The following is a 113,882-nucleotide window of genomic DNA, read 5'->3' as shown; positions in this document are numbered from 1 at the left end:
GGCACGCTCGGCACGGCTTCGACAGGGGCGGCCACCGCCGCCGAGCCGGACATCAAGCAACGTCTGCTGTCCATACCGGGCATGAGCTTCATCGACGAGAAGCCGTACCCCGGCTACCGCTTCCTCGTCCTCGCGTACACACAGCCCGTCGACCACCACAACCCGTCCGCGGGCACCTTCCAGCAGCGCCTCACCGTGCTGCACCGGGACGTCTCCCGCCCGACCGTGTTCTACACCAGCGGCTACGAGGTCTCCACGACACCGAGCCGCCGCGAGCCGACGCAGATCGTCGACGGCAACCAGGTCTCCATGGAGTACCGCTTCTTCACGCCGTCCCGGCCCGAACCGGCCGACTGGACCAAGCTGGACATCCGGCAGGCCGCGGCCGACCAGCACCGCATCTTCACGGCGCTGAAGCCGATCTACGACAAGAAGTGGCTCTCCACCGGCGTTTCGAAGGGCGGCATGACCGCCACGTACTACGAGCGCTTCCACCCCCGTGACATGGACGGCGTCGTCGCCTACGTCGCCCCCAACGACGTCGTGGACAACGAGGACTCGGCGTACGACCGCCACTTCGCCCACGTCGGCACCAAGGCATGCCGGGACCGGCTGAACGCGGTGCAGCGGGAGGCGCTGGTGCGCCGGGAGCCGCTGAAGCAGCGGTACGCGGCGTACGCGGCCGAGAACGGCTACAGCTTCGACACGCTCGGTGGCCTGGACAAGGCGTACGAGGCGGTCGTCCTGGACTACGTCTGGGGCTTCTGGCAGTACAGCCGGCTCTCCGACTGCGACACGATCCCGGCGGACGCGGCAAGCGCCACCGACGAGGCGATCTGGAACTCCATCGACAAGGTCGGCGGTTTCTCCTTCTACACGGACCAGGGCCTGGAACCGTACACGCCGTACTACTACCAGGCGGCTACGCAGCTGGGGGCGCCGATGATCGGGTTCCCCCACGTGGAGCCCGAGTTGATCCGCTACGGCTACCTCCCGCCACGCGAATTCGTCCCACGCGAGATCCCGGTGCGATTCCAGCCAAGGGCCATGCGTGACGTGGACACCTGGGTCCGCCACAACGCCCGGCACATGATCTTCGTCTACGGCGAGAACGACCCCTGGAGCGCGGAACGCTTCCGCGTCGGCAAGGGCGCCCGTGACGCATACGTCTTCACGGCACCGGGAGCCAACCACGGGGCCCTCGTGGCAGGCCTCGAGACCACCAAGCGCAAGTTGGCCACGGCCCGCATCCTGAACTGGGCGGGCGTCGCGTCACCGACGGACGAGCCGAGGCCGCTGGCTACGTACGACGCGAAGCTCGATGCGCGTGACGTGGAACGGGAGTTCGCGTTGCGACCGTGATGCCCGTCGGCCGGTGACCGACGGCGGGTGCGGGTGGCCCGCCGTCGGGTCGGGTCAGGTCGTGGGGCACGCGGGGTCTGCGTCATCGTCGGGGAGGCCGTATGCCTTACACCGGGCGCGCGCAGCCCACCGGTTTCTCGCCGCCCAGTTGGACGTACAGGGCCGTCGACAGGGGGCACTTCGCGCGTTTGTCCACGGACTTGGTCACCTTGTACTGCGGCTTCTGCTGACCCTTGCCGTCGCACGCCGTCTCGCGCACCTGTCCGTCGCCGGAGCTGTAGACGCAGTCGCCGACGATCGTGCGGGGGCCGCCTCCGCTGCCCGGGTCGCCGGGGTGGGGCGGGGCCAGGTTGCGCATGCAGGCGTAGCCCTGCGGGATCGCGCCGTCGCCGTCCTCGTCGGACGTCCGGCTCTGCTCGCTGATGTGCAGGACGAAGTCGGTGGTCCCCGGGCACAGCGGACCGTCGCCGACCTTGCCGTCGTGCCGCGCCACGACCCGCGCCGCCGCCCGCTCGCCCGTGCAGGACACCTCGGTGAAGCTCGTCGTCCCGAAGGAGCTGCACTCGTCGACGCCGAGGAACACCGCGCCGTAGCCGGCGGGCCGCGTCGGCGGTGTCACCAGTTGCTTGCCGGCCCCGGCCCCGGAGCCCTCGCTCCGGCTCCGGCTCGCGCCCTCGCTCTCGCCGAGCCGCCCGTTCTGCTCCGTCGCCCCCGACGGACTCTGGCACCCCGTCAACAACGCGCCGAGCAGCGCAAGCAACGCACAGGCCACCCCTACAGCACTTCTCCCACGCATCGCACTCCCCCCGGTACCCCCGACCAGCGTGACCCGCGGGAGCGGGCGCACGCCAGACGTGTGGGGTCCTTTGGGTCGGTTGGGGGTGAGTGCGCCCGTTGTGTGGCGTACGGGCGCTACGTCCAAAGTGCTACACGGCGCTAACCGCGCCCGTACGACAGTCCGTGGCCGATCGGATACAGCACCCGCGTCGGATCGTCCGCCCGCTGCACCGGCACCGGCAGCTTCCCGCGCGGTGCCACCCGCCCGACGATCACCCGCGCGGCGGCCCGCAGCTCGACGTCGGTCCAGGAGTAGGACGCCAAGCAGGCCCGCACACCGGGCAGATGGGCCACGTCGTACGGGTTGCGGACCGCGACCGCCACCACCGGCCTTCCCGTCGCGAGAAGCTGCTCGACCAGCGCCTTCTGCGTACTGCTCGCCGTGACGTTGTACGTCCCGACCACCACCGCGTCCGCCGCCCGAGCCGCCTCGACGGCCTTGGCGATGGCGACGGAGGAGGGCGCCGTACCCGTCGACAGGGCGGTGGCCGTGAAGCCCAGCTCGGTGAGCGCGGCGGCGAGCACGCCGGTCGGCGGTCCCGTCGTGCCGGACGGGGAGGCCGGGTCGGCGCCGACGACGAGGACCTTGGGGTGGCTGCGCCGGGACAGCGGAAGGAGCGAGCCCTCGTTGACGAGCAGGGTCGTCGTCCGCTCGGCGATCCGGTCGGCCGTCCTGAGGTGGGACGCGGTGCCGACGTTCCGGTCGACCCCGCTCTGGCTGACGTACGGTGCGTCGAACAGCCGCAGCTTCGCCTTCAGCCGCAGGATCCGCAGGATCGATTCGTCGAGCCGCGCCTCGGTCAGCTCGCCGTCCTGGACGGCCTTCAGCACCGCGTTCCACGCGATGTCGAGGGAGGGCGGGTTGAGGAGCTGGTCCACGCCTGCCTTGAGCGCGAGGACGGGGACGCGGTCGTCGCCGTACTTCGTCCGTACGCCCTCCATGCCGAGCGAGTCGGTCACCACGAGCCCGTCGTAGCCGAGCTCCTTGCGCAGGATGCCGGTCAGGATGGGGCGGGAGAGGGTGGCCGGGTCGCCGGAGTCGTCGAGGGCCGGGACCATGATGTGCGCGGTCATGATCGAGTCGATGCCGGCCCGGATGGCGGCCCGGAAGGGCGGGGCGTCGAGCTGGTTCCACTGCTCGCGGGTGTGGGTGATGACCGGGAAGCCGTAGTGGCTGTCGACGGCGGTGTCGCCGTGGCCGGGGAAGTGCTTGGCGGTGGCCGCGAGTTGCCGGGAGTGCTGGTATCCGGCCACCTCGGCGGCGACCATGCCGGCCACCGCGGCCGGTTCGGCGCCGAAGGAGCGGACGCCGATCACGGGGTTGGCCGGGTTGACGTTCACGTCGGCGACGGGGGAGTAGTTCTGCCGGATGCCGAGCGCCCGCAGTTCCTGTCCGGCGATACGGCCGAGGGTGCGGGCGTCGGCGCGGGAGCCGCCGGCCCCGACGGCCATGGCTCCGGGGAAGAGGGTGGCGGGCTCGCCGACGCGGCAGACGATGCCGTGCTCCTGGTCGGTGGAGACGAGGACGGGTAGCCCGCGGGGCTGGGTGAGGGACGCCCGCTGGATGCCGTTGGACAGGTCGGCGATCTGGTGCGGGTCGCGGGTGTTGTGCGCCCAGGTGAAGTAGATGATGCCGCCCACGCGGTACCTGGCGATCAGCTCGGCCGCCGTGCGGACGCCGATCTCCTTGAGGTTGGCGTCGATGTCGGCCTGGTCGGGGGCGGTGGCGGAGTGGCCGTAGACCCGCATGACGAAGAGCTGGCCGACCTTCTCCGGCAGGGTCATCCGGGCGATGAGGGCCCGCAGTTTCCTGTCGTCGTGCTTGCCGTCGGGGCCGGCGTGGGCGGTGCCGCCGAGGGCCAGGGCGGAGGTCATGCCGGCGGTGGCGGCGAGGACGGTACGTCTGGAGGGGACCGACGTGTTTCCCATGCTTCCCGTGCTGGTGTCGGGCACGTGCGCTCCTTCCGGAGGTGGTGCGCTGAAGGAAACTTCCGAGAAGTCACCAATAACCGGGAAGTTTCTGCCAGTCAAGGGAGTGCACGGTAACCGGTAATCAAGAAGGGGCCGCCATCGGCGCAGTTGGAGGGGGGCGCGCCGATGACGGCGTGCTGCCGGCCGCGGCACGGCGGAGAGGGTTGGTCAGCGATCGCAGCCAGCAGCGAGGGCCGACACCGCACCACGGTGACTCTCCGGCAGCTTGCGTGTTGGACGAGCGGGGGTGGGGCTGGGTTCCCGGTATGGCCGGAAAACGGGAAGTTGGTGAGGTGGGGGGTGGTGGGGCGGGTGGGGAGGGGGAGGGACTGAGGGCAAGGGGGGCGCGGGTGCGGCAGGCGGCAGGTGAGAGGCCGCCTGGGCGGGGGCGGACGGTGGCCGGCGGGTGAGGGGCGGGGGCTTGGGCGGGTGGTGGATGGTGGCCGGGTGAGGGGCTGTGGCCGACGGGCGGGCGGCCGAACGGGCCACGGCAGGACGGGTAGAGGCGAGGGCGGGCGGAGCGAGGGAGCGTGTCGGTGGCGGCGGACGAGTGAGGGACCGTGGCGGCCGCGGGCCGCGGCGCACGGCGCACGGCCCACGGACAAGGGCCCACGAGCCACGTCCCAGGACCCACGGCCCACGGCCCACAGGCAAGCCCCGCCGGCAGGTCCACGCAGGTCCACCCCATGGACGTCCCCGCGTCGAAGCCGCCGGGCAGGCGATCATGTGGGGATGCCCGTAGTCGACATCCCCGGTTCCAAGTCCGTAACCGCCCGCGCCCTCTTCCTCGCGGCCGCCGCCGACGGTGTCACCACCCTCGTGCGCCCGCTCCGTTCGGACGACACGGAGGGCTTCGCCGAGGGGTTGGGGCGGCTGGGCTATCGGGTCGGGCGGACTCCGGACACCTGGCAGGTCGACGGCCGGCCGCAAGGCCCCGCGGTCACCGAGGCCGACGTCCAGTGCCGGGACGGCGCGACGACGGCCCGCTTCCTGCCGACGCTGGCCGCCACCGGAACCGGCACGTACCGCTTCGACGCCTCGCCCCAGATGCGCCGCCGGCCCCTGCTGCCGTTGACCCGGGCCCTGCGTGACCTGGGCGTGGACCTGCGGCACGAGAACAGGGAGGGCCACCACCCGCTGACCGTGACGGCGGCCGGCGTCGAGGGCGGGGAGGTGACGCTGGACGCGGGCCAGTCCTCGCAGTACCTGACGGCGCTGCTGCTGCTCGGGCCGCTGACCCGCAAGGGCCTGCGCATCACGGTCACCGACCTGGTCTCGGTGCCGTACGTCGAGATCACGATCGCGATGATGCGGGCCTTCGGTGTGGAGGTGGGCCGGGAGGGCAACGCCTTCCTGGTCCCGCCCGGCGGCTACCGCGCCACGACGTACGCGGTGGAGCCGGACGCCTCGACCGCGAGCTACTTCTTCGCGGCGGCGGCCGTCACGGGCGGCGAGGTGACGGTCCCGGGTCTGGGCGAGGGGGCGCTCCAGGGCGACCTCGGCTTCGTCGACGTACTGCGGCGCATGGGCGCGCAGGTGGAGGTGGGCGCGCAGTCGACGACGGTCCGCGGGACCGGCGCACTGCGGGGCGTCACCGTCAACATGCGGGACATCTCCGACACCATGCCCACCCTCGCGGCCATCGCCCCGTTCGCCTCCGGCCCGGTGCGGATCGAGGACGTGGCGAACACCCGGGTGAAGGAGTGCGACCGGCTGGAGGCCTGCGCGGAGAGCCTGCGGAGGCTGGGGGCGGAGGTGACGACGGGCCCGGACTGGATCGAGATCCTGCCCGGCGCCGCCGCCTCGGATCTCGCGGGGACGGAGATCAAGTCCTACGGCGACCACCGCATCGTCATGTCCTTCGCGGTGACCGGGCTTCGGGTGCCGGGTATTTCGTTCGACGACCCCGGGTGCGTACGGAAGACTTTCCCGGGCTTCCATGAGGAGTTCGGGGCGTTGAGCGCGAGGTTGTGACGGGGGTCGCCGGGTGAGTTTCCAGCTGGAGGGGCCGGTCCTCGAGGGCGCTCTGGTGCGGCTGGAGCCGCTGGAGCACCGGCACGCGGCCGATCTGGCGGTCGCGGTCGAGGAGGGCCGCGGAAGCTACTCGTTCACATGGGTGCCAAGGGCCCATGAGGTCGGGGACTACATCGACGCGCAGCTCGCCCGTGCCGCGACGGGGCGGCTGGCGCCGTACGCGCAGGTGTCCGTCGCCTCGGGGCGGGCCGTCGGCGCCACCTCGTACTGGGAGCCCCGCTGCTGGCGCTCCGACGATCGTCTCGACGCCGTCGAGGTCGGGTTCACCTGGCTCGCCCGCTCGGCCCAGGGCACCGGCATCAACGCCGAGGCCAAGCTGCTGCTCTTCCGGCATGCCTTCGAGGAGTGGGGCGTGTCCCGCGTGGACCTGAAGACGGACGCCCGCAACGAGCGCTCGCGTGCGGCGATCGAGAGCGTGGGCGCCCGCTTCGAGGGCGTGCTGCGGAACTGGTCGCGCTCCTGGGCGCCGGGGGAGGAGGGGCGGTTGCGGGACTCCGCGATCTTCTCCGTCACGGCGGGGGAGTGGCCGGAGTGCCGGGGGCGGTTGGAGGCGAGAGTCGCCGGGTTCTTGCCGTAGCGCCGGCGTTCTTCCTGTCGGAGAGCTGGGCGTCGCCGTCCCTCCCCCCGGCGGACGCCGGTACTGGACCGTCAGGGCGGTGATCGGAAACCATCGGCCTCATGACCGCCTACCTCATCCTCCACGGCTGGCAGAACCACCGCCCCAAGGACCACTGGCAGCACTGGCTCGCCGACCGGCTCGGTGAGTTCGGGCACCGGGTCGTCTATCCGCAGCTTCCCGAGCCGGACGACCCCGACTTGGAGGTCTGGTTGGGGGAGCTGGGGCGGCATCTCGATGGGCTCGACGGCGGGGCGGAGCGGGTCGTGGTCGCGCACAGTCTGTCCGCGGTGCTGTGGCTGCACGCTGCCGCGCGCGGGATGCCGGGGCTCGACGTGGACCGGGCGCTGCTCGTCGCCCCGCCGTCCGGCGCCGTGCTCGCCCGGCACCCGGAGGTCGCCCGATTCGCCCTGCCGTCCCTGGAGTTCACCCTCCCCGGCCCGACCCGCCTGGTCGCCGGCGACGACGACCCGTACTGCGAGGAAGGCGCCGACACTCTCTACGGCAGCCCCCTCGCCGTCCCGACCGACATCCTCCCGGGCGCCGCCCACCTCGACCTGGACGCCGGGTACGGGCCGTGGCCCGCCGTGCTGGGCTGGTGCCTCGACCCCACGGCGCCGATCATGGCCCGTCCGGAGTAGCGCGGGCGCCGGCTGCTACGCCGACTCGTTGAGCAGCCGCGCCAGATGGTCCCGTCCCGTGCCGAGCAGTTCGGGAAGCGGCGCGGCCTCCTCGTACCACCGCTTCTCGTACTCCCAGCACAGCCAGCCGTCCCAGCCGTGCCGGGAGAGGACCTCCACGCACTCGGCAAGCGGCAGCACCCCGGTGCCCAGCGGCAGCGGGGTGGTGTCCTCGGCGGAGGCGATGTCCTTGACCTGGACGTAGCCGAGGTACGGGGAGAGGGCCGCGTAGCTCTCCGAGGGCTGCTCGCCGCCCAGCCAGGTGTGCATGACGTCCCACAGCGAGCCGACGTGGCGGTGGCCGACCAGGCCGAGGACGCGGATCGAGTCGGCGGCGGTGCGGTGCGAGTCGTGGGTCTCCAGCAGGATCCGTACGCCCATGTCGGCGGCGTGCTGCGCGGCCGTACCCAGCCGTCGCGCGGCGATCGCGTCCGCCGACTGCGGGCTCTGCTCGGGGTCGGCGCCGGGGAAGACGCGGACGTACGGAGCGCCGAGGTCGTGGGCGAGATCGACGAGGGTGCGGATCTCCTCGATCACGGGCCCGTCGTCACCGGGCGCGGCGACCCGGACGTACCCGGCCAGGCCCAGGAGCTCGACGCCGGCGGCCTTGAACTCGGCGGCCACGTCGGCCCGTTCGGCGGGGCCGAGCCCCGTATGCACCGGCTCCTCGGCGTGCGTACGCAACTCGACGCCGTGATAACCGTGCGCGGCCGCGAGCCGCAGCACGTCGGGGACGGGGAGACCGGGGACGCCGAGGGTGGAGAACGCCAGTTTCATGCATCCCACCTTGCCAGGGAAAAGAGGGTGCGCCCATCCGGCAGGCGGGCCGGGGGACGCTCCGGATCTGTCACCTCCTGCCCGCCGTACGGGACCTCACTCCTGCGTGCCGTGGAGATCCAGGCGCCAGTCCTGCCCGGTCAGGTCCTTGCCGAAGGAGCGGTGGGGTTTCTCGGCGGACAGGACGAAGCCGTGGCGCTGGTAGAGGCGGCGCGCGGCGGCCAGGACGTCGTTGGTCCACAGGACGAGGTCGCGATAGCCGACGCCGCGCGCGAAGTCGACGACGGCCGAGATGAGCCGGTCGCCGATGCCGAGGCCGCGCGCGGCGGGCTCGACCAGCAGCAGCCGCAGCCGGGCCGTGGCGGGCGCCTCGTCGCGTACGCACATCACGCAGCCGACCGGCCGGCCGTCCAGCTCGGCGATCCACACCCGCTCCAGATGCGGATCGTGATCCTCCGCGAAGTCCGCGACGATCCTCGCGACCAGCCCCTCGTAGTCGGCGTTCCAGCCGTACTCGGCGGCATACAGCGCGGCGTTGCGCTGGACGATCCAGCCGAGGTCGCCCGGGCCGGGCTCGCGCAGCAGGACGTCCTCACGGCGAGGAGGGCGGCCGTCGGACAGAATCGTACGGACCGTCGTCATCGCCTCGGCGAGGCGCGGCCGTTCGGCGGCCGACACGGTCGCCAGCAGCGAGCCGACCGATTCGGTGGCCCGTTCCTCCAGCAGCTTGCCGGTCTCCCGGCCGCGCGCGGTGAGTGTGACGCGCCGGCGCCGCGGGTCCTCCCGGGAGGGGGTGCGCTCGATGAGCCCGTCCTGCTCGAACTTGTTCAGGATCCGGCTCAGATACCCCGCGTCCAGGGAGAGTTCGGCTCGCAGGTCGGCCGCGTCCGTACGCGGGGAGTGCGCGAGCTCGTACAGGACGCGGGATTCGGTGAGGGTGTACGGGGCGTACAGGTGCCGGCTGTAGTCGAGGGCACCGATGACGTTGGTGTAGAAGCGGTTGAAGGCGCGGATGTCATGCACGGTCATGGTCGATCCCGAAGGCTCCCAGCGGGGCCGCCGGGCCCCTGGTTCCGGATGTTTGACTCAGTCAGAGGTTTTCGCTGAGTCGAGCCTAGGACGTCCGCGCCCTCGTCGCCAGGGCCTGTCCGTCGGATCATGCGGGCGTCGCGGGGCCCGGCACGCCCCTCTGCCGCGTTGTCGTCGGTCGCCGCGCCTTGCAGCGGCACGCACCGGGCTCCGCTCACCTGCGTTGACGAGGTGCCGTTCCTTGCAGCCGGCCTGATCCTCCGGACGGGCCTTAACCCTCGGTGGCGGGCCGGAAGACGCACACCTGCGCGCCGGTCTTGGCGGCGGTGGTGGAGACGAGTTCCAGCGGCCGCTTCCCCCCGTCCCGCGGAAAGATCGACTTCCCGCCACCGAGCAGCACCGGCATCACGATGAGCTGCAGCTCGTCGACCAGCCCCTCCTGGATGAGGGTCCGTACGAGGGTCGGGCTGCCCATCATCGCCAGGTCGCCGCCCTCCGCCTCGCGCAGCTCCCGCACCCGGGCGACGACCTCGGCGCCGGGGATGAGGGTGGTGTTGTTCCAGGTCAGGTCGGCATCGGTGAGGGTGCCGGAGACGACGTACTTCTTGATCGAGTTCATCCGGTCGGCGAAGGGGTCCCCGGCCCGCTCCGGCCACGCCGCGGCCATGGTCTGCCAGGTGCGGCGCCCGAAGAGCAGGGCCTCGGCCTTCTGCATCCCCGCGTCGAAGGCCCCGCCGAGGACCTCGGCGTCGAAGTACGGATGCGACCAGCCACCGTGCGCGAACCCGCCGTCGGTGTCCTCCTGGGGACCGCCGGGGGCCTGGACGACGCCGTCGAGGCTGATGAACTCGGTGATGGCGATGCGCATGGGATTCGCTCCTGTTGTCCGCTCGGGTGAGCCGGTGATTACGGCAGGGAAGACCGGAGTGGGGCCCGGAAATCATCGGTGGGTCGAGTCAAGACGCGGAACCGGGCATTCGGCAGGGGTCGTGGGCGGGTTACCTCCGTTTGGGCCCGTGCAGGGCGCGGGAGCTGCTGAGCCGCCGCAGCATGGTCGTGTCAGGCGGCATCATCGGCACGACTGGGAGTCTTCATGGCGACGGGCTGGGATCCGCAGGCCGCTCACGGTGACGAGCGCGGTGAATGGCTGCCCGTCCTCGACATCCCCGCTGTCGCACGGCAGCGGCGCTGGACCGTCCTGCTGCGCTGGCTGCTGCTCCTGCCGCAGTTCGTGGTGGTCTGGCTGCTCTCCATCGCGGCGTTCTTCGTGACCATCGTCGGATGGTTCGCCGCCCTGTTCACGGGACGGCTGCCCGACGGGATCTTCCGCTTCCTCGGCTCGGTCCTCGCCTACCGGACCCGGGTCGGCGCGAGCGCGATGCTGCTGGTCGACCGTTACCCGCCGTTCTCGTTCTCGGCTCCCGGATACCCCGTGCAGATCGAACTGCGCGCCACGCCGCTGAATCGGCTCGCGGTGTTCTTCCGGCTGATCCTGATGATCCCGGCGGCCATCATCAACAACCTCGTGCAGGCAGGCTGGTTCACGGTGGGCTGGGTGTTCTGGCTCATCGGCATCGTGCTGGGACGACTGCCCGCGCCGGTCTTCGCCGCCACGGCCGCCGTCGCCCGCTACCAGATGCGTTTCACCGCGTACGTCACGATGCTGACCCCCGCCTATCCCAAGCGGTTGTTCGGCGACGAACCGACCCCGCAGGACGAGGTCCGCTCCGGCACCCGGCCGCTGCTCCTGGACACCGCGGCCACGGTCCTCGTCGTGCTCTTCCTGCTGCTCGGCCTGGCCGGCCATGTCGTCAGCGGCACCGTTGACTACGACGACCACGACCAGGCGGCCGACGGCGTCACGGCGCCGGCTGCGGTGCCCGCACGCTGAGCGGTTCCCCCGGCACCCGATTCCCGGTGCCGCCCAGGCGCTCGCACGGCCGTCTCAGGCCCCCCGAGGCCCCCCGGAGGACCCCCGAACCATCAACTCCCCCCGGATCGTGGCGATCTCCCCGAGCGGCGGCTCCTCCCGCCCCATCGCGATCCGCCCGGCCCGCGCCCCCGCCTCCGACAGCGGCAGCCGCACGGTCGTGAGGGAAGGCACCGTGTCGAGGCTGAACGGCAGGTCGTCGAACCCGGCCACCGAGACGTCCTCCGGGATCCGCAGCCCGGAGTCGCGCAGTGCCGCGCAGGCGCCCAGGGCGACGGAGTCGTTCGCCGCGACCACGGCGGTCAGTGAGGGGTCCCGGCGCAGCAGTTCCAGCGTCGCCTCGTATCCCGACTGCCGGTCATAGCGGCCGTGCACCGTCCACCGGGGGTCCTCCTGTATGCCGTGCGCCTCCAGTGCCGCCCGGTGACCCTCCAGCCGGTGCCGGGTCGTCGTCCGCTCCTCCGGCCCCGCGATGTACCCGAGCCGCCGGTGCCCCAGCCCGATCAGGTGCTCGGTCAGTTCACGCCCGCCGCCGCGGTTGTCGAAGGTCAGCGCGATCGCGCCGGTGTCCGGCGCCGGCGGCCGGCCGCAGAGCACGACCCGCGTCCCGGCGTCCGTCAGCTTCCGCAGTTTCGCCGCGACCGCGGCCGCGTGCGGCGCGTCCTCGACGGCACCGCCGGTCAGGACGACAGCCGCGGCCCGCTGCCGCTGCAGCAGTGTCAGGTACGTGAGTTCGCGCTCCGGTGAACCCCCCGTGTTGCAGACGACCGCCAGCCGCTCACCGCCGGCCCGGCCGCCCGGCCCCCCGATCTCGGACTGGATCGCGCTCGCCATGATCCCGAAGAAGGGGTCGGCGATGTCGTTGACCAGGATGCCGACCAGGTCGGAGGTGGCGGCGGCCAGCGCGCTCGCGGGACCGTTCAGCACGTAGTCCAGCTCGTCCACCGCCCGCAGCACCCGCTCCCGGGTGGACGCGGCCACGGGGTAGTTGCCGTTCAGCACGCGCGACACCGTCGCGGGGGAGACCTGGGCGCGGGCCGCCACGTCCGCCAGGGTCACCGTCATCTCGTCGTCCTCCGGTCGCGCATCTCGTCGTACCACCTCGTACGTGCTCACAGACAGGCCTGCCTCCTCGTAGACAGGTCATCCGCGGTCACGGTTCCGTGTATGTCGAGCAGACCTTACGGCCAGAAACCCGAGTTGTTCGTCCCCTCGAACAACTCAACCCGGTCACGGTCTTGTCCGGAGCGCTGCTCAGAGGCTAGCTTCTCCTTATGTAGAAAGCGCTTGCTGCGACGCTCACCAGTGAAAGGCGAGGGCGTACGCGGCGCAGACCCCGCGTACGAAGGGAACGACGTGACACGCAAGACGGTGCGTATCGCTATGAACGGCGTGACAGGGCGCATGGGCTACCGCCAGCACCTGGTCCGCTCCATCCTGGCCATCCGTGAGCAGGGCGGGCTCGACCTCGGCGACGGCACCGTGCTGTGGCCGGAGCCGGTCCTGGTCGGCCGCCGTGAGTACGCCCTGAAGGCGCTCGCCGAGCGGCACGGCCTGGACGCGGACAACGTCTCGACGGACGTCGACGCGGTGCTCGCCGACCCGGCGGTCGAGATCTACTTCGACGCCCAGGTCACCTCGGCCCGCGAGGAGGCGATCAGGAAGGCGATCGCCGCCGGCAAGCACATCTACACCGAGAAGCCCACCGCCACCGGTCTGGAAGGTGCCCTGGAACTGGCCCGTCTCGCGGGCGAGGCCGGCATCAAGCACGGCGTCGTCCAGGACAAGCTCTTCCTCCCGGGCCTGCTGAAGCTCAAGCGCCTCATCGACGGGGGCTTCTTCGGGCGGATCCTCTCCATCCGCGGCGAGTTCGGCTACTGGGTCTTCGAGGGCGACTGGCAGGCCGCGCAGCGCCCGTCCTGGAACTACCGCGCGGAGGACGGCGGCGGCATCGTCGTCGACATGTTCCCGCACTGGGAGTACGTGCTGCACGAGCTCTTCGGGCGCGTGAAGTCCGTGCAGGCCATCGCCACCACCCACATCCCGCAGCGCTGGGACGAGAACGACAAGCCGTACGACGCCACGGCCGACGACGCCGCCTACGGCATCTTCGAGCTCGACGGCGGCGCCATCGCCCAGATCAACTCCTCCTGGGCCGTACGCGTCAACCGCGACGAACTGGTCGAGTTCCAGGTCGACGGCACGGAGGGCTCCGCGGTCGCGGGCCTGCGCAACTGCCGCGTCCAGCACCGCTCCCTCACCCCGAAGCCGGTCTGGAACCCGGACATCCCGGCCACCTACTCCTTCCGCGACCAGTGGCAGGAGGTCCCGGACAACACCGAGTTCGACAACGGCTTCAAGGCCCAGTGGGAGCTGTTCCTCAAGCACGTCTACGCCGACGCCCCCTACCACTGGGACCTCCTCGCCGGCGCCCGCGGCGTGCAGCTCGCCGAGCTGGGCCTGAGGTCCTCGGCCGAGGGCCGCCGTATCGACGTACCGGAGATCCAGCCGTGACGATCCGACTGCCCGACTTCAAGGGCGGGTTGCGGGCGTACGAGCCCCGCCCGGAACCCCTGGTGGTGACCCCCGGCACCCCCTTCACCTCCCGTACGGTCTTCTCCGCGGCGCACGTCGTCGCCGACCCGTACGCCGACGTGTCGCCCGACTCGCCCGCCGCCGTCGACTGGGACGCCACCCTCGCCTTCCGCCGCCACCTGTGGTCCCACGGGCTCGGCGTCGCCGAGGCCATGGACACCGCCCAGCGCGGGATGGGCCTGGACTGGGCGGGCGCGGCCGAGCTGATCCGCCGGTCGGCCGCGGAGGCCCGTGCCGTGGGCGGCCGTATCGCCTGCGGTGTGGGCACCGACCAGATCGCCGCGGGGACTCTCGAGGAGGTCCGGGCGGCGTACGAGGAGCAGCTCGCGGTCGTGGAGGAGTCGGGCGCGCAGGCGATCCTGATGGCCTCGCGCGCGCTGGCCGCCGCGGCGAAGGGTCCCGAGGACTATCTGGAGGTCTACGGCCACCTGCTCCGGCAGTGCGCCGAGCCGGTGATCCTGCACTGGCTGGGCCCGATGTTCGACCCGGCCCTGGAGGGCTACTGGGGCTCGTCCGACCTGGACGCGGCCACCGGCACCTTCCTGGAGGTGATCTCGGCCCACCCCGACAAGGTCGACGGCATCAAGGTCTCCCTGCTGGACGCCCAGCGCGAGATCGATCTGCGGCGCCGTCTCCCGCAGGGCGTCCGCTGCTACACCGGGGACGACTTCAACTACCCCGAGCTGATCGCGGGCGACGAGCAGGGCTTCAGCCACGCCCTGCTCGGCATCTTCGACCCGCTGGGGCCGCTGGCGGCCCAGGCGGTCCGGGTCCTGGACACGGGCAACACCGAGGGCTTCCGCGAACTCCTGGACCCCACGGTCGAGTTGTCCCGCCACCTCTTCCGGACGCCGACCCGCTTCTACAAGACGGGCGTGGTCTTCCTGGCCTGGCTGGCCGGCCACCAGTCCCACTTCACCATGGTCGGCGGCCTCCAGTCGGCCCGCTCCCTGCCGCACTTCGCCCACGCCTACGAACTCGCCGACGGACTGGGCCTGTTCCCCGACCCGAAGCTCGCGGAGGAACGGATGAAGAACCTGCTGTCCCTGTACGGGGTGGACCGGTGACCGAGCTCGCGCGTTTCTCCATCAACCAGATGACGGTCAAGCAGCTGTCGATGCCGGAACTGGTCGGCACCTGCCGCGAGTTGGGCGTCGTCAATGTCGGCCTGTGGCGGGAGCCCGTCCAGGCGTACGGCCTGGAGGCGACGGCCAAGCTGGTCCGGGACGCCGGCCTGACCGTCACCACCCTGTGCCGCGGCGGCTTCTTCACGGCGATCGACCCGGCGGAGCGTGCGGCGGCCCTGGACGACAACCGCCGCGCCGTCGACGAGGCGGCGACGCTCGGCACGGACGTACTGGTCCTGGTGTCCGGCGGCCTGCCGGCCGGCTCCAAGGACCTGCACGGCGCCCGGGAGCGGATCGCGGACGCGCTGGCGGCGCTCGGCCCGTACGCCGAGGACCACGGCGTGAAGCTGGCGCTCGAGCCGCTGCACCCGATGTACGCCTCGGACCGCTGCGTGGTCTCGACGCTGGCCCAGGCCCTGGACCTCGCGGAACGCTTCCCGGCCCACCAGGTCGGCGTCACGGTCGACACGTACCAGATCTGGTGGGACGACAACGCGCCCGCACAGATCGCCCGGGCAGGTGCGGGCGGCCGTATCCACACCTTCCAACTCGCCGACTGGACGACCCCGTTGCCACAGGGCGTGCTCAACGGGCGTGGTCAGATCGGGGACGGGGCGATCGACATGCGGGAGTGGCTCGGTTACGTGGAGGCGGCGGGCTACACCGGCGCCATCGAGGTCGAGCTGTTCAACGACGCCCTGTGGGCGCGCGACGGCCGCGAGGTGCTGGCGGAGACGGCGGCGCGGTTCGTGGCGCACGTGGGGTAGCGCGGGGTTCGGCGGGGCGCCGACGGCTTTCGGGCCGTCGGCGCCCCGCCGAACCCAGGAACTCACCGTCCGCATCGGGGACGACGACACCTGGGAGTGGTCCTCGACGCTCCCGACCTCACGCCGGCCAAGCGGTGACGGGGCAGCTCACGGCGGAGGGAGCAGGGTGCCCAGGGGTCCCAGGTCGAGGTTGAGGTCCTCCAGGGTGAGGTCGTAGCGGTCGCAGAGTTCGGTCATGCGGTCGTGGAGGAGCATCAGGGTGAGGCCGAGGCGTTCCTCCTGGTCCTCGGTCAGGTTGCCCTCGTCGACGCGGTGCAGGGCCTGGCGCTCCATCAGCTGGCGCAGGAGTTCGACGATGGTCAGGACCAGCTTGACCAGGTCGCGCTCCACGGTGTCGGGGTCGGCGTGGAGGCGGCGGGCCGCGGACCGTCCCGCGGGCGGTGATGCCATGTCGTCCGGGCTCGCGGGCAGCAGCGAGAACGCCCGGTGAGCGGCCTGCGCGACCTCGCGCAGCCGGTCGGGGGACGGGCGGTCAGCCGGGCTCGTCACCGGGGCCGCCGTACTCCGTGGGCGTCCGGTCCTGCAGGACGGGCGTCCACTGCTCCTCCATCTGCTCGCGGATGGCGATCACCACCGCGCGCAGCGAGATCCGTACCAGGTCGATGTCCGCGATGGACAGCACGACATCGCCGGTGAGCACCACTCCGCCGCTCAGCAAGCGGTCGAGCAGGTCGATCAGCGCGACCTGGCGTCCGGCCAGCGGGCGGTCGTCGTCGTAGTACTCGGTCACCGTCGTCGCGCCCCTTCGGCGGGAGTTGCGAAGGAGTACGGCGCCCACGGGCCGGTGACCTCCACCCGTACCCCGGGCAGGTCGTCCGCGGCATGCAGCATCCGCTCGCGGAACTCCGCGGCCAGGTGGCGCGGTACCAGGTAGGCGTCGTTGGCCAGGTTCTCGCCGCGGGCGTCGGCCAGGGTCCCCTGCTGCGGGCGGTGCCGGGAGCGCTCAACAGCGAGACCACGCGCCCGTTCCTCGGTGCGGCGCACGGCCTCCTCGGCGGCGCGCCGGGTGTCCTCGTGCGCCTGGCGGTGCTGTCGGCGGGTGCGCAGATACGCGCGTCCCGGAGCCGCGTCGGCGGTGGACGAGCCCGGTGCCGCGGACGGGGCCGCCGACTCGGAGGCGGGCGGCACCTCGGCGTACACCTTCACGCCCCACTCCACGTGGGCGTCGAAGCGGTCGAGCAGTTCGGCGAAGGCCTCCTGACGCTCACTCAGCATCTGCTCGACCCGGCTCTCGTCGAGGTACACCGTGGCCAGCCGCAGCGGGAGGACGGTCACCCGGGCGGCCAGCGTCTCGATGACGAGGTGGTGGGCGCGGGCCGTCGACTCCAGCCAGTCGAGGTCCTCCAGGCGCGACTTCAGGGCCGACTCCGAGAACTCCTCCCCGGGAACCTCGCTGACCGCGGCCGCCAGCGCGCCCGAGCGGACCAGGGTGACGGGAGCGCCCGCCACCCCGCGGAGGCCGGCCAGGTGCGCCTCCGTCGCCTCGGCCGCCGCGCCGGGCGAGCGGACCACGGCGTACGTGTAGCTCAGCTGCTGTCCGGTCATGACTCCCGGTCCTCGGAGTCGTCCTTCCTGCGCCGGGTGCGTCGGGGTTCGGCGGTGGGCTCGCGTTCCGCGGCACGCGACCGGCGGCGATCGCCCGAGCCGCGTTCGGGCAACTCGCCCGCGGACTCCGCCTTCTCGACGTTTTCGGCCTGTTCGGCCTTCTCCACCTTGCGGCGCAGCTCCTCCACCTCCTCACGCAGGCGCTCGTTCTGCTCCTTCAAGCTGTGCCGCTGGTCGGCCCGGGAGGACAGCGCGGGGTCGTGCTCCCACCAGTCGATGCCGATCTCCTTGGCCTTGTCGACCGAGGCCACCAGGAGACGGAGCTTGATGGTGAGCAACTCGATGTCGAGCAGGTTGATCTTGATGTCGCCGACGATGACGATGCCCTTGTCGAGCACGCGTTCAAGGATGTCGGCGAGGTTCGCGCTGGATCCCTGGCCGCCGTACGGAGACAGCGCCGGGGATGTGGAGCGGCTGGGGACGGGCTCGGTCACGGCGTACTCGACCTCGTTTCCCGGAAGCACCCACGGTCACTCCCGGCCGCGCGCTCGGCCACGGTCAGACACGGCGGCGGCGCTTGGGGCGGGGTTGCTCGTCGGTGTCGTCGTTGCGGGCGTCAGGCTCTCGGTCTTCGTCCTCTTCCTCGCCCTCGTCCTCTTCCTGGCCTTCCTCCCAGTCGTCCTCGGCGCGTTCGTCGTCGTCCTCTTCCTCGTCGTCGTACCGGTCCTCGGGCTGCTCGTCCTCGTCGAACTCCTCGTCCTCTTCCTCCTCCTCGTCGTACTCGTCCTCGGGCTCCTCCTTCTGATCGGCCCGGCCTTCCTCGGACTCCTCGCCTTCGTCCTCCGCCGCCTCGACCTCCTCCGGCTCGCGGACCACCTCGCCCTCGCGGATCTCACCGCGCCAGCTGCCGGTGGCCTCCCCGCGCATCATCACGAAGGTGCGGTAGAGCTTCAGGTCGAGCCGGGCGCGGCGGCCCTGGGACCGCACCCAGCTCCCGACCTTCTCCACCGGCCCCTGCGGGAAGTACCGCAGGACGAGCAGCACTTTGGTGAGGTTCTCCGTGATCGGGTGGAAGGTGACGACGCCCTGTGTGGTGCCGCGCTCCCCGCTGGACGTCCAGGCGATGCGCTCGTCGGGCACCTGTTCCGTGATCATGCCGCGCAGCTGCCGTTTGGACTTGCCGACCTTCATGTGCCACCTGGTCGTGGTGTCGTCCTGCTGCTCGACGCTCACCACGCCCTTGGCGAACCGGTCGAACTCCTGGAACTGCGTCCACTGGTCGTAGGCCTCGCGCACGGGCACGCCCACGTCGATGTCCTCGATGATGGTGAGCCCCTTGCCCATGCTCTGCGGGTCGTTCCCCGGGCCCTTGTCCTGGCCGGAGTCGGTGTCCGCGTCGTCGCTCTGCCCGGACCCATGCCCGGTGGCCTCCTTGGCCTTGCCCACCACCGTGTCCTTGGCGTGCGAGGCCGTCTCCTTCGCGTGGGAGGCGGTCGAGGTCAACGCGCCCACGCCCGACGGCAGATGCGCACCGAGCTTCTTGCCGCCCCGGGCAACTGCGTGCGTCAGCCCGCGCGGGCTGACGTGGGCCTCACCCAGTCGGCGCGCGCCCGCGCCGAGCCGGTCGCCCATACCCTCCAGCAGCATCTGGAGGCGGGCCTCGATGTAGTGCTCCAGCTCGTCCTTCAGCCGGTTCGTGCCCGACACCTGCTCGTCGGGCTTCGCCTTGGTCCCCGTACCGCCCGAGCCGCGTCCCGTCGCCCTGCCCTCAGCCATCGTCCTGCCTCCTCGACCGCGCGCCGCCGCTGCTGCTGCCCGAGCGGCTCTGTGACGTGGAGGTCTTCCGCTTGCGGGGCTGTTCCGCGTCCTGCTTCCCGGACTTGCCGCTGCCGCCGCCCTGCGTCTTGCCGCGCCCCGAGCTTCGGGACGTCTCCGACCGGGCCTTCTGCCGGGACTGCCGCGACTTCTCCGGGGACTTCGCCCGGGGCTCCTCGCCGTTCTCCTCGTCCTGCTCCTCGTCCTGCTCTTCGTCCGGTTCCTCGTCCGGTTCCTCGTCCTGTGCGTGCGCCCTCTCCTGCAGCCCGGACGTGCGTCGGTGCACGGCGTCGGCCAGGTTGTCGGCCTTCGCGCTCAGGAGGGTGGTCGCGGCCGCCTTCCCCGCGCCGGTCAGTTCGGAGCGCACCTGGTTGGTGAGGGTGTGCACGAACGGGGACTCCTGGAGGGCCTTGCCGACCTGCCCGGGGTTCATCCGCGAGCCCGCGAGCAGCGCGCCGAGACCGAGGGCGAGCTTCGCCTTCTTGGACCGCCCCAGCAGATAGCCGCCCAGCAGGGCCGTGCCGATCTTGGCGTTGTTCATGGCCTTGCCTCTTTTCCTCACTCGAGCGACCCGCGACCCACGCGTCACGGCCCAGGAGACTGTCCGCCCTGTCGCAGCCGGTAGGCCCTGATCTCCTCCAAGCGATTCAGCAGTGCCTCCTCCTGCCGGGCGAACTCCTCGTCGTCGATACTGCCCTCGTCGAGCGCCCGCTCGAGATTCACGAGCGCCTCCTGCACGGGGGTCGGGTCGTAGTACTCGTCCTCGGCGGTCTTGACCACCTTGTCGAGCACCCAGCCGACGCCCCGGACGGGAGCGAACGGCAGCGTCAGAATCCCGGTGACCAGTCCCACGGCACCTCCTCGGGCCTCACGTCAGACGAAGCTGTACGGCGGCAGGGGGCCCCGCAGCCGCAACTCCACGCCTTCGCCGTAGCGTTCGGCCAGTTCCCGGCAGGTCCGGCCGAACTCCTCGAACTGCTCGTCCGCCACGAGGAACGACGCGCTCACGAAGTACTGCTTCGACGCCGGTGCGATCTGCTCGGCCGAGGCGAGCGGCCGCAGTGCGGCGAGAATGTCCTCGGCGAAGGCGTTCTCGCGGCCCTGCACCTCCTGGGCCACCACCTGGCCGAGCGCCAGCCGGTCCTCGTAGGTCCCGCCGCCCTCGCGGGTCCGCTCGTTCAGCTCACGGGCCTGCGGGCTCTGCTCCAGGACGGCACGCAACGAGGTGTCCTCGTCGAGGACGCCCTTGACATTGAACTCCGCCTGCCCGGCGAGCTCGTCCAGCCGCTGCGCGAACAACTGCGCCCGCTCCTCCAGGACGCCGCGTACGGCCTCCTCGTCCGCGGCGACGAACCCGAAGCTGAGCGGCAGCGTGGCGCCGTCGGCCCACAACCGCTCCTGGACGTCGTTGTGCGCCTGCAGGTCCCGGCGGTCGACCGAGAGGTCGTCCGGGGCCTCGCTGACGACGGCACACAGGGAGTCGCCGCGCACCACGCGCACCTCACCGGGCGGCTCGCCCACGCCCTTGACGTCGCTCAGGTCGAGGGGGTGCGAGTCCTTGGTGATCGCGTACACATACACGGACATCGGCTCGCTCACTCCTCCCGGTCCCGTGCGGCGCGGCGTTCCGAACGGCGTTCGGAACGCTCACGCCGGTTGTCGCGCGCCGGCCTGCGCTCCCGCTCGTCGTCCGTGTCCTCGTCCGCGGCTTCGTCCTCGTCACCGTCGCCCTTGAAGGAATCGGTGATCGCCTCGACCGCGCCCGACAGCGCCCCTTTGCTCTTGCCGCGTGCCCCGCTCTCGACGGAGCCTCCGACGAGGTCGGTCAGCTGCGCGGGCGACTTGCTGCCCGACTCCAGATCCAGCCGGTTGGTTGCCTCGGCGAAGCGCAGATACGTGTCGACACTGGCCACGACCACCCGCGCGTCGATCTTCAGGATCTCGATGCCTACCAGGGACACCCGCACGAACGCGTCGATGACCAGGCCCCTGTCGAGGACGAGTTCCAGCACGTCGTAGAGGTTCCCCGAGCCGCCTCCGGCGGCGCCGGGGACACCGCCGCCGCCGTTGCCCTGTGGCACCACAGTCACGGTGTCTTCCCTTCCGGCTCGGCTTCCGGTGAAATCAGCAAAATCCGACTTCCCGGGGAATCTCCGATAAAACCGGCTTATCAGAGATTCCTGGCGAAAGGGTCATTGCCTAGCGGTGATCCGGCCTGTCCACCTGCGAGCGCGTGTAACGACGCCCGCGCTTGTACGACACCAGCTGCCCCTCCCGGTCCAGAACCACCTGGTAGCTGGCCATCACGCTGGTCGTCTCGGGAATGCGTTCCAGTTCCACGACCTCGACGTCGGCTTCCCAGCCCTGATCCGTCGGCTTCAGCGAGGAAACCGACTCGGGAGCCCTCCCCAGCAGCTCACTGAGCTGTTCCATCGCGGACCGTATGGCATCGGCGGCGGACATCCGCGCCCCGTCGGGCGCCTGCCGTGAGGAGGAACGTGCCTTGCGCGGCTCGCGATCGCTCGTGATCATTCACCTTCTCGCCCTGACTCCTCAATCATCGGCGTCGCGGACAGCCCACGCGACTTCTCGCGCCTACCTGCCGGCCGCCCGCTTCGTGAGCACCGCCGGCACCACCGGAACCAGCATTTCCACCACCCGGGACACGGCGTCCTGGGGCAGGCCCGTCCTGCGCGCCACCGCGTCCGCGACCGGCTCGGCCTCCTTGGCCAGCAGCCCGGCCATGAGGCCGCCGGTCGCGAAGCCGCCCACGGTGGCCACGCCGGTGAGCGGGGCGTCGTGCGGCGTCGCGACGGCCTCCGCCTCGCCGGACAGCGCCGCCACCGTCGTACCGACCATCTGCCGGGCCCCCGCCTCGTCCGTGCCCAGCAGCCCTGCGATGTCCCCGATCCGGCGGTCGCCGAGCTCGTCGAGCACGTCGTCCTGGAGGGACGTGAGGGGGTTTGCATCTACCTCTGACATGTCTGAAACGCTACGACTGTCCCGGTTCCCTGGCGCGCTGAAGACAGTCCGAAAAAAATTCCGCGGAGACCGTGCAACCCTTCCCGCACCTCGCCGGTCGTACTTGGCATCAGGACTCTTGGAGGGGGATCTGGGGGGATCGCGGGGGTTCTGATGGGGAGGGAAACCCGAGGGGCCCGGTCGACGGACCGGGCCCCTCGAAACGTTCCTGGGAACTTTGGAGCTCTCCGGAACTCGAAGCGTCCTAGAAAAAGACCCCGCAGCGCAGCAGCACATTTGCGTACGGCCGCGCCTCGCCGGTCCGTACGACCAGCCGCGCCCCGGCCGACAGCTCCTTGAGCCGCTCGTGCGTGACCAGCCGCAGTTCGGGAAACTCCCCGTCCAGCAGCGTGGCCGCCGCGGGGTTCGCCTCGCGGATCTCCTGCGCCGCCGTCGCGCCCTCCACCACCAGCTCGGCCAGCAGGCCGTCCAGGACCTCGGCGAACGACGGCACCCCGGCACGGAAAGCCAGGTCCACGACCCGCGGGCCGTCGGGTATCGGCATGCCCGCGTCGCACACCAGCACGCCGTCGCCGTGGCCAAGCTCGGCGAGGGCGCCGGAGAGGTGGCGGTTCAGGATTCCGGCACGCTTCATCAGGACTCACCCTGCGAGGACGCGCCGGACGCGCCGTCCGACTCCCTGCCGGGGGTCCGGGGGGCGTCGCCCAAATCGGCACGGCCCAGTGCTTCGACCTCCGCCGCCGTCGGGAAGGACACCTGTGCGCCCTCCCGCGTCACGGCCACCGCGCCGACCCGGGCCGCGTACGCCGCCGCCTCGGCAAGGGACGCGCCCGTGCCGAGCCGCCTCGCCAGCGCGGCCGTGAAGGCGTCGCCCGCCCCCGTCGTGTCCACCGCGTCCACCTTCACGGACGGAACCCGCGTCACACCCTTGGCGGAGGCCACCAGAGCGCCCTCGGCGCCCAGGGTCACGACCACCGAGCGGGGCCCCTTCGCGAGCAGGATCCGCGCCCAGTCCTCGGGGGTGTCGCCCACCGCGGAGTCGCCGAGGATCACCTTCGCCTCGTGCTCGTTCACGATCAGCGGGTCGCACGCCGCCAGCACCTCGGCCGGCAGCGGGCGCGGCGGCGAGGGGTTCAGCACGAAACGGCTGCCGTCCGCCAGGCTGCGGACCACCTCGACGACCGTCTCCAGCGGGATCTCCAGCTGGACCGACACCACCCGCGACGCCTGGAAGAGGCTCGCGGCGGCCCGTACGTCCTGCGGGGTGAGCCTGCCGTTGGCTCCCGGCGAGACGACGATGCTGTTGTCCCCGGACGGGTCCACCGTGATCAGCGCGACGCCGGTCGGCGCGCCGCCGACCAGGACGCCCACCGTGTCGACGCCGGACTCCCGCTGCGAGTCGAGCAGCAGCCGGCCGTGCGCGTCGTCGCCGACCCGGGCCAGCAGGGCCGTACGGGCCCCGAGCCGGGCGGCCGCGACGGCCTGGTTCGCGCCCTTGCCGCCCGGGTGGACGGCCAGATCGGAGCCGAGCACGGTCTCGCCGGCCCCCGGCCGACGCTCGACGCCGATCACCAGGTCGGCGTTGGCCGACCCTACGACCAGGAGGTCGTAGTCGTACATGAGGTTGCTCCCCTGATAGGTCCCCGTGGTGACGTGCGGCGGGCGGCCGTCACCAGGTCCAATGCTCCTGCAACGACCGCCCGCCCGTTCGCCGTTCCCCGATGTCGGCCGGATGTCGGCCGGACGTCAGCCGCCGAAGCCGGCCACGTTCTCCTTCGTGACCACCTTCACCGGCACCTTCACCATCTGCTCGACCTTCTTGCCCTGAAATGCCTTGAGCGCGTTGTCCACGGCGATCTTGCCGAGCTGGGTCGGCTGCTGTGCCACGGACGCGTACAGCGAGCCGCCCTTGACCGCGTTCAGGCCGTCGGGGGTGCCGTCGAAGCCGACCACGGAGACCGACTTGCCGGCCTTGGAACCCAGGGCCTTGATCGCGCCCAGCGCCATCTCGTCGTTGGCGGCGATGACGCCCTGGACGTCCGGGTGGGCCTGGAGCAGGTTCGACATCACGTCGAGTCCCTTGGTGCGGTCGAAGTCGGCCGGCTGCTGCGCGACGACCTGGATGCCCGGGTAGGCCTTGAGGCCGTTCGCGAAGCCCTGCGCGCGCTCACGGGCCGCGGAGGTGCCCGCCTGGCCCTGGAGGATCACGATCTTCCCCTTGCCGCCGAGCTTCTCGGCGACCGTCTTGGCGGCGAGTTCACCGCCGGCGACGTTGTCGGAGGCGACCAGGGCCTCGGTCCGCGCGTTGTTGACGCCCCGGTCGACGGCGATGACCGGGATCTTCGCCTTGTCGGCGGCCTTCACGGAGTTGCTGGCCGCGTCGGAGTCCACCGGGTTGACGATGATCGCGCCGACGCTCGAACTGGTGAAGTTCTGCAGCTGGTTGGCCTGCTGGGAGGCGTCGTTCTGGGCGTCCGTGACGGTCAGGTCGATGCCGAGCTTCTTCGCCTCGGCCTGGGCGCCCGCCCGGATCTGCACGAAGAAGGGGTTGTTGAGGGTGGACAGGGACAGCCCCATCTTCGGGTTCGACGACGAGGACGAGCCGTTGTGCAGGAAGGAGGTCGCCCCCACGATCGCCACGGTGACGACCGCCGCGAGCGCGTACGTTCCCGCCTGCTTGCCCTTGCCGCCGCCGGTGCCGGCCGCCACGGGGGTGGCCCCGGCCTTGCGGCGCAGCGTGTCGAAGAGGACCGCCAGCGCGATCACGACGCCGATGACGACCTGCTGCCAGAAGGCGGACACGTTCAGCAGGTTCAGGCCGTTGCGCAGCACCGCCAGGATCAGCGCGCCGATCAGGGTGCCGGACGCCTTGCCGGTGCCGCCCGCGAGCGAGGCGCCGCCGATGACGACCGCGGCGATCGCGTCCAGCTCGTAGCCGTCGGCGGCCTGCGGCTGCGCGGAGGACAGCCGGGCGGCGAGCACGACGCCCGCGACGGCGGCGAAGACGCCGGACAGGGCGTAGATGGCGAGCTTCTGCTTCTTCACGCGCAGCCCCGACAGGCGCGCGGCCTCCTCGTTGCCGCCGATCGCGTACATCGAGCGGCCGATGTAGGTCCGGCCGAGCACGAAGGCGGCGATCAGACCCATCACGATCATCACGAGCACCGGCACCGGCAGCCAGCCGCCGAGCGTGTCACCGAGGTGCGAGACGGAGTCGGGGAGGGCGATCGGCGAGCCCTCGGAGATCACCAGCGACAGACCGCGGGCCACCGAGAGCATCGCGAGCGTCGCGATGAACGGCGGGAGTTTGCCGTACGCGATGAGGAAGCCGTTGACGAGACCGGCCGCGATGCCGGTCGCGACGGCCAGCAGGACCGCTATGAAGACCGGCACCCCGTGCGAGGTCGCTGTCCACGCCAGCACGGTGGCCGACAGGGCCGCCACCGAACCGACCGACAGGTCGATGCCCGCCGAGACGATCACGAACGTGACGCCGAAGGCGAGGATGGCGGTCACGGCCGCCTGGACGCCGACGTTGAGGAGGTTGTCGGTGGTCAGGAAGTCGCCGGACAGCGCCGACATGGCGATGACGAGGACGATCAGTGCGGTCAGCGCGCCGTTGTCGAGCAGGATTCGGCGAAGCCCCGAGGCGCCACTCGCGCCCGGCGTGCTCTTGAGCGTCTCAGTGGCCACGGGGGGCCTCCGTTCCGGTCTTGTCGGTGGTGGGGTTGCTGACGGCGAGTGCCATCACGGAGTCCTGGGTGGCCTCGTCGGCCGTGAGTTCGCCGGCGATCCGGCCCTGGGCCATCACCAGGACCCGGTCGCTCATGCCGAGGACCTCCGGCAGATCGCTGGAGATCATGAGGACGGCGGCGCCGGCCGCGGTCAGTTCGTTGATGAGCTGGTAGATCTCGACCTTGGCGCCGACGTCGATCCCGCGCGTGGGCTCGTCGAGGATCAGCACCTTGGTGTCGGCGAGCAGCCACTTGCCGATGACGACCTTCTGCTGATTGCCGCCGGAGAGCGTGCGCACGTGCTGCCCGAGACCCGCCATCCGCACGCCGAGCTGCCCCGCGATCCGCGCGGCCGCCTCGCGCTGGCCCTTCAGGTCGACGAGACCCGCGCGCGTGGCGGACCGCAGCGTCACCAGGCCGAGGTTCTCCTCGACGGAGGCGTCCAGCACCAGACCCTGGCCCTTGCGGTCCTCGGGGATGAGTCCGATGCCCGCGGTCATCGCCGCGTTGACGTCGTACTTCGGGACGGAGGACCCGGCGACCTTCACGGCCCCCTTGTCGTACGGGTCCGCCCCGAACACCGCCCGCACGACCTCGGTACGTCCGGCGCCGACCAGCCCCGCGATGCCGACCACCTCACCGGCGTGCACCTCGAAGCTGACGTCGTGGAAGACGCCGTCGCTGGTCAGCCCCTCGACGGTGAGCAACGCGGCGCCCTGGTCGGCGCGTTCACGCGGGTACTGCTGCTCGATCGAGCGGCCCACCATGAGCCGTACGAGCTCGTCCTCGGGCGTGGCGGCCGGGACCTGCCCGACGCTCCTGCCGTCCCGGATGACCGTCACCCGGTCGCCCAGGGCAGAGATCTCCTCCAGGTGATGCGTGATGAAGACGATCCCGACGCCGTCCTCGCGCAGCCGGCGCACGATCGAGAAGAGCTTCTCGACCTCCTCGGAGGTCAGCACGGCCGTCGGCTCGTCCATGATGAGCACGCGTGCGTCCAGGCTGAGCGCCTTCGCGATCTCGACCATCTGCAGCCGTGCGATGCCGAGTTCACGCACACGCGCGCGCGGGGACACGTTGACACCGACGCGCTTCAGCAGGACCTCGGCGTCGGCCTCCATCCGCTTGCGGTCGATCATCCCGAAGCGGCGCGGCTGCCTCCCCAGGAAGATGTTCTCGGCGACCGTCAGATCGGGGACGAGGTTGAACTCCTGGTAGATGGTGGCGATCCCGAGGCGCTCGGAGTCCTGCGCACCGTGGATGCGCGTCTCCTCGCCGCCGACCAGGATCCGCCCGGCGTCGGGCGTGTAGGCGCCGGAAAGCATCTTGATGAGGGTGCTCTTGCCCGCGCCGTTCTCACCGAGCAGCACATGCACCTCGCCGCGGCGCAGGTCGAAGTCGACGCCGTCCAGGGCGACCACGCCCGGGAAGGTCTTCCGTATGCCCTCGATGCGCAGCAACTCGTCCGCGTTGCTCACGACTGGCTCCTGTTCGTTACGGGGGACGGTTCCGGGGAAGCCGGTTGCTCGCCGCACGAGCGGCGTACGACGAGACGGGCGGGGAGGGTCACGGACTCGCCGGGCCGTCCCTCGACGCGGTCGACCAGGGCCCGTACGGCGGCCCGGCCCAGCTCGCCCGTCGGCTGGGCGATCGCGGTGATCGGCGGATCGGTGTGCACGAACCACCGGATGTCGTCGAAGGCGGCCAGCGCGAGGTCGTCGGGCACGTGCAGCCCACGCGCGCGTACGGCGTCCAGCGCGCCGAGCGCCATCAGGTTGTCCGCCGCGAAGACGACCTCGGGCGGCTCGGGCAGGTCGAGGAAGCCCTCGGTGACCCGCCGCCCGCTCTCGGCCTGGAAGTCGCCCTGGCCTATGTAGGCGTCGGGGAGTTCGAGGCCGTACGCGCCGAGCGCCTCGCGGAAGGCCTCCACGCGCTCCCGGCCGGTCGTGGTCGCCGCCGGGCCGGCGATGATCGCCAGCCGCCGGTGCCCGAGCCCGTGCAGATGCGCCACGAGGTCCCGGACGGCAGCGCGCCCGTCCGACCGCACCACCGGCACGTCCACGCCCGGGATCCACCGGTCCACGAACACCATCGGCGTCCCCGCGCGGGCGGCGTCCAGCATCAGCGGCGAGCCGCCGTCGGTGGGGGAGACGAGGAGTCCGTCGATGCGCCGGTCCAGCAGGTTCCGTACGTGATGGTCCTGAAGGTCGGGCCGCTCGTCGGCGTTGCCGATGATGACGCTGTAGCCGAGCGCGCGGGCCTCCTCCTCGACGGAGCGGGCCAGTTCGGTGAAGTAGGGGTTCATCACGTCGCTGATGACCAGGCCGAGGGTGTGGGTCTGGTCCGTGCGCAGGGAGCGGGCGACGGCGTTCGGGCGGTAGCCCAGGGTCTCGACGGCCGCCAGCACGCGTGCGCGTGCCTCGGCGCTGACCGACGGATGGTCGTTCAGGACGCGCGAGACCGTGGCGACGGACACGCCCGCCTCGGCAGCGACGTCCTTGATGCTCGCCATCGCCGCTCCACCTCCTTGTGGATCGTTCGTCGTCGATGGCCGTGGAATCGATTACATCGACGTGTACGGAGGATTGGAATCGATTACACGGCCGTTAATCAACCCCTCAACCACATCCCGAAACCGGATCGTGATGTCGGCCCTGTGGTGTCGCGGCCGGCTCCGGGGCGGCTCAGGCTGGAAGAGCGGGGGCGTTTCCCCAGGCCCCGTGCGGGCCGGAGCGGAGGGATCATGACGGCAGCGACTCGCGACGACGTGCCCGTCGTCCTCGGCGGCGACGGCGTGGACGTGCGCGCCATGACGATCGGCGGCGGCATGTCCGTCGGCTACATCACCTTGCCGGAGGGCACGGACATGGGCCCCGCCCTCAAGGGCCTCGAAGGCGACGCCTGCCCGTGCCCGCACTGGGGCTACCTGCTCAAGGGCCGGCTGCGGGTGCTGACGCCCGAGGGCGAGGAGTACTACGAGGCGGGCCAGGCGTACTACTGGGGGCCCGGCCATGTCCCCGTGGCCCTGGAGGACTGCGAGTTCGTGGAGTTCTCGCCGGACGAGGACTTCCAGCGGGTCATCGACCACGTGAGGTCACAGGCGGGCTGACTGCTGCCCGCCGCCGTGTCCACAGCCGTCCCGCGTTGTCGTACCCGACCGGTAGCGTCGGATCATGTCCAATCAGGCGGGGAGTTCCACGGGCGAGCGGCGACTGGCGGTGCTCGAAGGCGTCCTGGAGCGGATCACGTACGCCAACGAGGAGAACGGCTACACGGTCGCGCGGGTCGACACCGGCAGAGGCGGCGGCGATCTGCTCACCGTCGTCGGCGCGCTGCTCGGCGCCCAGGTCGGCGAGTCCCTGCGGATGGAGGGCCGTTGGGGCTCCCACCCCCAGTACGGCAAGCAGTTCACCGTCGAGAACTACACGACCGTCCTCCCGGCCACCGTCCAGGGCATCCGCCGCTATCTCGGCTCCGGCCTGGTCAAGGGCATCGGCCCGGTCTTCGCCGACCGCATCACCCAGCACTTCGGCCTGGACACCCTGACGATCATCGAGGAGGAGCCGAAGCGGCTCATCGAGGTCCCCGGCCTCGGACCCAAGCGGACCAAGAAGATCGCCGACGCCTGGGAGGAACAGAAGGCGATCAAGGAGGTCATGCTCTTCCTCCAGACCGTCGAGGTGTCCACCTCCATCGCCGTGCGGATCTACAAGAAGTACGGCGACGCCTCGATCTCGGTCGTGAAGAACCAGCCGTACCGGCTCGCCGCCGACGTCTGGGGCATCGGCTTCCTCACCGCCGACAAGATCGCCCAGTCCGTCGGCATCCCGCACGACAGCCCGGAGCGGGTCAAGGCGGGCCTGCAGTACGCGCTGTCGCAGGCCACCGACCAGGGCAACTGCTACCTCCCCGAGGAGCGCCTGATCGCCGACGCGGTGAAGCTGCTCCAGGTCGACACGGGGCTCGTCATCGAGTGCCTGGCCGACCTCGCCCAGGTCCCGGAGGACGGCGGCGACCCCGGTGTCGTACGGGAAAAGGTGCCCGGTCCCGACGGCCACGCCGAACCCGTGACAGCCGTCTACCTCGTCCCCTTCCACCGGGCCGAACTCGCCCTCTCCGCCCAGCTGTTGCGCCTGCTGCGCACCGACGAGGACCGGATGCCGGGCTTCCACGACGTGGCCTGGGACAAGGCGCTCGGCTGGCTGAAGGGCCGTACGGGCGCGGACCTCGCCCCCGAGCAGGAGGCCGCCGTCAAGCTGGCGCTGACGAAGAAGGTCGCCGTCCTCACCGGCGGCCCCGGCTGCGGCAAGTCCTTCACGGTCCGCTCGATCGTGGAGCTGGCACGCGCGAAGAAGGCCAGGGTCGTGCTGGCCGCCCCCACCGGCCGGGCCGCCAAGCGCCTGGCCGAGCTGACCGGCGCCGAGGCCTCCACCGTCCATCGCCTCCTGGAGCTCAAGCCCGGCGGCGACGCGGCGTACGACAAGGACCGCCCGCTGCAGGCCGACCTGGTGGTCGTCGACGAGGCGTCCATGCTGGATCTGTTGCTCGCCAACAAGCTGGTGAAGGCGGTGCCGCCGGGCGCGCACCTGCTGTTCGTCGGGGACGTCGACCAGTTGCCGAGCGTCGGCGCGGGTGAGGTGCTCAGAGACCTCCTCGCCGACGGCAGCCCGATCCCCGCCGTGCGCCTCACCCGTGTGTTCCGGCAGGCCCAGCAGTCCGGCGTGGTGACCAACGCGCACCGGATCAACGCCGGGCAGCACCCCGTCACCGACGGCATGAAGGACTTCTTCCTCTTCGTCGAGGACGACACGGAGGAGGCCGGACGGCTCACGGTGGACGTGGCGGCCCGTCGCGTTCCGGCCAAGTTCGGCCTCGATCCACGCCGGGACGTCCAGGTCCTGGCCCCCATGCACCGGGGCCCGGCAGGCGCGGGCACGCTGAACGGCCTGCTCCAGCAGGCCATCACCCCCGGGCGCCCCGATCTCGCGGAGAAGCGGTTCGGCGGCCGGGTCTTCCGCGTCGGCGACAAGGTCACCCAGATTCGCAACAATTACGAGAAAGGGAAGAACGGCGTCTTCAACGGCACCGTGGGCGTGGTCACCTCGCTCGACCAGGTCGACCAGCGCCTCACGGTGCTGACGGACGAGGACGAGGAGGTTCCGTACGAATTCGACGAACTGGACGAGCTGGCGCATGCGTACGCGGTGACCATCCACCGTTCACAGGGAAGTGAATATCCCGCAGTGGTGATCCCCGTCACCACGGGAGCATGGATGATGCTCCAGCGGAATCTGCTGTACACGGCGGTGACCCGGGCCAAGCAGCTGGTCGTGCTCGTCGGTTCACGCAAGGCGATCGGCCAGGCGGTGCGCACGGTGTCGGCGGGGCGGCGCTGCACGGCGCTCGACTTCCGGCTCGCGGGCTCCTGAAACCTGTTTTCGGGCCGCCGTCGGACACCCTTCTGACCTGGCGATTCGTGAGACGCCTCAAAAAATGATCGATCAAACGAGTCGTGAAGGTCACAGAGCACTTCCAGATGGGGAAAACAGCGGGCAGGATGACAGGTTGGCGGCACTCAGTGCCGCCAATAGGCCCAATGGTCGACCCCGAGTGCACTCTCCTGAGCCGAATGGGGGAGGGTAGAGACAGTCAGGGCAACCTCGAAGATGAGGCACAACGTCGGTGAGGGAAGACGTGAGCGACAACTCTGTAGTACTGCGGTACGGCGACGGCGAGTACACCTACCCGGTGATTGACAGCACCGTCGGCGACAAGGGCTTTGACATCGGCAAACTCCGCGCCCAGACCGGTCTGGTGACGCTGGACAGCGGATATGGCAACACTGCCGCCTATAAATCCGCCATCACCTACCTCGACGGCGAGCAGGGGATCCTCCGGTACCGCGGCTACCCGATCGAGCAGCTGGCCGAGCGCTCCACCTTCCTGGAGGTGGCCTACCTGCTGATCAACGGTGAGCTGCCCACCGTCGACGAGCTCTCGACGTTCAAGAACGAGATCACGCAGCACACGCTGCTGCACGAGGACGTCAAGAACTTCTACAAGGGCTTCCCGCGCGACGCCCACCCGATGGCCATGCTGTCGTCGGTGGTCTCGGCGCTGTCCACGTTCTACCAGGACAGCCACAACCCGTTCGACGAGCGGCAGCGCAACCTCTCGACGATCCGTCTGCTCGCCAAGCTTCCGACGATCGCGGCGTATGCGTACAAGAAGTCGATCGGCCACCCGTTCGTGTACCCGCGCAACGACCTCGGTTACGTCGAGAACTTCCTGCGCATGACCTTCTCGGTCCCGGCCCAGGAGTTCGAGCTGGACCCGGTCGTGGTCTCCGCCCTCGACAAGCTCCTCATCCTGCACGCCGACCACGAGCAGAACTGCTCCACGTCGACGGTCCGCCTGGTGGGCTCGTCGCAGGCGAACATGTTCGCGTCGATCTCGGCCGGCATCTCCGCCCTCTGGGGCCCGCTGCACGGCGGTGCCAACCAGTCCGTCCTGGAGATGCTCGAGGGCATCCAGGCCAACGGCGGCGATGTCGACTCCTTCATCCGCAAGGTGAAGAACAAGGAGGACGGCGTCCGCCTGATGGGCTTCGGCCACCGGGTGTACAAGTCCTTCGATCCGCGCGCGAAGATCATCAAGGCGGCGGCGCACGACGTCCTCTCCGCTCTCGGCAAGTCCGACGAGCTGCTGGACATCGCCCTGAAGCTGGAGGAGCACGCGCTCTCCGACGAGTACTTCGTCTCGCGCAACCTCTACCCGAACGTCGACTTCTACACCGGCCTGATCTACCGGGCCATGGGCTTCCCGACCGAGATGTTCACGGTCCTGTTCGCCCTCGGCCGCCTCCCGGGCTGGATCGCCCAGTGGCACGAGATGATCAAGGAGCCGGGTTCCCGCATCGGCCGCCCGCGCCAGATCTACACGGGCGTGGTCGAGCGCGACTTCGTTCCGGTCGAGGAGCGCTGACACCTGCCGGTGGGGCGCCGCGACACGTGGCGCCGTCACACGGATCTCGTATGCAGAGCCCTGCGCACGACTTCGGTCGGGCGTGGGGCTCTTGTGCGTGCGGGGTGGTTCTCGGTGTCCCGGGTCGGGGTGCAGGGCGTCTCGGGTGGGGCGCGAGCCGGTCCTCTGCCTGGCAGGCGTCGTCGTCGTCACGGTCGGTTGCGGCTAGGGCTGGGTCGAGGGCGCGGAGGGCCGGCGGCTGTCGGTGGAGTGGCGCGGCGCTTCTCGGCGCCCGGTCGTCCGGATGGCGCATGCGGAGCCCTGCACACGGCTTGGGCCGGTGGGCTCTTGGGTGCGCGGCGGCGGAGGGCCTCTGGCGGTGTCCTTCCCGGTGTACCGCCAGGTGCCGCCGCCCCTGGTCGGGGCTTGGGCGTTCGGGTTGCTTGTCGCCTGCGAGTGCGGGAGCCCGTCCTCTGGTGCCTGGTCGACGGGTGGTGGCGTAGGCGCGGTCGGCTGCGGCCAGGGCGGCGTGGCTGCGTTGCCGGCCGGGAGGTGTCGGCATCTGCGGGCGAGGGGCGCGGCGCTTCTCGGCGCCCGGTCGCTCGGGTCTCGTATGCAGAGCCCTGCGCGCGGCTTCGGTCGGGTGTGGGGCTCGCGCGTGCGGGGTGCTTCCCGGTGCCGCGCCTCGGGCGTGGGGCGCCTCATGGCAGGTGGCGCGTACGGGAGCCGGTGCTCGCGGGGCGTGCCGGTGGGAGGCGAACCTCTTCGGTGTCTCGCCGGTGGTGTGCACCGGGGTTCCGCAGTGTCGGCCGGGTCATGGGGCGGCTGGGCCGGCCGCTGTGCCCGCGCGGTCGCGGGCGTCGTGGAGCGCGACTCGTGCCGGGCGGGTGCGGATAGTAGAAGGCGCCCTGGCGGCGGTCCCCCCACGGGCCGACGTCCAGGGCGCCTTCCCATGTCCCGGTGCGGATTCCCCCCACGGGATCCGGCCGGGCGTCTGAGAGAACAGCGCCTGAATCGCTGTGTTACTGCCGTGCAGTTGAGCAAAACGAGCAGAACTCGCCGTACTACTGCTGTGTGCGGTCTGCCGGGACAGCGCACGGTCGGGAGGGCCGCTCAAAGCTTCCCGACGTACGTGCCCCGGCAACGCAACTCTGAGGAAGTCCCCCAAGACATCCTCAGATGCCAACCAACGCCCCCCAAGACGCTGCCTGACATCGTCAACTTAGACCTTCGAACCCCTTCGATGGTTACGTTCACATCACTGTGATCTGCGTCTCTTGCGTATGTCCGTTAGGTACGCAAGAGCCCCGATATGGCGATCGGGACTCAAGCGTAAGGACGATGCGCGAGTCTTGTGAAGAGCTTATGTGAGCCTGGCGCCGGACTCCAGAGGGGTTCTTACTCGGACTTCGCCGAAAAGTCCGTAGCCTTCACCGAAAAGTCCGAAGTCGCAGGCTGTTCGACACCACGAAAACCGACGAAAAGGCCATCGCCGCCCCCGCGATCATCGGATTCAGCAACCCCGCCGCGGCCAGCGGCAACGCGGCGACGTTGTACCCGAAGGCCCACACGAGGTTGCCCTTGATCGTGGCGAGCGTCCGCCGTGACAGCCGGATGGCGTCCGCCGCCACCCGCAGATCACCGCGCACCAGCGTCAGATCGCTCGCCTCGATCGCCGCGTCCGTCCCCGTCCCCATGGCAAGACCCAGATCCGCGGTGGCAAGCGCGGCCGCGTCGTTGACGCCGTCGCCCACCATGGCCACACAGCGCCCCTCGCGCCGCAGTCGCCGTACGGCCTCGACCTTGTCCTCGGGCGGGACCTCCGCGATCACCTCATCGGTACCGATGCCGACCGCGTCCGCCACCGCCTCGGCGACCGCCCGGTTGTCCCCGGTCAGCAGCACGGGCCTGAGCCCCAGCGCGCGCAGCTCGCGCACCGCCTCGGCGCTGGTCTCCTTCACCGCGTCCGCGACGGCGACGACACCGCGGGCGGTCCCGTCCCACCCGACCACGACGGCCGTACGACCGTCCCTCTCGGCCTCTTCCTTGGCGCGTGCCAGCCCGATGGGCAGTACGTCGTAGAGGCGTCCCACGACCACGTCACGGCCCTCCACGCGCCCGCGTACGCCTCGCCCGGGCACGTTCTCGAACCCCTCGACCTGCGGCAACCGCCCGAGGCGCTGTTCCGCGCCCACGGCGACCGCCCGGGCGACGGGGTGCTCGGAGGCGTGCTCCACGGCGCCCGCGAGCCGCAGCACCTCGTCCTCGTCGGCGCCCTCGCCGGCGTACACCTTCTGGAGGGTCATGCGGCCGGTGGTGACCGTGCCGGTCTTGTCCAGCACGACGGTGTCGACCCGGCGGGTGGACTCCAGCACCTCGGGGCCCTTGATCAGGATGCCGAGCTGCGCGCCGCGTCCCGTGCCGACCATGAGGGCCGTCGGCGTGGCCAGGCCCAGGGCGCACGGGCAGGCGATGATCAGCACGGCGACGGCCGCGGTGAAGGCGGCGACCGTGTCGGCGGTGAGACCGAGCCAGGCGCCGAAGGTGGCGACCGCGAGGAGGATGACCGCCGGTACGAACACCGCGGAGATCCGGTCGGCGAGCCGCTGCACCTCGGCCTTGCCGTTCTGTGCGTCCTCCACCAGCTTCGCCATCCGCGCGAGCTGCGTGTCGCCGCCGATCCGGGTCGCCTCGACGACCAGCCGCCCGCCCGCGTTGACCGTCGCGCCGGTGACCGCGTCCCCGACCGTCACGTCGACCGGGACGGACTCGCCGGTCAGCATGGACGCGTCCACCGCGGAGGCGCCCTCGACGACGGTGCCGTCGGTGGCGATCTTCTCGCCGGGCCGGACGACGAACCGGTCGCCGACCGCCAGCCGGCCGACCGGGACGCGGACCTCACTTCCGTCGCGCAGTACGGCGACGTCCTTCGCGCCGAGCTCCATCAGGGCGCGCAGCGCCGCTCCCGCGCGGCGCTTGGAGCGGGCCTCCAGATAGCGGCCGAGGAGGATGAAGGTGACGACCCCGGAGGCCACTTCGAGGTAGATCTGCGAGGCGCCGTCCGTACGGGAGACGGTGAACTCGAAGGTGTCGTGCATGCCGGGCATGCCCGCGTCGCCGAGGAACAGCGCCCACAGCGACCAGCCGTACGCCGCCAGGGTGCCCATCGAGATCAGCGTGTCCATGGTCGCCGCGCCGTGCCGGGCGTTCGTGAACGCGGCCCGGTGGAAGGGCAGCCCGCCCCAGACGACGACCGGCGAGGCGAGGGTGAGCGCGAGCCACTGCCAGTTGTCGAACTGCAGGGCCGGGACCATCGACAGCAGGATGACGGGTACGGCGAGCAGGGCGGAGACGGTCAGACGCCGGCGGTAGCCGGTCAGTTCGGGGTCTTCGGGGGAATCCTCGGGCGCGGGTTCCGGGGGAGCCGGCTCCTCGGCCGTGTACCCCGTCCTGTGCACGGTGGCGATCAGGTCGGCGACCTGGATGCCCGCGGGGAAGCTGACCTTCGCCTTCTCCGTCGCGTAGTTCACCGTGGCGGTCACGCCGTCCATGCGGTTGAGCTTCTTCTCGACGCGGGCCGCGCAGGAGGCGCAGGTCATCCCGCCGATGAGCAGCTCGACCTCGGAGGGGGCGGCCGTCGCGGGCGCGCCCGGTGCCTCGGCTATCGGAGGTTGGTCGGTGGCGCGGGTCATGACCAGGCTCAGGCCTTTCCGACCAGTTCGAAGCCCGCCTCGTCGACGGCCGCGCGTACGGCCTCCTCGTCCAGCGGGGCCGCGGAGACGACCGTGACCTCGCCGGTGGACGCGACGGCCTTCACCGAGCTGACACCGGGGAGGTCGGAGAGCTCGCCGGAGACGGCGCCCTCGCAGTGTCCGCAGCTCATGCCGCTCACCTTGTAGACGGCGGTGACGGAACCCGGGGTGTCGGTGTGGGCGGTCATGTGGTTCTCCTCGTCGAGGCATGTGGGGCTGACGGGACCCAGGGGTCCCTTCATCTCCAAGGTATACCCCTGCGGGGTATTTCCCCAAGGGGGGTCGGCGCCTGACGGTACGGCGCGCGACGTCCGAGGGTGCGGTACGAACCGCACGAGGTGCGGCCGAACATGAGTGCCTCCGGCGTCTTCGCCCGGGATGCGGGGCGGCGCCGGGCGACGGAGAGTGGGTCGAGGCGGGGGATCTTTCGTACTCCGGAGCTGATCTATGCGCACCTTGCAGCAGCGCTGCGTCACGTCGCCGTTCGGGCCGGGTCGGGGTGGCCGGGGAGGTCGCCCACCAGCGGGTCGAGGTAGCGGATCAGGGCGTTCTTCAGTTCCTGTACGTAGGCGTCGCGCTCGGCGCCCTCGTGGCCGAGAGCCAGCTCCAGACCCGCCTTGTACATGCCCAGGCACATATGGGCGGTCCGGGTGAGGTCGGCCGGGTCGGCGTCGGGCAGGAACGAGGAGAGCAGGCCCTGGATCCGGGACAGCAGGGTCGCGTGCAGGGCGTCGTGTTCCTCGGTGATGCGGCCGGGGATGTCGGGGCCGTGCATCAGCGCGAAGAACACCGGGTGCTCGCAGTTGAAGGCGATGAACCGGTCGACGGCCGAGCCGACTGCCTCGTCCAGGGGTGTCGCGGGGTCGACCGGGGCGAGTGCCTCGCCGTACGTCTCGCGCATCTCGTGCATGAGGCGGTCGCCCAGCTCGATCGCGATCGCTTCCTTGTTCGGGAAGAACTGGTACAGCGTGCCCGGTGACACGCCTGCCTCGCGGGCGATGGCGTTGGTGCTGGCGGCCGTGTAGCCGGTGGTGGTGAAGACGGTGGCCGCGGCTTCGAGCAGCTGGGCGATGCGGCGCTCGCCGCGGGCCTGGCGGCGGCGCGGCTGTTCCTTGTCCTGGTGGACCTGGTCGTCCTTCTCCCGGTTGGCGGACACGCGTTATCCCCAGTTCTCCGAACGCGATTGACAAACGCGAGTGGTCGCTCGCATTCTGGAGAAACGCGAGCGATCTCTCGTGTTTGCCAGTCTATGGCAGTGACGGCTTCATGCAGCCCGGGCTGCGCTCAGCATGGATCAGGGTGAAGGGGACACCGCACAATGACCGAAGTCAACAGGCCGCCCCGTGTCGGAGGCTGGACCCGTTTCGTGACGGCCCGCCCCCGGTTGTCGCTGCTCGCGGCTCTGGTGATCACCGCGCTCGCCGTGTTCGCGGGCAGCGGCGTCGCCGACCGGCTGGGCAGCGGCGGCTGGGAGGACCCGAACGCCGAGTCGACCTATGCGACCAAGGCGCTGGAGCGCGAGTTCCCCGCCTCCCAGCCCAACCTCCTGCTCCTCGTGGACGCGGGCGACGCCTCGGTGGACGACCCCGCGGTCGCCGCGGAAGCCCGGCGGATAGCCACGCGTCTGGCCGGCGAGAAGGGGATCACGGGGGTCGGCTCCTACTGGCAGGCGGACCCCTCGGCGGCCGCTGCCCTGCGCGCCGAGGACGGCCATGAGGCCCTGATCGCCGCCCGCATCACCGGCCAGGAGAAGGAGGCGGGGGAGACCCTGGACCGCATCGCGCCCGAGTTCCGGGGTGCGCACGGCCCGGTGGAGGTCAGCGTCGGCGGCCCGGTCGCGGTGCGCCACGAGATGCAGACGATCATCCAGGAGGACCTGATCCGGGCCGAGGTGATCGCCCTGCCGGTCACGCTGGTGCTGCTGGTGATGGTCTTCGGCAGCGCGGTCGCGGCCCTGCTGCCGCTCGGGATCGGCATCGTCGCCATCCTCGGCACGAACGCGGTGCTGCGCGGCCTCACCGAGGTCACCGACGTCTCGGTCTTCGCGATGAACCTCACCACGGCCCTGGGCCTGGGCCTGGCCGTCGACTACGCCCTCTTCATCGTCCGGCGCTTCCGTGAGGAACTCGCCACCGGCGCCGAACCGTTGACCGCGGTCGGCACAACCCTGCGCACAGCCGGCCGCACCGTGCTCTTCTCGGCCCTCACGGTCGCGGTGTCCCTCGCGGCGATGCTGCTCTTCCCCCAGTACTTCCTGCGGTCCTTCGCCTACGCCGGTATCGCGGTGGTGCTGCTGGCCGCGGCGGCCGCGCTGATCCTCCTCCCGGCGGCACTGGTCCTGCTCGGCCACCGGGTCAACTCCCTGGACCTGCGCCGCCTGTTCCGGCGCGGCCGGCGCGCGAGCGGGCCGCAGGACCCGAAGGCGTCCGCTCAGGAGCCCAGCACATCCGCTACGTCCGGCCCCTCAGGCGCGGCCGGCCCGTCCAGCGCCTCGGAAGGCAAGGCCTGGGCCCGCACGGCGAACCTCGTCATGCGCCGCGCCCCCTTCTTCGCCCTGGGCACCACCGCCGTCCTGGTCCTGCTCGGACTGCCCTTCCTGGGCGTGAAGTTCGGCACCGCGGACGACCGCCAGCTGCCGTCGAGCGCCGAGTCCCATGTCGTGCAGCAGCACATCCGCGACGGCTTCCCGGGCAGCCCCGGCGGCGGCCTGGAGGTGCTCGCCGAGGGACGCGCGACTGAGGCGCAGTACGCCGACTACAAGGAGCGGATCGCCGCCCTCCCGGAAGTGCTCCGCGTGGACGGGCCGCTGGTGCAGGGTGACTCGGCGTACTTCACGGTGCTCCCGAAGGGCGAGGCGGTGGACGACCCGGCCCAGCGCCTGGTGGACGAACTGCGCGCCACACAGGCGCCGTTCGACACCAAGGTGACCGGCGCGGCCGCGGTCCTGGTCGACTCCAAGGACGCGATAGCCGAGCGCCTGCCCCTGGCGGCCGCCTTCATCGCGATCGTCACCCTGCTGCTGGTGTTCCTGCTGACCGGCAGCGTGCTGATCCCGATCCAGGCGGTGGTGCTCAACGCGCTGAGCCTGACGGCGATGTTCGGCGCCGTGGTCTGGATCTTCCAGGACGGCCATCTGTCCGGCCTGCTCGGCTTCACCACCCCCGGCTCGATCGAGACGACCCTCCCGGTGCTGATGTTCTGCGTCGCCTTCGGCCTGTCGATGGACTACGGCGTGTTCCTGCTGTCCCGCATCAAGGAGGAGTACGACACGACGGGCGACCACGACCAGGCGGTCCGCCACGGTCTGCAGCGCACCGGAGGACTGATCACCGCGGCGGCCGTGATCCTCGCGGTGGTGATGGTCGCGATAGGCACCTCACGGGTGACCAACACCAAGATGCTCGGCCTCGGCATCGCCCTGGCCGTGCTGATGGACGCGATGATCGTCCGCAGCCTCCTGGTCCCGGCGGTCATGCGCCTCACGGGCCGGGCGACCTGGTGGGCCCCGGGACCGCTGCGGCGCTTCCACGAGCGGTTCGGAGTCAGCGAGTCGGGCGACGAGCCGACGCCGGCCCCGGCGACCGAGCCCAGTCAGGAGCGGGACAAGGTGAGCGCGCACCGCTGACCTGCGAGGGGGTGCGGGTGCCGTACCGCACACCCGGTGGAGCGTCTAGCGTTCCTCACGATCTCCGTGCAAGGGGCGCGGCCGAAAGGAGACCGGCATGCGGGCAGTGGTGTTCGAGCGGTACGGCGAAGCGGCCGAGGTGCGCGAGGTGCCCGACCCGCACCCAGCCCTCCACGGAGTGACGGTGCGGGTCGAGGCGACGGGGCTGTGCCGCAGTGACTGGCACGGCTGGCAGGGCCACGACCCCGGCATCCGGCTGCCGCATGTGCCGGGCCATGAACTCGCCGGCGTGGTCGAGGCGGTGGGCGACCGGGTGACCGCCTGGCGCCCCGGCGACCGGGTCACCGTGCCCTTCGTGTGCGCCTGCGGCAGCTGCGCGGCGTGTGCAGCCGGCGACCAGCAGGTCTGCGAGCGTCAGACCCAGCCCGGCTTCACCCACTGGGGCTCCTTCGCCCAGTACGTGGCGCTGGATCACGCCGACGTGAACCTCGTCGCCGTGCCCGAGGAGATGTCGTTCGCGACGGCGGCCTCGCTGGGCTGCCGGTTCGCCACGGCGTTCCGGGCGGTCGTGCAGCAGGGCCGGGTGGCCGCGGGGGAGTGGGTCGCCGTGCACGGCTGCGGCGGGGTCGGCCTGTCGGCGGTGATGATCGCGGCGGCGTCGGGCGCGAGGGTCGTCGCGGTGGACGTCTCACCGCAGGCCCTGGACCTGGCGCGGAAGTTCGGGGCAGCACAGTGCGTGGACGCGTTGAGCACACCGGACACCGCGGCCGCGATCCACGCCCTGACCGGCGGCGGGGCCCACCTCTCCCTGGACGCCCTCGGCTCACCCACCACCTGCGCCGCCTCCGTCAACAGCCTGCGCCGCCGGGGCCGGCACATCCAGGTGGGCCTGCTGCCCTCGGAGTCCGGCACGACCCCCGTCCCCATGGCCCGCGCGATCGCCCTCGAACTCGAACTGCTGGGCAGCCACGGCATGGCCGCGCACACCTACCCGCCGATGCTGGAGCTGGTGCGGGCGGGTGCGTTGCGGCCGGATCTGCTGGTGACGTCGACGATCACGCTGGACGCGGTGCCGTCGGCGCTGACGGCGCTCGGGACGGCGCCGGGGGCGGGGGTGACGGTCATCGAGCCGTGGAGTTGAGCGCGGCCCACTCGTGGTCGAGGAGGGCCATCAGCACCTCGTCGACCCATTCGCCGTCCCTCAGCTCGATCTCCCGGCGGATCCCCTCGACCGCGAATCCGACCTTCTCGTAGACGTGCAGGGCGCGGAGGTTGTAGGCGTACGCCTCCAACTGGATCCGGTGCAGACCTAGTTGTTCGAAGCCGTGGCCGATGATGAGCCGGGTGGCCTCGGTGCCCAGGCCCCGGCCACGGCCGCGTGGTCCGATCAGGGTGCGGAAGGTGCAGCTGCGGGCGTCGGGATCCCACTCGTACAGCACGACCTCACCGACGAGTTCGCCGGTGGCGCGGTCGATGACGGCGAGGTCGAGGCGGTCCGGCTGGTCGGAGCGGGTGCCGTACCAGGAGCGCAGTCGTCGAGGGGTGAGCTCGTCGGGCGAATCCCCGGTGAAGCGCTGGACCTCCGGGTCGCCGATGATCTCCCACATGCCTGCGGCGTCAGCCTCGGTGAACGGGCGGAGCTCGGTTCTGTCGCCGGTCAGGGTGGGTTTGACGGAGAAGCTCATGGGGCGACTGTGCCCCACGGGGCGGTGGGGGCACAGCCGATTTTCCGGGAGGTCAATCCGATCTGCGCCCTCGGTTGCCCGGGCGGGACGCGACCCAGGCCCGGACGGTGTCGGGGTACCAGAAGGGCTTGCCGCCCTCCACATGGTCGGGCGGCGGCAGCAACCCGTGCTTGCGGTAGGACCGCACGGTGTCCGGCTGCACCTTGATGTGAGCCGCGATCTCCTTGTAGGACCAGAGCCTTCGGTCGGTCATCGGTTGCACCTCCCTGCGCGCGCCGCGGCGGCGACCGGGGGCGGTCGTCGGGGGTACCGTGCGCTGCGCTGGCGATCACAAAGCCTGCGCCCGGTCAACGACGCACCGTGAGAAGGGGACAGTGCCTGTGCACCGGGTGTGACGCAAGACCTGCGTACATGCGACATGTGTGACACGGAAGGTGCCTTTGTGACACGAGTGCTGCAAACGCACCGGAGTCGCGCAGGGCGCGGCACATTGACAGCCACCCCCCGCTAAGTCGCCCCAGGGGGCGCGGGGCTGTGTCGACTTGCGGCTCCGCCGCGTGGGCGCGACAAGCTCCCCACAACCCGCACACGCCCCGCCCCCACACCCGCACATGCCCCGCCACCGCACCCGGCGGACGCCCAGGCGCCCGGCTTCCCCGGCAGGACCTCGTTCGAATGTCCGGACAAAATATTGACAGCCCTCCCCGGTCAGGCTAGAAAACCGAAGAGAGCCGAAGCGCAACGCTGACGGAAGCGCCGCCACAAGGGAGACCGAGGGAAACCGATGGCGTACGACTTGATCACCATGGGGCGGATCGGAGTGGACCTCTACCCCCTGCAGACCGGTGTCCCGCTGCCGCAGGTCACGTCCTTCGGCAAGTTCCTCGGCGGCTCGGCGAGCAACGTAGCGGTCGCCGCGGCCCGCCTGGGGCGCCGTACCGCGGTGATCACCCGCACCGGCGACGACCCCTTCGGCACCTACCTCCACGAGGCACTGAAGGGCTTCGGCGTCGACGACCGCTGGGTCACCCCGGTCCCCGGCCTGCCCACCCCGGTCACCTTCTGCGAGGTCTTCCCGCCGGACGACTTCCCGCTGTACTTCTACCGGCAGCCCAAGGCCCCGGACCTGGAGATCGACGCCCACGAACTGGACCTCGACGCCATCCGTGACGCCCGTATCTTCTGGGTCACCGGCACCGGCCTGAGTGAGGAGCCCAGCCGTACGGCGACGCTGGCGGCGCTCGCCCATCGCGCCAAGGCCGGTACGACGGTCTTCGACCTCGACTGGCGCCCCATGTTCTGGAAAGACACAGCCGGGAGCGGCCCCGACGCTGCCCGCCCCTTCTACGCCGAGGCCCTGAAGCACACCACCGTCGCCGTCGGCAATCTCGACGAGGTGGAGGTCGCGACCGGCGTGCGCGAACCGCATGCCGCGGCCCGCGCGCTGCTGGACGCCGGTGTCGAGGTCGCGGTCGTCAAGCAGGGCCCCAAGGGCGTCCTCGCCGTCAACAGCAAGGGCGACCACGCCGAGGTGCCGCCGCTGCCCGTGAACGTGCTCAACGGGCTCGGCGCCGGTGACGCCTTCGGCGGTTCGCTCTGCCACGGCCTGCTCGAAGGCTGGGACCTGGAGACGATCATGCGGCACGCCAACGCGGCCGGCGCCATCGTCGCCTCCCGTCTGGAGTGCTCCTCCGCGATGCCGACGCCGGACGAGATCGAAGCCGCGATCGCCGCGGGGGCCGTCAAGTGACCGTCGACATCGGAGAACTCGTCCGCCTGCGCACCCAGCGCCCCGAGGCGATCGCCGAGGCGGCGGCCCGCCGCCCCCGCCGCCCGCTGCTCGGCGACTCCGGCCGGCTGATGATCGTCGCCGCCGACCACCCGGCCCGGGGCGCCCTCGGCGTCGGCGACCGCAGACTCGCCATGGCCAACCGCGCCGACCTGCTGGAACGTCTCTGCCTTGCGCTTGGCCGCCCCGGCGTCGACGGTGTCCTCGCGACCGCCGACATCCTGGACGACCTGCTGCTGCTCGGCGCCCTCGACGGCAAGGTCGTCATGGGGTCCATGAACCGCGGCGGCCTGCAGGGCGCGAGCTTCGAACTCGACGACCGCTTCACCGGCCACCGCCCCGAGGACATCCGGCGCCTCGGATTCGACGCCGGCAAGCTGCTCCTGCGTATCGACTACGACGACCCGGGTTCCCTCACCACCCTGGAGTCCACCGCCCGTGCCATCGACGAGATGGCGGCGCGCGAACTCCCGGTCTTCGTCGAACCGTTCATCAGTCACCGCACCCCCCAGGGCAAGATCGCCAACGACCTGTCGGCCGAGGCCGTCACCAAGTCCATCGCCATCGCCTCGGGTCTCGGCGGCACCTCCGCCTACACCTGGCTGAAGCTCCCGGTGACCGAGAACCCCGACGACATGGCCGAGGTCATGCAGACCTCCACGCTGCCGGCCGTTCTGCTCGGCGGCGAGGTCGGCGACGACCAGGACGGGGCATACGAGAAGTGGCGCGGCGCACTCCAACTGCCCACCGTGCAAGGCCTGGTGGTCGGACGCTCGCTGCTCTACCCGGCGGACGGGGACGTGGCCGGCGCCGTCGACACCGCCGTAGGACTGCTGTGAGGGCCTTATGACGAACCGCGAGCCGCACATCGGGACGCACAACGGGCCGTACGCCGGGACGGGCAACGGGCTGTACGTTCCGACGGGCACCACCGCCGACGCGAACTACGTGCTCGACATCGACCCCAAACGGGCCGGGTGGACCCACAGCAGCCTGCGGATCGTCGAGTTGGAGCCCGGTGGCACGCACATGTTCACCACCGGGGACAGTGAATGGATCGTGCTTCCGCTGAACGGCGGATGCACCGTGGACATCGAGAACGAGAAGTACCAACTCCTGGGCCGGGACAGCGTATTCAGTGGAGTCACCGACTTCGCCTACGTGCCCCGTGACGCCCGGGCACAGATCGCCTCCGGCGCGGGTGGCCGCTTTGCTTTGGCAGGAGCGAAGTGCGAGCGAAGACTCCCCGCCCGCTACGGCCCCGCGCCGGAGGTCTTGGTCGAAGAGCGCGGCAGCGGCTCCTGCACGCGCCACGTCCGCAACTTCGCCTCCGCCGACGCCTTCGACTGCGACAGGCTCATCGCCGTCGAGGTGATCACCCCCGGCGGCAACTGGTCCTCGTATCCGCCGCACAAGCACGACGAATCCCGGCCCGGCCAGGAGTCCGAGCTGGAGGAGATCTACTACTTCGAGATCGACGGCCCGAACGGATTCGGCCATCAGCGCGTATTCCCCTCGCGTGAGGGCGGATCCGACGTCCTCGCGGAGGTCCGCTCCGGTGACGTCGTGCTCGTCCCCGACGGATGGCACGGCCCGTCCATCGCCCAGCCCGGTCACGACATGTACTACCTGAATGTGATGGCCGGTCCGGGCGAGACGCGTGGGTGGCGGATCTGCTTCCATCCGGACCACGCAGAAGGCACAGGGGGTTACCGATGACCTCAACGACGAGGCTCACGGTCGCGCAGGCGCTCGTCCGCTTCCTGTCCGTCCAGTACACGGAGCGTGACGGCGTACGGCAGCGTCTGATCGGCGCCACCTGGGGCATCTTCGGCCACGGCAACGTCGCCGGGATCGGCCAGGCGCTCGTCGAGTACGGCGAGGTCATGCCGTACCACCAGGGCCGCAACGAACAGGCGATGGTGCACGCGGCCGTCGGTTACGCCCGCCAGTCGAACCGCCTCTCCACACACGCCGTGACCACGTCCATCGGCCCCGGCGCGACCAACCTCGTCACCGGCGCCGCCCTCGCGACCATCAACCACCTCCCGGTCCTGCTCCTGCCCGGCGACATCTTCGCCACCCGCCCCGCCGACCCGGTCCTCCAGCAGCTCGAAGTGCCGTACGCGGGCGATATGTCGGTGAATGACTGTCTGCGACCGGTCTCGAAGTACTTCGACCGGATCACCCGGCCCGAGGCCCTGATCCCGTCGGCCCTCCACGCCATGCGGGTGCTCACGGACCCGGTCGAGACGGGCGCGGTCACCCTCGCGCTGCCGCAGGACGTCCAGGCCGAGGCGTACGACTGGCCGGACGATTTCTTCGCCGAGCGTGTCTGGGCCGTACGGCGTCCGGGCGCCGATCCGACCGAACTCGCCGAGGCCGTACGGATGATCCGAGACGCCCGGCGCCCGCTCGTCATCGCCGGCGGCGGCGTCCACCACAGCCGCGCCGAGGAGGCCCTCGCCGAGTTCGCGGAGTTCACCCGCATCCCGGTCGCCTCCACACAGGCCGGCAAGGGCTCCCTGCGCCACGACCACCCCCAGGACGTCGGGGGAGTGGGCCACACCGGCACCGCCACCGCTGACGAACTCGCCCGCACCGCCGACCTGGTGATCGGCGTCGGCACCCGCCACACCGACTTCACCACCGCCTCCGGCACCCTCTTCACCGGCGAGGGCGTGCGCTTCCTCAACCTCAACATCGCGCCCTACGACGGCCACAAGCTCGCCGGCCTGCCGCTCATCGCGGACGCGCGCAGCGGTCTGGCGGAGCTGACCCAGGCACTGGAGATCCACGACCACCGGGTCGCCGACTCCTACGTCACCGAGTACACCGAGGACAAGGAGCGCTGGGAGCAGCGCGTCGACGCCTGCTACGAGGCCGACGAGCCGGACGTACGGCCGACGCAGCCGCAGGTCCTCGGCGCTCTGGACGCGATCGTCGACGAGTCGGACGTGATCATCAACGCCGCCGGCTCCCTCCCCGGCGACCTGCACAAACTGTGGCGGGCCCGCTCCCGGGACCAGTACCACGTGGAGTACGGCTACTCCTGCATGGGCTACGAGATCCCGGCCGCGATCGGCGTGAAGATGGCCGCGCCCGAGCGCGACGTCTGGGCGCTCGTCGGCGACGGCACCTATCTGATGATGCCGACCGAGATCGTGACCGCCGTGCAGGAGGGCGTCGCGATCAAGGTGTTGCTCGTGCAGAACCACGGGTACGCGTCCATCGGCGGCCTGTCGGAGGAGACGGGTGCCGAGCGCTTCGGCACCGCCTACCGCCACCGCGCGGCCGACGGCACCTTCACGGGCGCCCCGCTCCCCGTCGACCTGGCCGCCAACGCGGCCAGCCTGGGCATGCGGGTGCTGCGCGCGAAGACCGTACGTGACCTGCGCGAGGCGCTCGCCGAGGCCCGCGCGGCGGACACGCCCACATGTGTCTACGTCGAGACCCAAACGGCAGACACTGTGTCGGGCGCGCCGCCCGCGCATGCCTGGTGGGATGTTCCTGTGGCCGAGACCGCGACCCGACCGTCGGCGGTCAAGGCACGGGAGCTGTACGAACGGCACGTCTCGACCCGACGCCGCCATCTGTGAAGGAGTTACTGGGCATGACGAAGATCGTCAACCACTGGATCGGCGGCAAGACCGCCGAAGGCGCGTCGGGCACGTTCGGGCCGGTCACCGACCCGGCGACCGGCGCGGTCACCACGAAGGTCGCGTTCGCCTCGGTCGACGAGGTGGACGCCGCGGTCGCGTCCGCCAAGGAGGCCTACGCGACCTGGGGCCAGTCCTCGCTGGCGCAGCGCACCTCGATCCTGTTCAAGTTCCGGGCGCTGCTGGACGCCAACCGGGACGCGATCGCCGAGCTGATCACCGCCGAGCACGGCAAGGTGCACTCCGACGCGCTCGGTGAGGTGGCGCGCGGCCTGGAGATCGTCGACCTCGCCTGCGGCATCAACGTGCAGCTGAAGGGCGAGCTGTCGACGGAGGTCGCCAGCCGCGTGGACGTCTCGTCGATCCGGCAGCCGCTCGGTGTCGTCGCGGGCATCACGCCGTTCAACTTCCCGGCGATGGTCCCGATGTGGATGTTCCCGATGGCCATCGCGTGCGGCAACACCTTCGTGCTGAAGCCGTCCGAGAAGGACCCGTCGGCGGCGATCAAGATCGCTGAGCTGCTGGCCGAGGCCGGTCTCCCCGACGGCGTCTTCAACGTCGTGCACGGCGACAAGGTGGCCGTGGACCGGCTGCTCGAGCACCCGGACGTCAAGGCCGTGTCCTTCGTCGGCTCGACCCCGATCGCCCGCTACATCCACACCACCGCCGCCGCCAACCACAAGCGCGTCCAGGCCCTGGGCGGCGCCAAGAACCACATGCTGGTCCTCCCGGACGCCGACCTCGACGCCGCCGCCGACGCCGCCGTCTCCGCCGCTTACGGCTCCGCGGGCGAGCGTTGCATGGCCATCTCCGCCGTCGTCGCCGTCGGCTCCATCGGCGACGAGCTGGTGGAGAAGATCCGCGAGCGCGCCGAGAAGATCAAGATCGGCCCCGGCAACGACCCGACCTCCGAGATGGGCCCGCTCATCACCGCCGTGCACCGCGACAAGGTGGCGTCCTATGTCGAGGGCGCGGCGGCCGAGGGCTGCGAGGTCGTGCTCGACGGCACCGACTACACGGTCGAGGGCTTCGAGGACGGCCACTGGATCGGCATCTCTCTGCTCGACAAGGTGCCGACCACCGCGAAGGCGTACCAGGACGAGATCTTCGGCCCCGTCCTGTGCGTGCTGCGCGCCGAGACGTACGAGGACGGCGTGGCGCTGATCAACGCCTCGCCCTTCGGCAACGGCACCGCGATCTTCACCCGGGACGGCGGCGCCGCCCGCCGCTTCCAGCTGGAGATCGAGGCCGGCATGGTCGGCGTGAACGTCCCGATCCCGGTCCCCGTCGGCTACCACAGCTTCGGCGGCTGGAAGGACTCGCTCTTCGGCGACCACCACATCTACGGCAACGACGGCACGCACTTCTACACCCGCGGCAAGGTCGTCACCACCCGCTGGCCCGACCCGGCCGACGCCCCCTCCGGCGTCGACCTCGGGTTCCCGCGCAACCACTGACGCCGAGCGTCCGGGGCCGTCCGCATCGCGGACGGCCCCATTTTTTTGCCGACCCGCGCTGCGGTTCCCGCACGCCCGGAAGTCGTGCTGTGCACGGCCTTGACGCAACGTTAACGCGTGAAATGGCCCTGCATGGCCACGGATTCCGTAGGTGAACAGCCATTGACGTGACGGTTTCCGTCGATGTTGCATCCCCCTCGTGACCGACACCCTCACCCCTGTCGAGGGCGCCGTCGTCGAGGCGTCCGACAGCCCCAAGAAGCTCAAGCGCTCGATCGGCGTCGTCGGCGGCACGCTCCTCACGCTCTCCTGCGTGACCCCGGCCTCCACCCTCTTCGTCGTCGTCCCCGACCTGTTCGGCTCGCTCGGCACCGCCACCGCCCTGACGATCGCCATCGGCTCCCTGCTCTGCATCGCCGTGGCGTTCTGCTACTCGGAGCTGGGCACCCTCATCCCCAGCGCGGGCGGCGAGTACGCGATGGTGTCCACGCTGGCCGGACGGCTGGCGGGCTGGCTGGTCTTCGTGCTGTCGCTGCTGGTCGTCATGGTCGTCCCGCCGGTGATCGCGATGGGCACGGCCGACTACCTCGCCCCGATCGTCGACCTCGACCCGTCGATGGCCGGCGCCGCCGTCATGCTGCTCGCCACCCTCGCCGGCCTGCTCGACCTGCGCGCCAACGCCTGGATCACCGGCGTCTTCCTGGTCCTGGAGGTCATCGCCGCGGCCGTGGTGGCGGTACTGGGCTTCGCGCACGCCGAGCGCGGCCCCGCGAGCCTGGTCTCGATGGAGGTGGCCGGAGCGGACGGCCGTACGGACACCGTCACGGGCCTGCTCGTCGTCTCCGGGCTCGCGATCGCCCTCTTCGTCACCCAGGGCTTCTCGACCGCCGTCTACCTCTCCGAGGAACTGGAGAACCCGCGCCGCAACGTCGCCCGCACGGTTCTCGCCACCCTCGCCATCTCCGCCGTGATCATCCTGGTCCCGGTCGCCGCCATCACCCTGGGCGCCTCGGACATCGGGGAACTGACCGGCGGCGACATCGGCGCCATGGTCACCGCCTGGTCCAACTCCGCGGTCGGCACCTTCGTCAGCCTCTGCGTGGCCCTGGCGATCATCAACGCGGGCATCGTCATGGTCATCCAGAACTCCCGCGTGCTGTTCGCCTCCGCCCGCGACAAGGCCTGGCCCGAGCCGGTCAACAACGTCCTCGCGAGGCTCGGCCGCTTCGGCTCCCCGTGGGTCGCCACCCTCGCCGTCGGAGTGCCCGGCGCCGCGCTGTGCTTCGTCAACCTCGACACCCTGTACGGCGTGACGGGCGTCTCGGTGACCGGCATGTACCTCCTCGTCGCGGTCGCCGCGCTGGCGGCCCGCCGCACCCCGCACAAGCGCACACCGGCATGGCGGATGCCGCTGTGGCCGGTGATGCCGGTCCTGCTGATCGTGGTCCTCGTGTACATCCTCAGCCGGCAGGAGACGAGTCACCTGCTCTGGACGGGCGGCATCACGGCGGCGGCCACCCTGTACTGGGCGCTGTACCTGCGCCCCCGCAGGGAGACACGGTGGCTCGTGACGATTCCGGAAGACCAACAGACCTGAAGGGGCGCGGGGAAGGCGCCGCCGTACCACGGACGCGGTAGACAAAAGCCCCGCCGTACCCCCACGGGAGGTCCCGTGATTCAGCCCTCGGTCGATAACTTGCCGACAGGTTCGCCCCGTACCGTTGGAGCATGGATCTTCGACTGCCCGCGCTGCGAGGGCTGCGGAAGCCGCGGCGGCTGCTGGCCGCCGCGGCCGCCGTTGTCGTCCTCGCCGGTGCCGGGACATGGACGGCCGTCGCCGACGACGACGCCCCGGCGGTACGGCGCGCCGACCGGATCATGGACATGGGCGACGGGGTGCGCATCGACACCTCGTACTTCACGGCCGCCGACAGCGGCCGCCGCCCCGCCGTCCTCCTCGCGCACGGCTTCGGCGGCAGCAAGGACGATGTACGGCAGCAGGCCGAGGACCTCGCCCGGGACGGATACGCGGTCCTGACGTGGTCGGCCCGCGGCTTCGGGAAGTCGACCGGCAAGGTCGGCCTGAACGACCCGAAGGGCGAGGTCGCCGACGTCTCCCGACTGCTCGACTGGCTGGCGAAGCAGCCCCAGGTCGAGCTCGACAAGGCCGGCGACCCGCGCGTGGGCATGGCGGGCGGCTCCTACGGCGGCGCCATCTCGCTGCTGGCCGCCGGCCACGACGACCGGGTGGACGCCATCGCCCCGGCGATCACGTACTGGAACCTCGCGGACGCCCTGTTCCCGAACGGCGTCTTCAAGAAGCTCTGGGCGGGCATCTTCGTCAACACGGCAGGCGGCTGCGACAAGTTCGAGACGCAGATCTGCGAGATGTACGAACGGGTCGCCGAGTCCGGCACCCCGGACGCACCGGCCCGCACCATGCTGGAGGAGCGCTCACCGTCCGCGGTCGGCGACCGCATCGACGTGCCGACCCTGCTCATGCAGGGCCAGTCCGACTCCCTCTTCACGCTCGGCCAGGCCGACCGGGCGGCGAAGGCGATCCGCGCCAACGGCGCCCCCGTCGACGTCGACTGGATCTCCGGCGGCCATGACGGCGGCGACATGGAGACGAGCCGTATCCAGGGACGCGTGCAGTCCTGGTTCGACCGCTACCTCAAGGACGACAAGAGCGCCGACACCGGCCCGGCCTTCCGCGTCACCCGCACCGGAGGCGTCGACTCCACCGACGGCCAGGCCCTGCTGCGGGGCGCGAGCGCGGACACCTACCCCGGCCTGGAGAGCGGGCTGAAGTCCATCGCCCTCACCGGCCGCGAGCAGAGCTTCGCCAACCCGGCCGGCGCCAACCCGCCCGCCGTCTCCGCCCTGCCCGGCCTCGGCGGCTCCGGCGGCCTCGCCCAGCTGTCCTCGCTCGGCGTCGGGGTGTCGCTGGACTTCCCGGGCCAGTTCGCCGCGTTCGAGTCGGCGCCGGTCGCCGACAACCTGCACATCACCGGCTCCCCGACGGCGACCGTCCACGTCAGGTCGACCAGCGAGGACGCGGTGCTCTTCGGCAAGGTCTACGACGTCGGCCCCGACGGCACCCAGCAGGTGCTGCCGTCCCAGCTGGTCACGCCCCTGCGCGTCGAGGGCGCCAAGTCCGGCAAGGACGTGACGGTCACGCTCCCCGCCATCGACCACGACATCGAGAAGGGCCACCGCCTGCGCCTGGTCCTGTCCTCCACGGACCTCGGCTACGCCTCCCCGGCCTCCCCGGCGACGTACACGGTCTCCCTGAAGGGCGACCTGTCCGTGCCGACCGCGCCCGGCGTGAGCACCGCCGAGGCCCCGCTGCCGGCCTGGGTGTGGTGGCTGCCGCCGACCGCCGCGGTCATCGCCCTGGCCCTGCTGCTGACGGCCCGCCGCCGCACCGCCACCCCCGCGCCCGACCCGGAGCTGGCCGAAGTCCCGCTCCAGATCACCGACTTGAGCAAGCGCTACGCGGGCTCGCAGGACCGTTTCGCGGTACGGGACCTGTCCTTCCGTGTCGAGAAGGGCCAGGTCCTCGGCCTCCTCGGCCCGAACGGCGCGGGCAAGACGACGACGCTGCGCATGCTGATGGGCCTGATCAAGCCGGACGCCGGCGAGATCCGCGTCTTCGGCCACGCCATCCGCCCCGGCGCGCCCGTCCTCTCCCGCGTCGGCGCCTTCGTCGAGGGCGCCGGCTTCCTCCCGCACCTCTCGGGCCGGGAGAACCTGGAGCTGTACTGGCAGGCCACCGGCCGCCCGTCGCAGGACGCCCACCTCGACGAGGCCCTGGAGATCGCCGGCCTCGGCGACGCGCTGGCCCGCGCGGTGCGCACGTACTCCCAGGGCATGCGCCAGCGCCTGGCCATCGCCCAGGCAATGCTCGGCCTCCCGGACCTCCTGATCCTCGACGAACCGACCAACGGCCTCGACCCGCCACAGATCCGCGAGATGCGCCAGGTGATGATCCGCTACGCGGCCGCGGGCCGCACGGTGATCGTCTCCAGCCACCTGCTGGCGGAGGTCGAACAGTCCTGCACCCACCTCGTGGTGATGGACCGCGGCCGCCTCGTGCAGGCGGGCCCGGTCGCCGAGATCGTCGGCTCCGGCGACACGTTGCTCGTGGGCACCGCCACGGCGGTGGAGGAGCCGGTCGTCGAGAAGGTCGCCGCCCTCCCGGGCGTGGCCTCGGCCGTGCGCACCGACGACGGGATCCTGGTCCGGCTCGACGCGGACGGCAGCGCACAGCGCCTGGTCACCGAACTGGTCCGCCTCGAGCTGCCCGTCCAGTCGGTGGGCCCGCACCGCCGCCTGGAAGACGCCTTCCTCACCCTGATCGGAGGCTCCGCATGAGCACGCTCACCGAGCGCACCGAGGTCGCCTCCGGCTACCGGGCGGGCCGTACGCTGCCCCTCCGGGTCGAACTGGTCCGCCAGCTCAAGCGGCGCCGCACGCTGGTGATGTTCGGCATCCTGGCCGTGCTGCCGTTCGTGCTGGTGGCCGCGTTCGCGATCGGCGGCGAACCGGACGGCGGCGGCAACCGCATCACCCTGATGGACACGGCCACGGCGTCCGGCGCCAACTTCGCCGCCGTGAACCTGTTCGTCTCCGCGGGCTTCCTGCTGGTCATCCCCGTCGCGCTGTTCTGCGGGGACACGGTGGCCTCCGAGGCCAGCTGGTCCTCCCTGCGCTACCTGCTCGCGGCCCCCGTGCCCCGGGCCCGCCTGCTGTGGTCCAAGCTCGTGGTCGCCCTCGGCCTGAGCCTGGCCGCGATGGTGCTGCTGCCGCTGGTCGCACTGGCCGTCGGCACGGCGGCGTACGGCTGGGGCCCGCTGCAGATCCCGACCGGCGGCTCGCTGGACACGGCCACGGCGGCGCAGCGCCTGCTGGTGGTGGTGGCGTACATCTTCGTGTCCCAACTGGTGACGGCGGGCCTGGCGTTCTGGCTGTCGACCAAGACGGACGCCCCGCTCGGCGCGGTCGGCGGCGCGGTCGGCCTGACCATCGTCGGCAACGTCCTCGACGCCGTGACCGCCCTCGGCGACTGGCGCCATTTCCTGCCCGCGCACTGGCAGTTCGCCTGGGCGGACGCCGTCCAGCCCCGCGCCGAGTGGTCCGGCATGATCCAGGGCACGGCGATTTCCGTAACGTACGCCCTCATCCTGTTCGCCCTGGCCTTCCGCGGTTTCGCCCGCAAGGACGTGGTGTCGTAGGTCACCGGAAGATCACCCACCGGTCTCGAAGGGCCGTCCCCGTGCCCTCTTCGAGACTCATCCGCAACGCTCCGTAGCGCACGTTCCGGCCCCTTGGCCCGTCACAGTCGCAGAAGTCGACGTCAACGGACCAAGGGGGCACGGACGATGAAGCGGTACCGAACACGCAGGCTGAACGTCACCCTGCTGGCGCTCACCACGGCGGGCGCCCTGCTGCTCACCGGATGTGGCGGCAGCGACAGCGGGAGTCACTCGGCGGACGACGCAAGCAAGGGAGGCGGCAACAGCCGGAACGGCTTCCCCGCCCCCGAGTACAACGGGAACGACAGGCACGACGAAGACCAGGACGACACCTCCCGCGACTTCGCGCCCGAGCCCGACCTCCTCTCCACCTTCGCCCTCGACGTCGACACCGCCTCCTACGGCTACGCCCGTCGCACCCTCGCCGAGGGCCGTCTGCCCGACCCGTCGACGGTCCGCCCCGAGGAGTTCGTCAACAGCTTCCGCCAGGACTACGACCGCCCCGACGGCAACGGTTTCTCGGTCACGGTCGACGGCGCCCGCACCGACCGCGAGGACTGGTCCCTGGTCCGCGTGGGCCTGGCCACCCGCCCCGCCTCCGACCCCGGCGAACGCCCGCCCGCCGCCCTCACCTTCGTCATCGACATCTCCGGCTCCATGGCCGAACCGGGCCGCCTGGACCTCGCCAAGGACTCCCTCGGCGTCATGACGAACCGGCTGCGCGACGACGACTCGGTCGCCATCGTCACCTTCAGCGACGAGGCCGAGACGGTACTGCCGATGACCCGTGTGAACGACAACCGTGCCGAGATCCACGAAGCCATCGACACCCTGGAACCCACGGACTCCACCAACCTGGGCGCGGGCATGGAGACGGGCTACGAAACGGCCGTCGAAGGCCTCCGCAGGGGCGCCACCAACCGCGTGGTGCTCGTCTCCGACGCCCTGGCCAACACCGGCGACACCGACGCGGACACCATCCTCGAACGCATCTCCACCGAGCGCCGCGAGCACGGCATCACCCTCTTCGGCGTCGGCGTCGGCAGCGACTACGGCGACGCCCTGATGGAACGCCTCGCCGACAAGGGAGACGGCCACACGGTGTACGTCTCGGACGAGGACGACGCCCACGAGGTCTTCAGCCGCCAACTCCCGCGGAACATCGACCTCACCGCCCGCGACGCCAAGGCCCAGGTCGCCTTCGACCCCGAGACGGTCCGGGAGTTCCGGCTCGTCGGCTACGACAACCGTCAGGTCGCCGACGAGGACTTCCGCGACGACAGCGTCGACGGCGGCGAGGTCGGTCCCGGGCACACGGTCACCGCCCTCTACGCGGTCCGCACCAAGCCCGGCACGGAGGGGCACCTCGCCACGGCGAGCGTCCGCTGGCTCGACCCCAAGTCCCGTGCCCCGCACGAGGAGTCGGGCCAACTGGAGACCGGCTCCCTCGAGGACTCCGTCTGGAACGCGAGCCCCCGCTTCCAGGTCACGGCCACGGCGGCCTACTTCGCCGACGCCCTCCGCCTCGGCGACGACCGCGGGCCCACGCTGCCCGGTGCCACCGGCCTGAACGAACTGGCCGACCGGGCGGACGAGTTGGCCACGACAACGGAGGACACGGCAGTCCGCCACCTCGCGACAGCCATCCACCAGGCCACCAACCTGACCTGACCGCCCAGCTTTCCTCGCCCCCGCCGCCCCTACCCGTCCCGTCCCTGGGGGCTGCCGCCCCCAGACCCCCGCTTCGGCCTGAACGGCCTCGTCCTCAAACTCCCCCAGAGGGGGCACCCCCAGACGGGCTGAAATACCTGGACCGGCGTTTGAGAGTGACCACTGGCAGTGCCCGCCTGAGAGGGCGCGCACCCTCGCGGCGCAGCACCCGCGTACGGCGGCAAGGGGACGTGCCGGGGGGTGTCCGCCCGCAGTGGCCGGCGTCAAGAAACGGCACCACCCTGACCGCCGGTCCGAGGACGGACACCCCCCGGCACGGCCCCGACCCACCACACACCCGCAGGCGCCACGCGAACCCCCACCAATCAGCAACAGGCCGCCGCAGGCATCCCCCGCCCAACCGCCGGAGGCCAAAGGCATTGACGTCCCATTACGCACGAGTAAGTTGACCCCCCAGTAAGTCCCCCTGGCACCGGGAGCCGACATGGGCGTACGCAAGGACCTGAAGCGGGCGAAGCAGCGCACCGACCTGATGGACCGCACCACGGTCGAGGTCGTCAAGGACGCCGACGGCGTGGTCCGCGAGGCGAGCACGCCGCCCCTCGCGCCGCAGGCACAATCCGGCAGCATCGCCGACGTCCCTTTCACCAACGCAGCCGAGGACCCGGACGCGACAGTCCTCCGCCGCCCCCAGCCCGACGGCACCTGGCACCCCATCACCGCCACCGCCTTCGCCCGCGAAGTCACCGCCGTCGCCAAGGGCCTGATAGCCGCGGGCGTGGAACAAGCCGACCGCGTAGCCGTGATGTCCCGCACCCGCTACGAGTGGACCGTCCTGGACTTCGCCATCTGGGCCGCCGGCGCGCAAACCGTCCCCATCTACGCCACCTCCTCCGCCGACCAGGTGGAGTGGATCGTCCGCGACTCCGGCGCCCGCCACATCGTCACCGAGACCGCCGAGAACACCACCACCGTGACAACAGGCACGGCCGCCCACCCCCACCCCCCGCACACCTGGCAGTTGGACGCGGACGCGCTCGCCGACCTCATCACGCTCGGCCGCGACGTCCCCGACGAGGAGGTCACCAAGCGCCGTACGGCCCTGACCCCGGACACCATCGCCACCGTCTGCTACACGTCCGGCACCACAGGCAAACCGAAGGGCTGCGTCCTCACCCACGCCAACCTGCACGCAGAAGCCGCCAACACGGTCGAACTGCTGCACCCCATCTTCAGGGAGGTCACCCGCCAGACCGCCTCGACCCTCCTCTTCCTCCCCCTCGCCCACATCCTCGGCCGCACCCTCCAGATCGCCTGCCTGATGGCCCGCATCGAGATCGGCCACTGCCCGAGCATCAAGCCCGACGAACTCCGCCCGGCACTCAGGCAGTTCCGCCCCACGTTCCTCGTAGGAGTCCCGTACCTCTTCGAGAAGATCCACGACACCGGCCGCGCGACGGCGGAGAAGATGGGCCGCGCCGCCTCCTTCGACCGCGCCGACCGCACAGCCGTCCGCTTCGGCGAGGCCTACCTGCACAAGTTCCTCGGCACGGGCAAGGGCCCCGGCCCCGGCCTCTACGCCGCCTGGGCGCTGTACGACCTCCTGGTCTACCGCAGGGTCCGCAAGGAACTCGGCGGCCGCATGCGCTACGCCATCAGCGGCGGCTCCCCCCTCGACCGCAACCTCAACCTGTTCTTCTACGCCGCCGGAATCCTCGTCTACGAGGGCTACGGCCTGACGGAGACGACCGCCGCCGCCACCATCGTCCCGCCCCTGAGGCCCCGCCCCGGCACGGTCGGCCGACCCGTCCCCGGCACCGCCGTCCGCATCGCCGACGACGGCGAGGTGCTCATCAAGGGCGGCATCGTCTTCGGCTCGTACTGGAACAACCCGGCCGCCACCGACGCCGTACTCCAGGACGACTGGTTCGCCACCGGTGACCTCGGCGCCCTCGACGAGGACGGCTACCTCACGATCACCGGCCGCAAGAAGGACATCCTCGTCACCTCCGGCGGCAAGAACGTCTCCCCGGCCGTCCTGGAGGACCGCCTGCGCAGCCGCGCCCCGATCGGCCAGTGCCTGGTCGTCGGCGACAACCGCCCCTTCATCGGCGCCCTGATCACCCTCGACCCGGACGCGGTGAGCCACTGGCTCGCCGTACGCAAGATGCCCGCCGGCACCCCGATGTCCGAGGTCATCCAGGACCCCCGGATGCGCGCCGACGTCCAGAAGGCCGTCGACTACGCCAACGAGGCCGTCTCCCGCGCCGAGTCGATCCGCGCCTTCGCCCTGATCGAGGGCGAGTTCAACGAGGACAACGGCATGCTCACCCCGTCCCTGAAGGTCAAACGGCACGCGGTGACGACGGCGTACGCGGCCGAGATCGAGGCGCTGTACGGAAACTGAGCGGCACGAGCCGCCCCGCGCCTCAACCGGCCGCGGCGCCACCCGCCTCCGCCGGAGCGGCGTCGCGCCGCAGGAGCCGCTTGGCCCGGCGCCGCGTCGCCGCCTCGGCCACGGCCGCCGCCAGCAGCGGGGCCGTGCGGCGCCGGGCCAGCAGGAACCGCTGGTTGACGACCGTCTCGGGACACCAGCGGTACTTGTACGGCTCCTCCCCGCGCAGCAGGCTCAGGGTGCGCGCGGAGTCGGACGCGACCTGCCCGCCCGGCTCCAGATCCCGGGTGGACGCGTGCAGCAGCATCGTCGCCACGTCCACCCTGCGCTCCCGCAGCATCGGGTCGAAGCCGTACATGTACATGCCCGTCAGACGGCCCGAGAGCAGCGTCAGGTTGACCGCCACGACCGTGCCCTCCAGCAGGAACTCCGTCGCCACGGCGGCACCGGACCGGGCCATCGGGACCGCCGCCCGGACCAGGTGCTCCAGGAACCTCGGCCGCAGGTGCTCCGACGTCACCTGTCTGCCCTGCCATTGCTTGCGGTGCAGTTCGAGGAGCCGGCGCAGCGCGGCCTCGGTCTCGTCGTGGCGCGCGACGCGCCATTCGATGCCGAGCCGGGTGAACTGGTTCACCTTGCTGCGGATCCGCCGCGCACGCCCCGTCGGCAGCCGCCCGATCAGCTCGGTCATGGGGACGGCGGGCAGGTCCAGGCACACGGAGTCGCTCATCCGGTGCCGCGGGCCGCGCCAGCACAGGTAGACCCGCTCCATCGCTCCGCCCGGCCGCACCTCACCGAAGTCGATCAGGGCGGTGCGCGCCGGACCGGCCAGGGCGTCGGCCAGTGCCCCGGCGCCCCATGCGGCCTCCTCCTCGTCGATGAGCACATCGCAGAAGTCGGTGATGGTGCCGCCGATCGGCACCAGCGCCGGCAGCGGGCGGTGCACCCGCATCAGCGGGGCCGCCGCGACCAGTTCACCGTGCCGGCGGACGAGGACGACCCGCAGCCGGCCCGGTCTGCCGTACGACAGCCACCACGAGTGCAGCCAGGCGTGGCTCTGGAACGCCGTCGCGGACGGGCATGCCTCGCGCAGTCGTTCCCAGTCCTTGGCCAGCTCTCCGAAGGCGCGCTCGTCGGTGCAGACGTCCACCGACAGCGCGCGCCCGTGCCCGCTCACCCAAGCGTCCCGCGCGCGTCGGCGGCACCGGCCGGGCCGGGGACGGAGGCACGGCTGCGGTCGTCGTCGTCGCCGTCCGGCGTCCGCCGCGGCCGGGCCAGCAGGGCGAGGCCGCCCAGCAGGCCTCCGGCGCTCGCGCCCACGAGGGACGTCAGCGCCGGTGACGCGGACGACGGATCGGTGGGCTTCAGCGCACGGGAGAGGCGCTCCAGCCGGATGCCGGTGCGGGCCTTGGTGTGGTCCGCCTCGGTGATCAGTGCGCGGGACACGGCGTTGGCGATGTCGACGGCCTGACCGGGCTTCGACGAGGTCGCCGAGATCGCGACCATCGGCGCGTCCGGCGAGGTCGCCACCTCCACGTTCTCGCGCAGCGTCGAGACGGGTACGCCCGCCCACATCTGCGCGTCCGAGAGCACCGCGAGCTGGGTGGCCACGCGGCCGTACGCCTGCGCGAAGCCGAGCGCGTCGGTGCAGTCGGCCTCGGTGGTGCCGTTCGGCACGGCGACGACGGAGCTCGTGGCCGTGTACTGCGGCGGCCTGAGCTGGCCGTAGGCGCCACCTGCCGCGGCACCGAGCAGCGCGGCGGCCGGCAGCCACCACCACGAGGACAGCCGTGTCACGCGTGCGCGCGTGCGGTCGAAGGGCCGGGCACCCTCTTCGGGGTTGTCAGTCATGAGGAACTCACTTCCAGGTTCGAGCCGGACAGAGCGTCCGTGTACAGATCCATCAGTTGGCGTGCGGTGCGCTCGATGTCGTAGCGGTGGACCACGTCCGGGACGGTCCGCTCGGGCGTTCCCGCCGACCGCAGCCGCAGCAGTTCCCGCGCGTACGCGTCGGCACCGCCCCGGACGCGCCGGGCACCGGGTGCCGCGTCCGGCGGCAGGTCCTCGACGGCGGGGCAGCTCGCGTACAGCACGGTCAGTCCGGCCGCCAGCGCCTCCACCACGGCCAGGCCGAACGACTCCTGCGGCGACGGCGAGGCGAGCACATCCATGGCGGACAGCAGGGCGACCAGTCCGGGCGCCTCGTCGCCGGGGCCGGGCAGATACGGCCGCTCGCCCGCCAGCACCACCCGGTCCACGACGCCCAGCGCCCGCGCGGTACGCAGCAGCGCCGCCTCCTCGGGGCCGCCACCGACCAGCAACAGTCTTACGTCCCCGGGCAGTTGGGGCAGCGCCTGCACGAGCAGATCGAAGCGCTTGCCCGGCGTCAGGCGCCCCACCCCGCCGACGACGTACGCGTCCGGCGGCAGCCCGTGGAACGCCCGGGCCTCCTTGCGGCGCACCTCGTCGTAGCGGAACCGGGGCGCGTCGATGCCGTTCGGGATGACCCGGATGCGCGGCCCGGGCACGCCCCAGTCCCGCAGTCGTTCGGCCACCGTCGGCGAGACGGCCACGGTGGTGTGGCCGAGGCGCTCGCCCGCCAGGTACAGCGCGCGGACGCCGGTGGTCAGCGGGCGGCCCTCCAGGCGGGTGTCGCCGATCGAGTGCTCGGTGGCCACGACGGTCCCGACTCCCGCGAGCCGCGCCGCGATCCGGCCGTACAGACAGGCCCGGTACAGGTGGGTGTGCACCAGGTCGTAGCGCCCGGCGCGGATCAGCCGGGCGAGGCGCGGCAGCGCGCCGAGGTCGCGGTTGCCGTCCATCCCGAGGTGGGTGACGCGGACCCCGTCGGCGGCCAGACCGGCGGCGACCGGCCCGGGGTTGGTCAGTGCCACCACGTCGCACTGCGCGGGGAGATGCCGCAGCAGCAGACGCAGCTGCTGCTCCGCTCCGCCCACGCCGAGGCCGGTGATGACGTGCAGGGCCCTCACACGGCCCCCAGAGCACGGCCGTGGATCCGGGCCAGCCGTCGCTTCAGCTCCAGCCGCACCGGGGTGTCCGCCTGCCCCATGTGGATGCGGGGCAGCGCGAAGTCGCCGGAGCCGGCCGGGCCGGGGGCGATGGCGCAGGCGTAGCGGTAGCCGGCCCGGCGCACGGCGTCGGCGGCACGCTGGTCGAGGAAGCCGTACGGGTAGCAGAAGCCCTCTACGTCCCCGCCGGTGATGGCGGCGAGCCGGTGCCTGCTGTCGTTGACCTCGGTGTGCAGCACCTGGTCCGTCGCCATGGTCAGATCGACGTGGGTCAGGCCGTGCGAGGCGATCTCCATGCCGGCTGCGGCGGCGTGTTGGATGTCGTCCACGTCGAGCAGCGGCTTGCGAGGACCGGTGCGCTCCCAGCTGTTCTCGCCGCCGAGCAGCCCGGACAGCACGAACACGGTGGCGGTGAAGCCCCTGCGGCGCAGCAACGGCATGGCGGTGGTGACGAAGTCGGTGTACCCGTCGTCGAAAGTGAGCCCCACCAGACCGCGCTCCGTGCCCCGGGCGCGCGCCGCGAGCAGCTCACGCACGCTCACCCCGCGCAGGCCGCGGCCGGCCAGCCAGGCGAGCTGTCTGTCCAGTCGCTCCGGTGTGACGGTGATGTTGTACGGGTCGTCCGGGCAGTCCGAGACCGAGTGGTACATGGCCACCCAGGCGGCGGCACGCCGTCTCGGGCGTCCCCCCACGGCTGTTTCGGTGTCGGGTGCGTCCGGGCGGGGCGCGGCGGAGATGTCAGCGACCATGGCGAGGCTTTCGTGTGACGGAGCTACGGACGATGTGCGTGACGGGAAGCAGGAGGGACCGGACGCCGGCCGCGTCGAGGAGCCGGGCCAGCAGCAGGAACACGACGGTCACGCACATGCAGCAGACGGCGACGGCCGCCGCGGGCGAGTCGAACAGCTCCGCGCAGAGCAGTCCCGCCCCGCCCGCGCACACGGCCGCGTACACCAGCCGGGCCAGTTCGGCGACGACCCGTCGCACGTGCACCGGCACGGCGCGGGGCCCCAGCCCGTGCAGCAGGAGCAGCGCGGTGAGGCTGATGCCGGCGGCGTTGGCCGCCGCGATGCCGCGCGCACCCCACGGGTCCACGGCCCAGGCGCCGAGGACGGCGGTGACCAGCGCGCCCGCGCCCATCGCGGCCAGCGGGAACCAGGTGATCCGGCCGGTCGAGAAGTACGACCGCACCAGCGCCCCCACCAGCGTGTGCCCGAGCAGTCCGATCGCGTACACCCGCATGACGGCGGCGGTCGCGGCGGTGTCCTGCGCCGTGAACGCGCCGCGCTGGAACAGCAGTTGGACGATCTGCGGCGCGCAGGCCACGACCACGGCGGCGCCGAGCAGCACGATGCAGGCCATCAGCGCCAGGTCCCGCTCGACCCGGTCACCGGCCCGCCGCGTGTCGCCCTCGGCGATGGCCCGCGCCACCACCGGGAAGGTGACGACGCACACCATCATCGACAGCGACATCGGCAACTGGGCGATCTTCTGGGCGTAGTTGAGGTGCGAGATGGCACCGGCGGGCAGCCCGGAGGCGAAGTACCGCTCGATGAGCACCTGCGACTGCCGGCACAGCGCGAAGAGCAGGACGGCACAGACGAGGGCCGGCACGATCGACCGGCCACGCTCCTCGCCGTACTCGGCCCCGGACACGGTCGCGGAACGCTCGTCCCGCCCGGCGACCCGCCGCCACAGGGACGGCGCCTGTACGACGGCCATGAGGCACCCGCCGATCGCGACACCGAGCGCGGCGGACCGTACCCCCCAGCTCTCGCCGATGACGAGCATCGTGGTGATGATCGCGATGTTGTAGGCGATGTAGATCGCGCCCGGCGCGAGGTAGTTGCGGTGGGCCCGCAGCGCCGCACTGCAGTACCCGGCGAGCCCGAAGCTCAGGACGCAGGTCGCGGTCAGCCGGGTGCAGGACACGGCCAGGGTCGGGTCGGGCAGGCCGGGCGCGAGGACGGAGACCAGCAGCGGCGCCCCGGCCGCGAGCGCGGCGGCCGTACCCGCGAGGACGAGGCACAGCCGCGGCAACGAGGCGGCGATCAGGGCCCGCACGGGGTCGGGCTCACCGATCCCGTGCGCCCGCCGCGCCAGCGCCATGCTGAACGCCGGCACCAGCACGAACGCCATGCCGTCCTCGATCAGCAGCGTCGACGCCATCTCCGGCAGCGTCCACGCCACCAGAAACGCGTCGGTCTCCGCCCCGGCACCGAACAGATGCGCAAGCGCCTGATCCCGCCCGAGCCCCAGAAGCGCCGCGGCCATCGCCAGCCCGGCCGACAACAAGGTCGCCCCGGCGAGAAACCGCCCCGAGGGAGCACTGACCCCGGGGTCGGTGGCGGGCGCGGTCAGTGCGGGTGGAGGATCGCTGATGCCGGTGGAGTCGGCGAGGCGGCCGTCCGAAGCAAGCGCGCCCTCGGCGTCGGGCGCGCGGTCGGGCGCGCCCCCGGTCGTCGTCGGGTGGACGGTCATCGCGGGCCCGCTTCCGCTGTCGGCGCCCCGTCCCGTGCCAGGGCCCACCACGCCGCGAGGCCCAGGCAGACCCCCGTCAGGATGGTCGCGGGGCCGCCGATGTCGGCGTACAGGAAGTTGACGAGCTGCCAGAGCAGCAGGCCGCAGGCCGGGAGTGCGCAGTCGCGGGCGCGAAGGGTGCGGCGCAGGCGGCGCAGCGCGTACAGCAGCAGGGCCAGCCAGCTGCCCGCGACCGTGAGCAGGCCGAGCAGCCCCTGTTCGCTGAGGATCAGCAGGTACATGTTGTGCGGGGAGAGCAGCGGCTGGCGTCGGTAGGCCTGGCCCGCGCCTCCTGTCTCGCTGCCGGACGACAGCGCGAGCGAGGCGTGGCCGTCCCGGTGCGCGGGAAAGGCCTTCAGCCCCACGCCCGTCAACGGGTGCCCGCTCCACATGTCGCCCGCCGCCGCCCACATGGTGTAGCGGTCGACGACCGACTGGTCCGGCGCGTCGGCGACCTGAGTGATGCTGGTCAGCCGCTCCTGCAGCGCCGACGCGCCCAGACCGAGCCCGCCCACCAGCACCACGCAGACCGCGGCCACCGCCGCGTACACCTTCGCCGCCCGCCGCACCCCGGCCAGCAACAGCAGCGCCCCGCAGGTGAGCGCCGTCGAGATCCAGGCTCCCCGGCTGAAGGACAGCGCGAGCGGGAGAAGGAGCGCCAGCGCGCACCCGGTCGCCAGGACCTGCTGCCGCCGCGCCTTCGTCCCGAGGGCGAGCCCGACCGCGGCCACCACCCCGAGCGACACGACGGTCGCCATCCCCATCACGTCGGACGGCCCGAACGTGCCCACCGCCCGGATGTCGGCTCCCTGATACGACGCCCCGGTCCCGGTGAGGTACTGGCGCACGCCGATCCCGCCCTGCCACAGCGCGAGCCCGAGCAGCGACCACAGCACCAGCCGGGCGCCCTGCCGGTCGCGCACCAGCAGCATCACGGCGAGCGGGACCAGCACGAACACCTGCAGATAGCGCGCCAGTCCGGCGACCGCGTCACCGGTGGTCACCGCCCCCGCCGCGGCGACCGCGATGCCCACCACGGGCAGCCCGAACACCACCGCGGCCGTCCGTGTCAGCGGCGCCCGTGCCTGTCGTACGGCGTGGACGACGGCACACAGCACGGCCAGTGCGGAGGCGGCGTCGGCGGGCGTCGCGGCCCCGCCCGGCGTCACGGGAAGCCCCAGCAGGACGACGACCGCCACGACCGGCAGCACGGGCAGGACGGACCGGACCCGGCTGAGCGCCGGCCAAGGCAGCGCGAACGCGGGCGAGGTTGCCGCGGAAGTGGTCACCGGTGCTCAGCTCCCCGTCGGCCGGACGAACTGAGCCGCCGTGCGCAGCAGGATGCAGACGTCCTGCCACAGCGACCAGTTGTCGATGTAGGCGTTGTCGTAGCGGCACCGGTCCTCGATCGAGGTGTCCCCGCGCAGCCCGTGGATCTGCGCGAGCCCGGTGATGCCGGTCCGCATCCGGTGGCGGGCCGGATAGCCCGGATGGGCCTGGCTGAACTTGGCCACGAAGAAAGGCCGTTCGGGTCTGGGCCCGACCAGGCTCATGTCCCCGCGGAACACGTTCCACAGCTGCAGCAGCTCGTCCAGCGAGGTGCGGCGCAGGAAGTGACAGAACGTGCTCATGTCCTGCTCGTTCGCCACGCTCCAGCGCGTCGCCGCCTCGTGGTCGCTCGCGGGCCGGTGGGTGCGCAGCTTCAGCATCGTGAAGGGCCGTCCGTCCTTGCCGATCCGCTCCTGCCGGAACACCACGCCGGGACCGTCCATCACCCGCAGCACGACCGCGCACACCAGCAGAACCGGTCCGGCCAGCACTAGCAGCGCCCCCGACAGCACCAGGTCGAGCAGTCGCTTGCCCACGCTCCCGCGCCGCGGCCCGTGCCCCGGGCCCAGCAACCTGCGCGAGAACCCGGCCAACTGCCTGGCCCCCGGGCGGTGTCCGCCCAGTCCGTACGACGCCGGGTCCGTGTCGAGCTCCCACAGCACGCATCCGTACGCGGCCAGCGCCCGCAGCGCGGCGGCCTTCTCCTCCCGGGTGCCGGCGCCCACCACGAGCACCTCCTCCACCCCGTTCTGGATCGCCGCCCGGCGCGCCTCCAGGGCAGTGGTGAGCACCGGCAGCCCGGGCTCGCCGTCGGTCTCGTCGAGGAACTCCGGGTCGTCGGCGACGAGACCCACCGGCCGTACTCCGCAGCCGGGTTGGCGCAGCAGCGCGGCGGAGACCCGCCGGGCCGTCGCGACGGGGCCGACCACCAGAGCGGGGGAGGGCCGGCGCACCAGTGCCCGGCGCCGGAACGCGTGCACCGCCGCCCGGCCCGCACAGGCTGCCGCGCAGTGCACGACGACGGCGGTGACCAGCACGGCCGGCGCGAGCGAGCGCAGCGGGGAGAGCGCGACGACGGCCGCCCAGCCGACGGCGATCCGGCCGCAGACGGCGGGCAGTTCGTCGAGCGCGCCGGGGACGACGAGGGCGTCGTACAGCGCGGCCCGCCGGTTCAGCACGACCACACCGAGGGCGAGCAGAGCGATGACCAGCGGGTACCTGTGGGATACGGGCAGGACCAGCGCCCCCAGCAGGACGCCCCCGCCGTCGGCGAACCCCAGGGACACCCGGGAGGTCCGGCGCGGACTCCGGGCTTCCCGTCCGGCGGGCCCCCGGCGTCCGGCGGAAAAGCCGCGCGGGGCAAGGACGGTGACGGCGCCCTCGGGCGCCCGCTGCTGCCCCGGTGAGGCAACGGTGCTGTCCGCGGTCATGTGGTGATGCACTTCCTGCCCTCGTTGGGTCCGACGACCTGCGCGGTGACGAGGTCGAGCAGCTCGCGGTAGACGTCGCTCACGGCGTCCGTGGCGTGCCGCAGATCGTGGCCGGCGAGCACATGCGCGCGGCCCTGGGCGCCCAGAGCCGCGCGCAGCGGCTCGTCGAGCAGCAGCGCGGTGAGCGCCCGTGCCAGTGCGGCCGGGTCGTCCGGCGGCACCAGGCAGGACGGCAGATGGCCGGGCGGAAGGCTCTCGCCCGCTCCGTCCACGTCCGTGACGACGACCGGCCGGGCACACGCCATGGCCTCCAGCGGAGCGAGCGCCATGCCCTCCCAGCGCGACGGCAGGACCACGACGTCGGCGGCCCGGTACCACTGCGCGGTGTCGGTCGTCGTGCCGGCGAACTCCACCGACGCGGGCGCACCGGCACGCAGCCGGTCCGCGTCCGGGCCGTCGCCGACCAGCACCAGCCGCGCGCCGGCCACTTGGCGTACCACCTCGGGCCAGGCCGCCAGGAGCACGTCCTGCCCTTTCTGACGGCACAGCCGGCCCACGCACACGACCAGCGGGCCGGCCCCGGACCGTGCGCTGTCTCCCTCCGGCCGGAACCTGTGGGTGTCGACCCCGTTGGGGACCACCCGCCACGGGGCGGTGATGCCGGCCCGCACTCCGGTGAGCCGCTCGGCCTCGCTCACGCACAGCACACGTGCCGCCCAACGCGCCCCGAACCGCTCCCAGTCCAGCGCCACCCGCGCGACGAGTCCCTCCGCGGCCTCGAACGACCAGGCGTGCGGCTGGAATACGGTCGGCAGAGCGCCGCGCACCGCGAGCCGGGCCGCGAGCCCTGCCTTCGCGCTGTGCGCGTGCACCAGGTCGGGCCGCACGTCGCGGCACAGCCGGGCCAACTGCCGTACCTCGGCCGGGAGTCGGTGCCCCGGCGAGCGCGTCGCGTCCCAGCGGAGCACCGTGCAGCCCAGCGTGCGCAGGGCGTCGGTCAGGGTGCCGCCCGGCGGACAGGCCACGGTCACCCGCAGCCCCGCGGCCAGTTGAGCCGCCACCAGGTCCGTCACGACCCGCGCGACACCGCCCTCGACGGGCTGGGCCACATGCAGGATGTGCGGCGTAATGCGCATGACCGAGGCTGCCCTTCCGAGGAAAAGAGTCCGAACCAGCGACACGACGTGTGGCTTACTGGACCAAAGAGACGAGCAACACCAGCCACTTATCCATACTTATCTGAGAAGCGGTCAAGTGTGTTGGAATGATGACGTTTTCGGAGTTGTTTCTCGCAGGGGATCACCCATTCGGACCCGCTGCGGTTGCGTGACGGCCACCGATCGGTCTTCTCGTATGAGTTCCCGGAACTTGGCGGCGGCAGAGTTTCCAGAGCGGCGTAGCCATCGTTAGCCGAGGAGAACGCGAGTTAGCGAAGATGATTTTCCTGGAAAGGAACATGATGAAGAACCTGAAGGCTGCTGCCGTCGTCGTCGGCTCCCTCGCCATCGCCGGTGCCACGGTGCCCGCCGCCTCCGCGGTGAACATGCCGGCGCAGGGCCTCGTCGACAACGGGAAGACGGTCGCCCGCAGCCTCCCCTCGGCCGCCAAGGTGCCGACGGGCTACGTCGGGAACAACGTGAAGCGCACGGCGGACAAGGTCAAGAAGGGCATGAAGTCGCAGGGCGTCGTGAAGACCCCCGTCATCGGCGGCGCCCTGCCCAACCCCGTCGACGGACAGCTGCTCGGTGGACTTCCGCTCCGGTAGGCATAAGGTAGACCATTCGTTCCTTTACGCCGAAGGGCCGGCTCCGCACTCGGAGCCGGCCCTTCGGCGTGTACACCGGGAATGCAATTGCCCATTGGGCCGAACGGACGATTCAGGGTGACCGGAGGCGGAGCAACTCCGTTGGACCCATTGAATGGGCGCTCTTTCCTCCTTGCCGGCGCTCCTTGACCGTGGGCCCTGTCTGCACGCTGAAGCAGACAGGGCCCACGGTCTTGGACCGGAAGTTTTTCGGACCGGAAAGGGTGCGGGCAAGCCGATGGCGGCCCGCCGGTTCACCGGCGGACCGCCATGGATGAAGCACTGATCAGAACAGGAAGCCGCCGACGTGCGCGGAGTTGCGGGCCTGCTCGACCTTGCCGGTGTTGCAGCCGACGTACTTCGAGTTCGGCGCGATCGTCGCGGCGAGGACGGCGCCGTTCGACCACGGGGCGATGCAGCGACCGTCGATCAGGGTGCCGTTGACGATGGCAAGACCCTGCTGCGGGTCGTTGACGACGACCGGGGACGACGAGAAGCCGCTACCGCCCTTGACGGTGGTGGTGTCAGTGTCGGCCGCCGCAGTGCCGCCGGTCGCGAGGACGATGCCCGCGGCGATGGCGGAAATGGCCGTAACCTTGTTACGCATGATTGAGCCTTTCCGGGCTGCGTTGAGGATTACCTGCTGCGAATGGTTCGCGGCAGGGGTCAGAACAGCAGGCCGCCGTTGTGAATCTCGTAGCGGCCCTGCTGGATCTCGCCGGTGTTGCAGCCGACGTACTTCGAGTTCGGCGCGATCGTGGCGGCGAGGACGGCTCCGTTGGACCACGGCACGGCGCAGCGAGCGTCGACGAGGGTGCCATTGACGATGAGCACACCCTGCTGCGGCGCGTTGACGACGACCGGGGACGACGAGAAACCGGTGCCGCCCTTGACCGTGGTGGTGTTGCTGTCGGCCGCGGCGGTGCCGCCGGTCGCGAGGGCGATGCCCGCGGCGAGGGCGGAAATGGCCGTAACCTTGTTAAGCATGAGCTGAGCCTTTCCGGGCTGCGCTTGGTGTTTACCTGCTGCGAATTGCTCGGAGCAGGGGTCAGAACAGCAGGCCGCCCTTGTGGACGGAGTTGCGGGCCTGCTCGATCTTGCCGGTGTTGCAGCCGACGTACTTCGAGTTCGGCGCGATCGTGGCGGCGAGGACGGCTCCGTTGGACCACGGCACGGCGCAGCGAAGGTCGACGACGGTGCCGTTGGCGATGAGAACGCCTTGCTGGGGCTCGTTCACGACGACCGGGGACGACGAGAAACCGCTACCGCCCTTGACGGTGGTGGTGTCGCCGTTGCTGCTCGGGTAGCCGCCGGCCGAGGCAATGCCGGCGCTGCCGACGACGGTGCTGAGGGCGAGGGCCGTGATGACCGCGAACTTCTTGGGCACTTGGTTCCTTCCTGAATTCACGGTTGCGCACGCTTACGAAAAGGAAACCCGTATATGCACGCCTAAGTCACGGTGGGAACATTCAAACGCGGCTAGATTCCATCGGATGGCGCAATGTCGAGTGCCGGCCGGGAGTCGAGTGGGAATCCGTGAGGTCTTCCATGAAATGCCCCGGATCGTTTGCCGAATGGCGCCGTCCGGAACGGGGTGCCGACATGCGTCCGGCCCACCGGCAGGGTGTGGGCCGGTGGGCCGGGACGCTTGGTTCGCGTGTGCCAGGGGGCTTGCGGGCCCGCCGGGTGCGGAGAGGGAGCTGCGGTCCGGACTGAGCGTCCGGGCTGCGGAAGGCCTCCGGCTGTCGAGAACCGGATCAGAGTCTCAGAATTCCGGGGCCGGCTTTCGCCGGTACGGGCGACTCGTAAGGTTGCCGGGTCGTCACTTTTTGGGGAGCAAGGTGCCGAGCCCGGAGGCGGTCGGGGCCTGCAGCGGGCGGACCTGGACGGTACCGCTACCGGCCGGGTTCTTCACCGGAATCGTGGGCCGCTTGGCGGCGTCCGGGTCCATACCGTCGAGGTAAACGCCGGACATGGCCCCCGACTTCTTCTTGTCGAACGCGCTGCCCTTGGCGATCCCGCCGTCACTGGCCAGTCGCGCCACGGCGTCGGCCGCGGGCACCACTGCCGGCGTCACCTTGGTCGGGGACATGAGACCGAGTGGCCCGGCAGGGCTTCCCGATCCTCCGGCGGCCACCGCCGCGGCGGCCGAGCCACCCACAAGACCCGCACCGATGGCCAAAGCCGCAGTGGTGAAAACTGCCTTCTTCATCATTCACCTCGCTTGAAAGTACCTCTGATCCGACGGTTGGAGAACATAGCAGTCCAACAGCACTTCAAAAGCGACGCGTTACTCCATACGCATGAAAGTCGGTGAAGTGAAGAATGGAATGAGCAACGGGATTCTGATGGATTGACATCTGGTCGGCGAATCAATTCATCGTATGGTGAGTACGGCCAGGTTGGGCCGCCTGCGCGATCAGAAAGATGAAGTTCGGAATTGTCGAACGGAACCTTCGTCGAGCCGGTCCGGTCCGCGACGTCCCGCGGCCTACCCTCGCCGCCATGACCACCGACAGCCACGTTTTCACGCCGGCCGCGGCCCTGGGCAGGTCGCTCATCTGGGCGGAGGAATTCACTGCTCCGGTCGCCTGGGGCGCCAGATGGACCGGCGACAGATCGAGCGCCTACCGCTACTGCGATCACAACCCCGACGACAACAAGCTCGACTGGCTCACCCCCAGCGCCGTGACCGTCTCGAACGGCGTGGCCACCTTCACCGCCACACCGGCCCGCCGCACCCTGGAAAACGGCCGACAGGCCTGGCACACCGGCCTGCTCACCACCGAGTACTCCGCCGAGGAGTTCCGGGTGCGGGCCGGGGACTACATGGAGACCCGCGTCAGACTGCCCCGCGGAACCGGCGCCTGGCCGGCGCTGTGGACCTGGAAGGACGGCGAGAACGAGGTCGACTGCTTCGAGTACCACTCGGACAACCCGCACCTGCTGGAGCTGTCCAACCACGTCCACCACGCCGCGACGTACCACACCGACGCCGACGCGATCGGCCCCGGCCGGTGGGTGACCATCGGCACCGCCCTCGGCGCGACCTGCGTCGAGTGGTACGTCAACGGCGTCCGCGTCTTCGCCGACGGCACCGGCGTCGGCCCCGGCTGGTCGGCGTATCCGATCCTCAACCTGTCCCTGTGCGCCGGCCAGTACCACACGGCCCCCTGTGACCCGGCCCCGATCACCTTCGACGTCGACTACCTCCGCGTCTACCGCTGATCACCGCCCACCGCTTACGACATCGAGAAGCGGTCCCCGTCCCTCGTTCGGGCGGACGCCCCCCCCGCGGTGTCGGCCGGTCGGGTGAGCGTGCGCCGGAACGCCGCGCGGGCCGTCGATAAGGTCACGCGGTGGCCCCTGACTCAAGCGCCTCTGCGCGGCCGATGCGCCGGACCGCCGGCGGCAGCCGGGCGTTCGCCCTGCTGATGGTGCTCACCGGGGCGGCCGGGCTGCTGGCCTCCTGGGTCATCACCCTCGACAAGTTCAAGCTGCTGGAGGACCCGAACTTCACGCCGGGCTGCAGCCTGAACCCCGTCCTGTCCTGCGGCAGCGTGATGGAGAGCGACCAGGCCGAGGCCTTCGGGTTCCCCAACCCGATGCTGGGCCTGGCGGCCTACGCCGTCGTGATCTGCGTCGGCGTCAGTTTGCTGGCCGGGGCGGCGTTCCCGCGTTGGTACTGGCTGACCTTCGCGGCCGGCTGTCTCTTCGGGATCGGGTTCGTCTCCTGGCTGCAGTTCGAGTCCCTGTACCGGATCAACGCCCTGTGCCTGTGGTGCTGTCTGGCCTGGCTCGCGACGATCCCGCTGTTCTGGTACGTCATGTCCTTCACCGTGCGCAACGGCTTCCTGCCCGCGCCGGGCCCGGTGAAGGTCTTCTTCGCCGAGTTCACCTGGGTGCTTCCGGTGCTGCACATCGGCATCGTCGGAATGCTGATCCTGACCCGCTGGTGGGACTTCTGGACGAGCTGACCATTGCACCGTACGGGCGCTTCGGTGGTGACCGCGGAGCGACCTGCGCGGTTACTCGTACGAACAGCCGAACCGTACGAGGAGTGAGCGATGGCCGTCAGCGCAGACGGGGTCTCGGTGGGTGCGGTACAGGGGGCGGGCACCGCGGTGAGCAGCGGGCCGGAGCGGCGGACACGGCGGGAGTTGGGGCGGCTGCTGTTCGCCTCCGCCGCGGTGGCGCTCACCCCGGTCGTCACCGCCTCCCGGCCCTCCCGGTCCGCGGAGCGACCTCCGGACACCGACACCGCCTTCGACGAGACCTACCGCGGCCGCCGTATCAAGGGCGCCCCCATGTCGCTCGGCGGTCTCACCGCCCTCGACGTCGCCTGGGACGTCACCGTGGACGGCCGGCCGCTGCACCTGATGCGCCGTGCCGACGGCACCTGGCTGAGCATGGTCGACCACTACGGCTGGTACCGGACCCCGCTGGAGGCAACCCGCGCGGCCGTCGACGAACTCGGGTCCGGCGGGCGACTGCGTGACCTGGCTCCCGGGCCGTTCGGCGGCGGGCATCCGCACAGGGAGGCGCAGCATGGCGTACGTGCGTAAGAACGTCACCAAGCTGACGCGGACCGAGCGGCGGCGGTTCGTCGAGGCGTTGCTTGAGATCAAACGGCGCGGCGAGTACGACGAGTTCGTACGGCTGCACATCGCGCACTTCGTCGGGGACGGCCACCGGGGTCTGCGCGCCGCTCACATGGCGCCCTCCTTCCTGCCCTGGCACCGCAGGTTCGTGCTGGACCTGGAGAACGCATTGCGGCGTGTCGACTCCTCGGTGACCGTGCCGTACTGGGACTGGACCCGGGACCGCAGGACCACCTCGCCGCCGTGGACCGTCGAACTGCTCGGCGGCAACGGGCGGCCCGGCGACCGGCAGGTGATGACCGGGCCGTTCGCCTACCGGACCGGGAACTGGACCATCCGGGCGAGCGTCACCGACGGCGACTTCCTCACCCGGGACCTGGGCCGCTCCCGCAGCCCGATGGCCCTGCCCACCAAGGCCGACCTGAAGCAGGCCCTCGACGACCCGGTCTACGACGTCGCCCCCTGGGACTCGACGGTCACCAAGGGCTTCCGCAACAAGCTGGAGGGGTGGGGCAGCGGCAGGGACTCCTGGCGCAACCACAACCGGGTGCACCGCTGGGTCGGGGGCGCGATGCTCGGCGGCGCGTCCGTCAACGACCCCGTCTTCTGGCTGCACCACGCCTTCGTGGACATGCAGTGGCAGCGCTGGCAGCGCCGCCACCGCAAGCACCGCTATCTGCCGGCGAAGCCGCCCGGCCGGGACAGCGTGCAGTACCGCCGGATCGTCGCCCGGGACGAACGGCTGCCGCCCTGGGACGTGACCCCGGACGAGCTGGAGGACGTGTCTGAGATCTACAGGTATGCCTGACATCCTGGCCCGCCGAAAATCGCTCTGCCCCGCGGCCCGTGTCCACTAGCCTCCGGGCATGGCAACCGATCCGACGGAACAACTGGTCCGACTGTTCGCCGAAGAGACCCGGGTACGGGCCTTCGCCGCCGTGGCGCTGGGCGCGGCGGACGCCGAGCAGGTCGCCCTGGCGGCGGGGCTGTCCGCGAAGGAGACGGCCGTGTCGCTGCGACGGCTGCGGGAGCAGGGCGTGGTGACGGCCGGGGATGCCGGGGAACTGGGCGTGGCGTACGGCCTGTTCAAGGAGTACGCGCGGGCGGCGGCGCGGCGGGAGAACGGCAACGGGGCCGCCACGGGCCCGGCCTCCGGCGACGGGTCCACCGACATGGTCCTGCGGACCTTCGTCCGGGACGGGCGGCTGGTCCGGCTGCCGGCGCGGTGGACCCGCAAGAAGCTCGTGCTGCGGCACATCGCCGAGCAGACCTTCGAGCCGGGCGTCGAGTACCCGGAGCGGACCGTCAACGACAAGCTGCGCGCCTGGTGCGAGGACAGCGACGACATCGACCATGTGACGCTCCGGCGCTACCTGGTCGACCTGCATCATCTGTGCCGGAGCGAGGGAATCTACCGGCGCCCGGCCGAGGCCGGGCGGACCCCGGCGGCCGGCATCGCCTGACCGCGGCCGTCAGGGCAGCCGTCGTACCGGTGAACCCGCCAGGTACGCCTGGATGTCCTCGACCGCCTGGCCGTAGTACGTCGCGTAGTTGGCCTGCGAGACGTAGCCCAGGTGGGGTGTGGCGAGCAGGCGCGGCGCGGTGCGCATCGGGTGGTCGGCAGGGAGGGGCTCGGTGTCGAAGACGTCGACGCCGGCGCCCGCGATACGGCCCTCGTGCAGGGCGCCGAGCAGGGCGTCCTGGTCGACGATCGCCGCACGTGAGGTGTTGATCAGATACGCCGTGCGCTTGAGCAGGGCGATCTCGGCGGGGCCGACCAGGCCGCGGGTGCGGTCGCTCAGGGCGAGGTGGACGGAGACGAAGTCACTGTCGGCGAGCAGGGCCTCCTTGGAGGGGGCCAGGTGGACGCCCACCTCGTCCGCGTACTCCTTGGTGAGGTTCTGGCTCCACGCGCTGACGTGCATCCCGAAGGCGAGGCCGACCTGGGCCACCCGGCTGCCGATCTTCCCCAGGCCGAGCACGCCGAGCCGGCGGCCGTGCAGGTCGGCGCCGACGCTGTTCTGCCAGGGGCCGCCCGAGCGCAGGGCGTTGCTCTCCTGGACGAGGCCGCGGGCGAGGCCCAGCAGCAGGGCCCAGGTGAGCTCGACGGGCGGCGTCGAGGAGCTCGCCGTACCGCAGACGGTGACGCCCTGCGCCTCGGCGGCGGCGTAGTCGATGACCGTGTTGCGCATGCCGGAGGCGATCAGCAGCTTCAACCGGGGGAGCCGGGCGATCAGGGACGCGGGGAAGGGGACGCGTTCGCGCAGGGTGACCACGATGTCGAAGCCGGCGAGAGCCTCGGCCAGGGCGTCCTCGCCGGGGAAGTGACGCGTGAACTGGACGACCTCCACGTCGTCCGCGAGCGGCGACCAGTCGGCGACTTCGGTCGCGACGTTCTGGAAGTCGTCGAGCACAGCACAGCGCAGCCGCACGGTGGTTCCTCTCCATGGCCGGGGCACCGACGGACCGACTCTACGACGGGTGGCGCGAGGGCGGATTGACCGGCAGTGGGTCCGTCACCGACCGTTGATCACGCACGCGATCATGCGCGCGGACCCGTTGTCCGCGGTCGTGTCCACACGGGAGGGGTCCACCTTGTCACCACGCATCCTCGTCACCGGAGGCAGCGGCTTCATCGGAGGTCATGTCGTCACCGCCCTCCGGGAGTCGCAGCACGACACATCGGCCCCGGTCCGGCTCCTGCTGCGCGACCCGGGGAGCCTGCCACCGTGTGGCGACCTCGCGACGGACGTAGTACGGGCCGACCTGGCCGATCCGACATCGCTGCGGGGTGCCTGCGACGGCGTCGACGTCGTACTGCACTGCGCCTCCCACATCGGCGACGACATACGGCTCACCGAGGCCGTCAACGACCACGGCACCCGCGCCCTCGTCGAGGAGGCGACCCGCGCCGGTGTCTCCCGCGTCGTCTACGTCAGTACGGCCGCCGTGTACGGCCGAGGGCCCTTCACCGGCGCGCATCCGGGCGAGTTGACGCGCGCACCGGCCTCGCCGACCAGCCGTGCCCGGGCCGCCGCCGAACGGTATGTGCTGGACGCGGGTGGTGTCGTACTGCGCCCGCACCTCGTGCTCGGCGCCGGTGACCGATGGGTGGTGCCCGGCCTGGTCGGCCTGATGGGGCTGCTGTCGGCGGCGCTGAAGGGAGGCGCCGCCCGGCACTCGGTCGTCGACGTACGGGCGTTGGGGCGCGCGGTGGTCGCCGCCGGCCTGTCGGGCCGGGACCTGGCCGGCGTGCATCACGTCAACCACCCTGAGCCGGTGGCCTGTTCGGAACTGCTGGGCACGGTGGCCGACCGCCTCGCCCCGCATCTGCCGGGCGCACCGGTCGACATCGACGAGGCGCGGGCCCGCCTCGACGGGCAGCCGCGCGCACTGCACCACCTCGACATGCTCGCCGTGGACCACTGGTTCGCGGACGACGGTTTCTGGGCGGGCGCAGGGGTGGAACCCGGGGTGGGTTTCGCGCAGGGCATGGCGGAACACGCGTCGTGGTACCGGCGGTTCCTGGACCGCTGACGGGTAAGGGCAGGGACTTCGTGGACATCGAATGCGCATTGACAGGCAAGGTCGCACTGGTCACCGGTGCCGGCCGGGGCATCGGCAGAGCCATCGCCGGGCGGCTCGCCCAGGACGGGGCGCTGGTCGGCGTCCACTACGGCCGCAGTGAGGCCGCCGCCCTGGAACTCGTGGAGGAGATACGGCACAACGGCGGGCGCGCCTTCACGCTCGGGGTCGAGCTGGGGGTGCCGGGGGACGCCAGGGCCGTCTTCGAGGCGTTCGACGCGGGGTTGCGGAAGGAGCGGGAGGCGTACGGGGCGTACGGCGCGTGGGAGGAGGACGAGGGGGAGGAGGGCGAGAGGGAGGAAAATGCATCGGCGCCGGCCGCCGGAGGCTCGCTCGACATCCTGGTGAACAACGCGGGCACGAGCGGTTCGGGGCCGGTGAGTCAGGCCACTCCCGAGACCTTCGACCGCATGATCGCCGTCAACGCCAAGGCGCCGTTCTTCCTCGTGCAGAAGGCGCTGCCGCGGATGCGGGACGGCGGCCGCATCATCAACGTCTCCTCGCTCGCCTCACAGCGCGCCTTCCCCGAATCCCTCGCCTACGCCATGTCCAAAGGCGCGCTGGACACGATGACCCTGGGCCTGGCCAAGGAGCTCGGTGGCCGCGGGATCACCGTCAACACGGTCGGGCCCGGTTTCATCGAGACGGACATGAACGCCCGCCGCAGGACGACGCCCGAGGCGCGGGCCGCCCTGGCCGCACGGTCCGTCTTCGACCGGATCGGCCGGCCCGCCGACGTGGCGGACGTGGTGGCGTTCCTCGCCTCCGACGCCGCTCGCTGGATCACCGGCCAGTACCTCGACGTCAGCGGCGGCACGGATCTGTGACCGGTGCTGACCGCAATGCCCCGATATGTTGTTGTCTGCTGTGGACCACCGGAGCAGGATGAGCGAGGACGGCCGGGGAAGCCGGAATGACCGCGTCGTACGAAACCATCGGCACCAGGCTGGACGGCAACGTCCTGTCCGCCACGTTCGACGCACCGCCGATGAACCTCATCGGTCCCGAGGTCGTGCGGGACCTGGTCGCACTGCTCGACGAACTGTCCCACCCGGCCGCCCCACGCGTGGTGGTCTTCGACAGCGCGGACGCCGACTTCTTCTTCCCGCACGTCGACCTGACGAAAGTCGCCGAGTACACCGCGGAGGCAGCCAAGGCCGGAGGCCCGGGCGACGCGTCCCTGGGAATGCTGTTCCGCAAGCTGAGCCTGCTCCCCGCCGTCACCATCGGCAAGCTGCGCGGCCGCGCCCGGGGAGCGGGCAGCGAGTTCCTCCTGGCTTGCGACATGCGCTTCGCCGCGCGGGAGAACGCCATCCTCAGCCAGCCGGAGGTGGGAATCGGAACACCTCCCGGCGCGGGCGCGATCCAGCACCTCACCCGTTTGCTGGGCCGGGGCCGAGCGCTCGAAGCCGTACTGACCTCCTCGGACTTCGACGCCGACCTCGCCGAACGCTACGGATGGGTCAACCGTGCGGTCCCCGACGCCGAACTCGACGACTTCGTGGCAGGCGTCGCCGCGCGGATCGGCGGTTTCCCCCGCGACGCCCTGATCGCAGCCAAGTCGGCCATCAACGCCATCAGCCTGCCCACTCCCGCCGAAGTGCGCGCGGACGCGGCCCTGTTCCAGCAGCTCGTCCGGGGCGAGAAGGCGACGCAGCGTACGGCTGAGCTCTTCAAACAGGACCTTCAGTCCCGCGGCGCCACCGAGCTCGGCCTTGGGGAGGCGCTGGGTGACTTGCCGGTCGTCGACCGTGGCCGTCGCGGACAGTCGGGTGGATCGCGCCTGAGGCGCGATCCAGATGTTCCTGAGTTCGGCGGTCTGCGGATGTCGAGAACGTGCCACCGGCTCCGTCCCAGGGACATCAGCGGCCACCACCGGCTGCACGAGGAAGAAGGAGAAACCATCATGGCGATCCAGCGGATGGACAACGTAGGCATCGTCGTCGAGGACTTGGATGCCGCCATCGCGTTCTTCGTGGAACTCGGTATGGAGCTGGAGGGCAGGGCGCAGGTCGAGGGCCTCGTCGCCGACCAGTGCACCGGACTCGACGGCGTCCGCTGCGACATCGCGATGGTCCGGACCCCGGACGGCCACAGCCGGCTCGAGCTGGCGAAGTACCGCAGCCCCGCGGTGATCAGCGACGGGCCGCGCAATCGGCCGCACAACGTGCTGGGCACGCACCGTGTCATGTTCGCCGTCGACGACATCGAGGACACCGTTGCCCGCCTGCGCCCGCACGGCGCCGAACTCGTCGGCGAGATCGCCCGGTTCGAGGACAGCTATCTGCTCTGCTACCTCCGCGGCCCGGAGGGCATCATCGTCGGCCTGGCCGAGCAAGTGGGCTGAGAAGGAGGCGTCATTCACCACCCTTCACCGGCGTGGCGGGCGCACGCCGCCACCCGTTGTGATGTTGGCCTTCGGCACCTGTGTATCCGATCCCCCAAGGTGGCCGGAGCGCGGTCGCGCGCCACAGCCGTAGTCCCGACAGCACTGCCGCCGCGACCAGCAGCAGGTTGCGGGCGTACAGGTTGGCGATGGCCAAAGGGGCACCATCGTCGCGGAGTTCGCGGTAGAGCAGTGGGAAGTCCAAGGTCGTGAGCAGACAGGCCGCGAGCAGGAGGCAGGCGACGGGGCGCTGGGTGGTGTCGGGGCGCAGCAGGCAGACGGCGGCCAGCCCGATCAGCCACACCATGTATTGCGGGCTGATCACGCGGCTTGTGACGACGAAGAGGAGGGTGGCCGTCAGGGCGGCGTCGGGCAGGGCGTAGGACATGCCGAGGTCCGAGCGCTGGCGCCAGTACAAGAGCCAGCCAAAGGCCAGGACGGTCAGTGCCTGCATGATGAGGCTGACGCCCTCGACGTACGGTCCGACGAACTCGTGCGAGCCATCCTTGGCCGCCCAGGTTCCGCTCCAGCCGAGATGGCGGGCGAGATGAAAGGGCAAGGCTCCGACGGACTCGATCTGGATGCCGCGGGACTTCTGGCCGGAGAGGAAGGAGAAGGCGTTCGGCATGGTGAACGCGAGGGAAGCGGTGACCGCCAGCGTGGTGAGCGCGGCGGCAACCCAGACTCTTCGCGTGCAGCGGCCCTTGCGAGTGCCGATCAGGAGCAGTACCGGCCAGATCTTGACCATCGAGCCCAGCGCAACAAGCACGCCGAATGCCCGGTCGGACCAAGCGCGTTGGTTGGACGCCACCACGAGCGCGGCCATGGCCAACCCAGTGACGAGCAGATCGAAACGATTCCAGGGCATGGTGCTGAGCGCTGCCAGCCCCACGGTCCAAAGCCAGGCACCGGCGAGACCGCGTCCGGCCACTCGTGCCGCGCAGAGCAGCATGACAAAGATGAGGATGTCGCAGAGAGCGGTCAGCGCGATGAAGGCGCGTCCGTAATCGAGACCCGGGACCAGCGCGGGGGCAAGGACGGGCAGAGCCGCACCCGGCGGGTACTGCCAGGTGACGTCGTGCAGAGGGAAGGACCCGTTGCTCAGAACCTCGTACCAGCCGCGGTACACCTTGTCGACGGACGGGTCGAGGCGGCCATGGCCCGTGAACGCGTTGACCCCCAACGCAGTGGGGACAAGCCACAGGCGCGTAAGGCACCAGAGCACGATGACGGCCCACAACCCACCCCGGGAATGCCCACGTGTGGCCGGCGGCCGGGTGAGGACAGGGGTGGAGGCCGAGGCTGCAGAGGCAGGCCGGTGAAGCATCGCGGTTCTTTCGGTAGCTGCGCGGGGTCGACAGCGGGGAAGCGCGGATTCCTCGGACTACCCGACCATGTCTGATTGAGCCTGACGATACCGCCGCGGAACTGATGGCCAGTCAACGCCTGTGAATCTGCTGGTTCGTACTGTTCAGAAGCGGGTCGCGCGGAGCTCCCTGCTCGTCTCGGCCTGGGAGGACCCGGAGAAGGTCGATCAGGTCTTGCACGTCGTCGACACGCGCCTCGATGGCAAGCAGGCGGCGGCGATCCTCGACTGGATACGGCACCGACCGCGCGGTGGCCCGCGGCTCCACGCCTTCTTCGCCACGCTGCACTACTGCGGCCCCGGCCCGAGGAGGCCGTAGCCATGCGGGTGGAGGACGTGGTCCTGCCCGGGCCCGATGCCGAGGGCCAGTGGTGTGAGCTGCTGAGGCGAGTCGGGCGGTGTCCTCGCCGGATCCGTCATCCGTAGGGCGTGGCGCAGGGCGCGTAAGGCCGTACTGCCCCCCTCGCATCGTCGAGTCGCCCACCGGGCGGCGCGTCTACGACAACCGGAACACGCGCCTGACGAAGTGGCTGAACGACGGGATCGCGCCCGCCCAGGTGGCCGACTGGGCTGTGAACAGAGTCTGCCCTTGATCACAAAGAGGGCGTCCGGGGCTTCGTCGTGACAGCTGGCATGCACCCTGAACAGCAAAAACGCCCTCCCGAAGGAGGGCGGAGACTGGGCGCCCCCGGCAGGACTCGAACCTGCGGCCAAGCGCTTAGAAGGCGCCTGCTCTATCCACTGAGCTACGGGGGCCGGTTGTGGTGGCCTCGGTCGTGGTGCGCCCGGGTGTGGGCTGATCCGTGACGTTGCCGGGGACAAGGATAGGGCTCCCGCGTCCGTGTCCCTGTTGCTTCGCCTCCGTGGCTCGATGTGGAGGTTCGGTGAAGCGGTCCTGATAATCGCAGGCAGGTACGAATCGTGCACCGCTTTTGGCCTCCCGCGCACCGGGTGTTGTGCACTCGTTATGCCTGGACTATGCCTGTGTCCCAGTCGTCCCTTCCATCCCTTGTGTCCCGTCGGCGCGCAGACGTGCTCATATGCTTCAGAATTCCCCTAAAATTGGGCATTCTTCGCATGTGGTGACCTTGGACGTACGGCCTCAGCTGCTCGACGCACTTTCCGCCCTGCGCGACCGTGTCGCGGCCGCACGCTTTCCGCTGCCCCTGGCGGGGGCGCCACGCGCGCGTGCCAACCGCGACGAACTGCTCGCACAGCTAGACGACTATTTGGTGCCCCGCTTGAGAGAGCCCGAAGCGCCGTTGCTTGCCGTGGTGGGCGGATCCACCGGTGCCGGCAAGTCGACGCTCGTCAACTCGATCGTGGGCCGGCGCGTGACCGAGGCGGGAGTGCTGCGCCCGACCACGCGAAATCCCGTGCTGGTCTGTCATCCGGACGACCATCACTGGTTCAGCGGGGTGAGGGTGCTGCCCGACCTCACGCGCGTGTGGATGCCCGACCAGGATCCGGCGGAGGAACTGATGGCGCCGGGCGACGATTCCGCGCGTGTGCTGCGGCTCGAGACCGCCGACACGCTGCCGCCCGGGCTCGCCCTCCTCGACGCGCCCGACATCGACTCCCTGATCGCGGACAACCGTGTCCTCGCGGCCCAACTGATCTGCGCGGCCGACATCTGGGTGATGGTCACGACGGCCGCCCGGTACGCCGACGCCGTCCCCTGGCATCTGCTGCGCACCGCCAAGGAGTACGACGCCACCCTGGTGACCGTTCTGGACAGGGTTCCGCATCAGGTCGTCTCCGAGGTGTCCCGGCAGTACGGCGCGCTCCTCACCAAGGCCGGCCTCGGCCACGTCCCCCGCTTCACCGTGCCCGAACTGCCCGAGTCGGCCTGGGGCGGCGGGCTGCTGCCGGCCACGGCGGTGGCGCCGCTGCGCACCTGGCTCAGCCAGCAGGCCCAGGACCCGGGGGCACGGGAACACGCCATCATCCGGACGGCCAACGGTCTGCTCGACTCGCTCAAGGTCCGCATGCCCGAGCTGGCGAACGCCGCCGCCGCCCAGTACGCGGCAGCGCTACGGCTCACCAGCGCCGTGGACAGCGCGTACGACAGCGAGTACGCGCGCGTACGGAGCCGACTCCAGGCCGGTGCCGTGCTCGCCGGCGACGCGCTGAAGCGCTGGCGCGCCTTCCCGCTCGACTGCTCCGCCGGCGAGCTGCTCGAGTCGCTGGTGGAGAGCCTGAGCACCCTCCTGCTGTGCGCCGTCACCGCCGCCGACGAGCGCGTCGACGACGTCTGGCGGCGCGAACCGGCCGCCGCGGCCCCGGAACTGACGGACCGCGACCCGCGCCCGGCGAGCGTCGAACACCGCATCGGCATGGCCGTACGGCGCTGGCGCAGGGAACTCGAGGAGTACGCGGAGGACGAAGTGAGCGTCCTCGACCGCAGCGTCGCCCCCGATTCCGAAGTCGTCACCGCCCTCGTCGCCACCGCGCTGCTGGGCGGACGCCGGGCGCGGTCGGCGGGGGAGGGGCTCGCCGAGCGGATCGGCGCGCACGGCGCGCTGCGGCTGCGCGACCGGGCCGGGCGGCTCCTCACCGAGCACCTGGACCGGGTCATGCACAACGAACGCGAGCGACGGCTCGCCCCGCTCGACGCCCTGGAGGTCCATCCGGAACCCCAGGCCGAACTCATCGCCGCGCTGTCCGTACTGCAGAAGGAGAGGTGACCGGTGACTGCCGTCACTGACCAGGACCACACGGAACACGCCGATCAGCAGGGGGACGGCGCCACGAGGAACGCCGTGCGCGAGAACAACGCCCCGGGGAAGGCCCCGATGGAGGGCGATCACGTGGCGGGAGCGCCCGGCGAGGGCGAGGGTTCCGCAGCCGTCGAGGAGCCGGAGAACCGAAGCATGCTCTGGAGGAAGCTCGCTAAGTGGGATGGCCGGGCGGACGACGGCCACGCGCGCGTGGAGGACCTGACGGACAGTGACACGCCCGCGCGCGAGGGGGCCCTCGACTCCGGAGGCCGTGAGGATGGTGAGGCACAGATGCGGGTGAGTGTCCCCGAGCCCGGGGGACGTAAGGACGTTGACGCGCCCGTGCGTGGGAGCGCCCCCGATTCCGGCGGCCGCAAGGAGAGCGGCACGCCCGCGCGTGAGGATGCCCCCGCCTCCGGCGGCCGTGAGGGCGGCGAGGCGCCCGCGCGCGAGGGTGGCCGTGACGCCGGCGGCCGCAGGGACGGTGACACGCCCGCGCGTGGCGGTGCCTCCGACCCGGACGGCCGTAAGGGCGGCGGTCCCTCCGTACGCAAGGATTCCTCCGCACGTACAGAGCCCCAGTCCCGCTCGGAGCCCCCGTCCCGCTCGGAGCCCCCGTCCCGCACGGAGCCCCCGTCCCGGACGGATTCCTCCGCGCGTACGAACCCCGCCCCTCGTACGGATTCCGCCTCTCGGGTGGACTCCTCCGCGCGGTCGGACGCCGCACGCGCGGACTCCTCCTCCGGTACGGACTCCGCGACCCCCTGGGACGACGGGCTGATCGCAAGGCGTGTGAATGAGAACGCTGGTCCGGAACAACCCCCCGTCGTGGAGCCCCGCGCGTCCGGGGCGCAGGTCGTGACGCCGCTCGCGTACGACGGGGCGTTGCGGTCCCGGCTCGACGCGCTGCGTGAACTGGTCGGGCTCTCGCGCCCCCGGCTCGACAACAAGACGCTCTCCGAGGCGGGCCGCGTGCTCGACGAGGCGGCGGCGCGGCGCAGACTCTCCGGGCAGCACACCGTCGTCGCCATCGCGGGCGCCACGGGCAGCGGCAAGTCGCAGCTGTTCAACGCGCTCGCCGGGGTGACCATCTCGGAGACGGGCGTACGACGGCCCACGACCGCCTCGCCTCTGGCCTGCAGCTGGAGCGACGGCGCGGTCGGTCTCATCGAGCGGCTCGGCATCCCACCGCGGCTGCGGCGGCGTCCCGCGCAGAACGCGGCCGCGGACGGGCAGCTGCGCGGCCTCGTCCTGGTCGACCTGCCCGACCACGACTCGGCCGCCGTGCAGCACCGCGAGCAGGTCGACCGCGTCCTGGCGCTCGTCGACGCGGTCATCTGGGTGGTCGACCCCGAGAAGTACGCCGACGCGGTCCTGCACGAGCGCTATCTGCGGCCGATGGCGGGACACGCCGAGATCATGTTCGTCGTCCTCAACCAGGTCGACCGGCTGCCTGGGGAGGCCACCGACCAGGTCCTCGACGACCTGCGGCGGCTGCTCGACGAGGACGGCATCGCGCTGGGCGAGCACGGCGAACCGGGTGCCGTCGTGCTCGCGCTGTCCGCTCTCACGGGAGAGGGCGTCGGCGAACTGCGCGAGGCGCTCGGCCAGTTCGTGGCGGAACGCGGGTCGGCCGCGCGCCGGATCTCGGCCGACGTGGACGCCGCCGGATGGCGGCTGCGGCCCGTGTACGCGGCGCGGCGGCGGACCGGGCTCAGCGAGGAGGCCCGGGACGAGTTCTCCGCGCGGCTCGCCGACGCGATCGGCGCCACCGCCGCGGGCGAGGCCGCCGAGCGGGCATGGCTGCGCAACGCCAACCGCGCGTGCGGGACGCCCTGGCTGCGGCTGTGGCGCTGGTACCAGGACCGGGGCGAGCCCCCGACGGGACGCCTGTCCGTGCGGACCCAGGCGGACGAGGAGGCCACCGCGCGGCAGCGCGTCGAGCAGGCGGTGCGTACGGTCGCCGACCGGGCGTCGGCCGGGCTGCCCACGCCGTGGGCGCAGGCGGTGCGCGAGTCGGCCGTACGGGGCGCTCAGGGGCTGCCCGAGGCGCTCGACGAGCTGGCCGCGCGGGCCGGACTGCCGCCAGGGCGGCCGCCGCGGCCGGGTTGGTGGCCGGCGGCCGTTCTGGTGCAGGCGTCCATGACGATCCTTCAGGTCATGGGCGGCCTCTGGCTGGTGGGGCAGATCGTCGGGGTGATGGCGCCCAACCTGGGCGTACCGGTGCTGCTGATGATGGCCGGCATCGTCGGCGGCCCGCTCGTCGAGTGGGGCTGCCGGATGGCTGCTCGAGGTCCGGCACGGCGGTACGGCCTGGAGGCGGAACGGCGGTTGCGGGAGGCGGCGGCCGGGTGTGGTCGGGCCCGGGTGCTGGATCCGGTGGCCTCGGAGCTGCTGCGGTACCGGGAGGTCCGTGAGCAGTACGGGCGGGTCATGGGGGTGGGGTCCGCCGGGAGGTGACCTGAGCGGCGACGACTGTGGTCGGGGCGGGAGGCGTTCTCGACGGACCCGTGGGCCCACAGGCCCCTTGGGTGCGGTGGTCACCCGTTCGGGTGGCGCGGTTATCCACAGGCGGGCGGTGATCCACAGGGCTCAGCGGGCTCGTCCCGGCGGCGGCAGTCTGGCTTCGCGGCGATCGCGAGGACGGTCGGACGCAGCCGTACGGGACGGGCCCGTACGCGTATCCGCCCGGCGGGAGAGGCCGGGCGAGGGGAGGGACCGAGATGAACGAGACGACCATCTGCGCGGTGGGCAACGTGGCGACACAGCCGGTGTACCGGGAGCTGACGACGGGACCGTCCGCGCGCTTCCGGCTGGCGGTGACCTCGCGCTACCTGGACCGCGGGAAGAACGAGTGGACCGACGGGCACACCAACTTCTTCACGGTGTGGGCCAACCGCCAGCTCGCGACGAACGCCGCCGGGTCGCTGAACGTGGGCGATCCCGTGGTGGTGCAGGGCCGGCTGAAGGTGCGCTCGGACGTGCGCGAGGGACAGAGCTGGACCTCGGCCGACATCGACGCGACGGCCATCGGCCACGACCTCGCGCGCGGCACGTCGGCCTTCCGGCGCACCCTCAGGCCGGAGGCGGGAGCCACGGCCTCAGCCGCTTCCTCCGCCTCCGCCTCCGCGCCGCCCGAGCCCGAGTGGGAGACACCACCCGCCGACGCCGACGCCGACGCCGAAGCCGACGTCCAACAGGCCCAGGAACCGGTGGCGGTGACGTGACGTCAGTCACCTGTAGAGGGTGACCGAAGTGCGGCTTATCGGCGAATGCGCTCCGAACGACCCCGGTGGATTTGTCGATAAGCCCTGCTCGCAAGGGATCTTGGCGATAACGATTCCGAGTCGGATCGGCCCTCCGACGGGATCCCAGGGAAGCGTGGTGCGCCACGTACCTAGGATGCCGGACATAGCTCTTGGGGCTTGAAGCTTCTGCTGGTGGGACCGTGCCCCCCACGCCAACGGGTCCTGCTCGAAGGGGAATTCTGTGTTTGCTGCGTTCTCTGCGCTGTCGGTGCGCGGGCGCGGGGCGGCTCGACTGGCCGCCTCGACCCTGGTGTCCGGGCTTGTCGCCGCCTCGGTGGTGGCCGGTGCCGGCACGGCCGCGGCCGACGGGGCAGCCTGGAGCCAGGGCGGGGCGACCGCGACGATAGGTGGCCTCAAGACCTACGGCGGCGCTGTCGTCCACGCCGACACCGGTGACCAGGAGATCTCGGCCGGCCTGTTCGAGATGTCCGTCGACGGCGGCGGCATGCTGCAGACGTACTGCGTCGACATCCACAACCCCACGCAGCGTGACGCCAGGTATCACGAGACGCCCTGGAGCGGCACCTCCCTGGGCGCCAACAGGGACGCGGGCAAGATCCGCTGGATCCTGCAGAACTCCTACCCGCAGGTGAACGATCTCGCCGCCCTCGCGGGCAAGGCGGGCGTCAAGGGCGGCCTCACCGAGCAGGACGCGGCGGCCGGTACGCAGGTGGCCATCTGGCGCTACTCGGACGGTGCGGACGTCGACGCCGTCGACCCGCAGGCCGAGCAGCTCGCGGACTACCTGGAGAAGAGCGCGCGGGGCGTGGCGGAGCCCGAGGCGTCCCTGCGGCTCGACCCGCCCGCGGTCTCCGGCCACCCCGGTGAGCGGCTCGGTCCGGTGACGGTGCACACCGACGCGGACGGCGTGACGCTGACGCCCCCGGCGGACGCCGCCACCAGCGGGGTGCGGATCGTGGACAAGGACGGCAGGGCCGTGACGTCCGCGGTCGACGGCGGGCAGGTGTTCTTCGAGGTTCCCGAGAACGCCGCGGCCGGGCAGGCCGAGCTGACCGTACAGGCCTCGACCACCGTGCCGGTGGGGCGGGCCTTCGCCGCCGAGAGCCGCAGCCAGACGCAGATCCTGGCCGGCTCCAGCGAGTCGACCGTCTCGGCGACGGCGAGCGCCAGCTGGGCGAAGACCGGTGCGATACCCGCGCTGTCCGCCGCGGAGAACTGCGACAAGGGCGGCGTCGACATCACCGCTGCCAACGAGGGCACCGAGGCGTTCACCTTCGAGCTGCTCGGGGTCGAGCACAGCATTCCGGCGGGCGAGTCACGGACAGTGACGGTCCCGCTCCAGGAGGACCAGGCGTACGACTTCACGATCCAGGGTCCGGGCGGCTTCGAGAAGCGGTTCACCGGAGTGCTGGACTGCATGACGCAGATGGGCGAGGCCGAGGCGGCGGGCGCCTTGACCCAGACCCTCGCCGAGCCGAGCCCCGCCACGGTCGGTACGGCTGCCGACGACACCAACCTCGCCGCGACCGGCGGCTCCGCGCTGACCCCCGTGATCACGGGTATCGCCATCGGCCTCGTCGTCATCGGCGGCGCGGCGCTGATCGTCGTACGGAAGAAGCAGCTGCCGACACAGGACTGAGGCCGGCGGGCAGACCGACTGGCCGACGCCTGCGTGCGCGCCGGCAGAACACCAGACCAGGGGCTTGATCCACTTTGCTGGATCAAGCCCCTGACTGGTTCACGGGGTGCCTGGGGGTGCGCTGCCGTCGGCGGAACAACCCATGGGCCGTCGGTCGCGGCCCGTACTCCACCGGTAGGTCTCGCCCTGGGCGCCGATGCGCACCCGCCAGAGTTACGGCACGAGACGTGGCGAGAAGCCCCGTCTCGGAACGGGGTCTACCAGGCGCTGTTGTCGCAGCCCATGGTCGAGCCGATGTGGGTCGCCTGCGCGCCCGTGTCGCCCTCGCCGTTGAGCGCGTTGCCCAGCGCGCCGTTGAGAATGCCGACCTGGCCGAGGACGTCGAGGTTCAGGTCGTGCGACTTGCAGTTCGAGCTCTGCAGGACGCTGACCTTGTCCCCGCCCTTGCCGCCGTGGCCGTGGCCGTCGGCGGTGGCGGTGCCGGCGCCCAGGAGTCCGACGGTGCCGATGGCGACGGCCATGACGGCAGCCTTGCGAAGGTTGTGCATGTCATCTCCGATGGAGTGTGGTGGGTGCGATCCGTGAGAGATCGACTTCGTACAGTTACGGGAGGTTAATGTGAAGAATTCCTATATGTCCCGACGGCACGCCGGAATCAGTACCGGGGTGCGCCCAGGCGGACGCCCGAACCCGCCACGTCTCGGCAACTGCGCCACCGGCACCTCCCGCTGAGCTCCGGTCAGCCCGGCCGGGAAGGTCGGCGCCGGGCCCGCCGGGCCTTCGGCGGCGGAACTCCAGGTCAGGGCCCGTCGGCGATACGGGTTTCCCCCCAGGGGTGGCGATCCGGCAAGATGGGGTGTATCTGCCCACTGCCTGATTTCAAGCTGCCGGACGGTTTCTCTTGGCTGAGTTCATTTACACCATGCGCAAGGCGCGCAAAGCGCACGGCGACAAGGTGATCCTCGACGACGTCACCCTGAACTTCCTCCCCGGAGCGAAGATCGGCGTCGTCGGCCCGAACGGCGCCGGTAAGTCGACGATCCTGAAGATCATGGCGGGGCTGGAGCAGCCCTCGAACGGTGAGGCGTTCCTGTCGCCGGGGTACACCGTCGGCATCCTGATGCAGGAGCCCAAGCTGAACGAGGCGAAGACCGTCCTGGAGAACGTCCAGGAGGGTGTCGCCGAGGTCAAGGGCAAGCTCGACCGGTTCAACGAGATCGCCGAGCTGATGGCCACCGACTACTCCGACGCGCTTCTCGAAGAGATGGGCAAGCTCCAGGAGGACCTCGACCACGCCAACGCGTGGGACCTCGACGCCCAGCTCGAGCAGGCCATGGACGCGCTCGGGTGCCCGGCCGGCGACTGGCCCGTCGTCAACCTCTCCGGTGGTGAGAAGCGCCGCGTCGCGCTGTGCAAGCTGCTGCTGGAAGCCCCTGACCTGCTGCTGCTCGACGAGCCCACCAACCACCTCGACGCCGAGTCCGTGAACTGGCTGGAGCAGCACCTCGCCAAGTACGAGGGCACCATCGTGGCCGTGACCCACGACCGGTACTTCCTCGACAACGTGGCCGGCTGGATCTGCGAGGTCGACCGCGGCCGGCTCCACGGCTACGAGGGCAACTACTCCAAGTACCTGGAGACCAAGCAGACCCGTCTCAAGGTCGAGGGCCAGAAGGACGCCAAGCGCGCCAAGCGGCTCAAGGAAGAGCTGGAGTGGGTGCGGTCCAACGCCAAGGGGCGTCAGGCCAAGTCCAAGGCGCGCCTCGCTCGCTACGAGGAGATGGCCGCCGAGGCCGACAAGATGCGGAAGCTGGACTTCGAGGAGATCCAGATCCCGCCGGGCCCGCGTCTGGGCAGCATCGTCGTGGAGGTCAACAACCTCAGCAAGGCCTTCGGCGAGAAGGTTCTCATCGACGATCTTTCGTTCACGCTTCCGCGTAACGGGATCGTCGGTGTCATCGGCCCCAACGGCGCCGGCAAGACCACCCTCTTCAAGATGATCCAGGGTCTGGAGACGCCCGACTCCGGCAGCATCAAGGTCGGCGACACCGTCAAGATCTCGTACGTCGACCAGAGCCGCGAGAACATCGACCCGAAGAAGAGCCTGTGGGCCGTGGTCTCCGACGAGCTCGACTACATCAACGTCGGCCAGGTCGAGATGCCCTCGCGGGCGTACGTCTCGGCCTTCGGCTTCAAGGGCCCCGACCAGCAGAAGGCGGCCGGCGTCCTCTCCGGTGGTGAGCGCAACCGCCTCAACCTCGCGCTCACCCTCAAGCAGGGCGGCAACCTGCTGCTCCTCGACGAGCCGACGAACGACCTGGACGTCGAGACGCTGTCGAGCCTCGAGAACGCGCTGCTGGAGTTCCCGGGCGCGGCCGTGGTCGTCTCCCACGACCGCTGGTTCCTCGACCGGGTCGCCACGCACATCCTCGCCTACGAGGGCGAGTCCAAGTGGTTCTGGTTCGAGGGCAACTTCGAGTCGTACGAGAAGAACAAGGTCGAGCGGCTCGGCGCGGACGCCACCCGTCCGCACCGCGCCACCTACAAGAAGCTGACCCGGGGCTGATCGATCTTGCGCCACATATACCGCTGCCCCCTGCGCTGGTCCGACATGGACGCGTACGGACACGTCAACAACGCGGTCTTCGTCCGCTACCTGGAGGAAGCCCGCATCGACTTCCTGTTCCGTCCTGAGAAGGACTTCAAGCAGGGGTCGGTGGTGGCGCGCCACGAGATCGACTACAAGCGGCAGCTCGTCCACCGGCACCACCCGGTGGGCATCGAGCTGTGGGTCAGTGAGATCAGGGCCGCGTCCTTCACCATCACGTACGAGGTGAAGGACGACGACCTGGTCTACGTCCGGGCGTCGACGGTGGTCGTGCCGTTCGACTTCGAGGCGGAACGGCCGCGCCGGCTCACTGCGGAGGAGAAGGAGTTCCTCCGCGAGTACGCGGACGACGCGGAAGATGCGGATGCCGAGGAGGAGGCCGTCGCCGCATGACGGTGCTCCACCTCGCCGACGAGGGGGAGGCAGCGGATCTCGCCGCCTTCCTCTCCCGGCTGCTCCACTACGACCGTGGAGCCGCGGTGCGCCTGCAGGCGGCCGGCACCGCGCTCGCCGTCTTCGGGCGGCCGCCGTCCTTCGAGGTGCTGGCGATCCGCGCGGTACGGCTGGCGAAGCCGTACGAGAACGGGCTCGACGTCACGCTGGACGTGACCGTCTCCGCCGGTGAACTCCTGGAGTCCGTCGATGAGTCGGCGGCCACCGCGGTCGTGCCGGAGGCCGTGACCGGGCCGCCCTGGGCAGGGGTGCTCCCGCCGCGCGGCGGATGGCGGCCGGTGCCGGGGCTGCCCGCGCCCGATGCCCTGCGGGCGATGATCGGTGCGGGTGTCGCGGAGTTCCGGTCGCGTACCCAGGAGCTGGCGGCCGAGCAGCGCACCCGGGCCGAACTCGACCGGGTCGGGCGGGAGATCTGGTCCCGGACCGTCGGGGACACCCATCTGCCGGTGCGGGCCGTGCACGCGGCCCAGTCGCTGGGATTCCTGCGCGCCACCAGGGAGCTTGCCCTGTTCTCGTCCGGTGCGTGGCTACGGCTGCGCACGCCGTACGGGTCGATCGCCGTACGGCGTGCGGGACTCGGCACCCTGGATGTCAGCGTCCGCTGACAGTCGGCTCAGCCCGCGGTGTTCACCATCGACGCCGCCGCGTACGTCAGGTAGTTCCACAGCGTCCGCTCGTGCTCCTCGGAGAGGCCGAGCTCGTCGACGGCGTCCCGCATGTGCTTCAGCCAGGCGTCGTGGGCCGCGCGGTCGACGGTGAACGGGGCGTGGCGCATCCGCAGGCGGGGGTGGCCGCGGTTCTCGCTGTACGTCGTCGGGCCGCCCCAGTACTGGATCAGGAACAGCGTGAGACGCTCCTCGGCCGGGCCCAGGTCCTCCTCGGGGTACATGGGCTTCAGCAGTGGGTCCTCGGCCACACCCTGGTAGAAACGGTGGACGAGGCGGCGGAAGGTCTCCTCCCCGCCGACCTGCTCGTAAAAGGTCTGCTCCTGAAGCGTGCCGCGCCGAATCTCATTCACCCGTCCATGGTCTCAGACGCGCAGACGGAGGACCTGAGGCCTAGGACCAGCGGTCGTGAAGGGCCCGCCGGCCCAAGTGACGCGTTCCGGATCGTCCGGCGGAGTGCTCGCCTCGCGGCGTCCGGCGCAGGACAGTGGACGTATGAGCGCGCACGCTCTCGACCATGACCTGGACGACCTCGCCGCCTCGGCGCAGGCCGCGCTGGTGCGCGCGATCGACGCCGACGGGGTATGGAGCGCGGACCCGCGGTGGCGGGACGTCTTCGCCGCCGTGCCACGGCATCTGTTCGTGCCGTACTACTACGTCGGCGTCGCCGGCGGCTACGAGCGCCGCTGGGGCCAGAGCCCCGACCCGGCCGCGCGTGAGCGGTGGATACGCGGCGCGTACGCCGACACCCCCCTCGCCACCCGGCTGCGCGACGGCGAGCTGCTCTCCTCCAGCAGCCAGCCGTCCCTGATGGCGATGATGCTGGTCGCGCTGGAGGTGACGGACGGCAACCGCGTCCTGGAGATCGGCGCGGGCACGGGCTACAACGCCGCCCTGCTTGCCCGCCGGCTCGGCGACGACGACCTCGTCACCAGCATCGACCTGGAACCGGAGATCACCGAGTCGGCCCGGCGGCATCTGACGGCGGCCGGATACCACCCCGTCGTCGTCACGGGCGACGGGGCGCGCGGCGTGCCCGAGCGCGCCCCGTTCGATCGCATCATCGCCACGTGCGCTCTGCCGTCGATCCCGCGCGCCTGGCTCGCCCAGTGCCGCCCCGGTGCCCGCCTCCTCACACCGCTCGCCACCGGCCTGCTCGCCCTCACCGTCCAGGACGCCGAGCACGCCGAAGGGCGCTTCCTGCACACGCCCGCCTACTTCGTGCCACTGCGCGGCGGGATCCGGACCGAGCCGGAGTCCTCGCCCGTGGCCGGGCTGCCGCGCCGGGCCCGGGAGCACGAGCTGTTCCGCTTCCTGCTGGCCCTGACCCGCGGCAGCCTCGATCCGCAGGAGGCGTACGCACTGTGGGAGCGCGAGGGGCAGCCGCAGCGGGAGCGGTACGGGATCACGGTGCGTGGCGAGCACGAGTGGGCCTGGCTGGACGAACCGGAGGGGCCGTACGCCTGGCCGCTGCCCGGCTGAAACGCCGGGAGGGGGTGGTCGTACGGCACTTTCGCCGTACGACCACCCCCTCCCGGTCTCACATTCGAGCCGCGTCCGGAGCCGGCCGGTCGTCCTCGGACCTAGCCGCGCCGGATCGTGATCGTCGTCCACGCCCCCACATGCACCCGGTCGCCGTCCTGCAGCGGCACCGGCACGAAGGGCTGGATCGGCTCCTCGGAGCCGTTCACCGTGGTGCCGTTCGTCGAGTTCTGGTCGACGACCGCCCAGGTGCCGTCCGGCTGCTGGACCAGGACCGCGTGCTGGTGCGAGACGCCCGGGTCCTCCGGCGGCACCGACAGGTCGATGTCGGGGGTGTCACCGGTGGAGTGGCGGCGGCGGCCGATGGTGACCTGGTTGCCGGTGAGCGTGCGCTGCTGCTCGGGCGAGTACGCGGGCAGGTTCAGGCCCGCGGCCTCGGGGCCGGAGCGATGCATCATCGCCATGAAGTACTCACGGTCCGGACCGATCGTCGCCAGCCAGGTCGTCGGCTGCTGCGGGTAGCCCTGACCGGGCGGCGGTGCCTGGGTGGCGCCGGGCTGCGGATAGCCGTAGCCGCCCTGGGCGGGGCCACCGGGAGCGCCCGGTGCGCCGGGGCCGGACGACGGCGGTGAGATCACCCAGTCGTCGTCACCGCCGCCGAAGGACGGGCCGCCCTGCGGCGGGCGGTTCGTCTCCTGCGGGAATCCGTGCGGGGCCGGCGGAGCGGACGGGCTCGCCTGCTGGAAGGCCTGCGGACCACCGCTGGTCGCGCCCGGACCGCCGGGCGGCGTGGGCCCGGGCGGCGGCGGAACCTGCCGCGAGGGGTCGCCGAAGGGGTCGCCGAAGACGGAGGGGCCGCCACCGGGGCCTCCAGGGCCACCGTGACCGCCAGGGGCACCGGGGTTGGTGGAACCCGGGCCGCCGGGGCCCGGACCGAAGCCGCCCGGGGCGCCGCCGGGGCCGCCGAAGCCCTGACCAGGGCCGGGGCCACCGGGAACGGGACCACCCGGGCCGCCCTGGCCGCCGTGACCGGGACCGCCGGGACCACCCTGGCCACCCGGAGCGCCAGGTCCGCCCGGTCCCGGAGGCTCCGCGCCGAACGGCGGGATCGGCTCTGCGGGGCGGTTCATCTGGGACGGGCGCGAGCCCTGGTAGTCGTACGAGTCACCGCCGCCGAACGACGGCGGGGGCCCCGACTGCTGCTGGAAGTGCGAGGGCAGACCCGGGCCGCCGGGCGCCGGGGGGCGCGGGGCTGCGGGGGTGTACGACGTCGCCGTGTTGGTCAGGAAGTTCCACCGGCACTCCTCGCAGAACGGCGCACCGCCCTCACGGGGCGTGCGGCACTGCGGGCAGAGCTCCGGCTCCGGTACGGCGGAAGGATGCGGGGGGCCGCCGGGCTGACCGGCGTTCGGGCCGCCGAACGGGCCACCGGGAGCAGGGCCACCGGGACCGGGGCCGCCGGGCGGCGGGAAGCCGTAGCCGCCACCGGGCGGGGGCGGTGGCGGAGGGGGCGGAGGTACGGCACCGGCCATGCGGTGACCGCAGACCTCGCACCAGTCGTCGGAACCCGACTGGTGTCCGTTCGGGCAGGTCGGCATGTCGGCGCTTCCCCCTCTCCTTTTCCGGCCGCTCACGACCGGATTTCTCCAACCCCAAGGGGTCAGGCTCGATCCTTTTCAGGGTCCTGCTGGGTCCTGCTAGGTCACTTCTTTACACGAACAGTCTTTGTGGACCGTGTCTCGAGAGTCATCTCGTCGGCCTCCGCGACCTTCGCCTTCAGTCGCACAGTACCCGCCGCGGCGTCGACCACGTCCACCACCTTCGCAAGGAGTTTCGCCGTATCGGCATTTCCGGAGGCGCCGGCGAGCTGAACGGCGCGGCCCAGTTTGGCCGTTGCTCCATCGATATCGCCCGACTTGCGAAGATCGAGGCCTTGTTGGATGACTTGCGCCAGTTCGGCCTGGCCGGTGTAGTGGGCGACCTGAGGGTTGATCGACGTCGAGGCGACCATGTCGTCGGTCCATACGGCCCGTACGAGGCCCTGCGCGCCCAGGTTCTGCGCGGTGCCGTCGGACTGCGGGATGACCAGGGAGACCCGGGCGGCGAGCATCTCCTGGCCCAGGCCGGCGGCGGGCACCTCGACGCATACGTGGTAGTCACGGGACTCGTCGCCCCAGGAGCCCGTGGGGTAGTCACCGGCGCGCGGGCCGGCCTCGGTGCGGCGGTCGGTCAAGTCCTCGACCGTCGGCGCGACTTGCTTGACGAACTTGATGGTCGTGCCCACCGGAGTCCACACCCGCAGGGCGACGTCCGCGACCTCCTTGCCCATCGCGGTCTCCATCATCTGCGTGAAGTCGGCGGCGAGACCGGCCGGATCGGCGACGATGTCGGAGCTGCCGAGCAGCGCGGAGGCGATGGCTGTGACTTCTTTCACTTCCCAGTCGGTGCCCACGCCCCGGGCGTCACAGGTGAAGCGTCCGGCGCAGGCGTCGAGGGCGGATGTGAGGTCCTGAGCAGACTCGTGCTCGTTGCGGCCGTCGGTGAGCAGGATGCCGTGCCGGATAGCGACGTCGGCCGAGGACAGCAGACGGTCGGCGAGCCGCAGCCAGGTGCCGATGGCCGTACCGCCGCCCGCGCTGAGCCTGCGCAGCGCCTGCTTGGCCTGATCGCGGGTGGCGGCGTCGGCGATCGCCAGACGGCCGCCGCCCGGGTACACCTCCTTGGCCACGTGCGTGCCGTCGATCACCGCGAAGTGCACGCCGTCGCGCAGGGTGTCGATCGCGGCGGCCGTGGCGTCGCGGGCGTTGCGCATCTTGGTCGGCGGGTAGTCCATCGAGCCCGAGCAGTCGACCATGATCGCCACGCCCGCGGACGGGCCCTGACCCGGCGAGTAGAGCTGGGGCGCGGCGACCGCGCTCCCGACCGTGCCGCCGCCGGTCGCGGTCACCGTGACGATCGCGTTGACCTCGCGACCGCTCTCCGGGAGGTACTCGTTCTGGTACACGTCCACGGAGAACTGCGGCACATTTGATTTCGAGAAGTTGGCCATACGTTCTCAAATCCCCCTAAAGAACCCCGTGGTGGGGCTATGGCTGTCGACGGACCGGTCCCCTCCGGTCCGATGAGGCCGTCCCCGCAGTTGGCCTCAGGCCGATCCTGCCCCCATCGGCGGCGCCGGGAACGGCAGGACGGCCACTGTTACGTTGTCGTGGCCCCCGCCGTCGAGCGCGTGTCCGACGAGGACCTGGGCGCTGTGCAGGGGGCGCGCGGCGGCGTCGAGGGGCACGATGTCGGCCATGTCGTCGGCCGCCTCCGCGTAGTTCCACAGCCCGTCCGTGCACACCACCACGACACCCGGCCGGTCCGGCTTGAAGGAAGCGGTGTGCGGCTCCAGTTCGTAGGCATCCGCGCCGAGCCAGCCCGTGATGGCGTGGGCGCGCTCGTCGGCGTACGCCTCGGCCTCGTTCATCAGGCCCGCGGCCACCATCTGCGCGGCCCAGGAGTCGTCCTCGGTGAGCCGGGCCGGGGGAGTGCTGCGGTCCACCGGGACCCAGTAGGCGCGGCTGTCGCCGACCCAGCCGACGACCAGCAGGCCCGCGGTGACGATGGCGCCGACGTAGGTGCAGGCCGGCGCGTTCTGGTGCGGGGCTTGCTCGCGGGCCGTGGCCGGCTCGTTGGCGAGCGCGTTGACCGCGTTGGAGGCGGCGATGATCGCGTCGTGCATGGCCTGCTGCGGGTGTGCGCCGCGCGGCAGGGCGGCCAGCAGTGACTCGCTCGCGGCCCGGGAGGCGGCCATGGAGGCGTCGTCGGGGCGGGTCGCCGAGGACACGCCGTCGCAGACGATCGCCAGGACCGCGGGCCGGCCGTCGGGCAGCGCGGTGCAGGCGACGGCGAACGCGTCCTCGTTGCGGTGGTGGCGCAGGCCGCGGTCGCTGACCGCGGCGACGGGGCCGGCGTCCTGCTCCATGTGGTCGCGCTCGCGCGGCTGGGCGTGCCCGCAGTTCTCGCAGTACCCGTCGTGGTCGACACGGCCCGCGCGGCACGCCACGCACACCTTGGTGCCCTCGGGCGGGGTCGGCGCGGCGGGGGACACACGCGGGTCGGGAGCCTGCAGCGCGTACTCGTCCGGTTCCGGACGGGCGTACTCGTCGGGCTGCGGGGGGCGGTCGAAACGGACGCCGGAGGCCGGGGAGTCGGGGGAGCCCGTCGGGGGCGGAGGGCCGTCGGGGGCGGGGGGCGTCTGCGGGCCGCTGGGCGCGGTGGGGCCGCCCGGGGCCGGGACGGTGGGGTGGCCGGGTGGTGCGTGGTGGCCGGGGGCAGGAAGGGTGCCCGAGGCGCCGTGGTTGCCCGGCGCCGGGACGCCCGGTGTGCCGTGCGCGGCGTCGGGAGCGGTCGCCGCCGGCGGCGCCTGCGGGGCGGGCGGCGGCGCCTGCGGAGGCGGGGGCGTGCCCGGGGGCAGGTCGCGGCCGCCGGAGTCGGTGCCGGGGAGGTCCGTCGGCAGATGGGCGGCCTCGGAGGCGGAGCCGTCCGGCGCGGCGACGGGCCAGTCCGCGCCGCGCGCGCCCGTGGCAGGGGGCGGCACCGAGCCGTTCATGGCGATGGTCGGATGGTCGTCCGGCCGTACGGGCACGGCGGACAGGTCATATCCGCACGCACCGCAGAAACGGTCACCCGACTCGAGCGGCCATTCGCAGCTCGGGCAGGCGGACAACTGGGGCATCTGCGACATCAACTACACCCACGTCCGGGGGCGGTAACGGTTGGCACGTTCCACCAGGTCGATCCTCTCCTCGCCGCCCCGCGCGAGCCGGGCCAGCGTGCGGTACGAACGTTCCAGGCCGAAACGCAGTCCCCGCTCGTCCAGGCCGCTGCCGAGCAGCGTCCGTCCTCCGGCGGCAGACGGGGCGGAACCCTGGCCACCGGAGAGTATCCAGTCCAGCGCGCAACCGAGGACTTCCGCCGACAACTGCTCCCGGCGCGCCGGGTCCAGACCATACGCGTCCAGCGCCTCGACCTGGCCCGCGGCGGCGGTCAGGTCGTCCAGGAACGGTACGTCGGCGGCGGCCGCCGTGCGTTGACGCAGCCGGGCGCGGACGGCCGCCACGCGTGCGGCCGTGTAGTGAATGGAGCTCTCCGGAACCGACTCCAGGGTCCCCACGGCGCCGCGGCGGTCGCCGGTCGCGAGCTGGACGCGGGCGAGACCGAAGGCCGCGCTCACAAAGCTGGGGTCGGTGGACCACACCAGGCGGTAGTACTCGGCGGCGTTGTCCAATTGGCCCAGCACCTCCGCGCACAGGCCCAGGGCCAGCTTGGGTGCGGGTTCGCCGGGGAAGGCGTCGTAGATCGCGTCGAAGGCGAGCGCGGCGCCCTCGTGGTCGCCGGTGCCGAGGGCCGCCACGCCGCGGTACCAGACGACCCGCCAGTCGTCGGGCCGCTCGTCCTCCAGCTCCAGCAGCTGCTCGTGCGCGGTGCGGGTGTCGCCGTTCTCCAGCCAGGCCCGCACCTGCCGCAGCCGTGTCTCGGTCGACGGCGCCGGCGCGGCGGCGAGGGCGCCGAGCAGCTCGGCCGGCGCGGTGGTCATCAGACCGGCGAGGAAACCGGCGTTGGGGTCGGCGGGGTCGACGTGGGGGACCGGCAGCGCGAGGGCGGCGACGGGGGCGTCGACGACCTTGACGATGCCGGCGCCCGCTGCGGCACCGGCGGCCAGGGCGTTCGCAGGGACGTTGGCGAAGGCGGCGGCCCCCTTCCCTGCCGGTGCCACCCGCGCACCCAGCCGCGAGACCTCCCCGTCCAGCTTGGGGAACAACTCGGTGTCCGTGACCCGCACTTCGGGGCCGAACAGCGTCGACAGGGACGGCCTCGCGCGGCCCGTCTGCAGGGAGACGACCTCGCGCAGGACGCCCGTGAGCTGCTCCGTCATCTCCTGGGCGGAGGCGAACCGGCGGGCCGGGTCGGGGTCGGTGGCGCGGACCAGGAGGCGGTAGAAGGACTCGTACCGGTGGAAGACCTCGATGTTGTCGGGGTCGGGCAGCGAGTCGGCGTAGACGTTCGTGTAGCCCTGGAAGTCGAAGGTCAGGACGGCGAGTGTGCGGGCGACGGTGTACAGGTCCGAGGCCACCGACGGGCCGACGTCCGCGACCTCGGGCGCCTGGTAGCCCACCGTGCCGTAGATGGCCGACTCGTCGTCGTCCATCCTGCGCACCGCGCCCATGTCGATCAGCTTGAGCTGGCCCTCGGTCTGGATGGCGTTGTCGACCTTGAAGTCGCAGTACAGGAGGTTGCGGCTGTGCAGGTGGCCGAGGGCTTCCAGCGCCTCGATGCCGTACGCGCAGGCCTGCTCCACCGGCAGCGGGTCCCGCTTGCCCGTCCCCGTACGGCGTGAATTGGCGATCTCCTTCAGTGACTTGCCGCCGACGTACTCCATCACGATGTAGCCGTCGAGCGAGCCCGTGCGCTGGTCGAGGTGCTCGACGAAGTTGTAGATCCGCACGATGTTGGCGTGCTCGATCTCGGCGAGGAAGCGCCGCTCGGAGATCGCCGCCGCCATCGCGTCCTGGTCGCCGGTGTCGAGCAGGCCCTTGAGCACCACCCAGCGGTCGGAGACCGCGCGGTCCACGGCGAGGTAGACCCAGCCGAGGCCGCCGTGCGCCAGACAGCCCGCGACCTCGTACTGGCCGTGCACGATGTCGCCGGACTTGAGCTTCGGGACGAAGGAGTACGGGTGGCCGCACTTCGTGCAGAAGCCCTCCGTACGGCCCGGCCGGTCGCCGCGGGCCCGGCCGACGGGCGCGCCGCAGTCCGAGCGGGAGCAGAACCGCTTGCGCTCGGGCACCTCCGGGTTCTCCAGCACCATCGCGCGCGGGTCGGGGCGCGGCACGTCCGGGACCTGGACCAGGCCGACGCCGAGCCGCCCGCGGCCGCTGGAGCCGGCCGTGGAGCCGGAGCTGCGCACCGACACCGAGCGGCCCGTGGAACGGCCCGACAGCGAACGCGACAGCCGTCCCGACACCGAACGCCGGGACTTCGACGACTGGGACGACGTACGGGACGACGAACGGGAGCTGGAGCGGCTGCTGGAGCTGCCGCTGCCCGCCGACCCGCGCGACGCCTTGCCGCCGGCCGTCACCCCGGTGGGCGGCGAGCCGACCATGCCGGTCGCCGAGACGACCGGGGCGAGACCGCAGGTGTCGCAGTACAGCTCGCCGCCGCCCACGTCCTCGTACGTCCCGCCGCAGTCCGGTCGCTGACAGCTCTGCTGTGGCTGACTCATGACGACGACACCCCCCTGACCCTCATGATCCCGGCCCCCTCCGGTCCTCGGGCGCGCGCGGCCCCGGCACCCGCCCGCTGCCGAGCAGTTCGGCGGCCGCCTGCTGGTAGCGCAGGACGGCCTGCCCGGCGACGCGCAGGTCGCAGGGCGCGCTCCACAGCATGCGGCGGGCCGCGTCGTACCGCTCGATGAGGAACGGGTCCTCCGCCAGGCCGTGCCGGGCCACCTTCGCCTTGTACGCGTCGAGGCGGCCGCGCAGCTCGGCGCGGACCGCCAGGGGTGCGGTGACCGCGGTCAACGACTCGCGGGCGCGCAGCAGTTCGTCCTCCGCCTTCTGCTCCAGGGACTCCAGGAGCGGTGACAGGCGGTGCCACTGGGCGTGTCTGCGGTACTCGGCGGCCGTCGCCAGCTGCTCCTGCAGCACCGTCGGCGGGCCGCTGACGACCGGCACCTCCGTGGCGGCGATCTTCGCCAGCACCTCGCCGCGCGCGGTGCGGGCCTCGGCGAGCGTACGGTCCGCGCGCGACAGCACGTCACGCAACCGGACCAGCCGCTGCTCGGCATCCTGACGGACCGTCAACACCGCGTCGATCTCACGGCGTACGTCCTCCAGGGCACGCGCCTCGCGGTCGTAGACCGTGGTGTCCGGCTTGCCGCCGCCCGGCGCCGAACTCCCCTGCGTGGGAATCCAGTACGCGAGTGGGTCGGACACCACCTCCGAGCGCAGCTTGGTGAGCGTGCGCGTGATGCGCTCCAGGTCGTCGCCCGCCGGGTGCTCGCCGGGGCGTACGCCGACGGAGTGCGCGAGCCGACGGGTGCGCTGGAGCTCCGCGGCCAGTAAATCGATACGGGCTGGCAGAGCCGACCACACCGCGTCGGCGGCCACGACCATGTCCAGCGACGTCGCGTACAGCTCGTTCATCCGGTCCACGAGCGTGACGAGCGTGAACTGTTCGGTGAGCTTGCCAGAACCGCCGTGCAGGGTCGGCGCGTTGGCCGTGGCGGTCGCCGAGCCCGCCAGGGTCACCGACTCGCCGCGCAGCAGTTCCGTCAGCTCCACCAGGTCGTCGCGGCTGGACCAGCGGCGCCGGGAACGGATCTCGCGGGCGGAGCGCAACGCGTCCGTGTACGCGTCGAAATACGCCCACAGCAGCGTTATCGACGCCTCCGCGGTCGTCCACCGCTCCTTGGTGACGCCGGTGAGTTCGGCGCCCTCGAGAAGTCTGCGGCCCGCGTGGTCCTGCAGCGCGAGGAGCGAGGTCTCGATCGCCTCGTGTTCCGCGCCGAGCCGCGCCAGCGCACGGTCCACCTCGTCCCGGTCCATTACCGGCCCGGCGGGGTCCGTGACGCCCATCGATCACCTCTCGCTGCTGTCGTGTTCCGTCGGTTCGGTCTGTTCCTGCTGCTGTCGTGTTCCGTCTGCTCCGTCTTTTCCGGTCAATCGTGCGTCAGTTGATGGTCGGTCACTTGTACTTGGCGTCGGGAGGGGTCGCCGACGCCGACTTCTTTTCGCCCTGATCCATGGTCGGACGCAGCCACTTCTCGTACGACGCCTCCCAGCCGCCGTCCTCGACGTAGTTCTCCAGGGTCCGGTTGACCTGGCGTACCAGATCGTCGGAGCCCAGTTTCATCGCCACGCCGTAGTACTCGTCCGTGAACAGGCCGCCCTTGAGTTCCACCGTCGGGTCCTGCGCGGCCTGGCTGGCCGCGAGCGCGCCGTCCGTGACGACCGCGTCGACCTTGCCGAGCTGCAACTTCACCAGGCAGTCGAGCTGGTTGGGGACGGTGGTCGTGATGTCGGTGGAGTCGGGGAGGTCGCCGGACTTCCGGCCCGCCTCCAGGTTGTCGTACGCCGTGGAGCCCTGCGCCGAACACACCTTCCTGTCGGCCAGGGTCTTGTCGAAGCCGGTGATCTTCGAGGTCTTGGGGGCCAGGACCTGCTGGCCGGTGACGAAGTACGGTGCGGAGAAGGCGACTTGCCCGATGCGGTCGCAGTTGATCGTCATGGTGCGGACCACCATGTCGACCTCGCCCTTCTGGATCGCCTCGACACGGCGGCTGGTCGGGATGGCCTTGAACTGCACCGCGTCGCGGTCGCCGAGGATGTCCTCGGCGATCCGGTGGACCAGGTCGATGTCGAAGCCCTCCAGCTCGCCGGAGGGGTTGTTCGGGTCGAGGTAGCCCCAGCGGTAGCTGTTGGTGTCGACGCCGACGATCAGGCGGCGGTCCTTGCGTGCCTTGATGGCGTCGACGGTCGGCGTACCGCCGTTCCCGCCGGAGGGGGAGAGGCTCTGGTCCTGCGGGTTCTCGCAGTCCTCCGCCTTCGCCTGGCTGACCCGGGCGAGGCCCTGGCTCCCGGTGGCCGCGTCGTCCTCGCGGTGCTGGGACAGGGGCAGCAGCAGGGCGAAGGTCACCGTCAGGGCGACGATCAGCGCCATCGCGCCCACGCCGCCCCAGCCGCGCAGGCCGGAGCGCAGGCTCCGCCAGAGGTTGCCTGTGCGGGTGCCTGTGCGGGCCCTCGTGGGGGTGCCTGTGCGGATGCCTGTGCCCCGGAGGTGACCCGAGTCATCGCTTGCGTTCATCGTCGTGCCCCCTCTCACCTGTACTCCGACAGCCTGCGGCCGATGCCGAGGACCGCGCCGGCCGCGCCCAGGACCGCGAGGACCGCGGCGCCGGTCGGGAGGCCGGTCAGCGAGTCACGGCCGTCGCTCGCGGCCTGCTTGAACTCGGTCTGTTCGTGCGCGAGCGCTGCCTCGAGGGCCTTGTCGACGTTGTCGAAGCACACGCTCGTCGGCTCCTTCGCGGCGCCGATGACGCGGTCGCGGGCGGCCTGGTAGTTGCCGCTGTTGTTGTCGTCGCGGGCGATGTCGTGGCGGTCCTTCCAGACCTTCATGAAGCCGTTCGCGTCCTGTACGGGCTTCTTGCCGGTCGAGTCGTCCGCGAGGTCCTCGGCACGGTTGAGAGCCTTGCCCAGTTGATCGATCTGCTGGTCGTAGCCCCACTCGTACGCGTCCACGACCGTGTCGTCGTCGAGTGTCCTCGTGTCCGCGCCGCGGCGGACCAGGGTCAGGTTCTCGTCGCTGCGGGCCGTGAGTGAGGCGATGCGGGCCTCGTGCAGCACGGTCAGGGAGCGGACGCCGTGGTCGTAGGAGTCGTTCAGGCCTGCCCGGGCGATCGTGTGGCTGACGGCGAGCCACAGCAGGACCACCGTGGCGGCGGCCGTGGCCGTGACGAGGCCGTGGTTCAGGACCCTGTTCGTGCGCTGGTAGTTGCGGCGCTGGGCCCAGGCGAGGGCGGCGAGGGCGACGATGCCGAGGCCTGCGGCGGCCCACGGGAAGGACTTCGCGTCCGCGTAGTCCTCGTTCAGGCGCTGGTTCTCCGTCTTGTACAGCTTTTCGGCCCTGGGCAGCATGTTCTGCTGCATCATCTCGTTCGCGGCGCGCAGGTATGCGCCGCCGACGGGGTAGCCCTGGCGGTTGTTGGCCCTGGCTGTTTCCACGAGACCCTTGTACTCCGGGAGGAGTCTGCTGAGTTCCGCGATGGTCTTCGCGGACGGGGAGCCCGGTTCGGAGTTGGCTGCGGCCGTGACGAGCTTCGCTGCGGCCGTGCGGATGTCCTTTTCGTAGCCCTCGCGCATGGCGGGCTTTTCCTGCAGGCCTGCGAGATAGCCGCTGGCCGCTGCGGTGTTGGCGTCCGCCAGGGAGCGGTAGATGTCGGCCGCGTCCGAGCTGAGGGGCTGGCTGCGGTTGAGGACGTCGTCGGCGGCCGTTGCGCGGTCGGTCATCTGCCAGGCGGCTACTGCGCCGAAGGCGATGACGAGGGCGGCGAGGAGGGCGCCGATGATGCGGAGGCGGCCGGGTTCGGTGGTGGCGGCCGCGCGGAGTTGGTCCAGGCCCTCGGCGAAGGCGGTGCGGCGGGGTGGTGTTGCCGGGGGGACGGGGCGGCCGTTGGCGGTGGGGGGAGTCGGGGATGCCGGGGGTGCGGGCTGTGGTGGCACGGACGGCATGGTGGGTGCGCCTTGTGCCGGGTCGTTTCCCGGTGGTGGTGGTGCCGTGCTGTTCTTCGGCGTCTGTGTCACTGTTGACCTCCCCCGTGGCCATCCGTGCCGCAAGTATCGCTGCCGGGACTGACATCCGCACCGGCCTTCGCTGGATCTTGATCGGATCGCAGCGCGGATCCCAAAATTCCGGCATACCGAAACCGCTGTGCACGAGCCCCCTGCCCATGAATACGCCGGGGGAATCTGTTCGGTTCCAGGTTCGAGGGGCTACGCGTCGATGCCTGCGGCGGCCTGTGGCGGTTGGGTGGGGGTTCGCGTGGCGCCTGCGGGGGTGTGGTGGGTCGGGGCCGTACGCGGGTGCCGCGCCGCGCGGGCTGCGCCACCACCACGGCCACTCCTCCGGTCACCTTCCAGTGCCGGTCCAGGCATCTCAGCCCGTCTGGGGGTGCCCCCTCTGGGGGAGTTTGAGGACGAGGCCGTTCAGGCCGATGGGGGTCCAGGGGGCGTAGCCCCTGGGGACGGGACGGGTAGGGGCGGCGGGGGCGAGGAACCTTGGTGGGTGCCTACGGCTCGAAGTGTTGGCGGAGTCGGACGTGTACCTCCGGGAGTGCCCCGACCGCGTCCAGGCCCAGCAGGGCCGCGCCCAGGACCGGGCTTGCCGTGACCACGGTCGGGACGGCCTTCGGGGCGCGGGTGGTGAGCAAGTCGTGGATGGTGTCGATCAGTTGGGGGTGGCGGGCAGCCAGTACGCCTCCGCCCAGGAGCACCGGAGTCGACTCCTCCAGGAGGTCCAGTCGGGTCAGGGCGACCGTCGCCATCGTGACCACTTCGTCGGCGAGGCGGTCCACGAGATCGCGGGCGATCGGGTCGCCGGCCGCCGCGGTGGTGAAGAGGACCGGGGCCAGTTCGTGGCGGCGGGCGGGGGCGATGTGTTCGAGGTGCAGGGCCTCGACCAGGGCGTACATGGTGGGCAGGCCGAAGTGGGCGGGCAGCGTGTGCGTCAGCGTCGTGGGCGCTCCTCGGCCGTCCTCCGCCCGTGCCGCGTGCCACAGGGCTTCCTCCGCCAGGCCCCAGCCGCCTCCCCAGTCGCCGGAGATGCGGCCCAGCGCGGGGAAGCGGGCGGTACGGCCGTCGGGGCGCATGCCCACGCAGTTGATGCCGGCGCCGCAGACGACGGCCACGCCGCGGGGTTCCGGCACGCCCGACCTGAGGATCGCGAAGGTGTCGTTGCGGACCTCGACGGTCGTGCCCCACGCGCGTGCCTGCAGAGCCGCGGTCAGTTGCTCCTCCTCCACCGGGAGGTCGGCGTTGGCCAGGCATGCCGAGACATGGTCGGCGGACGTCACGCCGGCCGCGGTGAAGGCCTGGTCGACTGCTGCGGCCAGGGTGTCCATCGCCGGCTCCACGCCGACCGCGGGTGGGCGGAAGCCGCCGCCGCGGGCCGTGGCCAGCACGGTTCCGTCGGCGGCCACCACTGCCACGTCGGTCTTGCTGTTGCCCGCGTCTACGGCGAGGACACGTGCGGTCAGGCCCACGCGAGATGCTCCCGGTTGTGTGCGATCAGTTGGTCGGTGAGGGCTTCGGCGTACTCGTACTGGCCGATCAGGGGGTGCGACAGGAGGGCCTTGAAGACCCGGTCGCGGCCGCCGTGCAGGGCCGCTTCCAGGGCCAGGTGCTCGTACGCCGTCACCTGGGCCATCAGGCCCGCGTACAGCGGATCCACGGTCGGTACGGCGAGGGGGGCCGGGCCCTTCGCGCCCACCGCTGCCTGTACTTCGATCACGGCGTCGTCGGGGAGGAAGGGGAGCGTGCCGTTGTTGAGGGTGTTGACCACCTGGTACGGGCTGCCCGACCCGCCGAGCAGGGCTGCCGCCAGGTCGACTGCCGCCTCGGAGTAGTAGGCCCCGCCCCGCTTGGCGAGGAGCTCCGGCTTCTCGTCCAGGGACGGGTCGGCGTACAGCGCGAGCAACTGGCTTTCCATGTCCGCCACTTCCGCTGCCCTGGACGGCTTGGTGCGCAGCTCCCGTACGACCTCGTCGTGCGCGTAGTAGTAGCGCAGGTAGTACGACGGGACCGCGGTCAGGCGGTTCAGGAGGGGGCGGGGGAGGTGCAGGTCGGCGGCGATCGTGTCGCCGTGGTCGGTCAGGAGCTTCGGCAGGACGTTCTCGCCCTCGGGGCCGCCCAGGCGTACGCCCGTCTCCCAGGTGAGGTGGTTGAGGCCCACGTGGTCGAGGTGGATCTCGGAGGCGGGGACGTCGAGCATGGCCGCGAACTTCCGCTGGAAGCCGATCGCCACGTTGCACAGGCCGACCGCCCTGTGGCCCTCCTGGAGCAGGGCCCGGGTGACGATGCCGACCGGGTTGGTGAAGTCGATGATCCAGGCGGTGGGGTTGGTGCGGCGGACGCGGTCCGCGATGTCCAGGACGATCGGGACCGTGCGCAGGGCCTTGGCCAGACCGCCGGCGCCGGTTGTCTCCTGGCCGACGCAGCCGCACTCAAGGGGCCAGGTCTCGTCCTGCTCGCGGGCCGCCTGACCGCCGACGCGGAGCTGGAGGAGGACGGCGTCGGCGCCGTCCACCGCCGCGTCCAGGTCGGTCGTGGTGGTGATCCTGCCGTTGTGGGCCTGGCGGGTGAAGATGCGGCGGGCCAGGCCGCCCACCAGTTCCAGGCGGTCCTTCGCCGGGTCCATCAGGACCAGTTCCTCGATGGGGAGGGTGTCCCGGAGGCGGGCGAAGCCGTCGATGAGTTCGGGGGTATAGGTCGAGCCTCCGCCGACCACGGTGAGTTTCACTGCGAGGTGCCTCGCTTCCCGGTGCGGGGGACGGTGATCATCGGCCGGGGGTCCGGGGGTTGTCCCCCGGGGAGATGCTGCATGTGTGGTTCAACCCTTTACTCCGGTGAGCGTGACGCCCTCGACGAACGCCTTCTGGGCGAAGAAGAACACGAGGATCACGGGGGCCATGACCAGGACCGTGGCGGCCATGGTGAGGTTCCAGTCGGTGTGGTGGGCGCCCTTGAACGACTCCAGGCCGTAGGAGAGGGTCCAGGCGCCCGGGTTCTCGGACGCGTAGATCTGGGGGCCGAAGTAGTCGTTCCAGGCGTAGAAGAACTGGAAGAGGGCCACCGCGGCGATGCCCGGTTTCGCCATGGGGAGTACGACGCGCAGGAGTGTGCGGAGTTCACCGCAGCCGTCCACCCGGGCCGCGTCCAGGTACTCGTTCGGGATCGTCATCAGGAACTGGCGCAGGAGGAAGATCGAGAACGCGTCGCCGAACGCCATCGGGATGATCAGGGGCCACAGGGTTCCCGACAGGTCGAGCTGCTTCGCCCAGAACAGGTACATCGGGATGATGATCACCTGGGGCGGCAGCATCATCATCGAGATGACCAGCATCAGGGACAGATTCCGGCCGCGGAAGCGGAACTTGGCGAGCGCGTACGCCACCGGGATCGACGAGACGACGGTGAGGAGCGTGCCCAGGCCGGCGTAGATCAGGGTGTTCTTCCACCAGGTCAGGAAGCCGGGGGTGTCGAAGACCTTGGTGTAGTTGCCCCACTCCCAGGTGTCCGGGACCAGGTCGCGGGTGAGCGCCTGCTGGTCGCTCATCAGCGAGGTCAGGACGACGAACACGAAGGGCAGGGTGAAGAAGAGCGCGGCCGCGACGCCGAGGGAGTGGATCGCGATCCATTCCAGGAGGGCCCTGCGGCGGGCCGTGCGCTCGGCGGTGGTCGGGGCCTCCAACTGCACCGGCTTGTCCAGTACTTGGGTCATGGTCAGTCACCTGCCTGGATCAGTCCGCCCCGGCGCCGCATCAGCAGCGCGGTGAAGGCCATGGCGAGGGCGAACAGCACGAGGGCGACCACGCAGGCCGAGCCGTAGTCGAAGCGCTGGAAGCCGAGGTTGTAGACGAGTTGGGGGAGGGTCAGGGTCGACTTGTCGGGGTAGCCCGGTTCGAACTGCTGGCCGGAGCCGCCGATGATGCCGGAGGCGACCTTTCCGGCGACCAGCGGCTGCGTGTAGTACTGCATCGTCTGGATCACGCCCGTGACCACGGCGAACATCACGATCGGCGAGATGTTCGGCAGCGTGACGTAGCGGAACCGCTGCCAGGCGGATGTGCCGTCCAGCTCCGCCGCCTCGTACTGCTCCTTCGGTACGTCGAGCAGCGCGGCCATGAAGATGACCATGAGGTCGCCCACGCCCCACAGCGCCAGCGCGGTGAGGGCCGGCTTGGACCAGGCGGGGTCCGTGAACCAGCCGGGGGTCGGCAGGCCCAGGCCGTCGAGGACCGAGTTGACCGGGCCTGTGCCGGGGTTGAGGAGGAAGACGAAGGCCAGCGTCGCGGCGACCGGGGGAGCCAGGTACGGCAGGTAGAACAGGGTGCGGAAGACGCCCGCGCCGGTCTTGATCTTGGTGATGAGCAGACCGATGCCGAGGCCGAACGCCACCCGGCAGGTCACCATCACCAGCACCAGCCAGAGCGTGTTGCGCAGCGCCGGCCAGAACAGCGGGTAGTCGTTGAAGACGTAGGCCCAGTTGCCCAGGCCGCGGAAGACCGGTGTGCCGAACCCGTCGTACTTCATCAGCGAGAAGTAGACGGTGGACACCAGCGGGTAGGCGAAGAAGACGCCGAAACCGATGAGCCACGGTGACAGGAAGGCCACCGTTCGAAGCGCCGACCTGCGGCGCTTCGCGCGGAGAGTGTGCGTGGACATCGACGGAGCTACTTCGCCTGCTCGATGTCGGTGTCGATCTGCTTGGCGGTCTTCTCCAGGCCGGCCTTCAGGTCCTTCACCTTGCCGGACTCGTACTGGTAGCCGAAGTCCTGAAGGGTCGTCTGGTACGTCGAGCCGTTGACGGAGGCCGGCGGGGTGTTCGAGTGCTCGTTCTGGGCGATGTCCAGGAACGTCTTGAAGCCGGGGTCCACCTTCAGGTCGGGCGACTTCAGGGCGGCGAACGTGGAGGGCACGTTGTGGATGGCGTTGGCGAAGGAGACGACGGCCTCGGTGTCGGTCGTCAGGTACTTCACCAGCTCCCAGGCCGCGTTCTGCTTCTTGCTCTGCGGGGCGATGCCGATGATCGTGCCGGAGAGGAAGCCCTTGCCGTACTCGGCGGCCTCGTCGTCGGCGACGGGCATCGGCGCGGTGCCGACCTCGAAGTCGACGCCGGCCTGCTGGGTCATGCCCAGGCGCCACTCGCCGTCGAGCTGCATGGCCACTTGGCCGGTCTGGAACGGATGCTTGGCGCCCCACTCGTCACCGAAGGTGTTGCGGTACTTCTCCAGCTTCGCGAAGCCGCCGAGGTCGTCGATGAGCTTCTTCTGGTACGTGAACATCTCGGCGAAGGCCGGGTCCTTGGCGATGTTGGACTTGCCGTCCTTGTCGAAGTAGGTGTGGTCCCACTGGGACATGTAGTGGTCCACGACCGTCTCGTAGCCGTGGTAGGTCGGCATGAAGCCGAGCTGCTCGTAGCTGTCGCCCTTGGCCTCGGTCAGCTTCTTGGCGACCGTGGCGAACTCCGACCAGGTCTTCGGCGGGGACTTGATGCCCGCCTTCTCGAAGGCGTCCTTGTTGTAGTAGAGGCCGTAGGCGTCGCCCAGCAGGGGCAGGGCGCAGCGGGTGCCCTCGAACTGGGTGTAGTCGAGCATCGGCTTCGGGATGAGCTTGTCGAGGTCGAGCTTCGACTTCTCGATGAAGGGCTTCAGGTCGAGGAAGGCGCCCGAGGAGCAGAACTTGCCGATGTTGGAGGTCGTGAACGACGACACCACGTCGGGGCCGCTCGAACCGCCCGCGCGCAGGGCCTGGTTGAGCTTGTCGTCGTTGATGTTGCCGACGACCTTCACCGTGATGTTCGGGTGGGCCTTCTCGAACGCGTCGACGTTCTCCTGGATCGCCTTGACCTCGGCGGGCGCGCTCCAGCCGTGCCAGAAGGTGATCGTCGTCCTGGCGTTGGGGTCGTCGGTGGCGGCGGACTCCGACTGGCCGGTACAGGCCGTGGCGAGGAGGGCCAGGGAGGCGGTGGCGGCGAGGGCGGCTGCTGCCTTGCGGGTGGGTGAGGGTATGACGTTCCAGGACTTTCCGGGCATGGCGAGGTCTCCCAAGGGCGGGAACGGGGTGGGTGAGGGAAGGCGGGGGGTGAGTCAGGGGGTGCGGAGGGGGAGGTGAGCCGGTGGAGCGGGGCCGTCAGCGGGCGGTGTCGAAGACCTCGTCGCGTGTGGTCGCGAGCGCGCTCTCCAACGCGCCCCGCAGCACCGGGTGTTCACGTACGTCGCCGACGACCAGCCTGGGGCGGGCCGCGGCCAGTTCCTCCAGCTCGGACTGGACGAGGGCGCGCAGCACCTCACCGCCGGAGGTGAGGGAGGCGCCGCTGAGGACGATGAGTTCGGGGTCGAGGACGGAGACCAGGGAGGCGAGACCGGTGGCCAGCCGGGTCGCGTAGGTCTGGAGGAGCAGCCGGTGCAGGTCGCTGTCCTCGGCGGCGGCCCGTTCGACGAGGGTGGCGGCGGCCTCGGCGTACGGCGTCGACGGGATGTCGCCGATGCCGAGTTCGCGGGCCAGCCGGGGGATCGCCTGCGAACCGGCCAGCTCCTGGTAGCCGCCACTGTTGGCCTTGGCGACCTGCCGGACCAGGGGTGTTCCGGGGACCGGCAGGAAACCCACCTCGCCCGCGCCGCCGGTCCAGCCGCGGTGCAGCCGGCCGCCGAGGATCAGGGCGGCGCCGAGGCCCCCCTCGTTCCACAGCAGGACGAAGTCCTCGTGGCCGCGGGCCGCGCCGAGCCGCTGCTCGGCCACCGCCGCGAGGTTGACGTCGTTCTCGTACTCGACCGGCATCGGCAGGGCCGCGGCGAGTTCGTCCAGGAGTGCGGGGGTGTGCCAGCCGGGGAGGTGGGAGGCGTAGCGCAGCCGGCCCGTGTTGGGGTCGAAGGCGCCGGGGGTGCCGATGACGAGCCGGTGGACGTCGTCGCGGGCGAGGCCCGCCGCCTTCACCGCGCCGTCCAGGGCGTCGGTCACCTGCCGGACGACGGGCTGGGCCGGGCGCCTGCCGGGGGTGGGCAGTTCGTACGACCCGACCGTGCGGCCCGTGACGTCGGCAACGGCGGCGAGGATGCGTTCGGGGGTGACGTCGAGCCCCGCGGCGTACGCGGCGGCCGGGTTGACCTCGTACAGCTGGGCGCCCGGGCCCGGTCGGCCCTCCGTGGTGCCGGTCGCCAGGACGAGGCCGGCGGCCTCCAGGCGGGCGAGCAGCTGGGAGGCGGTCGGCTTGGACAGGCCGGTGAGCTTGCCGATTCGCGTGCGGGACAGCGGCCCGTGTTCCAGGAGGAGGTCCAGGGCGGCACGGTCGTTCATGGCGCGCAGGACGCGCGGGGTGCCCGGCGTGCCGGCGGTTCCTGCCATGGGATCGACACCTGCCTTTCGGCTGACCAGTTTCTCAGCGATCTACGAGGGAAGTCCATCCAGGATCACTGTTAGGAAAGTTTCCTATCTGCTGTCGAGGAAAGTAAGCCCGGCAGGAAGGCGGCGTCAAGAGAGCTGGTCCGGCAGACAGCAGAGTCGTTACTTGAGGGCGCTGCGGTCGGCCGCGAACTCGTGCCGTGGGAGCAGGAGCGGGGTCGCCAGCAGCAGGACCCCGGCGAGGGCGATCGCAGCGCGCGTCCCGGTCAGCGCGGCCAGCAGGCCCCACAGTGCCGTCGCCGCCGCGGTCGCCGTCTTGCCGGTGATCGACCAGGCCGTCAGGGTGCGGGTCGTGCGGTCCGGCGGGGTCTGGTCGAGGCGGGCGGTGGCGAGCACCGGGTTGAAGACGCCGATGCAGGTGATCAGGCCGAACTCGACGGCCATGACGAGGAGGAGGCCCGGCGTGCCCGGCCCGATGAAGGCCAGGCCTACGGGCCAGACGGCGCGCAGGGTGCCCGCGGTCAGCAGGACCCGGCGCCGGCCGTGCCGGGCGACCAGGCGCCGGGACAGGCGCGAGCCCAGCAGGCCGCCCAGGCACGGTACGGCGAAGGCGAGGCCGTACTGCCAAGGGGGGAAGCCGAGTTGGCCGAGCATGAGGACGGCGAGCAGCGGGGCCGGCGCCATGATCAGGGCGTTGACCAGGACCGTGTTGAGGAACAGCGGGCGCAGGGTGGGGTGGCCGAGGATGTGCCGCCAGCCGGCCGGGAGGTCGCTCATCCGCAGGCCTGAGGGGGTGCCCGGAGGCGGCTGGTGCCGTCCCGACGGCTGTCTGCCGCTCTGTTGTCCTTCCTTACCGCCGATCGCCCGGATTCCCAGTGCCGACAGCAGATAGCTGACCGCGTCCACCAGCACCGTCGTCATCGGGCCGAACACACCGACCGCGACCCCGCCGAGCGGTGGGCCGAGTGCGGTGGTCGTCCAGGTCGTGGCCTCGAAGCGACCGTTCGCCGCGAGCAGGTCCTCCGGCGGCACCAGGGACTTCAGATATGAACCGCTCGCCGCGCCGAACGTGATGTCCGCCGTGGCGACCACGACCGACACCACCAGCAGCTGGCCGAGGGAGAGTCCGTCGAGCGCGAACGCGGCGGGGATGCTCAGCAGCGCCGCGCACCGGATCAGGTCCGCCGCGATCATCACCGGCCGCTTCCGGCGGAACTCCACCCACGCCCCGAGCGGCACCGCGACCACGGCCCCCACCGCGAGGCCCGAAGCCGCCAGCAGCGCGACCTCACTCGCCCCGGCGTGCAGCACGACGACCGCGATCAACGCGAAGGCGTCGAAGGCCAGGCGTGTCCCGAAGGCGCTGACCGCGTAGGCCGCCCACAGCCAGCCGAACGCCCGCCCCAGCCCCCGCCCGCCCGTCACCGTCCGGACCCTACTCCAGGCCGGTGGCGGTCTGTTCGGGGCCGTTCAGTCCTGGTGCTGATGCCAGGCAAAGCCCGCGCCGGGTGCCCCGGCTGAACGATGGGGCACCCAGCGCGTGCTGTCCGCGCCGGATGCCCCGACCGTTCACTCGAACGAGTGTGCTGAACCGGTCCCGCGGTCTCGGCCCTACTTCGTCACGCTCGGCGGCGTCAGCGGAGTGGCCGCCACGGACTGCGGGGAGGTGGTGCTGGCGTAGGCCGAGGGGGCCGACATGCCCGCCGTGGGGTCGGCCGCGGTCTCCTCCTCCAGGGCCAGGGGAGCCCGGCCGACGATCGGGATGTCGGCGGCGTCGAAGGCGCGCTTGATGCGCCAGCGCAGTTCGCGTTCGACGGTCAGGGCCTTGCCCGGCATCGTCTTCGCCGAGACGCGTACGACCATCGAGTCCAGCAGGACGCTGTCCAGGCCGAGGACCTCGATCGGGCCCCAGAGGAGCTCGTTCCAGGGCTCCTCCTTGCTCATCCGCTCGGCGACCTCGTCGATGGTGGCCCTGACCTTGTCCAGGTCCTCGGAGGAGCGGACGGTGACGTCCACGCCGGCCGTCGACCAGCCCTGGGACAGGTTGCCGATGCGCTTGACCTCGCCGTTGCGGACGTACCAGATCTCGCCGTTGTCGCCGCGCAGCTTGGTCACGCGCAGGCCGACCTCGATGACCTCGCCGGCGGCGACGCCCGCGTCGATCGTGTCGCCGACGCCGTACTGGTCCTCCAGGATCATGAAGACGCCGGAGAGGAAGT

100 protein-coding genes, 1 tRNA gene and 1 pseudogene (2 of these 102 running past the window's edge) are annotated in these 113,882 nt (G+C 71.2%); 43 read left to right on the top strand and 59 right to left on the bottom strand.

Annotated features, from left to right (window positions below):
- A protein-coding gene (locus tag ACZ7M7_RS06150; protein ID WP_472113238.1) for a S28 family serine protease crosses the window boundary here: on the top strand, positions 1–1,362 show its 3' portion. The gene continues 48 nt to the left of window position 1, outside the view; the window shows 1,362 of its 1,410 coding nt (coding positions 49–1,410); its start codon lies off the left edge, out of view; it ends in the stop codon at positions 1,360–1,362.
- Positions 1,363–1,468: 106 nt separating this feature from the next.
- Here the strand turns inward: ACZ7M7_RS06150 and ACZ7M7_RS06145 are convergent, their stop codons facing one another.
- Positions 1,469–2,158 (bottom strand): hypothetical protein, encoded by a 690-nt coding sequence (locus tag ACZ7M7_RS06145; RefSeq protein WP_472113235.1) that lies wholly within the window; start codon positions 2,156–2,158, stop codon positions 1,469–1,471.
- Positions 2,159–2,298: 140 nt separating this feature from the next.
- Positions 2,299–4,152 carry a glycoside hydrolase family 3 protein gene (locus ACZ7M7_RS06140; RefSeq protein ID WP_472113232.1) on the bottom strand — a complete coding sequence of 618 codons (1,854 nt, stop codon included), beginning with the start codon at positions 4,150–4,152 and terminating at the stop codon, positions 2,299–2,301.
- 750 nt (positions 4,153–4,902) lie between these two features.
- Here ACZ7M7_RS06140 and aroA point away from each other — a divergent pair.
- From aroA to ACZ7M7_RS06125, 3 genes are all read left to right on the top strand, one after another.
- Complete coding sequence (gene aroA, locus ACZ7M7_RS06135; RefSeq protein WP_472113229.1) at positions 4,903–6,144, top strand: 3-phosphoshikimate 1-carboxyvinyltransferase; 1,242 nt, start codon at positions 4,903–4,905, stop codon at positions 6,142–6,144.
- A gap of 13 nt (positions 6,145–6,157) precedes the next feature.
- A complete protein-coding gene (locus tag ACZ7M7_RS06130; RefSeq protein WP_472113226.1) occupies positions 6,158–6,781 on the top strand; it encodes a GNAT family N-acetyltransferase in 624 nt (207 codons plus the stop codon).
- Positions 6,782–6,882: 101 nt separating this feature from the next.
- Entirely contained in the window at positions 6,883–7,461 is a 579-nt protein-coding gene (locus ACZ7M7_RS06125) for an RBBP9/YdeN family alpha/beta hydrolase (protein ID WP_451171163.1), read from the top strand.
- Positions 7,462–7,476: 15 nt separating this feature from the next.
- Here the strand turns inward: ACZ7M7_RS06125 and ACZ7M7_RS06120 are convergent, their stop codons facing one another.
- From ACZ7M7_RS06120 to ACZ7M7_RS06110, 3 genes are all read right to left on the bottom strand, one after another.
- Positions 7,477–8,277 (bottom strand): sugar phosphate isomerase/epimerase family protein, encoded by an 801-nt coding sequence (locus ACZ7M7_RS06120; RefSeq protein ID WP_472113222.1) that lies wholly within the window; start codon positions 8,275–8,277, stop codon positions 7,477–7,479.
- A gap of 96 nt (positions 8,278–8,373) precedes the next feature.
- Entirely contained in the window at positions 8,374–9,306 is a 933-nt protein-coding gene (locus ACZ7M7_RS06115; RefSeq protein WP_472113219.1) for a bifunctional helix-turn-helix transcriptional regulator/GNAT family N-acetyltransferase, read from the bottom strand.
- Between the two features lie 271 nt (positions 9,307–9,577).
- The gene (locus ACZ7M7_RS06110; RefSeq protein ID WP_383631153.1) at positions 9,578–10,174 is read right to left on the bottom strand and encodes a dihydrofolate reductase family protein; all 597 of its coding nucleotides are present in this window, start codon (positions 10,172–10,174) and stop codon (positions 9,578–9,580) included.
- Between the two features lie 225 nt (positions 10,175–10,399).
- On the opposite strand from ACZ7M7_RS06110, the gene ACZ7M7_RS06105 reads away from it, so the two are divergent.
- Complete coding sequence (locus ACZ7M7_RS06105; RefSeq protein WP_383609202.1) at positions 10,400–11,197, top strand: DUF4389 domain-containing protein; 798 nt, start codon at positions 10,400–10,402, stop codon at positions 11,195–11,197.
- Between the two features lie 54 nt (positions 11,198–11,251).
- On the opposite strand, the gene ACZ7M7_RS06100 is transcribed toward ACZ7M7_RS06105, so the two are convergent.
- Positions 11,252–12,301, bottom strand: a complete 1,050-nt coding sequence (locus ACZ7M7_RS06100) for a LacI family DNA-binding transcriptional regulator (RefSeq protein ID WP_383609339.1) — start codon at positions 12,299–12,301, stop codon at positions 11,252–11,254.
- A 291-nt stretch (positions 12,302–12,592) separates the two neighbouring features.
- Here ACZ7M7_RS06100 and ACZ7M7_RS06095 point away from each other — a divergent pair, with 291 nt between their 5' ends.
- Genes ACZ7M7_RS06095 through ACZ7M7_RS06085 form a run of 3 tightly spaced genes read left to right on the top strand, consistent with a single transcriptional unit; the run spans position 12,593 to position 15,725 of the window.
- Complete coding sequence (locus ACZ7M7_RS06095) at positions 12,593–13,750, top strand: Gfo/Idh/MocA family protein (protein WP_383609205.1); 1,158 nt, start codon at positions 12,593–12,595, stop codon at positions 13,748–13,750.
- The gene (locus ACZ7M7_RS06090) at positions 13,747–14,898 is read left to right on the top strand and encodes a dihydrodipicolinate synthase family protein (RefSeq protein WP_472113215.1); all 1,152 of its coding nucleotides are present in this window, start codon (positions 13,747–13,749) and stop codon (positions 14,896–14,898) included. Before ACZ7M7_RS06095 ends, ACZ7M7_RS06090 begins: the two co-directional genes overlap by 4 nt.
- Positions 14,895–15,725, top strand: coding sequence for a sugar phosphate isomerase/epimerase family protein (locus tag ACZ7M7_RS06085; RefSeq protein WP_472113212.1), 831 nt, complete (start codon positions 14,895–14,897; stop codon positions 15,723–15,725). Before ACZ7M7_RS06090 ends, ACZ7M7_RS06085 begins: the two co-directional genes overlap by 4 nt.
- A 147-nt stretch (positions 15,726–15,872) precedes the next feature.
- Here the strand turns inward: ACZ7M7_RS06085 and ACZ7M7_RS06080 are convergent, their stop codons facing one another.
- The 16 genes from ACZ7M7_RS06080 to ACZ7M7_RS06005 form a co-directional block, all read right to left on the bottom strand.
- Positions 15,873–16,274 (bottom strand): gas vesicle protein K, encoded by a 402-nt coding sequence (locus tag ACZ7M7_RS06080; protein ID WP_383609213.1) that lies wholly within the window; start codon positions 16,272–16,274, stop codon positions 15,873–15,875.
- A complete protein-coding gene (locus tag ACZ7M7_RS06075; RefSeq protein WP_383609216.1) occupies positions 16,258–16,515 on the bottom strand; it encodes a gas vesicle protein in 258 nt (85 codons plus the stop codon). Before ACZ7M7_RS06075 ends, ACZ7M7_RS06080 begins: the two co-directional genes overlap by 17 nt.
- The gene (locus ACZ7M7_RS06070; protein ID WP_472113209.1) at positions 16,512–17,330 is read right to left on the bottom strand and encodes a GvpL/GvpF family gas vesicle protein; all 819 of its coding nucleotides are present in this window, start codon (positions 17,328–17,330) and stop codon (positions 16,512–16,514) included. The genes ACZ7M7_RS06075 and ACZ7M7_RS06070 overlap by 4 nt, the downstream gene beginning before the upstream one ends.
- Entirely contained in the window at positions 17,327–17,824 is a 498-nt protein-coding gene (locus ACZ7M7_RS06065; protein ID WP_472113206.1) for a gas vesicle protein, read from the bottom strand. Before ACZ7M7_RS06065 ends, ACZ7M7_RS06070 begins: the two co-directional genes overlap by 4 nt.
- A gap of 64 nt (positions 17,825–17,888) precedes the next feature.
- On the bottom strand, positions 17,889–19,106 hold the full coding sequence (locus ACZ7M7_RS06060; protein ID WP_472113203.1) for an SRPBCC family protein: 1,218 nt from the start codon (positions 19,104–19,106) through the stop codon (positions 17,889–17,891).
- A complete protein-coding gene (locus tag ACZ7M7_RS06055) occupies positions 19,099–19,686 on the bottom strand; it encodes an ABC transporter substrate-binding protein (RefSeq protein ID WP_472113201.1) in 588 nt (195 codons plus the stop codon). The genes ACZ7M7_RS06060 and ACZ7M7_RS06055 overlap by 8 nt, the downstream gene beginning before the upstream one ends.
- Positions 19,687–19,730: 44 nt before the next feature.
- Complete coding sequence (locus ACZ7M7_RS06050; protein WP_383609231.1) at positions 19,731–19,997, bottom strand: gas vesicle protein GvpG; 267 nt, start codon at positions 19,995–19,997, stop codon at positions 19,731–19,733.
- Positions 19,998–20,018: 21 nt separating this feature from the next.
- Complete coding sequence (locus tag ACZ7M7_RS06045; protein ID WP_472113198.1) at positions 20,019–20,732, bottom strand: GvpL/GvpF family gas vesicle protein; 714 nt, start codon at positions 20,730–20,732, stop codon at positions 20,019–20,021.
- Between the two features lie 8 nt (positions 20,733–20,740).
- The gene (gvpJ, locus tag ACZ7M7_RS06040; protein ID WP_383609342.1) at positions 20,741–21,229 is read right to left on the bottom strand and encodes a gas vesicle protein GvpJ; all 489 of its coding nucleotides are present in this window, start codon (positions 21,227–21,229) and stop codon (positions 20,741–20,743) included.
- 115 nt (positions 21,230–21,344) lie between these two features.
- Positions 21,345–21,677, bottom strand: coding sequence for a gas vesicle protein GvpO (locus ACZ7M7_RS06035; RefSeq protein WP_472113195.1), 333 nt, complete (start codon positions 21,675–21,677; stop codon positions 21,345–21,347).
- A 63-nt stretch (positions 21,678–21,740) separates the two neighbouring features.
- Positions 21,741–22,127: a DUF937 domain-containing protein gene (locus ACZ7M7_RS06030; protein ID WP_451178548.1), complete on the bottom strand. Its 387-nt coding sequence runs from the start codon at positions 22,125–22,127 to the stop codon at positions 21,741–21,743.
- Positions 22,128–22,371: 244 nt separating this feature from the next.
- On the bottom strand, positions 22,372–22,761 hold the full coding sequence (gene rbsD, locus ACZ7M7_RS06025) for a D-ribose pyranase (protein ID WP_472113192.1): 390 nt from the start codon (positions 22,759–22,761) through the stop codon (positions 22,372–22,374).
- Positions 22,761–23,747, bottom strand: a complete 987-nt coding sequence (locus ACZ7M7_RS06020; protein WP_472113189.1) for a ribokinase — start codon at positions 23,745–23,747, stop codon at positions 22,761–22,763. Before ACZ7M7_RS06020 ends, rbsD begins: the two co-directional genes overlap by 1 nt.
- A 126-nt stretch (positions 23,748–23,873) precedes the next feature.
- Positions 23,874–25,820, bottom strand: a complete 1,947-nt coding sequence (locus ACZ7M7_RS06015; protein WP_383609247.1) for an ABC transporter permease/substrate-binding protein — start codon at positions 25,818–25,820, stop codon at positions 23,874–23,876.
- On the bottom strand, positions 25,810–27,339 hold the full coding sequence (locus ACZ7M7_RS06010) for a sugar ABC transporter ATP-binding protein (protein WP_383609250.1): 1,530 nt from the start codon (positions 27,337–27,339) through the stop codon (positions 25,810–25,812). The genes ACZ7M7_RS06015 and ACZ7M7_RS06010 overlap by 11 nt, the downstream gene beginning before the upstream one ends.
- Positions 27,336–28,373 (bottom strand): LacI family DNA-binding transcriptional regulator, encoded by a 1,038-nt coding sequence (locus ACZ7M7_RS06005; RefSeq protein WP_472113185.1) that lies wholly within the window; start codon positions 28,371–28,373, stop codon positions 27,336–27,338. The genes ACZ7M7_RS06010 and ACZ7M7_RS06005 overlap by 4 nt, the downstream gene beginning before the upstream one ends.
- A 231-nt stretch (positions 28,374–28,604) precedes the next feature.
- On the opposite strand from ACZ7M7_RS06005, the gene ACZ7M7_RS06000 reads away from it, so the two are divergent.
- The 3 genes from ACZ7M7_RS06000 (at position 28,605) to ACZ7M7_RS05990 (ending at position 32,845) form a co-directional block, all read left to right on the top strand.
- The gene (locus ACZ7M7_RS06000; RefSeq protein WP_383609257.1) at positions 28,605–28,970 is read left to right on the top strand and encodes a cupin domain-containing protein; all 366 of its coding nucleotides are present in this window, start codon (positions 28,605–28,607) and stop codon (positions 28,968–28,970) included.
- 64 nt (positions 28,971–29,034) lie between these two features.
- A complete protein-coding gene (recD2, locus tag ACZ7M7_RS05995; protein WP_383633498.1) occupies positions 29,035–31,290 on the top strand; it encodes an SF1B family DNA helicase RecD2 in 2,256 nt (751 codons plus the stop codon).
- A gap of 265 nt (positions 31,291–31,555) precedes the next feature.
- Positions 31,556–32,845, top strand: a complete 1,290-nt coding sequence (locus tag ACZ7M7_RS05990) for a citrate synthase (RefSeq protein ID WP_214335589.1) — start codon at positions 31,556–31,558, stop codon at positions 32,843–32,845.
- Positions 32,846–34,254: 1,409 nt separating this feature from the next.
- Here ACZ7M7_RS05990 and ACZ7M7_RS05985 read toward each other — a convergent pair.
- From ACZ7M7_RS05985 to ACZ7M7_RS05975, 3 genes are all read right to left on the bottom strand, one after another.
- Positions 34,255–36,516: a heavy metal translocating P-type ATPase gene (locus tag ACZ7M7_RS05985; RefSeq protein WP_472113181.1), complete on the bottom strand. Its 2,262-nt coding sequence runs from the start codon at positions 36,514–36,516 to the stop codon at positions 34,255–34,257.
- Between the two features lie 8 nt (positions 36,517–36,524).
- The gene (locus ACZ7M7_RS05980) at positions 36,525–36,764 is read right to left on the bottom strand and encodes a heavy-metal-associated domain-containing protein (protein WP_328427548.1); all 240 of its coding nucleotides are present in this window, start codon (positions 36,762–36,764) and stop codon (positions 36,525–36,527) included.
- 284 nt (positions 36,765–37,048) lie between these two features.
- Entirely contained in the window at positions 37,049–37,732 is a 684-nt protein-coding gene (locus tag ACZ7M7_RS05975; protein ID WP_451178528.1) for a TetR/AcrR family transcriptional regulator, read from the bottom strand.
- A 162-nt stretch (positions 37,733–37,894) separates the two neighbouring features.
- On the opposite strand from ACZ7M7_RS05975, the gene ACZ7M7_RS05970 reads away from it, so the two are divergent.
- Together ACZ7M7_RS05970 and ACZ7M7_RS05965 are read left to right on the top strand one after the other, a co-directional pair.
- Positions 37,895–40,201 carry an MMPL family transporter gene (locus ACZ7M7_RS05970; protein ID WP_472113177.1) on the top strand — a complete coding sequence of 769 codons (2,307 nt, stop codon included), beginning with the start codon at positions 37,895–37,897 and terminating at the stop codon, positions 40,199–40,201.
- A 97-nt stretch (positions 40,202–40,298) separates the two neighbouring features.
- On the top strand, positions 40,299–41,342 hold the full coding sequence (locus ACZ7M7_RS05965) for a zinc-dependent alcohol dehydrogenase family protein (RefSeq protein WP_472113175.1): 1,044 nt from the start codon (positions 40,299–40,301) through the stop codon (positions 41,340–41,342).
- Here the strand turns inward: ACZ7M7_RS05965 and ACZ7M7_RS05960 are convergent.
- Together ACZ7M7_RS05960 and ACZ7M7_RS05955 are read right to left on the bottom strand one after the other, a co-directional pair.
- Entirely contained in the window at positions 41,323–41,886 is a 564-nt protein-coding gene (locus tag ACZ7M7_RS05960) for a GNAT family N-acetyltransferase (RefSeq protein WP_472113172.1), read from the bottom strand. The genes ACZ7M7_RS05965 and ACZ7M7_RS05960 overlap by 20 nt on opposite strands.
- A gap of 52 nt (positions 41,887–41,938) precedes the next feature.
- The gene (locus tag ACZ7M7_RS05955) at positions 41,939–42,139 is read right to left on the bottom strand and encodes a helix-turn-helix transcriptional regulator (RefSeq protein ID WP_383609282.1); all 201 of its coding nucleotides are present in this window, start codon (positions 42,137–42,139) and stop codon (positions 41,939–41,941) included.
- A 531-nt stretch (positions 42,140–42,670) separates the two neighbouring features.
- On the opposite strand from ACZ7M7_RS05955, the gene iolC reads away from it, so the two are divergent.
- The 10 genes from iolC (at position 42,671) to ACZ7M7_RS05905 (ending at position 58,127) form a co-directional block, all read left to right on the top strand.
- On the top strand, positions 42,671–43,636 hold the full coding sequence (gene iolC / locus ACZ7M7_RS05950) for a 5-dehydro-2-deoxygluconokinase (protein ID WP_472113169.1): 966 nt from the start codon (positions 42,671–42,673) through the stop codon (positions 43,634–43,636).
- Positions 43,633–44,514: a Cgl0159 family (beta/alpha)8-fold protein gene (locus tag ACZ7M7_RS05945; protein WP_427844963.1), complete on the top strand. Its 882-nt coding sequence runs from the start codon at positions 43,633–43,635 to the stop codon at positions 44,512–44,514. Before iolC ends, ACZ7M7_RS05945 begins: the two co-directional genes overlap by 4 nt.
- Before the next feature lie 7 nt (positions 44,515–44,521).
- Positions 44,522–45,394 (top strand): 5-deoxy-glucuronate isomerase, encoded by an 873-nt coding sequence (iolB, locus tag ACZ7M7_RS05940; protein WP_472113165.1) that lies wholly within the window; start codon positions 44,522–44,524, stop codon positions 45,392–45,394.
- Positions 45,391–47,274, top strand: a complete 1,884-nt coding sequence (gene iolD / locus ACZ7M7_RS05935) for a 3D-(3,5/4)-trihydroxycyclohexane-1,2-dione acylhydrolase (decyclizing) (RefSeq protein WP_472113162.1) — start codon at positions 45,391–45,393, stop codon at positions 47,272–47,274. The genes iolB and iolD overlap by 4 nt, the downstream gene beginning before the upstream one ends.
- A gap of 14 nt (positions 47,275–47,288) precedes the next feature.
- The gene (gene mmsA / locus ACZ7M7_RS05930; RefSeq protein ID WP_383609297.1) at positions 47,289–48,791 is read left to right on the top strand and encodes a CoA-acylating methylmalonate-semialdehyde dehydrogenase; all 1,503 of its coding nucleotides are present in this window, start codon (positions 47,289–47,291) and stop codon (positions 48,789–48,791) included.
- A 199-nt stretch (positions 48,792–48,990) separates the two neighbouring features.
- Positions 48,991–50,388, top strand: coding sequence for an APC family permease (locus ACZ7M7_RS05925; protein ID WP_472113159.1), 1,398 nt, complete (start codon positions 48,991–48,993; stop codon positions 50,386–50,388).
- A 131-nt stretch (positions 50,389–50,519) separates the two neighbouring features.
- Positions 50,520–53,168 (top strand): CocE/NonD family hydrolase, encoded by a 2,649-nt coding sequence (locus tag ACZ7M7_RS05920; protein ID WP_472113156.1) that lies wholly within the window; start codon positions 50,520–50,522, stop codon positions 53,166–53,168.
- On the top strand, positions 53,165–54,028 hold the full coding sequence (locus tag ACZ7M7_RS05915) for an ABC transporter permease (protein ID WP_383609306.1): 864 nt from the start codon (positions 53,165–53,167) through the stop codon (positions 54,026–54,028). Before ACZ7M7_RS05920 ends, ACZ7M7_RS05915 begins: the two co-directional genes overlap by 4 nt.
- 147 nt (positions 54,029–54,175) lie before the next feature.
- Complete coding sequence (locus ACZ7M7_RS05910) at positions 54,176–55,720, top strand: vWA domain-containing protein (protein WP_472113151.1); 1,545 nt, start codon at positions 54,176–54,178, stop codon at positions 55,718–55,720.
- A gap of 484 nt (positions 55,721–56,204) precedes the next feature.
- Entirely contained in the window at positions 56,205–58,127 is a 1,923-nt protein-coding gene (locus tag ACZ7M7_RS05905) for an AMP-dependent synthetase/ligase (RefSeq protein WP_472113148.1), read from the top strand.
- Between the two features lie 22 nt (positions 58,128–58,149).
- Here ACZ7M7_RS05905 and ACZ7M7_RS05900 read toward each other — a convergent pair whose 3' ends face one another.
- From ACZ7M7_RS05900 to ACZ7M7_RS05865, 8 genes are read right to left on the bottom strand one after another with little or no spacing between them, the layout of a single operon-like run.
- Complete coding sequence (locus ACZ7M7_RS05900; protein ID WP_383614349.1) at positions 58,150–59,292, bottom strand: GNAT family N-acetyltransferase; 1,143 nt, start codon at positions 59,290–59,292, stop codon at positions 58,150–58,152.
- Positions 59,289–59,966 carry a YveK family protein gene (locus ACZ7M7_RS05895; protein WP_383614346.1) on the bottom strand — a complete coding sequence of 226 codons (678 nt, stop codon included), beginning with the start codon at positions 59,964–59,966 and terminating at the stop codon, positions 59,289–59,291. Before ACZ7M7_RS05895 ends, ACZ7M7_RS05900 begins: the two co-directional genes overlap by 4 nt.
- The gene (locus tag ACZ7M7_RS05890; RefSeq protein ID WP_472113144.1) at positions 59,963–61,105 is read right to left on the bottom strand and encodes a glycosyltransferase; all 1,143 of its coding nucleotides are present in this window, start codon (positions 61,103–61,105) and stop codon (positions 59,963–59,965) included. Before ACZ7M7_RS05890 ends, ACZ7M7_RS05895 begins: the two co-directional genes overlap by 4 nt.
- Positions 61,102–61,893 carry a polysaccharide deacetylase family protein gene (locus tag ACZ7M7_RS05885; RefSeq protein WP_383614340.1) on the bottom strand — a complete coding sequence of 264 codons (792 nt, stop codon included), beginning with the start codon at positions 61,891–61,893 and terminating at the stop codon, positions 61,102–61,104. The genes ACZ7M7_RS05890 and ACZ7M7_RS05885 overlap by 4 nt, the downstream gene beginning before the upstream one ends.
- Positions 61,883–63,625 (bottom strand): lipid II flippase MurJ, encoded by a 1,743-nt coding sequence (locus ACZ7M7_RS05880; RefSeq protein ID WP_472113141.1) that lies wholly within the window; start codon positions 63,623–63,625, stop codon positions 61,883–61,885. The genes ACZ7M7_RS05885 and ACZ7M7_RS05880 overlap by 11 nt, the downstream gene beginning before the upstream one ends.
- Positions 63,622–64,953: an O-antigen ligase family protein gene (locus ACZ7M7_RS05875; RefSeq protein ID WP_472113138.1), complete on the bottom strand. Its 1,332-nt coding sequence runs from the start codon at positions 64,951–64,953 to the stop codon at positions 63,622–63,624. The genes ACZ7M7_RS05880 and ACZ7M7_RS05875 overlap by 4 nt, the downstream gene beginning before the upstream one ends.
- A gap of 6 nt (positions 64,954–64,959) precedes the next feature.
- Positions 64,960–66,423, bottom strand: a complete 1,464-nt coding sequence (locus ACZ7M7_RS05870; RefSeq protein WP_472113135.1) for a sugar transferase — start codon at positions 66,421–66,423, stop codon at positions 64,960–64,962.
- Positions 66,420–67,559: a glycosyltransferase gene (locus ACZ7M7_RS05865; protein ID WP_383614331.1), complete on the bottom strand. Its 1,140-nt coding sequence runs from the start codon at positions 67,557–67,559 to the stop codon at positions 66,420–66,422. Before ACZ7M7_RS05865 ends, ACZ7M7_RS05870 begins: the two co-directional genes overlap by 4 nt.
- Positions 67,560–67,879: 320 nt before the next feature.
- Here ACZ7M7_RS05865 and ACZ7M7_RS05860 point away from each other — a divergent pair, with 320 nt between their 5' ends.
- A complete protein-coding gene (locus tag ACZ7M7_RS05860) occupies positions 67,880–68,188 on the top strand; it encodes a hypothetical protein (RefSeq protein WP_383624883.1) in 309 nt (102 codons plus the stop codon).
- 325 nt (positions 68,189–68,513) lie between these two features.
- Here ACZ7M7_RS05860 and ACZ7M7_RS05855 read toward each other — a convergent pair whose 3' ends face one another.
- The 4 genes from ACZ7M7_RS05855 to ACZ7M7_RS05840 form a co-directional block, all read right to left on the bottom strand.
- Positions 68,514–68,834: a hypothetical protein gene (locus tag ACZ7M7_RS05855; RefSeq protein ID WP_369271149.1), complete on the bottom strand. Its 321-nt coding sequence runs from the start codon at positions 68,832–68,834 to the stop codon at positions 68,514–68,516.
- A gap of 59 nt (positions 68,835–68,893) precedes the next feature.
- Positions 68,894–69,214 (bottom strand): hypothetical protein, encoded by a 321-nt coding sequence (locus tag ACZ7M7_RS05850; protein ID WP_383614325.1) that lies wholly within the window; start codon positions 69,212–69,214, stop codon positions 68,894–68,896.
- Between the two features lie 61 nt (positions 69,215–69,275).
- Complete coding sequence (locus ACZ7M7_RS05845) at positions 69,276–69,614, bottom strand: hypothetical protein (protein ID WP_369271147.1); 339 nt, start codon at positions 69,612–69,614, stop codon at positions 69,276–69,278.
- A 435-nt stretch (positions 69,615–70,049) separates the two neighbouring features.
- On the bottom strand, positions 70,050–70,319 hold the full coding sequence (locus ACZ7M7_RS05840) for a hypothetical protein (RefSeq protein ID WP_383614322.1): 270 nt from the start codon (positions 70,317–70,319) through the stop codon (positions 70,050–70,052).
- 413 nt (positions 70,320–70,732) lie between these two features.
- Here ACZ7M7_RS05840 and ACZ7M7_RS05835 point away from each other — a divergent pair, with 413 nt between their 5' ends.
- The 5 genes from ACZ7M7_RS05835 to ACZ7M7_RS05815 all read left to right on the top strand — a co-directional run bounded on the left by ACZ7M7_RS05835 (position 70,733) and on the right by ACZ7M7_RS05815 (position 74,291).
- Positions 70,733–71,455, top strand: coding sequence for a glycoside hydrolase family 16 protein (locus tag ACZ7M7_RS05835; RefSeq protein ID WP_472113129.1), 723 nt, complete (start codon positions 70,733–70,735; stop codon positions 71,453–71,455).
- Between the two features lie 164 nt (positions 71,456–71,619).
- Entirely contained in the window at positions 71,620–72,204 is a 585-nt protein-coding gene (locus ACZ7M7_RS05830; protein WP_472113956.1) for a vitamin K epoxide reductase family protein, read from the top strand.
- Between the two features lie 90 nt (positions 72,205–72,294).
- Positions 72,295–72,792: a tyrosinase family oxidase copper chaperone gene (locus ACZ7M7_RS05825; protein WP_383614316.1), complete on the top strand. Its 498-nt coding sequence runs from the start codon at positions 72,295–72,297 to the stop codon at positions 72,790–72,792.
- Positions 72,776–73,636 carry a tyrosinase family protein gene (locus tag ACZ7M7_RS05820; RefSeq protein WP_383614314.1) on the top strand — a complete coding sequence of 287 codons (861 nt, stop codon included), beginning with the start codon at positions 72,776–72,778 and terminating at the stop codon, positions 73,634–73,636. Before ACZ7M7_RS05825 ends, ACZ7M7_RS05820 begins: the two co-directional genes overlap by 17 nt.
- A 58-nt stretch (positions 73,637–73,694) precedes the next feature.
- Positions 73,695–74,291 carry a DUF2087 domain-containing protein gene (locus ACZ7M7_RS05815; RefSeq protein WP_472113125.1) on the top strand — a complete coding sequence of 199 codons (597 nt, stop codon included), beginning with the start codon at positions 73,695–73,697 and terminating at the stop codon, positions 74,289–74,291.
- Between the two features lie 9 nt (positions 74,292–74,300).
- Here the strand turns inward: ACZ7M7_RS05815 and ACZ7M7_RS05810 are convergent, their stop codons facing one another.
- Positions 74,301–75,260: a D-2-hydroxyacid dehydrogenase family protein gene (locus tag ACZ7M7_RS05810; protein ID WP_472113122.1), complete on the bottom strand. Its 960-nt coding sequence runs from the start codon at positions 75,258–75,260 to the stop codon at positions 74,301–74,303.
- A gap of 163 nt (positions 75,261–75,423) precedes the next feature.
- Between ACZ7M7_RS05810 and ACZ7M7_RS05805 the strand changes: the two genes are divergently transcribed.
- From ACZ7M7_RS05805 to ACZ7M7_RS05790, 4 genes and pseudogenes are all read left to right on the top strand, one after another.
- Positions 75,424–76,365: an NAD-dependent epimerase/dehydratase family protein gene (locus tag ACZ7M7_RS05805; RefSeq protein WP_472113119.1), complete on the top strand. Its 942-nt coding sequence runs from the start codon at positions 75,424–75,426 to the stop codon at positions 76,363–76,365.
- A 38-nt stretch (positions 76,366–76,403) separates the two neighbouring features.
- On the top strand, positions 76,404–77,240 hold the full coding sequence (locus ACZ7M7_RS05800; protein WP_472113116.1) for an SDR family NAD(P)-dependent oxidoreductase: 837 nt from the start codon (positions 76,404–76,406) through the stop codon (positions 77,238–77,240).
- Positions 77,241–77,326: 86 nt separating this feature from the next.
- Positions 77,327–78,049: pseudogene (locus ACZ7M7_RS05795) on the top strand (enoyl-CoA hydratase/isomerase family protein); the annotation flags it as partial.
- Between the two features lie 270 nt (positions 78,050–78,319).
- The gene (locus ACZ7M7_RS05790; RefSeq protein WP_451173657.1) at positions 78,320–78,760 is read left to right on the top strand and encodes a VOC family protein; all 441 of its coding nucleotides are present in this window, start codon (positions 78,320–78,322) and stop codon (positions 78,758–78,760) included.
- Between the two features lie 10 nt (positions 78,761–78,770).
- Here the strand turns inward: ACZ7M7_RS05790 and ACZ7M7_RS05785 are convergent, their stop codons facing one another.
- A complete protein-coding gene (locus ACZ7M7_RS05785) occupies positions 78,771–79,982 on the bottom strand; it encodes a glycosyltransferase 87 family protein (protein ID WP_472113113.1) in 1,212 nt (403 codons plus the stop codon).
- A 265-nt stretch (positions 79,983–80,247) separates the two neighbouring features.
- On the opposite strand from ACZ7M7_RS05785, the gene ACZ7M7_RS05780 reads away from it, so the two are divergent.
- Positions 80,248–80,484 (top strand): hypothetical protein, encoded by a 237-nt coding sequence (locus ACZ7M7_RS05780; RefSeq protein ID WP_472113110.1) that lies wholly within the window; start codon positions 80,248–80,250, stop codon positions 80,482–80,484.
- Between the two features lie 364 nt (positions 80,485–80,848).
- Here ACZ7M7_RS05780 and ACZ7M7_RS05775 read toward each other — a convergent pair.
- Positions 80,849–80,921 (bottom strand) — tRNA-Arg (locus ACZ7M7_RS05775).
- Positions 80,922–81,244: 323 nt separating this feature from the next.
- Here ACZ7M7_RS05775 and ACZ7M7_RS05770 point away from each other — a divergent pair.
- The 4 genes from ACZ7M7_RS05770 (at position 81,245) to ACZ7M7_RS05755 (ending at position 87,793) form a co-directional block, all read left to right on the top strand.
- Positions 81,245–82,852: a dynamin family protein gene (locus ACZ7M7_RS05770; protein ID WP_383614287.1), complete on the top strand. Its 1,608-nt coding sequence runs from the start codon at positions 81,245–81,247 to the stop codon at positions 82,850–82,852.
- Positions 82,853–83,176: 324 nt separating this feature from the next.
- Positions 83,177–85,345 carry a YfjP family GTPase gene (locus ACZ7M7_RS05765; protein ID WP_472113953.1) on the top strand — a complete coding sequence of 723 codons (2,169 nt, stop codon included), beginning with the start codon at positions 83,177–83,179 and terminating at the stop codon, positions 85,343–85,345.
- Between the two features lie 263 nt (positions 85,346–85,608).
- Complete coding sequence (locus ACZ7M7_RS05760) at positions 85,609–86,112, top strand: single-stranded DNA-binding protein (RefSeq protein WP_472113107.1); 504 nt, start codon at positions 85,609–85,611, stop codon at positions 86,110–86,112.
- Positions 86,113–86,374: 262 nt separating this feature from the next.
- Positions 86,375–87,793 carry a Cys-Gln thioester bond-forming surface protein gene (locus ACZ7M7_RS05755; protein WP_472113104.1) on the top strand — a complete coding sequence of 473 codons (1,419 nt, stop codon included), beginning with the start codon at positions 86,375–86,377 and terminating at the stop codon, positions 87,791–87,793.
- Positions 87,794–88,050: 257 nt separating this feature from the next.
- Here the strand turns inward: ACZ7M7_RS05755 and ACZ7M7_RS05750 are convergent, their stop codons facing one another.
- Complete coding sequence (locus ACZ7M7_RS05750; protein WP_383614276.1) at positions 88,051–88,341, bottom strand: hypothetical protein; 291 nt, start codon at positions 88,339–88,341, stop codon at positions 88,051–88,053.
- A gap of 353 nt (positions 88,342–88,694) precedes the next feature.
- On the opposite strand from ACZ7M7_RS05750, the gene ettA reads away from it, so the two are divergent.
- The 3 genes from ettA to ACZ7M7_RS05735 are packed head-to-tail and all read left to right on the top strand — an operon-like array spanning position 88,695 to position 91,459.
- The gene (ettA, locus tag ACZ7M7_RS05745; RefSeq protein ID WP_383614228.1) at positions 88,695–90,359 is read left to right on the top strand and encodes an energy-dependent translational throttle protein EttA; all 1,665 of its coding nucleotides are present in this window, start codon (positions 88,695–88,697) and stop codon (positions 90,357–90,359) included.
- 6 nt (positions 90,360–90,365) lie between these two features.
- Positions 90,366–90,794, top strand: a complete 429-nt coding sequence (locus ACZ7M7_RS05740) for an acyl-CoA thioesterase (RefSeq protein ID WP_472113100.1) — start codon at positions 90,366–90,368, stop codon at positions 90,792–90,794.
- Positions 90,791–91,459, top strand: coding sequence for a DUF8185 domain-containing protein (locus ACZ7M7_RS05735; protein ID WP_383614223.1), 669 nt, complete (start codon positions 90,791–90,793; stop codon positions 91,457–91,459). Before ACZ7M7_RS05740 ends, ACZ7M7_RS05735 begins: the two co-directional genes overlap by 4 nt.
- A gap of 8 nt (positions 91,460–91,467) precedes the next feature.
- Here ACZ7M7_RS05735 and ACZ7M7_RS05730 read toward each other — a convergent pair whose 3' ends face one another.
- Positions 91,468–91,872, bottom strand: coding sequence for a globin (locus ACZ7M7_RS05730; RefSeq protein ID WP_328427595.1), 405 nt, complete (start codon positions 91,870–91,872; stop codon positions 91,468–91,470).
- Positions 91,873–92,014: 142 nt separating this feature from the next.
- On the opposite strand from ACZ7M7_RS05730, the gene ACZ7M7_RS05725 reads away from it, so the two are divergent.
- Positions 92,015–93,001, top strand: coding sequence for a methyltransferase domain-containing protein (locus ACZ7M7_RS05725; RefSeq protein ID WP_383614220.1), 987 nt, complete (start codon positions 92,015–92,017; stop codon positions 92,999–93,001).
- A gap of 101 nt (positions 93,002–93,102) precedes the next feature.
- On the opposite strand, the gene ACZ7M7_RS05720 is transcribed toward ACZ7M7_RS05725, so the two are convergent.
- From ACZ7M7_RS05720 to ACZ7M7_RS05705, 4 genes are all read right to left on the bottom strand, one after another.
- The gene (locus tag ACZ7M7_RS05720) at positions 93,103–94,599 is read right to left on the bottom strand and encodes an FHA domain-containing protein (RefSeq protein WP_472113095.1); all 1,497 of its coding nucleotides are present in this window, start codon (positions 94,597–94,599) and stop codon (positions 93,103–93,105) included.
- A 104-nt stretch (positions 94,600–94,703) separates the two neighbouring features.
- Positions 94,704–96,050: a vWA domain-containing protein gene (locus ACZ7M7_RS05715; protein ID WP_472113092.1), complete on the bottom strand. Its 1,347-nt coding sequence runs from the start codon at positions 96,048–96,050 to the stop codon at positions 94,704–94,706.
- Between the two features lie 96 nt (positions 96,051–96,146).
- Complete coding sequence (locus tag ACZ7M7_RS05710) at positions 96,147–97,730, bottom strand: PP2C family serine/threonine-protein phosphatase (RefSeq protein WP_472113089.1); 1,584 nt, start codon at positions 97,728–97,730, stop codon at positions 96,147–96,149.
- Between the two features lie 3 nt (positions 97,731–97,733).
- Complete coding sequence (locus ACZ7M7_RS05705) at positions 97,734–99,959, bottom strand: serine/threonine-protein kinase (RefSeq protein WP_451173729.1); 2,226 nt, start codon at positions 99,957–99,959, stop codon at positions 97,734–97,736.
- On the opposite strand from ACZ7M7_RS05705, the gene ACZ7M7_RS05700 reads away from it, so the two are divergent.
- The gene (locus tag ACZ7M7_RS05700) at positions 99,934–100,248 is read left to right on the top strand and encodes a hypothetical protein (RefSeq protein WP_470942861.1); all 315 of its coding nucleotides are present in this window, start codon (positions 99,934–99,936) and stop codon (positions 100,246–100,248) included. The two genes, ACZ7M7_RS05705 and ACZ7M7_RS05700, sit on opposite strands and share 26 nt — an antisense overlap.
- A gap of 45 nt (positions 100,249–100,293) precedes the next feature.
- Here the strand turns inward: ACZ7M7_RS05700 and ACZ7M7_RS05695 are convergent, their stop codons facing one another.
- From ACZ7M7_RS05695 to ACZ7M7_RS05645, 11 genes are all read right to left on the bottom strand, one after another.
- Entirely contained in the window at positions 100,294–101,625 is a 1,332-nt protein-coding gene (locus ACZ7M7_RS05695; RefSeq protein ID WP_383614206.1) for a hypothetical protein, read from the bottom strand.
- Between the two features lie 109 nt (positions 101,626–101,734).
- Positions 101,735–102,853, bottom strand: a complete 1,119-nt coding sequence (locus tag ACZ7M7_RS05690) for a glutamate ABC transporter substrate-binding protein (RefSeq protein ID WP_383614203.1) — start codon at positions 102,851–102,853, stop codon at positions 101,735–101,737.
- Positions 102,854–102,867: 14 nt separating this feature from the next.
- Entirely contained in the window at positions 102,868–104,349 is a 1,482-nt protein-coding gene (locus ACZ7M7_RS05685; protein ID WP_472113084.1) for a hypothetical protein, read from the bottom strand.
- Positions 104,350–104,834: 485 nt separating this feature from the next.
- Positions 104,835–105,806 carry an N-acetylglucosamine kinase gene (locus ACZ7M7_RS05680; protein ID WP_472113081.1) on the bottom strand — a complete coding sequence of 324 codons (972 nt, stop codon included), beginning with the start codon at positions 105,804–105,806 and terminating at the stop codon, positions 104,835–104,837.
- Positions 105,797–107,062, bottom strand: a complete 1,266-nt coding sequence (locus tag ACZ7M7_RS05675; RefSeq protein ID WP_472113078.1) for a 6-phospho-beta-glucosidase — start codon at positions 107,060–107,062, stop codon at positions 105,797–105,799. Before ACZ7M7_RS05675 ends, ACZ7M7_RS05680 begins: the two co-directional genes overlap by 10 nt.
- 90 nt (positions 107,063–107,152) lie before the next feature.
- The gene (locus ACZ7M7_RS05670) at positions 107,153–108,043 is read right to left on the bottom strand and encodes a carbohydrate ABC transporter permease (RefSeq protein ID WP_383614193.1); all 891 of its coding nucleotides are present in this window, start codon (positions 108,041–108,043) and stop codon (positions 107,153–107,155) included.
- A gap of 2 nt (positions 108,044–108,045) precedes the next feature.
- On the bottom strand, positions 108,046–108,987 hold the full coding sequence (locus ACZ7M7_RS05665; protein ID WP_383614190.1) for a carbohydrate ABC transporter permease: 942 nt from the start codon (positions 108,985–108,987) through the stop codon (positions 108,046–108,048).
- A gap of 8 nt (positions 108,988–108,995) precedes the next feature.
- Positions 108,996–110,333 (bottom strand): ABC transporter substrate-binding protein, encoded by a 1,338-nt coding sequence (locus ACZ7M7_RS05660; RefSeq protein ID WP_472113949.1) that lies wholly within the window; start codon positions 110,331–110,333, stop codon positions 108,996–108,998.
- A 121-nt stretch (positions 110,334–110,454) separates the two neighbouring features.
- Positions 110,455–111,666, bottom strand: coding sequence for an ROK family transcriptional regulator (locus ACZ7M7_RS05655; RefSeq protein ID WP_383614187.1), 1,212 nt, complete (start codon positions 111,664–111,666; stop codon positions 110,455–110,457).
- Between the two features lie 159 nt (positions 111,667–111,825).
- Complete coding sequence (locus tag ACZ7M7_RS05650) at positions 111,826–113,088, bottom strand: MFS transporter (RefSeq protein ID WP_472113074.1); 1,263 nt, start codon at positions 113,086–113,088, stop codon at positions 111,826–111,828.
- A 186-nt stretch (positions 113,089–113,274) separates the two neighbouring features.
- Positions 113,275–113,882: the 3' portion of a mechanosensitive ion channel family protein gene (locus tag ACZ7M7_RS05645; protein WP_383624836.1), read on the bottom strand. It continues 487 nt past the right edge of the window; 608 of the gene's 1,095 nt are visible here — the last part of the coding sequence; its start codon lies beyond the right edge, outside the window — the gene reads right to left on this strand; it ends in the stop codon at positions 113,275–113,277.

It is taken from the genome of Streptomyces sp. NPDC111606, assembly GCF_055656945.1.
Note: the sequence above shows the minus strand (reverse complement) of the source record. Positions and strands in the feature narration are given on the sequence as shown.

What these genes read in the sequence shown, in the direction of transcription:
- ACZ7M7_RS05880 (WP_472113141.1), bottom strand. Translation starts at nt 63,625, where the DNA reads ATGACCGTCCACCCGACGACGACCGGGGGCGCGCCCGACCGCGCGCCC.
- ACZ7M7_RS05955 (WP_383609282.1), bottom strand. Translation starts at nt 42,139, where the DNA reads ATGACCGACCGAAGGCTCTGGTCCTACAAGGAGATCGCGGCTCACATC.
- ACZ7M7_RS06005 (WP_472113185.1), bottom strand. Translation starts at nt 28,373, where the DNA reads ATGGCGAGCATCAAGGACGTCGCTGCCGAGGCGGGCGTGTCCGTCGCC.
- ACZ7M7_RS05965 (WP_472113175.1), top strand. Translation starts at nt 40,299, where the DNA reads ATGCGGGCAGTGGTGTTCGAGCGGTACGGCGAAGCGGCCGAGGTGCGC.
- ACZ7M7_RS05750 (WP_383614276.1), bottom strand. Translation starts at nt 88,341, where the DNA reads ATGCACAACCTTCGCAAGGCTGCCGTCATGGCCGTCGCCATCGGCACC.
- ACZ7M7_RS06020 (WP_472113189.1), bottom strand. Translation starts at nt 23,747, where the DNA reads ATGTACGACTACGACCTCCTGGTCGTAGGGTCGGCCAACGCCGACCTG.
- ACZ7M7_RS05655 (WP_383614187.1), bottom strand. Translation starts at nt 111,666, where the DNA reads ATGGCAGGAACCGCCGGCACGCCGGGCACCCCGCGCGTCCTGCGCGCC.
- ACZ7M7_RS05860 (WP_383624883.1), top strand. Translation starts at nt 67,880, where the DNA reads ATGATGAAGAACCTGAAGGCTGCTGCCGTCGTCGTCGGCTCCCTCGCC.
- ACZ7M7_RS05910 (WP_472113151.1), top strand. Translation starts at nt 54,176, where the DNA reads ATGAAGCGGTACCGAACACGCAGGCTGAACGTCACCCTGCTGGCGCTC.
- ACZ7M7_RS05840 (WP_383614322.1), bottom strand. Translation starts at nt 70,319, where the DNA reads ATGTCCCCGACCAAGGTGACGCCGGCAGTGGTGCCCGCGGCCGACGCC.
- ACZ7M7_RS05980 (WP_328427548.1), bottom strand. Translation starts at nt 36,764, where the DNA reads ATGACCGCCCACACCGACACCCCGGGTTCCGTCACCGCCGTCTACAAG.
- ACZ7M7_RS05920 (WP_472113156.1), top strand. Translation starts at nt 50,520, where the DNA reads ATGGATCTTCGACTGCCCGCGCTGCGAGGGCTGCGGAAGCCGCGGCGG.
- ACZ7M7_RS05850 (WP_383614325.1), bottom strand. Translation starts at nt 69,214, where the DNA reads ATGCTTAACAAGGTTACGGCCATTTCCGCCCTCGCCGCGGGCATCGCC.
- ACZ7M7_RS05715 (WP_472113092.1), bottom strand. Translation starts at nt 96,050, where the DNA reads ATGGCCAACTTCTCGAAATCAAATGTGCCGCAGTTCTCCGTGGACGTG.
- aroA (WP_472113229.1), top strand. Translation starts at nt 4,903, where the DNA reads ATGCCCGTAGTCGACATCCCCGGTTCCAAGTCCGTAACCGCCCGCGCC.
- ACZ7M7_RS06120 (WP_472113222.1), bottom strand. Translation starts at nt 8,277, where the DNA reads ATGAAACTGGCGTTCTCCACCCTCGGCGTCCCCGGTCTCCCCGTCCCC.
- ACZ7M7_RS05905 (WP_472113148.1), top strand. Translation starts at nt 56,205, where the DNA reads ATGGGCGTACGCAAGGACCTGAAGCGGGCGAAGCAGCGCACCGACCTG.
- ACZ7M7_RS05670 (WP_383614193.1), bottom strand. Translation starts at nt 108,043, where the DNA reads ATGACCCAAGTACTGGACAAGCCGGTGCAGTTGGAGGCCCCGACCACC.
- ACZ7M7_RS05985 (WP_472113181.1), bottom strand. Translation starts at nt 36,516, where the DNA reads ATGACCCGCGCCACCGACCAACCTCCGATAGCCGAGGCACCGGGCGCG.
- ACZ7M7_RS06115 (WP_472113219.1), bottom strand. Translation starts at nt 9,306, where the DNA reads ATGACCGTGCATGACATCCGCGCCTTCAACCGCTTCTACACCAACGTC.
- ACZ7M7_RS05690 (WP_383614203.1), bottom strand. Translation starts at nt 102,853, where the DNA reads ATGAACGCAAGCGATGACTCGGGTCACCTCCGGGGCACAGGCATCCGC.
- ACZ7M7_RS05855 (WP_369271149.1), bottom strand. Translation starts at nt 68,834, where the DNA reads ATGCGTAACAAGGTTACGGCCATTTCCGCCATCGCCGCGGGCATCGTC.
- iolD (WP_472113162.1), top strand. Translation starts at nt 45,391, where the DNA reads ATGACCTCAACGACGAGGCTCACGGTCGCGCAGGCGCTCGTCCGCTTC.
- ACZ7M7_RS05835 (WP_472113129.1), top strand. Translation starts at nt 70,733, where the DNA reads ATGACCACCGACAGCCACGTTTTCACGCCGGCCGCGGCCCTGGGCAGG.
- ACZ7M7_RS05970 (WP_472113177.1), top strand. Translation starts at nt 37,895, where the DNA reads ATGACCGAAGTCAACAGGCCGCCCCGTGTCGGAGGCTGGACCCGTTTC.
- ACZ7M7_RS05830 (WP_472113956.1), top strand. Translation starts at nt 71,620, where the DNA reads ATGCGCCGGACCGCCGGCGGCAGCCGGGCGTTCGCCCTGCTGATGGTG.
- ACZ7M7_RS05815 (WP_472113125.1), top strand. Translation starts at nt 73,695, where the DNA reads ATGGCAACCGATCCGACGGAACAACTGGTCCGACTGTTCGCCGAAGAG.
- ACZ7M7_RS06000 (WP_383609257.1), top strand. Translation starts at nt 28,605, where the DNA reads ATGACGGCAGCGACTCGCGACGACGTGCCCGTCGTCCTCGGCGGCGAC.
- ACZ7M7_RS05760 (WP_472113107.1), top strand. Translation starts at nt 85,609, where the DNA reads ATGAACGAGACGACCATCTGCGCGGTGGGCAACGTGGCGACACAGCCG.
- ACZ7M7_RS06110 (WP_383631153.1), bottom strand. Translation starts at nt 10,174, where the DNA reads ATGCGCATCGCCATCACCGAGTTCATCAGCCTCGACGGCGTCGTCCAG.
- ACZ7M7_RS05865 (WP_383614331.1), bottom strand. Translation starts at nt 67,559, where the DNA reads ATGCGCATTACGCCGCACATCCTGCATGTGGCCCAGCCCGTCGAGGGC.
- ACZ7M7_RS05725 (WP_383614220.1), top strand. Translation starts at nt 92,015, where the DNA reads ATGAGCGCGCACGCTCTCGACCATGACCTGGACGACCTCGCCGCCTCG.
- recD2 (WP_383633498.1), top strand. Translation starts at nt 29,035, where the DNA reads ATGTCCAATCAGGCGGGGAGTTCCACGGGCGAGCGGCGACTGGCGGTG.
- ACZ7M7_RS06125 (WP_451171163.1), top strand. Translation starts at nt 6,883, where the DNA reads ATGACCGCCTACCTCATCCTCCACGGCTGGCAGAACCACCGCCCCAAG.
- ACZ7M7_RS05825 (WP_383614316.1), top strand. Translation starts at nt 72,295, where the DNA reads ATGGCCGTCAGCGCAGACGGGGTCTCGGTGGGTGCGGTACAGGGGGCG.
- rbsD (WP_472113192.1), bottom strand. Translation starts at nt 22,761, where the DNA reads ATGAAGCGTGCCGGAATCCTGAACCGCCACCTCTCCGGCGCCCTCGCC.
- ACZ7M7_RS06070 (WP_472113209.1), bottom strand. Translation starts at nt 17,330, where the DNA reads ATGACCGGACAGCAGCTGAGCTACACGTACGCCGTGGTCCGCTCGCCC.
- ACZ7M7_RS05960 (WP_472113172.1), bottom strand. Translation starts at nt 41,886, where the DNA reads ATGAGCTTCTCCGTCAAACCCACCCTGACCGGCGACAGAACCGAGCTC.
- ACZ7M7_RS06060 (WP_472113203.1), bottom strand. Translation starts at nt 19,106, where the DNA reads ATGGCTGAGGGCAGGGCGACGGGACGCGGCTCGGGCGGTACGGGGACC.
- ACZ7M7_RS05720 (WP_472113095.1), bottom strand. Translation starts at nt 94,599, where the DNA reads ATGCCGACCTGCCCGAACGGACACCAGTCGGGTTCCGACGACTGGTGC.
- ACZ7M7_RS05915 (WP_383609306.1), top strand. Translation starts at nt 53,165, where the DNA reads ATGAGCACGCTCACCGAGCGCACCGAGGTCGCCTCCGGCTACCGGGCG.
- mmsA (WP_383609297.1), top strand. Translation starts at nt 47,289, where the DNA reads ATGACGAAGATCGTCAACCACTGGATCGGCGGCAAGACCGCCGAAGGC.
- ACZ7M7_RS05885 (WP_383614340.1), bottom strand. Translation starts at nt 61,893, where the DNA reads ATGGTCGCTGACATCTCCGCCGCGCCCCGCCCGGACGCACCCGACACC.
- ACZ7M7_RS05765 (WP_472113953.1), top strand. Translation starts at nt 83,177, where the DNA reads ATGCGGGTGAGTGTCCCCGAGCCCGGGGGACGTAAGGACGTTGACGCG.
- ACZ7M7_RS06055 (WP_472113201.1), bottom strand. Translation starts at nt 19,686, where the DNA reads ATGAACAACGCCAAGATCGGCACGGCCCTGCTGGGCGGCTATCTGCTG.
- ACZ7M7_RS06100 (WP_383609339.1), bottom strand. Translation starts at nt 12,301, where the DNA reads ATGACGGTGACCCTGGCGGACGTGGCGGCCCGCGCCCAGGTCTCCCCC.
- ACZ7M7_RS05870 (WP_472113135.1), bottom strand. Translation starts at nt 66,423, where the DNA reads ATGACCGCGGACAGCACCGTTGCCTCACCGGGGCAGCAGCGGGCGCCC.
- ACZ7M7_RS05895 (WP_383614346.1), bottom strand. Translation starts at nt 59,966, where the DNA reads ATGACTGACAACCCCGAAGAGGGTGCCCGGCCCTTCGACCGCACGCGC.
- ACZ7M7_RS05665 (WP_383614190.1), bottom strand. Translation starts at nt 108,987, where the DNA reads ATGTCCACGCACACTCTCCGCGCGAAGCGCCGCAGGTCGGCGCTTCGA.
- ACZ7M7_RS06045 (WP_472113198.1), bottom strand. Translation starts at nt 20,732, where the DNA reads ATGTCCGTGTATGTGTACGCGATCACCAAGGACTCGCACCCCCTCGAC.
- ACZ7M7_RS06145 (WP_472113235.1), bottom strand. Translation starts at nt 2,158, where the DNA reads ATGCGTGGGAGAAGTGCTGTAGGGGTGGCCTGTGCGTTGCTTGCGCTG.
- ACZ7M7_RS06030 (WP_451178548.1), bottom strand. Translation starts at nt 22,127, where the DNA reads ATGTCAGAGGTAGATGCAAACCCCCTCACGTCCCTCCAGGACGACGTG.
- ACZ7M7_RS06105 (WP_383609202.1), top strand. Translation starts at nt 10,400, where the DNA reads ATGGCGACGGGCTGGGATCCGCAGGCCGCTCACGGTGACGAGCGCGGT.
- iolB (WP_472113165.1), top strand. Translation starts at nt 44,522, where the DNA reads ATGACGAACCGCGAGCCGCACATCGGGACGCACAACGGGCCGTACGCC.
- ACZ7M7_RS05790 (WP_451173657.1), top strand. Translation starts at nt 78,320, where the DNA reads ATGGCGATCCAGCGGATGGACAACGTAGGCATCGTCGTCGAGGACTTG.
- ACZ7M7_RS05695 (WP_383614206.1), bottom strand. Translation starts at nt 101,625, where the DNA reads ATGGGCGTCACGGACCCCGCCGGGCCGGTAATGGACCGGGACGAGGTG.
- ACZ7M7_RS05820 (WP_383614314.1), top strand. Translation starts at nt 72,776, where the DNA reads ATGGCGTACGTGCGTAAGAACGTCACCAAGCTGACGCGGACCGAGCGG.
- ACZ7M7_RS05735 (WP_383614223.1), top strand. Translation starts at nt 90,791, where the DNA reads ATGACGGTGCTCCACCTCGCCGACGAGGGGGAGGCAGCGGATCTCGCC.
- ACZ7M7_RS05710 (WP_472113089.1), bottom strand. Translation starts at nt 97,730, where the DNA reads ATGTCGCAGATGCCCCAGTTGTCCGCCTGCCCGAGCTGCGAATGGCCG.
- ACZ7M7_RS06035 (WP_472113195.1), bottom strand. Translation starts at nt 21,677, where the DNA reads ATGATCACGAGCGATCGCGAGCCGCGCAAGGCACGTTCCTCCTCACGG.
- iolC (WP_472113169.1), top strand. Translation starts at nt 42,671, where the DNA reads ATGGCGTACGACTTGATCACCATGGGGCGGATCGGAGTGGACCTCTAC.